Origin of the sequence: Rossellomorea sp. YZS02 (assembly GCF_033963925.1) — a bacterium.
Lineage (GTDB): Bacteria > Bacillota > Bacilli > Bacillales > Bacillaceae_B > Rossellomorea.
In genome coordinates this window covers 1-115343 of the sequence record NZ_JAXBLY010000016.1, presented here as the reverse complement: position 1 = coordinate 115343, position 115343 = coordinate 1, and the positions used below count along the sequence as shown (strand labels likewise).

Sequence of the window (115343 nt, the reverse complement as noted above, 5' to 3'; positions counted from 1 at the left end):
TTGAAGCCATTCAGGGAAATGTAGAGAGCATTAAAGTTCAACTGGAGAGCATTTTTGATTTCGATGGAGACAATGGTGCCGTGATGGTGAATAATTACGACTGGATCGGTGCGATGGATGTTGTCACATTCCTGCGTGACTTCGGTAAGCATGTGGGCGTGAATTACATGCTGGCGAAGGATACAATCTCCTCCCGTCTGGAATCCGGTATTTCATTCACGGAATTTACCTACACGATCCTTCAGGCGATGGACTTCAATCACTTATATGACAACTACAACTGTAAGCTGCAGATCGGTGGAAGCGATCAGTGGGGGAATATCACAACGGGCCTTGAACTGATCAGACGCACACATGAAGAAGAGACGAAGGCATTCGGCTTCACAATTCCACTTGTCACGAAAGCGGACGGAACGAAATTTGGGAAAACGGAAAGCGGAGCGGTATGGCTCGATCCGAAGAAAACGTCTCCTTACGAATTCTACCAGTTCTGGATCAACGCGGCTGATGCCGATGTCGTGAAATACTTGAAATACTTTACCTTCCTTTCACATGAAGAAATCGATGCATTGGCTCAATCCGTTGAAACGGAACCTCATCTTCGCAAAGCACAAAAGACGCTTGCTGAAGAGATGACGAAACTGATTCACGGGGAAGAGGCATTGGATCAGGCCATTCGCATAACTCAAGCTTTATTCAGTGGTGAGATCAAATCATTATCTGCTTCTGAAATACTGGAAGGATTTAAAGATGTTCCATCCTTTGAGCAGGCGAAAGGAGAAGAGATTGGATTGATCGATCTCCTCGTCAATGCAAAAATTTCTCCTTCCAAACGTCAGGCACGTGAGGATGTAGGAAACGGTGCGATCTACATCAATGGTGAACGCGTTACGGATCTCCAGCATGTAATGGTCGAAGCTGACAAGATCGAAGGACAATTTACGATCATCCGCCGCGGAAAGAAGAAATATTTCAGAATTCAGTACGTATAATAGGATATAGAATCTATCAGCGCGGTATCCGTTTCTCTCATCAGGAGCGGGTACCGTGCTTTTATTATGGGAATTTCATGTTTTTATACACAAAAAAACACTGCCCATAGAATGGACAGTGTCTCTTTCACAAAGATTAACGAGAGTAGAACTCAACGATAAGAGCTTCGTTAATTTCAGCTGGTAATTCAGAACGTTCAGGAACGCGTGTGAAAGTACCTTCTAATTTGTCAGCATCGAAAGTTAGGAATTCAGGAACAAAGCTGTTCACTTCCATCGCTTCTTTGATGATGTCAAGGTTGCGTGATTTTTCACGAACTGAGATTGTTTGACCAGGAAGAACGCGGAATGAAGGGATGTCTACGCGAGATCCGTTCACTGTAACGTGACCGTGGTTAACAAGTTGACGTGCTTGACGGCGAGTACGAGCAAGACCTAAACGATAAACAACGTTATCCAGGCGGCACTCAAGTAGCGCCATGAAGTTTTCACCGTGTTTACCTTGTAATTTGCCAGCTTGGTCAAATAGGTTACGGAATTGACGCTCAGTTACTCCGTACATGTGACGAAGTTTTTGCTTCTCTTGAAGTTGTAAACCGTACTCAGAGATTTTTTTACGTTGGTTAGGACCGTGTTGTCCTGGAGCGTAAGGACGCTTTTCTAATTCTTTACCCGTACCGCTTAGAGAGATTCCAAGACGACGAGATAATTTCCAGCTTGGGCCAGTATATCGAGCCATGAATGACTCCTCCTTTATTGTTTTTATTTTGTTGTAAAATAAAAACACCTGTGAATAAACAATTATGTGCATTTTGTTTTCATGTACCTTCGCCCTAGCAGCAGAGGGTTACAAGATACACCTCAATATGTAGAGGAACAAAATACGAGCATAAAGGACTTCACTGAAGCTGCATTATTTTACACAAAGAATATTATATGACGTGAGAGAATAGAAGTCAAGGAAGTATTTTGAGATTCATAAGTCCAGATGAGAATCCCTAAACAAAATAGTCCATAAGTCATTTGTTGTGATATAATAAAAGTTGAAAATTATGTTAAATAGGTGAGCAGATTTGCAGGAATCCAATAGAGAGAAATTTCTTCGGTATCTATTGATCGGTCTGTGCATGCTGGTCGTTTTGGGAGGTTTCATTTATTCCTCTGACTCATCAGAAAAAGTCGATGGGGAAACACCATCCATCCAAGCTGAAGTACTGTCAGTGGGAAGTGAAACGAAGAACCCTGTCATCGCAGTGGCGAAGATGGTAGAAGAGCAGCCGGTCCTTGTCATATATGAACTTGATCGAAATAACCAATATTACTTTAAGGTATTACATAGTGTGTCGTTACATAATAAAGTAAAAACAATGAGCTTGGCAAAGGAACATAATGGAATATGGGTTCAATTGGAAAAGAGGAAGTGGGCGTTGTTTTCCGATGCTTTAGAGGTTGTGAAGGAAAGGAAAGATGCTCCACCAGACGTCACTACTAGCCGGAATCCTTTTTCACAGGAGAAGGGCGGATTCATCAGCCTTCCTGATCATATTCGATTGGATCTTTCAGGCAAAAGCGTGGAACCAAATGAAATTCATTCTATATCAGAAGACGATTCATTATGGATGGTAGTCTTCGAAAAGGATCTGGTACTGGCAAGGAGCCAGTGAAGTAAATGGTGTCACAAACCTTTCAGGTGTGGGTGAGAAAAATGTACGTAATTCAACATGCTTTGCATGAATACAAGTCAAAGCTATTCGATTTAATATATGAAGAAATGTCGGCGGAGAGAGATCAATCTGTTCAATTGCAAAAGTGGCTGACGGTCGTGAAGGATAGCCTCGAAATCGATCGGGCTTTTTTGTATTTTTATACCAATTCAACTTACTACCTCTATCAACCCCACCAGAATGGGGAGGCTCCTCTTACACTTGCTGAAGCCAGGGAAGAATATATTCTTCGTCCGGTCTTAATAGAGAAGGGTGGCCTGTCATCCATTAAATTCCACTTCACGAAGAAGGATGGAAGTCCCTTGGCGATCCTTTTAGTAAAGAAGGAGGATTCGGGCGGATGGGCAGATGAAAGCTTGCTCCATTCTTTTTGGAAGGCAAGCAATCAGTTCTTACAGCATACAGGAGGTATCCAGACGGTCCTCGAAGACGAACGGAGATATCGGGAATTATTCAAGGTGACGGAAATTTTCCACTCGACGAGGGATGTGCGTACGCTTCTCGTACAAATCATCGAGACGTTGAGAGAGGTATTCCCGGTGGATGAATTCCATTTATTATTGTCAAATGACCGGTATGAGTTTGGGGAACTCCCCATCAAGAATTTCGACTTTGATCAAGCCAATGAGTCTGCCATGCAGGCATTTGTCAATGGCAGCATTGAAGCTGGGGAAGAAGACGTCCTCTACGCGCCATTAAAAGGAAAGCAGGGTATTTATGGCGTCCTGGAAGTGAAATCCATTTCCCATGATACGTTTACGGACCATAAGATCGAGTTTATTCGCCTGCTTGCTTATACGGCGGGGAGTGCACTGGAGAATGCCAAGCTTTATGAGCAGTCGAAGAGGCTCATCACCGATCTTCAGCTCATCAATGAAACGTCCCATCAATTGAATCTGAACTTACGACTATCCGAAACCGTCATGTTCTTAAAAAAACAGATCAAGCGGTCTTTTCAGGCATCAGCGATCGGATTCGTCCTCCTTCAAAAAGGAGAGTACACCATTTTAGATGAAAGCTCCCCTGTCTTTTTTGAAGAAAAGGGAAGAAACTATATTTCTTACGTAAAAGAGCGGATCGAAAAGGAGAGGGATGCCATCTTTTTGGGTGATGTCAGCGACCGATTTGAAACAGCGGTCGACTTTCCGTCCATCATGGCCGCACCCATGATTCAAAATGAAGTCCTGATCGGATTCTGCGTGGTACTACACAAGGAACCTTATATGTTCTCGTTCGATATGTACAAGCTGTTGCAGTCATTCATTCACCATTCAACCCTTGCCATCACCAATGCCACCCTTCGTGAAAAACTCGAGCATATGGTCATTACCGATCATATGACCAAGCTGTTTGCGCGGAATTATTTGGATGACGAAATGGAATCCTGCATGAATAAGGATGACTTAGGCACGCTGCTACTGATTGATATTGATGATTTCAAATCCATCAATGATAACTACGGCCATCAAATCGGTGATGAAGTCATCATAGAGGTGTCCAATCTGATCAAAGGCGTCGTCAGCCATCATGGTTTCGTAGCCAGGTGGGGAGGGGAAGAATTGGCCGCTTATCTGCCTTCCTTGGGAAGGGAAAAAGGCCTGGAAATCGCCCGCCAGATCATTAAAGATGTCCCATTGAAAACAAATCCATCCGTCACCCTCTCCTGCGGATTATCCATCTGGAGAAAGAACGACGACACCTGTCCCAAATCAGTCAAAGAACTGGTGAAAAAAGCAGACGAAGCACTCTACCTCGCAAAGAATAATGGAAAAAATCAGGTTGTCAACGATTGTGATTAAAGTAGTACCAAATTAAAGATGAACTGGGAAGAGCCATTTTGGTTCTTCCTATTTTATTTAGGTCTGCGTAGAGACTGATGTTTAAAAGGGTGATTGGACTAATTTCTTTACTTTTAGCTATAGGAATCGATGACCAGATTACCTGCTAACAAAGTTCAGTAATGAAAAATGAAGCAATACATTCAATATTCTATTAGGTGAAGGTAGTTAAGCTTTGAAGTTGTAAAAAAAACCAAAAAGTTGATTGTAGCGGAAGGTGCTCGACTCCTGCGGGAAACGCGTGAAAGTTGAGACCCCACAGGGCAAAGCCCGAGGAGGCTCAACTCACGCCCCGCGGAAAGCGAGCACCTGTAGCGGAAATCAACCAGCACCTCACCATATTGAGAACCAATGTTGACACTGGCTTCATATACCTAAACCACAACTTCCTTTATCACTTTAGTGTAACCGCTTTCTTTTTCCTCCCGGTTATCATATTCTAGAATAGTAGTTACTTAGACTTAAAGGGAATACTGGGAGGAATACTGAATGAAAGAAGAGAAACGTTTTGAAACACGGGTGATTCACGAGGGGTATCAATCGTCTCAACATTTTGATAGTTTAGCACCCCCTTTATACCAAACTTCTACTTATACCTTCGCAAATGCGAAACAAGGGGAAAATCGATTTGCCGGTGAAGAAGAAGGATATATATATTCAAGACTGGGAAATCCGACGGTATCCATATTGGAAGAACGGATGGCTTCATTGGAAGGCGGGGAAGCGGCCCTTGCTTTCGGTTCCGGGATGGCGGCTGTGAGCGCAGTGTTGTTCTCCCTGACCAAATCAGGGGATCATATCCTCTGCTCGCAAGGGGTATACGGCTGTACGTTCGGTCTCCTTGAACTACTTCAAGAGAAATTTGCCATCGGACATGACTTTTCTTCCATGGATACAGAAGAAGAGATCCGTGGCAAAATCACGGAGAACACAAGCTGCATTTATGTAGAAACACCGATCAATCCGACCATGCAGCTCATTGATCTGGAACTCGTTGTGAAGGTCGCGAGGGAAAAGGGGATTCCCGTAGTAGTGGACAACACATTCTGTTCTCCGTATCTTCAACGTCCGCTGGAGCTGGGGTGTGACATTGTCATCCACAGCGCAACGAAATACATCGGCGGGCACGGGGACGTGGTGGCAGGCCTTATCGTCGGTTCACAGGAAAAAATGGCCGAAATCCGGATGACCACCCAAAAGGATATCGGTGGCATCATTTCTCCATTCGATGCCTGGTTATTGCTGAGAGGATTAAAAACATTGGCCGTGCGCATGGACCGTCACTGTGACAGCGCTGAGAAGATTGCTGATTTATTAGCGAAACACCCTGCTGTAGAAACGGTTATCTATCCTGGACATGTCAATCACCCTCAGCACGGAGTCATGAAGAAACAAATGAAAAAACCGGGCGGCATGATTTCCTTTACGCTGAGAGGCTCGAAGGAAGAAGCACAGAAATTCATGGACGATCTCGATATGATCAAGATCGCGGTCAGTCTGGGCGATGCCGAAACGTTGATCCAGCATCCTGCCACCATGACTCATGCCGTCGTGCCTGAAGAGTCTAGAAAGAGCATGGGAATTAATGATTCTCTTCTAAGACTCTCCGTGGGACTAGAGGCACCTGAGGATATTTGGAGTGATTTATCACAGGCTCTGGATAAGGCGTAAGGAAAAGAGGAAGTAGCCTAAATTCAATATATGAAACAAGCGCGTGCCACGATATCGTGGCACGCGCTTGTTTGGTTAGACAGTCACCATCAATCATTCATTGCTTGCTCGAGGATCTTAATGTTTTTCTTCATCAATGTAAGGTAGTTTTCATTGTTTTCAATATCTGATTCTGTTAATACAGAAAGGTTATGAACCTTCAATGGCTTTGCATTGATTTCTTTCTGGATGATCTCAGCAACCCGGGTAGTGACGTTTTGTTCGAAAATGACATAATGAATAGAATGCTCTTTGGCGGTTTCAATGATTTCCTTCAATTCTTTCTGGGAAGGCTCATCGGTAGGAGAGAGTCCGGCAACAGCTAATTGTTCAATTCCATAGGCGTCCTCCCAATATCCATAGGCAGCATGGGAAACAAGGATCTCTGGATGGTCACTTTCTTGAGCCAATGATGTAAATTCAGTATCAATACTCTCTAAATCTTTTTTTAATTCATCGAAGTTCTGGTTAAATGAATCTTTATGTTGGGGTTGAAGATCAATGAGTGCGTCACGGATATTTTCAGCCAACCCAATGGCACGGTTTGGATCTAGCCAAACGTGAGGGTCATAATCCCCGTGATGGTGCTCTTCTTCATGGACAGCAGCATCTTCTTCATGATGCTCCTCTTCATGGGTAGCATCACCTTCTTCATGATGCTCCTCTTCATGGGCAGCATCACCTTCTTCATGATGCTCCTCTTCATGGGCAGCATCACCTTCTTCATGATGGTCCTCTTCATGAGCTGCTTCTCCTTCGTCATGATGTCCTTCTTCGGAGTGATCATGGGAGCTTGCGATGACATCGACGCCCTTCGTTGCCTCTACCATTATGGTATCCTCATTTTCCAGGGATTTAGTGATTTTTTCAGCATAAGACTCCATCCCAAGTCCGTTAAAAATGAATAGATCTGATTCTGCGATGCTAATCATATCTTTAGATGTCGGTTCAAAGGTATGGGCGTCAGAACCGGGTGGGAGCAGGGATTCTACCTTGACCAGATCTCCTCCGATCCGTTCGGCAAAATACTGAAGAGGATAAAGGGAAGTCATGATGCTAATTGACTCTCCACCTTCAGATTGACTGCCGTTATTTCCTGTGGTTTTATTAGTCTGATTACAGGCAGAAAGAAACATGGATAAGATAAGAACAAGTGAAATGAATAAGTATTTTTTCATGGGTAAACTCCTTTATGAATGATTTCAAATGTCATTTTATCGTAATCATTACGGTTTGTAAATCGGAATTGTTACGTTTTGATAAAAATTTTTGGAAGTGAATATAGATATACGATTATCTTCAATCAATTTAAATTAACTCAAAGGAGTATTCAATCATGAATTATTTGATGGAGAATGGTTGTGTCTCCTGACAACAGGCACTTTGTATGGAGTGGTCTTCAAATGACTTATGAATTAATGTTTGCAAATTGTTGATGCGTGTGTTTAAATGTTTTCTAGAACTAAATAAAACGTAATCGTTACGATTTGCGAAAATGACAGGAGGAAATATTTTGGCTAAAAAATCTAAAGTAGCAAAAGAAAAACAGCGTCAAGAGATGGTGTTAAAATACGCAGAATTAAGAAGAGAGCTTAAAGAGAAAGGAGATTATGAGGGGCTTAGAAAGCTGCCCCGAGATTCTTCTCCTACTCGTTTGAAGAATCGGTGTGAACTGACTGGACGTCCGCGAGGATATCTTAGAAAATTCAAGATGTCACGTATTGCGTTTCGTGAGTTGGCTCATAAAGGCCAAATTCCCGGTGTTAAAAAATCAAGCTGGTAATTTGCATAACTAACTGTGGAGGGATCAAGATGAAGCAAGGAATTCACCCTGAGCATCATGATGTAGTGTTCTTGGATACAAATAGCGGGTATAAATTTTTAACAGGTTCTACCAAGACGTCTAATGAAACCATTGAGTGGGAGGATGGGAAATCCTATCCATTAATAAAAGTGGAAATCAGTGCTGACACGCACCCATTTTATACGGGAAGACAGAAATTCTCAGATCGTGGGGGACGTGCAGAACGCTTTATGAAAAAATACAATATGAAATAAATGTAGGCGAAGGGTCGCAGATGAATCTAGTACTCTGTGACCTTTTCCCATTTTGAAGACAGGTGAATGTAATGAATGAGAATCTGATGGAAATCTTGACGCGTGAAATTGTCAACTCGCTTCCAAAAGAAGAGAGAGAGATGTATCAGTATGTAACCCGAATAGAAGATGAACTGGCTCAGCAGGCTGCTACATCAGAAGAATTCATGAGCCTCCTCATACAGAACGCTCCCCATCAACAAGCAGCAAGTCATTTTCAATTAACCTATAGTCAATTCATGGTTAAAATGAGGGGAATTGAAAAGGACATCCATGAACAATTAGATATGGTGATCGATCAGGTGAAGTGGTTTGATTATACTAATATGATGCGTAAAGAAGCGGCTGCACCTAAGAATATGAAGTTTTTTTATTTTGATATGGGGCGCTTGCATACAAAGCCATAGCATTAGATAAAGTATACAATTTAAATCGTAATAATTACGATTTAATTACTGAGAATGGTGGTGATCGTTTGTTTGAATGGATCATAATCGGTGGGGGCATTCATGGATGTACCGTAGCTACATACCTGGTGAAGAAGAAAAAGGTGCCGATTGAAAAGATATGTGTAATCGATCCTTACCCTGAGCCATTGCATAAGTGGAAAAGGGTGACAGGATTCATTGCCATGCCATTTTTACGTTCCCCATTCGTCCATCATCTGGACATTAATCCCTTTAGTCTGCAATCCTTTAAGAAAGATGATGGAGAACATTTCTTCGGTCCTTACAAAAGGCCTGCTCTTTCCTTATTCAATCAGCATAGTTTTGCCGTTCTGGAGGAAATCGAAATGCACAAAGCATGGTATCAGGGAATGGTGAATCAGGTTGAAAAAGGTGTTGAAGACTGGGTAGTGAAAACAAGTAGTTCGGATCGTTTCCATGGTAAAAATCTTGTGATCGCAACGGGAATGAATCATCAGTTATCGTATCCGTCATGGGGGGAAGAGCTCACTTCAGTACGCCCTAAACAAGCCGGACATTTGTTTGAAGAGTCCCTCCCGCATATGGAACCTCCATTCGTGGTGATAGGAGGAGGAATTTCTGCTGCACACCTTGTGATCAAGCTAAGCAATGAATTTCCGGGTCAGGTATACCAAGTTGCCAGACACCCGTATAGAGTTCATGATTTCGACAGTGATCCCGGCTGGCTCGGCCCGAAACATATGAGCAGCTTCGAAAGGATATCCCACTATGATGAAAGAAGAGATGTCATCACAGAAGCCCGTCATAAAGGATCTATGCCGAGAGAATTGGCGAATAAGCTTAGGAATTTAATCCGGCATGATGCATGTACCTTTACGGAGGATGAAATAGAGTCTTGGGATGTGGCAGGGGATGACATCATCTTGCAGCTTACCAAACAAAAATCGGGCATAAAGGCAAAGACTATCCTGTTCGCCACGGGCTTTTCAAAAGAGGTTATGAAGGTGGATTGGTTGCAAAATCTTATTCAACAGGAAAACTTGACCTGTGCGAAATGCGGTTTTCCGATTGTGAATGAAGACTTGTCATGGTGTAATCATTTATTTGTCACAGGACCACTGGCAGAATTGGAAATCGGTCCGGTTTCCCGGAATATTTCAGGTGCAAGGAAAGCAGCGGAAAGGATAGTAAACCACGCGATATAAATCGTAATCATTTTGATTTAACAGAGAGGAATGGAAAAGATGAAAGTACCGGTAACCGTTTTAAGCGGCTATTTAGGATCTGGAAAGACGACGTTGCTAAATCATATTTTAAACAATCGGGAGAATAGGAAAATTGCAGTTATTGTAAATGACATGAGTGAAGTGAATATCGATGCTGCCCTCGTCAAGAACGGTGGTTTTTCCAGAACAGAAGAGAAATTGGTGGAGCTTCAAAACGGCTGTATCTGTTGCACGTTAAGGGAGGACCTCATGATAGAAGTTCAGCGTCTGGTCGATCAAGGGGATATTGATTATATCGTCATCGAATCCACCGGGATTTCTGAACCGATTCCGGTTGCCCAAACCTTCACGTATCTGGATGAAGAAATGGACATTGATCTTACGAGTAAAACAAGGCTGGACACAATGGTCACGGTTGTAGATGCCAATCGATTCTGGCACGACTTCGCCAGTGGAGAAACATTGCTGGACCGGAAGCAGGCAAGTGATGAAAGGGACACAAGGGAAGTGGTGGATTTACTGATCGATCAAATTGAGTTTGCCAATGTAATCGTGTTAAATAAGATCGATTTAGTGGAGAACGTTGATGTCATTGAATTAAAAGCGATGCTTCAGAAGCTGAACCCGGGTGCAAAAATCATTTCTGCTAAGCACTCCGATATCCCTTTGAATCAAGTGCTGGATACGAAACTGTTTGATTTTGAAGAAGCAAGTCAGGGAGCCGGTTGGATAAAAGAATTACAGGAAGAACACACTCCTGAAACGGAGGAGTATGGGATCTCTTCATTTGTGTACCGTCGAAAGAAACCATTTCACCCTGAACGTTTCATGAAATGGATGGAGGAATGGCCAGTTGATATCGTGAGGGCAAAAGGCTTCTTCTGGCTGCCGACACGTAATGACATGACAGGACTATTATCCCAGGCCGGCCCATCGATTATCATCCAGGGAGCAGGGGAGTGGGTGGCAGCGTACCCTGAACATGAAAGAAAGGAAATTCTTGCTGAAGAAGTGGAATTGAGGGAGAATTGGGATCCAATTTATGGAGATCGAATGAATGAGATCGTTTTTATCGGGCTTGAGATGAATAGGGAAGAAGTAGAGAGGTCATTGGACAACTGCTTATTAACAGAAAGTGAAATGGGAGGGGATTGGACAAAGTTTAATGACCCTATTCCTGCATTTATGGTGGAAGCGTAATAGAGATATAGACATCCGGAAGACTACTAAAATGAATTTGCCGGTGATCCTGATTGGAATATAGGGTGGAGGTGGACAGCGAATCTCCACCTGTGCCTAATGAAGTGACACCAAAAAAGCAGAGGGATCAAAAATGATGCAGGAAATTGAGTTTATTAAATTTAACCCGACAGAAAACATGACGGTATTAGTAAAAACCAAACATTTTATGGAAGAGTATGAAGACATCGCAGCAAAGATTATGGCGTATTCGTGCCTTAATGCTGAACAGGTAGGATTTATTGAAGAGCCCCAAATGACGGGAACAGATTCACGCTTGCAGATGGCAGGGGGGGAATTCTGCGGCAATGCCTGCATGTCCTTGGCTGCCTTTATTGCTTCTGGGAAGATGCTGTCCCCGGATTGTTCGACAACCATCCTGATGGAAGTCTCCGGCACAGACGAGATAGTCCGGTGCAATGTGAAAAATGTGATGGGCTTGTACCGATGCAATATGACCGTCCCCAAACCTACAAAGATCGAGAAGCAAACGTGGGTAGTGGAGGGAGAGGAACTTCTCATTACGATGATTTATTATCAGGAAGCAGTGCACGCTGTTTGGGAAACGGGAGAGTTAAACCCTTCATTACGCCGAAAGGCAGAAACGCTGGCGCAATCGATTAACTCCTCCTATGAGGTAAATTTAGTAGGAGTTTTGCTATATGATCTTGAAACCGGGGAACTTTCCCCTCTCATCTATGTACCGGATCTGAACAGTATGATGTGGGAACGGGGGTGTGGTTCAGGGACCGGTTCATTGGGTGCTTACCTTGCATGGAAGCAACAGGCCTGCATCTCACAACCGGTTAAACAGCCTGGAGGGGAAATGCACGTAAAGACAGAGTGGAATGCTGGGGCCATCACTGAGGTCAAGATTGAGGGAACGGTCGGAATTGTGGCAGAAGGGAAAGCATTTATACAGATGATAGAGGAGGAGGTAGTAGGATGAAGACGAGCACGACACTTGAAGAGGACCTGCGCTTCTATTTAAAACGATTTGATGATGCCGTTCATGGAAGCGACCTTATGGAAGAGGAAACCGGGGCGTTAGAGGAGTTAATCAATGAGTATTCACGGTTCATTCTCAATGAAGAGTACATAAAGAGGTGGGATCAATTAGCGGATCCTCATCTGGTAGATCAGTTAAGGAATTTATCGGCTCTATCCGTGGCAAAGCTTGAGAAACAGCGGGCAAGGAAACTTCTGATGGATGAAGGAGAGATAGCGGATTACTTTCAAAACATTGAATCCAGCATTGAAGAGGAATTCGGACAGTTTCAGGTAACGGGGGAATCAACTGTACTTCTGGTCGGCTCCGGTTCTTTCCCGATGACACCGTTACTCATTGCTGGCCGCACAGGCGCAAGAGTTATCGGAATCGACATTGACGAAGAGGCGATCATTCTTGGAAGGCAAGTTGTAGACCGATTAGGGGAGCACTTAACCATTACGCTGGAGCTTTCTTCTGTTGAACAGCTCAGTGAACTGAACGAAGTGACTCATATCATCTTCAGTTCTACGGTTGGAGCCAAATATGACATCCTGGATCAGGTACATGGGTTGATCGATGGAGAAGTCGTTGTATCGATGAGATACGGGAATGGGCTGAAATCCCTCTTCAACTTCCCCTCCCGTGAAGTAGATCAGAAGAAGTGGAGAATAGCAGAAAACAGTCTTCGTCCACATCAGATATTCGATATCTTACTCTATGAAAAAATCTGTTCCTCGACAAGTCATGGGAGAATCGATGAATAGGGGGAAAAGGGTACTGGTCATTGGCACCGGACCCGCTTCGATACAGCTTTGTATGATTGTAAAAAAAAGCCTGGGCTTAGAGGTGGGACTGGCAGGAAGGATTTCTGTCCGGTCGGAATCATTTTTTCAATCTTTAGAGGGTAATGAAAATCACATAATGGTGTCCGTTCAAAATCAGCAGAATGAGAGTTTACAAGGTAAATGTCTGATTGATCATGTATATCGGGGTATTGACGCGATTAGGGGAGAGTGGGATGTGATCGTACTTGCCGTCACCACTGATGCGTATCTGGACGTACTCCAGACGATCCCGAGAGAGGTATTCAAATCGGTCCGGTCGATCGTGTTGGTTTCACCGACTCTCGGATCCAATAGTCTTGTGAAACAGTATGTCGGAGGTATTCAATCAGAGGTGGAAATAATCAGCTTTTCCACCTATCTAGGGGATACAAGGTGGATGGAACCGGATCCTTCTCACCATGTCATTACGACTGCTATGAAGAAGAAGCTTTATATTGGATCTACCCATAAGCATTCCATGATCGTTCAAAGCCTGGTTGCATTAGGAAGAGAGCTGGGTACGGAATTGGTACCAACTGAATCCCCATTGGAAGCAGAAACCCGCAATATTTCCCTCTACGTCCATCCACCTCTCTTTATGAACGATGTGACGTTGAATGAGATATTTGACGGGGGACCATCCATGAAATATGTGTATAAGCTGTATCCTGAGGGACCAATCACTCAGCATCTGATCCGGGATATGCTCGCCCAATGGCAGGAAATGATGGGGATTTTGGAAAAGGTGAAGATTAAGCCCCTCAACCTGCTGGAATTTATGATTGATGATAACTACCCCATAAGGCTGGAAAGCTTATCAAGAGCCGATATAGAAGGATTTGTACAACTGGATAAAATCCACCAGGAGTATTTACTTTACATACGATATACCTCATTGTTGATCGATCCTTTTTCTACACCTGATGAGACAGGACGGTACTTCGACTTTTCTGCTGTGCCGATCAGGAAGATGTACAGAAACGTAGAAGGAGAGCTTGATATTCCAAGAATGCCTAAAGAGGACTATTACCGGATCAAGATTATTCAGGGGATTGCACGATTCCTTGGATTACCGAGTCCAACGATTGATAAGTTGATCTGGACCTATGAGAACAAGCTGAACGAAGTCGTAAAAACACATCATGATCAAAAGCTTTCAGGAGCTTTCTCCATACAAAGCTTTGAAGAGGATCTATCGAGAATTACGGGTGAAATCGGAAAGGAGCTGGTCAAGACGGTTCAATCAGAATGATGTTGTAATAAAAGAAAACAAAAGGAGAGAAGAATGGGATGAAGAAAAAATGGACATTAAGCGTATTTATTCTTATGGTGATGATCCTCACTGCATGCTCGACAACAGAAGGTGAAAAGGACAAAGGTACGAATGAACTGGTGTATGCAACGGCCAAGGATATTAATGATATGAATCCCCATTTATATACGGGTTCAATGGCGGCTCAGGGAAAGGTCTATGAATCATTGGTTGAAAATACAGAGGAAGGAATCAAGCCGCTGCTCGCTGAATCCTGGGAAATTTCAGATGATGGCAAGGTATATACATTCCATCTCAGGCAAGATGTCACCTTCCATGATGGGGAACCCTTCACTGCAGAGGCTGTAAAGAAGAACATTGATGCGGTTCAGCGAAATGCGGAGAAACATGCATGGATTAAGCTTTCCACTAAGATCGAAGAGGTTCAGGTCATCAACGAGCATACCGTGGCATTGGTCCTGTCTGAACCCTATTACCCGACCTTGACAGAGCTTTCAATGACGAGGCCTTATGTGTTTCTGTCACCGAATGATTTCAAGGATGGGGAAACAAAAGATGGAGTAAGTGGTTATCACGGCACCGGACCATATATTCTCGGGGAACATAAGGTAGATGAGTTCGCACGTTTCGAAGCCAATGAAGACTATTGGGGAGGCAAGCCATCTATAAAGACAATAACGGCAAAGGTACTCCCGGCTGGGGAAACGACCTTCCTGGCATTACAAAAAGGGGAAGTCAACTTTGCTTTTACAGATGACCGAGGAGCAGACAGCCTGAATGTGGAAGTGATGAACCAATTGGTTGATTCAGGAGATTATCAGGTCGAGAGAAGTGAGGCGATGAATACGAAGATGATTGTCGCCAATAGCAGCAAGACGGATAGTCCCGTTACCGAGACGGCGGTCCGGGAAGCAATCTGGTATGCCATTGACCGGAAAACAATTTCCGAAGATATTCTGGATGGGACGGAAACAGAAGCTCATACCTTATTTTCATCCAATGTTCTTTATGCAGATATTGACCTGAAGAAAAGAGACTATGATGTCAATAAAGCTAAAACACTATTGCAAGAAAGTGGATGGGAAGTAGGAGAGGATGGAGTCCGTGAAAAAGATGGACGTCCTCTGGCCATGAAGCTATATTATGATGTGAATTCACCTTCTCAAAAAACAGAGGCTGAATTCATCCAAAGCTCATTGAAAAAAATCGGTCTGAGCCTTGAAATTAAAGGAGAAGAATCCGCATCCATTGCAAGCAGACGGTCATCCGGTGAATATGAATTATTATTTAATCAAACGTGGGGTCTCGCCTATGATCCAGTCAGTACAATCGCTGCATTCACTTCTGGCGCTTCTTATCTTCATACAACGAAAGGCATAAAGCAGGCGGATGAACTTTACAAAAAAATCGACGAAGTGATGGTGACAACGGACGAAGCGAAGAGAAAATCCCTTTATAAGGATATTTTAACGATTGTTCATGAGGAAGCCGTATTTATCCCCATCTCGAATGGTAGGATGACGGTCGTCGCACCGAAAGATCTAGAGGGTCTCGCTTTCAAACAAACCCAATTTGAACTGCCATTTGAACAGATGAGACTGCAATAATGAAAAATGAACAATCATTTCGGGATTTCCGAAAGGGGGATTGTCTTGATTCGATACATGATTAAAAGGCTATTGATATCCATTCCGATTCTATTCATTATTTCATTTATCACGTTTATGTTGATGAGCCTCTCTCCAATGGATCCTGCTGAAGTCGTCCTCAAGTCCCAGGGAGTGCCTGTCGTGACGGATGAATTATTAGAAGAAACGAGGAAGGAGCTTGGATTTGATCGCCCGTTACTTCTACAGTACGGTAATTGGCTGATGGACTGCCTCTGTCTGGACTTCGGCACCTCCTTTGTGACGGGACAGCCGGTATGGTTGCTTCTCGGCCCTGCTTTGATCAACACTGTAAAGTTGACACTGATTTCCTCTGTATCAGTCATGATCCTGTCGGTTCTCCTTGGAGTCATTTCTGCATTACAGCAGGACAAAGCGGTGGATCAGTTCGTCAGGGGGGTATCGTTTTTCTTGACGGCGATGCCTTCTTATTTACTGGCATCTTTGTTGATATGGTATTTTTCCGTGAAACTTGATCTTTTTCCGACAAACGGAATGGACTCCATTACAAGTTATATTTTACCCGTCCTGGTGATTACGATCAGTTATGCAGGAATATACTTCCGGGTGGTCAGAAGCTCGATGCTTGGTCAATTAAGTGAAGATTATGTGCTCTATGCGCGGGCTTGCGGTTTGAAAGAATGGCATGTCACTGTCCGTATTATACGTAACTCCCTGCAAGTCGCTATTTCAGTCTTCTGTATGGCGGTCCCAATCATTTTGGGGAGTACAGTTGTTGTAGAAAGCGTGTTTGCATGGCCGGGGGTAGGGAGTTTGAGCATACGCTCCATTGTGAGCAGGGACTTTCCTGTTGTTCAGGCGTATGTATTGATTGTGGCAGTTTCATTCGTGATGTTCAATGCCATTTCCGATATTTTGAATGCCGCCGTGAATCCAAAAGTAAGGAATGATCATTAAATGAGACAATTATCGAATGTACGTCATGATAAGCTGGCAGTGGTATCGTTGATCGTCATTCTACTGACCCTCCTTTGCGGTTTTTTTGCTCCATTCATTGCCCCACATGATCCTGCGGAGATTAATATGAGTTTGCGTTATGCAAGCCCTTCCTGGGATTATCTGTTAGGGAATGATCATCTGGGCCGATGCATCTTATCGAGAATCCTATTCGGTATCCAGCCAAGTGTCTTGTGGGTCTTGCTTGCACTGGGCATCTCCGTATTGATTGGGGCGATTGTCGGCTTCCTGTCAGGCTATTTCGGGGGGAAAGTGGATGCACTTCTAATGAGAATCTGCGATATTATGCTGTCCTTCCCTGGATATGTCATGGCCCTTGCCATCATCGGGGTATTAGGGGTCGGCCTTGAGAATATACTCATTGCTTTTATTGTGACAAAGTGGGCTTGGTTCGGGCGTGTTATCCGTACTTCGGTCCGACAATTTGCAGAATCCGATTATGTGAGGTATGCAAGAGCCATCGGGGTGGGACACGGCAGGATTATGCTTAAGCATATCGTACCTGTGACGTTTGCTGATATTGCGGTTATCTCTAGCAGTTCGATATCATCAATGATCTTGCAAATTTCAGGATTTTCCTTTCTTGGATTGGGAGTCCAGGCACCAACTGCGGAGTGGGGGATGATGCTGAATGAAGCCCGCTCTGTCATGTTTACACGGCCGGAACTTCTGCTTGCACCCGGTGTTGCCATCATCATCATTGTGATGGCCTTTAATTTTCTTTCGGATTCCCTGCAAGTTGCGTTAGACCCAAGGAGCAGTGGCGCAAGTATTCGTAAGAAGAAAATTCAATCGTTTTATAACACCGGTTCAAGAAATGAGGTGGCTGAAACCAAATGAATATTCTAGAGGTAAATAATCTATCCATCGTTGATAAAAAGACGGAAAAATTGATTGTAAAGGATAGTACTTTCAACGTGAAAAAAGGGGAAACACTCGCCATCGTCGGGGAAAGCGGAAGTGGTAAATCCCTTACATGCCGAGCTTTGATGAGACTGAATCACCCATGGCTGAATTCGACCGGGACTGTCCGATTTAATGGAGAGGAACTCCTGACGATATCAAAAAGAGCGATGAGGAAGAAGCGTGGCAAACAGATGTATATGATTATGCAAAATGGGATGACCGCCTTTGATCCATCACGTGTCATAGGGGTTCATCTTCGTCAGGCGGCAGCGGAACATTATAACTGGTCGAGACTTGAGACGGATCAAAAGCTGAAACTTGCCATTGAAAGCGTCTTGATTAAGGATGCTGTTGAAGTGCTGAACAAATACCCTCATCAATTATCGGGGGGGATGCTCCAGAGAATCATGATTGCTTTGGCACTTATCTTGGAGCCTGACCTCATCATTGCGGATGAACCGACGACCGCCCTTGATACCATCACACAGTATGAAGTGGTGAACCAGTTGATCGGATTACGGGATAGGATGGGGTGCTCCATGATCTTCGTGTCTCATGATCTGGGCGTGGTCCGTCATCTAGCGGATGAATTATTGGTGATGAAGGATGGCATGATCATTGAAAGAGGGAAGGTTCAATCGATTTTCAATGAGCCAAAAGAGGAGTATACAAAATACCTGGTTTCCACCCGGGAAGCATTGAGCCTTCAATTTAACAGACAGATGGGGAGCCAATAATATGCTGAATGCACATCTTGTAAATAAATCATATCAACGTGGGGGCATGTTCTCGAAAGAGAGAAAGCAGGTCCTGACAGATGTCAGTTTTGAAGTAAGACGTGGAGAATGCCTGGGCATCATCGGGGAAAGTGGAAGCGGCAAATCGACATTGGGGAGGTTGCTGATCGGAATTGAGAGGACGGACAGTGGTACCATCACCATCGATGGTCTGGACATCGCACAGAAGAAACAACGAATCGGGAAGATCAGCGCGGTTTTCCAGGATTATAAATCTTCAATCAATCCATTTTTCACAGTGGAGCAGGCAATTCTTGAGCCTCTCGAATTGCAGAAGAAGTCAGTGAATGAGAAAGCTAAAAAGGTCGACGGACTTCTTAAGGAAGTTGGTTTGCCCCATACATATAAGCATAAATATCCTCATGAATTGTCTGGTGGAGAGATTCAAAGAGTGTGCATCGCAAGGGCAATTTCTACAGAGCCAGATTGCATCCTTTTTGATGAAGCCATCAGTTCCCTTGATGTATCGATTCAATTACAGATATTGAAACTGTTAAGGAGGCTAAAAGAAACACATCGGATGTCTTATGTGTTCATTACCCATGATATACAGGCTGCTGCTTATATCTGTGATCGAATTCTCATCTTTCGTCAAGGTAAGGTGGAAGAATTGGTGGAAACGGAAGACTTGAAGGCGGTGCAATCTACTTACTCAAAACAGCTTTTGCGTGCGTTAGTGACGTTTTAGCGTTAAGAAACATCATCAAGAACACAAGGAGGAAAAAGACAGTGCATGGAGCATTATCGTGGCCATTCTTACGACTATATGTGGTAGTCCTTTGTTATTTCAGTGCCAATGCAATCCTGAATGTGCTCATACCCCTTCAGGGAAAAGAATGGGGAGCGAGCAACACAACAATCGGACTTGTGATGGGGGCGTATCTATTTACGACGATGTTCTTCCGGCCTTGGGCAGGTCACATCATTCAAAAGCATGGGCCGACCCGGATCTTGCGCATCATCCTGGTGTTGAACGGTCTCGCACTTGCCCTATACGTCGTTTCGGGACTCGGAGGCTATCTTCTGGCCCGGATGCTGCAAGGTGTGGCGACGGCCTTCTTTTCCATGGCCATGCAGATCGGGATTATGGATGCGCTGCCGGAAAAAGACAGGTCGCAAGGCATCTCGCTTTATTCATTATTCTCTTATATCCCGGGTATCCTCGGACCTCTATTAGCTATTGGAATTTGGCAGGAAGGAATGGATTCTTTCGGATATGTCATGATTGGACTTGCTGTTGTGACAGGTCTATTTGGATACACGGCAAAGCTGGAAACGAACGAAACGGAACCTTTACCTGAAAAAAATGAGAAAGGAGGGAAGATGCTCGCCTCTTTCACTCAACTGGTGAAAAACCCTTTTCTGTTTAAATGTAGCGTTATAATGCTTGGTTCTTCCATCATATTTGGGGCAATAACTACCTTTATCCCTTTATATGCATTACAAATGAAGAGTGGAAGTGCCGGTGTCTTCCTGATGCTTCAGGCAGCAACCGTTGTGTTTGCACGGTTCACCTTTAGGAAATATATTCCTTCTGATGGAAAGTGGCATTCCCCCTTTGTGATGGGAACCATGCTTCTTCTCGCAATGTCTGTACTGTGCATCAGCTCTTCCCAGACGTTCGGGAGCGTTCCATTCTATGTTGGGGCTGTTGGGATCGGAATGGCACAGGCGCTCATATACCCAACGCTTACCACGTATTTGTCCTTTGTCCTTCCGAAAGTAGAACGGAATGTCCTTTTGGGGCTTTTCATTGCTACTGCCGACTTAGGAGTTTCTCTTGGCGGGGTGTTGATGGGGCCACTTGCCGATTTGTCTTCTTATTCTTTTATGTATGGAATGTGTGCTGTTCTGGGAGGGATCATGATAATCTTCTCTTTCCAAAGTGCCAAATTCAAGACAATTGCAAGTAAATGAAAATACTACAAGATCAGTTAGTTTAAAACATGTCAGGGAACTCGATTCTATCTCAATTACTTACAACCCCGCCTCCTGATTAATAGTATAAATTTCATGTAATATATCTAACAAAAAAGAATATATTTAGTGTATAATACAAAACGTAATCGTTACGCTTTAATCGGAGAGGAGGATCAATTAATTGAATGAATTGAAAAAAGTAGGACAGGACCTGACTGGTCTTTTTCTATTTATATTGATCATCGGATTGTTTTTAGCCGGTGAATTTATAAAAGCATGGGTACCGGATGACGTGTTCGGAAGTTCTCTGGTGAATGTCACCACGATATTCCTAAGCATCCTATTAGAAGCCATCCCGTTTATCTTAATTGGCGTATTTGCATCTGCACTCATACAGGTATTTGTATCGGAGAGTTTATTGCAGAGGCTGGTTCCGAAGAGGTTCCCTTATCTGGCGTTGCTGCCTGCCGCCTTTGTAGGTGCATTGCTCCCGGTTTGTGAGTGTGCCATCGTACCCGTGGCCAGGAGGTTGATAAAGAAAGGGATGCCGACACACCTGGCCATCGTCATTATGGTGACAGCCCCGATTCTGAATCCGATTGTCTTGCTTTCGACCTACTATGCGTTTCAAAATGACCTTTCCGTCGTCATAGGGAGAATGGTGATTGCGTTCATTGCAGCGCTGATCATTGGCGCGTTATTGTACAAGCTGTTTGGCAGGCAGAATCCCCTTAAGCAAAGGAGTCACGATCACGAACATCATCACGCCCATGATCATTCATCGAATAAGCTGATGCAAACACTGGTTCATGCCAGTGATGAATTTTTTGATATGGGGAAATTCCTCATCATCGGTGCATTGTTAGCAGCCGTGTTTCAAACATATATCGATCGTGAAGCCATTGTAGCATTGGGATCGAACGATTGGGCAGGACCTGGAGTCATGATGGGGTTTGCGTACATTATGTCCCTATGCTCCGAAGCAGATGCGTTCGTTGCATCTTCATTCGGCAACCTGTTCTCAACGACGTCCCTTCTTGCGTTTCTTGTATACGGTCCGATGATCGATTTCAAGAATACTTTATTGATGCTTGCCTATTTTAAGAAGCGCTTTGTCTTATTATTTATGGCAGTCGTCACCGTTACCGTTTATCTCTGTATAATGGTTACTCAATTTTGGTTATAAGGAGGGATCGTACTGTGAATTCATCCGTTCGATTTCATACGTATATAAGGGGAATCATCCTGCTGGGTTATGCATTACTTTTACTTAAGTTGTTTTTGACCTTTAATCTTCAATACTTCATAGCCCCTAAAATGAATGGATATCTGTATTTTGCGTTAGGGGTGTTCCTGTTGCTGGGGGCCATTCAGATTATTCGTGGAACATCTTCCAATATGAAAAGTCATTCATGTGATTGTGAGGGACACGAGCTGCCGAGGGGGGCGGTGAAGTCCCTCATGATTTACACGCTGTTTGTCTTCCCTGTCGTTCTCGGGTTCCTGCTGCCTGATAATGTCCTGGACAGTGCCGCTGCGGCAAAGAGAGGCGTGAAGATCGGGAATACGATGTTTTCCACTCCTCCTGCCATTGGTGATCAAAAGGAAAATACCGGGGAGCCGAATCAGGATTCCAAGCAAGGTTTGCAGCCAACCCTGGATTCATATGAAGACTTCCCTGTCGAGAAAGACTTCGAAAAGCTCAAAGACATTGTCGCGAGCAAAGAAAAAATCATCGTACGGGATGAACAATATGTTCAAACCCTCAGTATCGTGGATGAAAAACTCGATCAGTATGTTGGAAAAGAAGTGCAACTGACAGGATTCATTTATAAAGATGAAGGCTTTGAGGAGAATCAGGCGGTCATATCAAGATACGTTGTATCCTGCTGTGTCGCCGATGCATCCGTTTACGGATTATTGGTCCAGGACAAGGACATGGCGGATCTGGAACCTGATACATGGGTGAATGTAAGTGGAATCATCGATGCGGTGGATTTCAACGGTCGAAAAATGCCGGTCATTACCCATCCGGTATTTGAAAAAGTCCAGCAGCCAGAAAATCCCTATGTGGAAGAGTTTTATATTAAAATAGAATAGACTTGGCTGATATCAAAAAGGAAGGGACCCATCAAGTGGGTTCCTTCCTTTTTTTGGTTAATCTTCTAAATAAGCCTGCTCTGATTTCTTTGCTCCTACACCGTACAGCTCAAACATGATGCCGTAAATGAAAGTGGTCAAGAAAATCGAGCTGACCATGTCGAGGACGAAATGTTGTTTGACGAAAAGGGTCGATACAATGATCAATGAGCCCATGACCGGCACAAAGGCAGAGTGAAACAAGTGTTTATCTTTAATATTGAAATTGCCTAGAATGATGGCAAATGTCGTTAAGACATGGATGCTTGGGAAAGCATTGTAAGGCTGATCATGACTGTAGATCATCCCCACCAGATCTACGAAGGTCCCGCTTCCGGTAAGCTCGGGCCGTGGAACCGTGGTTTGAAAATAAAAATAGATGACAAAACAGACGACTTCACCGATGACAATGATGCCAAGGGTTTTCAGGAACGTCGGGACATCTTTGTACCAGAAATAAAAAAGGTATCCTAAAATAAAGGCGTACCATAAAATATAGGGCACAATGAACACTGGCACGAACGGGATCCATTCATCCAGTTGTGTAGATAAGATGACCGCTTCACGGGTATCGGTATTCAATAGCGTGTATATAAAGCCTAATGCCGGCATCACCAGCAAACATAATAAATAGGGTAAGTCTTTTTTCTTAGCTCGCATAGTACACCTCTTTTTACCTGTACTCCAATCTGAATATTGTATGGGATTTCACTATATTACGTTCTCATGTTCCTTACTCTTTTCCCTTTAAAGGGGGAAGAGAAACGTGAACTTTTTAACAAGTGCCCGAAATTCTTCCAGCACAAAAAAAGCCCTGAAGGAAATATCATCTTCCCGACAGGGCTTTCTACCTATTATACAGTATTAAAGATGTCTTAAAAGCTCTTCTGTAAATATTTCCAAATATTTCTGATCTTCTTCATCGAATCTTGCTTTTTCCGGACTATCGATATCCAGGACGCCAATCAGTTTCCCGTCTTTTACGAGAGGAATGACGATTTCGGATTGTGAAGCAGCGTCGCAGGCAATATGTCCAGGGAATTGATGGACATCCTCGATCCTAAGCGTTTTCTGATCACTTGCAGCCGTACCGCAAACGCCTCTTCCTAAAGGAATCCTGACACAAGCAGGAAGTCCCTGGAAGGGTCCGAGTACGAGTTGATTGCTATCTTCTTCATATAAATAGAACCCTACCCAGTTGATGCGATCCATGAATTGGTTCAGAAGGGCGGAAGCATTGCTCAAGTTCGCGATCTGATTCGGCTCACCTTCTAACAAAGCCTTTAACTGTTTTGTGACAAGACCAAAGCCCTGTTCCTTTGTACCTTGATATTTTTCTACTTGAAACATCATAAACTCCCCCAATTCTACATATTTTGCGTTATTTCATGTCTAAGTGTTCCCGAATAGCCTCCAGGCGACAAATCCTGTCGAGAAATACTTAAAGGAAATCCATACGAAAACACGAATTCTTAGTGTAAACAATTTATAATAGAAACATCTATTGAACCATTTTTAGCATATTTCTTCATAACCTTCAATGATTTCGTTTTTTTCTGATGAAGTTTTATACAATACTACTCGCCACTGTTTTTTTCATTCGCCTATTATTTGTGAAAGAAGGGGAAATATGAAAAAACTAGATACCTCCAAGTCGACGAAAGAGTCCATTTTTAAAGCAGCTGTGTACCTTTTCTATGATCATGGTTTCGATGGGACGTCCGTCAGGGACATTGCAAAGAGGGCGAACGTAAATCCTGCGACCATCTCCTATTATTTCAAGGGAAAACAGGGTGTATTGGAAGCATGCTTCACCCATTTCTTCGAGCCATATTTACGCTTTCTCCAGGAAGAGGTGGAAGCACTGAACTATGTCAGTGCGGATCTCTGCCTGAAGCGGGCGGTTTATAAAATATTGAAATTCCAAAGTGACAATCATCAACTGGCCCGTTTCATCTGGAGGGAAGTTTCCATCGATTCACAGGTGGTCCGTGAAATCATTTCCTCCTATTTAATGAAAGAAAGGCACTATATGAAGCGTCTATTTGAACAGGGAATGAAGGACCATGCCTTGAAGAAACAGCCCGTGAGCTTCCTGGTGATCCAGCTTAAATCCATGCTGACCATGCCGTTTCTACACAGCCAGCAGTTAAGGGAAGTGTGGCAAATGTTCCCGCAGGAATACTACTTCATCGATCAATATTATAAGAACATCGATCAATGGATCGACCTCCTCCTTGTCTCAGAAGCGAAAGAGGTCATGAAGAAAGAGCTTATCATCTAAAAAGAAAGAACTCTTCTCCGGATGAAGAAGAGTTCTTTCTCTTTTAGATATCCATCAAGGTCCGTCCCTGATCAAGGCCTTCAGCCGTGTGGGCATCAGATCCATAGACGGTTTTGATCCCCAACGCCCGGGCCTCTTTCACGATATCCAGCGGAGGGTAGGACTCACCGCAATGCGGCTTAACAAATCCCGCCCCGTTATAATCAAGCTCGAGATTTCTATCGGCCATTTCCCGGAGGATGGTCGATAGTTCATTTGAGAACGAATGGGAGGCAGGAAACAGCTTCTGAAATTTCTTTACCAACGTAATGTGCCCGATCCTCTTCGGTTTATAAACACCAAGATCAGCCCTGATCGATTTCAATAATGTTTCATAATACCGCCCATAAACCGCATCCACTGAACCGTAATAATCGATCATCGCCCCGAACACATCGGGACTGAAGTCCAGACAATCCCACTTTCCGTCATGCTGAAGGAAATGAACAGAAAGAATACTGTCATCCATCCGCGGTCCGTAAGTTGTAAGGAATGCCTTTGTTTCATTTTCAAATCCTTCAATATAATCAACCTCAAGACCCGAACGGATGAGGATTCGACCGTTATACTTCTCCTTCAGGATGTCCAACGTATCAAAGTACTCCGGAAGATGAGATGGATCCATCCCACTATCCTGATCAGGCGTCGTATCCGAGAACCCTTCAGGCAGCGGAGCATGCTCCGTAAACGTTATAGCACTATAATCAAGAGCAACCGCCCTCTCCACATACATCTCAAACGAATCCCTACTACCATGCGGACAAAACGGCGTATGAACATGTCCATCTATTTTTGTCATGACGTTTCACTTCCTTTTACTCTAATAATCATTTGTGCTGATAGAGAATGAACTGAAATTAAGTGAATTTTATAAGGAAAGTAAAAAAGGTAAGATTTGTAGTCCCTAGTAAGACTAGTAATTTGAAACTAATAAGTTGATTGAAGCGGAAGGTGCTCGACTCCTGCGGGAAACGCGTGAAAGTTGAGACCCCACAGGGCAAAGCCCGAGGAGGCTCAACTCACGCCCCGCGGAAAGCGAGCACCTGGAGCGGAAATCAACCAGCACTCACCCATATTATCAAAGTTAAACACTAGTCTATCTCACAAACAAACCAACAATCCTATCCATTTCCCACTATTTTTGCTAAAATTGACGTTTTATCACTGAAAAATTAGAAATTAATAGTCAAAAAATGTCGTTAACATGGTATCATTATAACAATGACAAATTAGTAATGAAACATTCACATTCATATAGATGTCTAACTGAATAGTTGAACAGGGGGCTTAAGATGCAATACGTCATCGCTGGAATAATACTTATCTTAATCGTATTCCTAATCGGATTTATCTCTAGAAAGAAATATTACGCTGAAATTGATCGGTATGAAGCCTGGAAAATCGATATCATGAACAAACCGGTTTCAGACGAGCTTTCCAGAGTGAAACAACTGAATATGACGGGTCAGACAGAAGAATTGTTTGACGGCTGGAGACAGGGATGGGATGAGATTGTTGCGGTGCAGCTTCCTGATGTTGAAGAACTACTATTCGATGCAGAAGAGTACACCGATAAATTTCGCTTTAATAAAACCAAAGAGGTCCTGGCAAGAATTGATCAAGTTCTGACTCAAACAGAAGAGAAGATCGAACAGATCCTGAAAGAATTGAATGAACTGGTCGGCAGTGAAGAGAAGAACCGTGAAGAAATACAGGCTCTTCAGGAAGAGTATCGAAACAGTAAGAAGCAGCTCCTCGCCTATCGTCATACATACGGTCAAACCGCTAAGCACATAGAAAATGTCCTCGATAAGCTTTCTGAACAAATCAATCAATTCAATGAACTGACTGAACAGGGAAATTATCTTGATGCACGGGAAATCGTGCTTAGCCTTGCGGAGGAAATGAAAGAGGTTTCCTACAAAATGGAGACGGTGCCGAAGCTGATCACAGATTGTGAAAACGTGTTGCCTTCCCAATTATCAGAACTTGAAGCGGGCTACACCGAGATGAAGGAACAGGGATATACGCTGGACCATATCGAAGTGGATAAAGAAGTCGCCACCTTAAAGGAAACCCTCCTGAATTTCAATAAGAATCTGGAAGAGCTTAAGGTTGAAGAAGTGGAAGCAGGTATTCAGGAAATCAAGGTGAAGGTTGAGAACCTTTATGATTTATTGGAAAAAGAAGTCCATGCGAAGCATTTTGTCCAGCAGTACAGGGATCAAACGACTGAGGGGCTGATCAAGGCCAAGGAAGATAATGATGATATTCAATCGGAATTAAGTATTGTGCAGCAAGGTTACCATCTTCATGATGCAGACCTTAGTACTCCGAACGAGATCGATAAGAAAATCATTCAGCTCTCAAAACGCCACGAGATGCTCATGAATAAGGAAGAAACGAATGCAACTGCTTTTTCTAATTTAAGTGATGAACTGAAGGAAATCAGAAATGGGCTTGAAGAACTGAATCAACAGCAGAGCGAGTTCTCCCTCTATCTGCAGAACCTCCGGAAAGATGAACTGGCTACCAGGGAAAAAATCCAGGAGCTTAAGAAGAAGGTTGCTGAAGCTAGCCGGATGATCTCAAAGAGCAATGTACCTGGACTACCGGCGGATTACAAAGATCTTCTTGACGAAGTACACCGGAAGATCGAGCAGGTGAACGCGAGCCTTACGGAAAAACCTTTGAACATGAAGTTCATTCAGGAGACGCTGTTAGGTGCGGAAGATACCGTGGACCATTTTTATACGAAAACGGGGGACCTGATCGAGAATGTGGTACTATCGGAGAAGATCATTCAATACGGAAACCGCTACCGCAGCAAATACAACTCCGTACGTGAAGGTTTGAGGACGGCTGAAGAAGCCTTCCGTCAATATGATTACCGCAAAGCATTGGAAGAAGCGGCCACTACCATCGAGAAAGTTGAACCGGGCGCACTGAAGAAAATCGAGAAAATGATGGACCTTGAAGGAAAATAATAAAAAGGACTGATGCCACTCTGCATCAGTCCTTTTTTTGTATATGTGTTAACTTGCTTCAATGATCCGTTTCGTTTGTCCTGCAAGTGCGGCAATGACGAATCCGATGATCGCACCGATCATTGCCGGAACGAGCCAGCCGATTCCTTGAGTGTAGAACGGAAGGAATTCAAGGGATTGACTGACAGCTGTTACATCAACGCCTGCTGTTTTGATTCCATCAATCAAACTGATCAATCCGGTTGGAATCAGGGCTCCCACATACACGAGAGAATAGCCGTTAAATCCATTGTGCATGAATGATAGAAGAATTAGTACAATGGCCAATGGATAAATGAAAATCAGTACAGGTAAAGATACAGCAATCAACTGAGTCAATCCGATGTTGGCAATGATCATACTGAAAACAGAGATGATGATCACGAGTTTCGGATAAGATACGGGCAGGATCTTTGCAAAATACTGAGAGCACGCAGAAACGAGTCCGACGGATGTTGTAATACATGCAAACGTAATCGCAAGACCAAGGATGATCGTCCCCATTGATCCGAATAGATGGCTTGCTGCAGCTGAAAGGATCGCTCCACCATTTGCCTGGGCACCGATGGAATCCGTGCTGCTTGCTCCTATATAGCTTAAGGATAAATAAACAAGGGCAAGTCCGGCAGCGGCGATGAACCCAGCGATGATCGTGATCCGGGTCAGACTGGATTTACTGGTGATGCCACGGTCTTTAATGGAATTGATGACTACAATTCCGAACACAAGGGCTGCGATCGTGTCCATCGTAAGATATCCTTCAATGAACCCTTTGAATAATGGCCCGTCCTGATACGCTTCGTGTGGAGTACCGAAATCACCCATCGGACTGATGATGCTTTTGACCACTAAAATCGTCAGGATCAAAATAAGGGATGGTGTTAATATTTTTCCGATTCTGTCTACGAGCTTCGATGGATTCATGGCAAGCCATGCTGTGAGCCCAAAGAAAATGATGGTATAAATAAGTAATGGAGCTCCGTATTTGGCTGCTTCTTCCGGTAAGAAAGGGATGACCCCAATTTCATACGCGACGGTACCGGTACGCGGTATTCCGAAGAAAGGTCCGATTGCAAGGTACATGACAATAGTAAAGATAAGTCCGAATAATGGATGTACGCGATTCGCAAGGGTTTGAAGGTCCCCACCGGATTTCGCGATGGCGATGACGCCGAGTAAAGGAAGACCTACTCCAGTAATAAGAAAGCCGATGATCCCGATCCAGACATGTTCTCCGGCCTGTTGTCCCAGAAATGGCGGGAAAATCATATTTCCTGCTCCAAGAAATAGGGCGAAGAGCATTAGTCCGATCGTTAAGATCTGGCTGAATGATAGCGCTTTCTTGTTCATATATACCCCTCCGTTTGTAATCGTTATCATAAGCAAAAAATATCTTATCATAAGTTTGTAGAAAAATGTCGAAAAACTAAATAGTCTTACAATTTAGTATATTTAAATAACTTATGTTCTTATTTCCTTTTAGATTCTCGCAAAAATTCTGTCACTTTTCAATAATAATTTTTGGAAAATGAAAAAATTTTTGTGAATCGTTCGTTGAATTATGTTTCTACTATAATTTATACCTACGTCAAAATGAAATTCATTTGGGATAGGGATGATTTATGTTAAGATTAGTGATTGAATATAAAAAGTCAGTGTCATTCAAAAGAAGGTGGATACTTTGATCTATTTTGATAATAGTGCAACAACCAAACCATATAAAGAAGTACTGGACACGTTCCTGAAAGTGAATGAAAGCTATTACGCCAATCCATCCTCCATCCATTCATTTGGCGGACGGGTGGAAAAGTTGATCCAGCAATCCAGGGAGCAAATCGCTTCCCTATTAGGAATAAAGACAAAAGAGGTATTCTTTACCTCAGGCGGGACAGAATCCAATAACCTGGCGATCAAAGGGACGGCTCTCCAATACGGTCACAGAGGAAAACACATCATCACGACCAAAATCGAGCACCCTTCCGTTATTAATGCATTCAAGCAATTGGAAACGTTCGGGTACAGTGCAACGTATCTCGATGTGGACGCTAACGGGAAGGTCCGTCCCTCTGATGTGAAGGAGGCCATACAGGATGATACGATCCTCGTTTCGGTCATGGGTGTGAATAATGAGATTGGGAGCGTTCAGCCCATCAGGGAGATCGGGTTGATCCTTCAACAGTACCCGAAGATCCTCTTCCATGTCGATGCCGTTCAGGCTTGCGGGAAGGTACCCCTTATTCTCGACGAAAAGCTCATCGATTTATGCAGCATTTCAGCCCATAAAATTCATGGCATCAAAGGAACAGGCATGCTGTTTGTGAGGGACGGACTTGAACTGTCACCTCTTCTTTCGGGCGGTGAGCAAGAAGGGAACCTCAGGAGTGGGACGGAAAACACAGGAGGAATCGTTTCGTTTGCGAAGGCACTCCGGATGCACATGGAAGACAGCAGACAGAAGTTGGCTATAATGGAAGAAAACCAAGTATTCCTGAGGAGAGAGCTGGAGAAAATCGAAGGTGTGACCGTTCATACCCCGATCAGGGATCACGCTCCGCATATCTTGAATTTTTCTGTTCAGGATTTTAAAGGAGAAGTGCTCATACACTCCCTGGACCGCCATGAGGTGTACGTCTCGACGACAAGCGCATGTTCATCCAAGCAAAGTAAGCCAAGCCAGACCCTCTTATCCATGGGCGTGCCCGACAATCTTGCCAGCAATTCCGTTCGGATCAGCCTATCGTTCCATAATACAATGGAAGAATGCCAAGAATTTATTACGCTACTCACTAATGAAATAGATCTATTACAACACACAATGAGGAGATCAAGATGAAATATAATCGCATACTAGTAAGATACGGTGAAATTTCCACCAAAGGACGAAACCGAAAAATGTTCACGGCCAAGCTCCGTGAAAATATTCTGCAGGCATTGAAGGATTTCCCGACGATTTCCGTTTCAGCGAGCAGAGACCGCCTTCATATTCAATTGGGGGACGAGAATGGGGAAGAAATCATTCCGAGACTCCAGAAGATCTTCGGAATCCAATCATTCAGCCCTGTCGTTAAGGTCCCTCAAGACATGGAGGAAATCAAGAAAGCGGGACTGGCACTCGTGGAAAAGAGCTTTTCGCCTGGGAAGACTTTTAAAGTCTCTGCCCGCAGAGCGGATAAAAAGTTTGAACTGGACACGAATGAACTGAATTATGAAGTGGGATCCCACATCCTCCGCAATCTGGACGGACTAAAGGTCGACGTGAAAAAACCAGATATCCAACTGAATGTAGAAGTGCGAAAAGAGGGAGTCTACCTTTCCTCTGAAATTTATCAGGGTTCCACGGGGATGCCGGTCGGAGCGAGCGGAAAAGCGATGCTCATGCTTTCAGGAGGAATCGACAGCCCTGTTGCAGGTTATCTTACAATGAAACGGGGCGTGGAAATCGAAGCCGTCCATTTCCACAGCCCGCCGTTTACAAGTGAACGGGCAAAACAGAAGGTCATCGATCTGTCGAAGAAACTGTCTGCCTTCAGCGGAAAAGTGAAGCTGCATATCGTTCCTTTCACGAAAGTACAGCAAACGATCCATGATCAGGTTCCTGAGAATTATACGATGACTTCTACCAGACGAATGATGTTGCGGATTGCAGACGCGATTCGTGAGAAGCATGAAGGACGTGCCCTCATCACAGGCGAAAGCCTCGGTCAGGTGGCAAGCCAGACCCTCGAGAGCATGGAAGCGATCAATGCAGTTACGAACACACCTGTGCTACGTCCATTAATCGCAATGGACAAGCTTGAAATCATCGATATCGCCCAAAGAATCGATACCCATGACATTTCCATCCTTCCATATGAGGATTGCTGTACCATTTTCACGCCGCCGGCTCCAAAAACGAGACCGAAAAAGGAAAAAGTGGAGTATTATGAAAGCTTTGTTGATTTTGAATCTCTTCTCAAAGAGGCTGTAGACGGTACAGAAACGATCACAATCGATGGTTCCACCGGTTCAGAGTCAGAAAAAACCTTTGACGAATTACTCTAAAAATTTAGGATAATTTACCAACGAATTTCCTTGTATGAAGCCATGTGTTTTGACACAATCTATATTCAACAAGGAGGTGAAAACACATGGCAAACAACAGTTCAAATCAATTAGTAGCTCCAGGAGCTCAACAAGCAATCGACCAAATGAAATACGAAATCGCTTCTGAATTCGGAGTTCAACTTGGTCCAGATGCAACAGCACGCGCTAACGGTTCTGTAGGTGGTGAAATCACTAAACGTTTAGTTCAAATGGCTGAACAACAAATCGGTGGCGGATACTCAAAATAATTAAATACAATGGCTACAAAGGAGCGGGTTTCCCCGCTCCTTTTCTATTTGTTATGGAGAAGAGGAAACCCCATTTCCAGGTCATCTCCTTACCTCATTGACAATCCTTTTGTCGAAAAACCTCACATATTGACGGTAATCAGATATAGCCAAATAATTTAAAAAATTTAAATTATTTTGTATAATAGAGAAGTAGTACCGACAAACAAGGGGGAGTCAGATGTGAAAAGGGAAGAATTGATTGCACCGGAAAAGTACAATTTGGTAGAGGAAGTAGAGAAGTTTGCAAGTGATCAAGACAAGCTTGCCATCAAATGGGAAAATGAAGAAGGAAAGAAAGAAGACATTACATATTCGCAATTATTGAAAGATGTAAATAAAATTGGAAACGTTTTCTACGGGGCGGGTCTAGTAAAGGGAGATGTCATCCTTGTCATGGTTCCACGTCTGATAGAGGCGTACGCCGTCTATCTTGCGGCCCTTAAATCAGGATTAGTGGTGATACCGAGCTCTGAAATGCTGCGGACGAAAGATCTTGAATACCGCATCGATCATGGGGATGTGAAAGGGATCGTAGCCTACTCTCCATTTGTGGAGCAGTTTGAAAACGTGAGGGGGATGGAAAATCTCCAGAAGTTCGTCGTCGGTGAAAAGCATGAGGGCTGGATAGCCATACAAGAAGAGATGAAAGGTGCATCTGAAGAACTTGCATTCGCTGATACGAAAAGGGATGACATGGCGTTCTTATCTTACACTTCAGGGACGACGGGAAATCCGAAAGGGGTTGTCCACACACATGGATGGGCCTATGCTCACCTGAAAACAGCCGCTCGTGAATGGTTATGCATCGAAGAGGGTGACACGGTTTGGGCGACGGCAGGTCCAGGGTGGCAAAAGTGGATTTGGAGTCCGTTCCTGTCTGTGCTGGGATCAGGAGCTACCGGTCTTGTATACCAAGGGAAGTTCGATCCCAATAAATATCTGCAGATGCTTCAGGATAATCATGTCAACGTGTTATGCTGTACGCCGACAGAGTATCGCCTGATGGCCAAAGTCGATAACCTGGGAACATATAAGCTTGATCATCTGCACAGCGCCGTATCGGCAGGAGAGCCGTTGAACAGGGAAGTCATCGATGCGTTTAAGAGACACTTCGAGATCGAAGTCCGCGACGGCTACGGACAGACGGAAAACACACTTCTCGTCGGAATCATGAAAGGTATGGAACTGAAACCGGGATCCATGGGGAAACCGACACCTGGAAACAGGGTCGAAATCATCAACGACGAAGGCTATCCATGTGAAGTAGGAGAAGTGGGAGACATCGCGGTTCACGTTGAAACCCCTGCCCTCTTCAAAAATTATTATAAAGATCCTGAGCGCACAGCCATGCAGTTCAGGGGAGATTACTATATTACAGGAGACAAAGCCAAGAAGGATGAAGACGGCTACTTCTGGTTCGAAGGCCGCGGGGATGACATCATCATCAGCTCCGGTTACACAATTGGACCTTTTGAAGTAGAGGATGCACTTGTCAAACATCCATCCGTTCAGGAATGTGCCGTTGTAGGAAGCCCTGATGAGGTCAGGGGATTGATCGTAAAGGCATTCGTTGTACTGCGGGAAGATGTGGATCAGGCTGATCCGGAACTGATTCCTGCCCTACAGCAGCATGTGAAAGAACTGACGGCTCCTTACAAATATCCGCGTAAGATTGAATTTGTAAAGGAACTGCCGAAAACGACATCAGGAAAGATCAGAAGAATCGAGCTTAGACAAAAAGAATTGAATTCAGTGAAAAACTGATCACCCGATAGGGAGCCTATAAGGCTCTCTATTTTTTTATGGTTTTTCCATTTCAGAATTTTTCTATAATATGATACATTTGAGAAATAGACTTTTATGAAAGAAGGAAATGCATCATGGGTACTTTATGGAGAAACGGAATCATCTATACATTGCAGCATGAAGGTCATCAAGTGGAAGCAGTATTTACAGAGAACGGTCTGATCAAGGGCCTGGGCACATCTGAACAATTGGAGCAGGAGTTTACGGTAGATTCTGTGGTGGATTTGGAGCAGAAGGTGATGTTCCCGGGGTTTGTGGATAGTCACATGCATCTGATCGGTCACGGTGAAACACTGATGAGGCTGGATCTTTCCAGTATGAATAGTAAACGGGAAGTGCTCGATGCAATCAAGGAAAAAGCCGGCGGTCTGGAAGAAGGGAAATGGGTCATCGGTGAAGGCTGGAATGAGAATCTTTGGAGTGATGCAGCCGTCCTGACGAAGCAGGAAATCGACGCTGTCGTCCCCCATCATCCCGTCCTATTGAAACGGATTTGCCGACATGCCATGGTCGTCAATTCATTGGCATTGAGAAATGCAGGAATCGATGAACACACACCGAATCCTCCAGGTGGTTTGATTGAAAAGGACGATGATGGATCTCTCAATGGATTACTGAAGGATAAGGCACAGGACCTCATGATCGACGCCCTGCCTTCCATCTCATCCGAGTACCTCGTTGAAGCCCTGACAAAAGGGATCGAAAGCTGCTGGGAGCATGGACTGGTCGGGGGCCACACAGAGGATTTAAGCTATTATGGAAACTTCAAGAAAACGTATGATGCGTTCCTGGAGACAATTAATGTAGGCAAAAAGAAATTCAGGGCTCACCTTCTTGTCCACCATGCAGTCATTGAAGATTGGAAGGAAGAGGGGCATCATTTCCTTGGAGGAAATGAATTCATTGAATTCGGTGCCATGAAAATCTTCGCTGACGGAGCGTTAGGAGGCAGAACGGCGTTACTCAGCTACCCGTACGCCGATGATCCAAGCACGAGCGGGGTCAGCATCCACACCAATGAAAGACTTCAGGAACTGGTGAAAAAGGCAAGGAAGTATGAACTGCCGATAGCGGTCCATACGATCGGGGATCAGGCTTTTGAAAATGTCGTCGATGCGGTCCTGGAGGAACCTTCCGTTCACGGAAGACGCGACCGTCTCATCCACGCCCAGATCCTTCGCAAAGAATTGATTGATAAAATCAAAGGACTGCCCCTTATCCTGGATATTCAACCGAGATTCGTGGCGTCGGATTTCCCTTGGGTGATCGACCGATTGGGTGAGGAAAACATGACATACAACTATGCCTGGAAAACGCTCCTTGAGGAAGGCATTCCTTGTGCAGGTGGATCGGATGCACCGATCGAGCCGATCAACCCGCTTTGGGGGATTCATGCGGCGGTCACCCGCACCAACCCTCTTGATCCTGGGAAAACGGAGTATCGTCCAGAAGAGAAGCTTACGATGTATGAGGCAATCTCCCTTTTTACAAAGGGCAGCGCCTATGCCTGTCACCATGAAGACGATAGAGGAGTGATCTCTGAAGGCTATACGGCCGATTTCACCGTATTGGACATCGATCCATTCACTGTCGAGGAAGACCAATTACTCGGTAAAGTCGTCGATATGACCATCGTGGACGAAACCATTGTCTATAAAAAATAAATAATCATTGCCCCCAAAACCTTTCACCGATATAATGGAGATATTTCGGAAATAGAAATAGTTTTGGGGGTGTTTTTTATGAAGCAAGATCAAGCCGGGATTCTGTATACGGCCTTTTCCTATTTTCTTTGGGGAATTCTTCCGATCTACTGGAAATGGCTCAATCATGTATCAGCGGATGAGATACTGGCCAACCGCATTTTCTGGTCCTTCTGGTTCATGCTTCTATTCCTGTTCGTCAGCAGGCGTTGGAAGGATTTTACCAACTATTTAAAAACATCTCTGACCAAAAAGAAGCAGCTGTTCGCCTTGCTGCTCGCTTCAATCCTGATCAGCACAAACTGGTTTATTTACATTTGGGCTGTGAATACCAATCAGATGGTGGAAGCAAGCCTCGGCTATTATATTAATCCGCTGGTCAGCGTATTATTGGGCGTGTTTATTTTAAAAGAAAGCCTGTCGAAGGCTCAAATGGTATCCTTCGGGTTAGCTGCCATCGGAGTGCTGATCCTGACGATTTCCTATGGGGAATTCCCCTGGATCGCCATCGGTCTCGCCTTCTCATTCGGACTATACGGCCTGGCCAAAAAACTCATCCAAGTCGAATCATCCATCGGACTCACACTCGAAACGATGACCATCGCACCCGTATCCCTGATTTACCTTGCCTACATGTACAAAGAAGGAACCCTTTCTCTGTTCCATGTATCGGGAGGGACGGACCTCTTACTTATGGGAGCAGGTGCGGCGACCGCGATTCCGTTGCTGTTCTTCTCAAAAGGTGCGCAGCAGATTCCTTTGTATATGGTCGGATTTTTGCAATACATTGCCCCGACGATCACGTTGATCCTCGGCATATGGATGTATCATGAAGAGTTTTCGACGACCCATCTCATTTCGTTTATGTTCATTTGGCTGGCATTGACAATCTTTACGGCTTCGCGAGTGCAGTATGCGAGGAAGCGGAGAAGAGAGGCGAGATTGTCAGCGTAATTGAAAACGCTCCAGGTGTGGATACCTGGAGCGTTTTTTGTATGAGATTTGTGAGTGATGTGGCAAGAGGTTGGAGCAATGAGTTAATTGGTTAAAGACTCGCAACCAATCACGTCAGTTCACCCTACAAAAACGACCGTTTCACTTTCTCCCAGAACGAATTATCCTTCAATTTCACCGTTTTGATTACTTTATCACTTAACTTGGCTTCAACTTTTTCCACATGCTGAATGCTTAATGCTTCATTATCCATTCCCATCGCCGGATAATCGTTTCCGTCCTGGACGATCTTCAGGACCAGGCGGCGCTGTCCGCTCACAATAAAGGATGACCCCAGGGTACGATAGCGGTTATTATTCAAGGAAGCCATTTCGCTCACCTGGATACAAGGAAGCATCGGATCGACGACGGCTCCATTGACGGATTTGTTATAAGCGGTGCTTCCCGTCGGAGTGGCGAAGATCATGCCGTCGCCTCTGAACGTTTCAAAATGTTTGTCGTCGATGAAGACGTCCATGACGAAGGTTTTGATGATGCCGGAGCGGATGCTGAATTCATTCAGGCAGTGAAAGGACGTCTGGTTGTCGACGGTCACTTCGATGGTCGGGTATTTACGTACTTCGATCTGCTCGGTTGTCATGGCTTCGATCATCTTGGATGTGTCATCGATATGGAAGTCACAGTACATGCTGAGCGTGCCGCCGGTTGAAATACCTGCATACAGGCAGTCCTCCCTGAAGCCGGTTTGCCGGACGGCCTGAAGGAATGTTCCGTCGCCTCCGATGCTGACGATGATATTTGCGTTCTTCGAAGATTCTACTATATTGAAATCATACCGCCTTGCCAGTTCATATAATTGATCAAGTTTGGCCTGCATTCCTTCTTGATGAAGGGCATAGAAAAAGATATTTCGACGGTTATTCATCGTATGTACCTCCCAGGATAAAAGATAATTTTTCCCATTTACATAAAATTTTGCTAGAATCTAACTTAGTGAATATTCTATCATGTTTCCCCATGAGAATGATATTCATATCCTTACATAAGATAGGGTAAACGAGGGAGGAATATACAGATGAATGCAAAAAGGTGGACGGCATTAGGAATCGCTGGCGCATTATTCTTTGTTTCGGTAATCGTCAACTTTGCGACCTCTGCTGTGACAAGTGATGTTAATCAAGCATTTGAAGACATGTTCGGAGGGACGGACAATCCATTCTCCGAAGAAATCATCGATGAAGGAAATGCGAATAAACGGATCGCGGTCCTTGAAGTGGAAGGTGTCATCCAGGATACGGGTGGTGCAAGTTCCTTATTCGAAAGCCCGGGCTATAACCACGAGCTCTTTATGGATAAGCTTGATGCCGTTGAAAAAGACAAATCAGTCAAAGGGATCATTTTAAAAGTGAATTCTCCAGGCGGCGGTGTAGTGGAAAGTGCACAGATCCACTCGAAACTGGTGGAAATCATGGAAAAAACGAAGAAGCCGATCTATGTATCGATGGGCGGTACGGCGGCATCCGGAGGCTACTACATATCAGCACCGGCTACAAAAATCTTCGCCAGCAAAGAAACGCTCACGGGTTCACTCGGGGTCATCATGCACAGCATCAACTACTCGGAACTTGCTGAGAAATATGGAGTCGATTTTGTCACGATCAAGAGTGGACCGTATAAAGATATTATGAGTCCGACCCGAAAAATGACGGATGAAGAACGGAAGATCATTCAATCCATGATCGACAATTCCTATGAAGGCTTCGTCGATGTCATTGCGAAAGGCCGTGATATGTCGGAAGCGGATGTCAAGAAGATCGCAGACGGACGTGTGTACGATGGGATCCAGGCGAAGGAAGTCAACCTGATCGATGAATTCGGTTATGTGGAAGATACCATCGCCGCGATGAAGAAGGATTATAAATTAAAAGATGCACAAGTATTTGAATACACAGCAGGTGACCCTTTCTCTGAATTCTTCAGTATGGGTGCAAGAAAAATGATGGGTCAGGATATGGAAGCGGCAGCACTGATGAAGCTCCTCTCAAATCCTGGTTCCCCGCGATTGATGTATCTATACTCTGAATAAGGAAGGTGAATGACGTGAGTGAAAGCTTTGAGCAAAATGAAACGCGTGAACATATCGAAGTCCAGTCGACTTCACCTGACTATTCAGGTAGAATTCCCCGAGACGGTTATTACCTGGCGGGGTTCTGGATACGATTCTGGGCCTATCTTGTGGACTTGATCGTCATCGGAAGCATCACGCGGCTGATCGTAAATCCGATTTTCAGACTGCTGGACATCTCTTTATCCGACGGTTCGATGTTTGCACCGATCTCCATTTTGACGAGCATCGTGTTCTATGGGTATTTCGTTTTGATGACGAAATACTTCAGCCAGACAATCGGAAAAATGGTATTCGGCATCCGGGTCATTGAGCTGAATGGAACGAAACCATCATGGGGAACCATTCTGTTCAGGGAACTGATCGGCCGGTTCATCTCCACGACCATCTTTATTTTATATGTGGTGGTGGCGTTTACGAATAAGAAACAGGGGATCCATGATCTGTTTGCGGACACGACGGTGGTTCAGGAAAAGAAGAAGCTGGAATTTACTCCGGCTGTGTGAGGAAGAGAAGCAAACCTGCTGATGTGGCGGGTTTGTTTTTTTAATGGTTTATTTCCTTTTTGTGGTAAATGACGCAATTACGTGGTGGAATGACGCAATTAATGAAATAATGACGCAATCATGGGACGAAATGACGCAATTAATCAAAAAACGACGCAATCACGAACGAAAATGACGCAATCAACCCCCAGACTTGGCCGTCAGCCCCATTTTTCACCGCAATTTCCACCTCCCCAAGTTTATTTTCCCCCGCAAAGGCCATAATAAGAGGTTGAAGGGTGTGAATTTATGAGCTGGTGGATCTGGACGTTAATTATTATTGCGGCACTTATTATATTTCTATTATTTATTGCAATCATCACGAAGCTGACCGTCACGATTTCCTTATACCATGGGAATGACAATGATCATTTCAAGGTGAAGCTGAGGGCGTGGTTTGGTTTGATCAAATATACCATCGATATTCCACTGGTAAAGCTAGATGATGACGGCCCGAATGTCGTAGTCGAGCAGGAGACGAAGAAAGGAAATGAAAGCAATCCTTCTAAGGAAAAGGCTTCAAAAAAGAAGATCACGCCTCATGATTTTATTGCGAGCTTAAATGATACGAAAGAGGTCGTCATTCACGTCCAGTCCATGCACCGGATCATCAGGGGGTTTCTAAAAAAAGTGAAATTGGATCAAGTACAGTGGAAGACCTTTTTCGGAACTGGGGATGCAGCATCAACGGGGACGTTGACTGGAACGATCTGGGGAATGAAAGGGAGCATCATCGGCATCCTGAGCGGGTACGTGCGCCTTCAATCCATGCCGGTCATTGAGGTGACCCCGACATTTCAGCATGCGGTGATTCAAACTCAATTTTCATGTATTATCCAGTTTCGCATAGGGAATGCTATCCTAGTAGGTTTCAAGATACTTCGGTACTGGAGAGGCGGCCGGGCCAGGTTTAAGACAAAGCCCCTTTCCACCATTTCTGGAGAAAAACATTCAGTTTAACTAGGAGGTCTTCACATGTCAGAACATCCGATTGAAGGTCTGATGACCACGGCAATGGAAAATTTAAAAGAAATGATCGACGTGAATACAATCATCGGTGATCCCGTTGAAACACCCGATGGAAGCGTCATCCTGACCGTTTCAAAAGTAGGCTTTGGATTTGCTGCAGGTGGGAGTGAATTCATCATCGACAGTAAGGGTAAAGATGATAGCGGCAAAGGCGGAGATGGCGGAAGTGACAAGTCATCCCCTAAGCAGCAGCCGTTTGGCGGAGGTAGCGGGGGCGGGGTCTCCATTACGCCAATCGCATTCCTGATCGTCAGCTCGAAAGGAATCAAGATGCTTCATTTAGATGAAAGCACTCACCTGATCGATCGACTGCTGGACCTGGCTCCGGGTGCCATTGAGAAGATTCAGGGCATGATGAAAAAGGATGACAATAAGCAGGACAACAGCAGTCAGGGCAACCACAATCAAAAGCTGGATCTATAATGGTTAATGAGCTTACTCGTCAAGAGTGGGCTCATCTTTTTTTTTCGGGAAGGACCCCTATGATTTGCTTTCCCCCTCCCTTTTTCTGTAGTATGAAAAGTGTACATACCAATTATAGAGGAGGAACAAATCATGGCAAATATCACGTTTAAGAACAACCCTGTCACTTTATTAGGTAATGAGGTAAAAGTAGGCGACAAAGCTCCCAACTTCACAGTATTAGCTAATGATCTATCAGAAGTCACACTGAATGATTCCAAAGGCAAGGTGCGTTTAATCAGTGTCGTTCCTTCCATCGATACCGGTGTTTGTGATGCACAGACGCGTAAATTCAATGAAGAAGCTACGAAATTTGATAATGTAGAAGTATTGACGGTTTCAGTTGACCTTCCATTCGCACAAAAGCGCTGGTGTGGAGCGAACGGAATCGAGAATGTCCAAACGCTTTCTGATCACCGCGATCTTTCTTTCGGAGAAGCATTCGGCGTTCACATCCAGGAACTTCGTCTTCTAGCACGTGCTGTGTTCGTTGTAGACAGCAATGATGAAGTAACGTATGTGGAATATGTGAGCGAAGCGACTGACCACCCGGATTATGACGCTGCCGTTGAAGCAGTGAAAAACGCGAAGTAATCCTGACCCAACCAGAATAATCTTTAAGACATGCTGACCTGACTTATCCGTGGTCAGCATTGTTTTTTTTACAAACGTCTTTGACAAAGGTAAAATAGATGAATGAAAATGAGATAAAGGAATGAATGCCGATGATTAATTCGCCAGTCGAATCACTATTTGGAATAATCGACGAAACGGCTACGTTGCTGCAAGAGGAACTCGCCTGCAGTTATTTAGAAGCCGTGGCCGAAACAGGGGAAAACCTGTTTCAAGGGGATGTCCTTCAGGAAGAAGTCAATGAACTGACCAAGAAGCGTCTCAATAAAAAGTACGATGAAGTAAACCTTTCTCAACTTGAGAATGAAAATATCCGTAAAGCCTTTCAATTCGCGATTTTAAAAGGGATGAAAGAGAACGTGCAGCCGAATCATCAAATGACGCCGGACTCACTTGGGTTATTCATCAGCTACCTGGTGAATAAATTTACGGCAGATATGAATAAGCTGACCGTCCTTGATCCGGCGATCGGAACAGGGAACCTTTTAACGACGGTGTTAAATCAAATGCCTGGGAAAGAGACCGAGTCCATAGGGGTCGAAATTGACGAGGTGCTGATCAAGCTTGCGTATGTGGGAGCCGATCTTCAGAAACATCCATTGCAACTCTTTAACCAGGATTCATTAGAGCCGTTGTTCATCGATCCCGTCGATCTTGTCCTTTGCGACCTGCCAATCGGCTATTATCCGAACGACCTGCGCGCCCAGGATTATGAACTGAAAGCGGAAGAGGGCCATTCATATGCTCACCATCTGTTCATTGAACAAAGCCTAAGGCATACGAAGGACGGAGGATACCTGTTCTTCATCGTGCCGAACGGACTCTTCGAATCACCGCACAGCGCACAGCTGCAAGGTTATCTGAAAGAGAAAGCCGACATCCAGGGCTTCCTGCAGCTGCCGCTTTCACTGTTCAAAAATAAAAACTCGGCGAAAAGCATCCTGATCCTTCAGAAGAAAAAGACAGGAATCAAGCCTCCTAAAGAGGTACTGCTTGCGCAACTGCCAAGCCTTTCGAATCAAAGAGCCCTTCAGGACATCCTGTCGAAGATCGATCAGTGGTTGGTACAGAATAAATAAAAGACTGCCTTTGGGCGGTCTTTTTTTTGCGTTTTATTGAAGGGGTGTTCTGGGTATGCAGGGAGTGAGGAGTTTCCCAATCGTTTTTTAAGTTTATCAACCGAAGTTTCAATCTATCCACCGTTCCTTCAAATAGTATTCACATTTTTGTGAAAATATTTAATTTACCATGAAAACGATGTCATTTCAAGCTTTTTCTTGAAATAGGGTGGAGTCAGTGATTTAATGGGGAATTGAGAGATAAAAAACGATTCAATGAACAGAATAAAGGTAGAGTCGATAGATCGAAAACAAAAGGAGCGATACAACGTGGCAAAAAAAGTGATTGCAATTAATGCTGGAAGCTCTTCATTAAAGTTTCAGCTTTTTGATATGCCTGAAGAAACGGTTATTACAAAAGGTCTCATTGAACGTATCGGATTAAACGATGCGGTTTTCAATATAACAGTGAACGATGAAAAACGTGAAGAAGTAACGGATATCCCGAACCATGAAGTAGCCGTTAAAATGCTGCTTGAAAAGCTGACAGGCTTTGGTATCATCAATTCACTTGATGAAATTGAAGGGATCGGTCACCGTGTCGTACACGGCGGGGAGATCTTCAATGAGTCCGTTCTGATCACAGACGAAGTGATTACGAAAATCGAAGAGCTATCTGATTTGGCTCCACTTCATAACCCTGCAAACTTAACGGGAATCAAGGCGTTCCAAAGCGTGTTGCCTAATGTTCCTGCGGTTGCAGTATTTGATACGGCGTTCCACCAATCCATGCCTGAGAGCTCATTCTTATACAGCCTTCCTTATGAGTACTACGAAGATTTCGGAATCCGTAAATATGGTTTCCACGGTACGTCCCATAAGTATGTATCCCAGCGTGCAGCTGAAATGCTTGGCCGTCCGGAAGAGCAAGTGCGCCTAATCTCTTGTCACTTAGGTAACGGTGCGAGTATCGCGGCCATCGAAGGCGGAAAGTCTATCGATACATCCATGGGCTTCACACCACTAGCGGGTGTTGCCATGGGAACTCGTTCAGGTAATATCGACCCGGCTCTTATCCCGTTCATCATGGAGAAAACGGGATCAACAGCTGATGAAGTATTGAATATCCTGAACAAGAAGTCCGGTATGCTTGGTGTATCCGGGTTCTCAAGTGACCTTCGTGACATCGAGCAGCAGGCTTCAGAAGGTAACGAGCGTGCGGAATTGGCTCTTGAAGTGTTCGCCAACCGTATCCATAAATACATCGGTTCGTATGCATCCCGCATGTACGGTGTAGACGCGATCGTCTTCACAGCAGGTATCGGTGAAAACAGTACACTGATCCGTGAAAAAGTCCTTCAAGGCTTGGAATTCATGGGCGTATACTGGGATCCTGCCCGCAACAAAGTACGTGGAAAAGAAGCATTCGTCAACTACCCGCATTCACCTGTAAAAGTCATGATCATTCCTACGAATGAAGAAGTGATGATTGCTCGTGATGTTGTGGAAAAAGGGAATATCGGCTAATATATAATAAATTAGAAAGAGCGACAGTAACTCCCGAGGGGGGGCACTGTCGCTCTTTCTTTTATTAGCAATTTGAGTCAATTAAATGAACTTATTGATCAAGTTTGAAAGTTTTTTATATAGTGGCTTATTCTTTTCTTTGGAAATAATCAATATGGGCAACACAACGATTAATAAAGCGGCAATTGTAAGTCCGGCTTTAGCTACTGCGTCCAATAGGAAATACTTAGTGTTAATTAATATAACAACTAAAGAACACCCGATAAGAAAAAGGGATTTATAGAATAGATAGTATTCATTTTGGTTCTTTTCATTAGCCAAACTTGAAAGTTTTCCTATTATGACAGAGACAGTAAATACAAATAGAATGGCATATAGTGCCCCTAATAAACCAGATATCATTTCAATTACTTCCTTTCGAAATACCTTCCCTTAAACAGTAAGTATTTATAACCGGTTACTTGTATTAATTTACCACCCTTGTTTTTAAGTTTAAATCGAATTTTTTAAATTTAAGTTTGATTTAAGGTTCTTTAAAGAATAACTTAAGGTTACGACCAGCAAAAGAATTAGGAGAGGTGGAGAACAAATAAATAATAAATGAAAAATCCTCCCCTTCAAAATTTCAGACTATTCCCACCACTCAATCGAACTCCCAGTTCCACATGTGATATACTATACCTAATTCAACGAATGTAAGGAGTGGGGAGAAGTGAACTGGTCAGAACGGGATAAGCAGGTATGGCAGTCAATCAAGACGTGGAGAGAAGAGTTATATGAATACGAAGCGAATGATTTGGAGCATACATATGTGAAATGGTTGGATTACGCGTTTGAATCGATTCCTGAAGATATGCAGGAGCAATTTTTCCAGCGTCTCGATGGCTGGTTGTTTCATATGCACTCTCTGATACAAGGTTCACAGATGCAGAATGATGCACGTGAGCGTATCCTTGTGACGGCGCGGGCGTTTAATCAGGATATTCAGACGGTGGAGGATCTGCATTATCTTACGATTGATCAGCTTCATTACATAGCGGAACAGCACGCGGGACGTCACCGCATCTACTCCCTTCTCCAAGGCGGAGTGACGGGGACCGGCGGCTTGGTGGCTCTTGGTTCGGACCTGCCGGCCATGCTTGTCATCAATCTCCGGTCGGTGCAGCTCATCGCCATCACGTACGGATTCGATGTTCAGACGCCGTTCGAAATGATGACGTCATTGAAGGTGTTTCATGCGGCCACCCTGCCGGCAAGACTTCGGGCCCTTGCGTGGGAGGATCTGATGGAGGATCTGAACAAGAAGGATTCCAATTACTTCTACGATGGATCGGAGCAGCTGACGGATTACACGTGGCTGGAAGGATCCATGAAGCAGGCGCTGAAAGCGATGGCGATTACGATGTTCAAAGGGAAGAAGTGGTCGGGTCTGCCACTTGTCAGTATTGCCATCGGAGCGGGATCCAATTATCAGCTTTCGAGAAAGATCACTGATTTTGCGGAAAAGTATTATCAGTACCGCTACCTGCGCGATAAGAAAAATGAACAATAAACAAAAAGGGGAATGATGTGGTCATCACATCGTTCCCCTTTTTGTTTTTTCCGGATTGGTCCGGTACCAGAGCCATAGGTCATTGATTTCCGAGGCCCGTTCAGAAATTTCATTGTTGATTATGCAGGACCGGTCAAAGTCATCTTCCGCAGCCAGTTCCTCCTGCAGGCGCTCGATCTCCCCGTCAATATCCCTGATTCGGTCTGGAATTGTTCCACGGACGCGCTCCCACTCAAGAAGGATCACTTCCTGTTCCTCGGGAGAATACATCGGCCATTCCTTCAGCATAACGGGAAGGTGGATGCCCAGTCTCGGATTATACGAAAAAAATTCATTCCTCATCTTTCTGGACGCTCCTTACGTTTCATTCTTATTTCATCCTACAATAAATTCTGCGTGAAGCCCAGTGCGAAGGCGATGTCACATCTTGTCCATAAAATAATTATACAAATTGATGAATAAGTATTGATGTATTTCTCGTAAACTGCTAATATAAATTCATCTTAAAGAATAAATATTCATTTATATAGAAAATCAACAGGAGGAGATACGGATGAGTAAAAAAGTGGTATTAGCCTATTCAGGTGGTTTAGACACGTCGGTTGCGGTTCAATGGTTAAAGGAAAAAGAATACGAAGTCATTGCATGTTGCCTGGATGTGGGGGAAGGGAAGGATCTTGATTTTGTACAGGAAAAGGCTTTGACGGTAGGAGCGTCCAAAAGCTATGTCATTGATGCAAAAGAAGAGTTCGCGAACGATTACGCGCTTATCGCTCTGCAAAGTCATGCACTGTACGAAGGGAAATATCCACTGGTGTCCGCTCTATCAAGACCGTTGATTGCCAAGAAGCTTGTGGAGGTCGCCGAACAGGAAAATGCAACGGCGGTGGCGCATGGTTGTACGGGAAAAGGAAATGACCAGGTGAGATTCGAAGTGTCCATCGCGGCATTGAATCCTGATTTAGAAGTGATCGCCCCGGTTCGTGAGTGGAAATGGTCACGTGAAGAGGAAATTGAATATGCGAAAGATAAGGGGATTCCGATTCCGATCAATCTTGACTCTCCATACAGCATCGACCAAAACCTTTGGGGAAGAAGCAACGAGTGTGGAGTCCTTGAGGATCCTTGGGCTGCACCACCGGAAGATGCTTACGACCTGACATCAAGCATTGAAGAATCACCGAATGAAGCAGATGTAGTTGAAATCACGTTCTCAAAAGGGGTGCCTGTGGAACTGAATCACGTGGCGTATCCTCTTGAAGAAATCATTGCGAAGCTGAATGTGCTGGCCGGTAAGCACGGAGTCGGACGTATCGATCATGTAGAGAACCGCCTTGTCGGCATCAAGTCACGTGAAGTGTATGAGTGTCCGGCTGCCATGACTCTTTTAAAGGCACATAAAGAACTGGAAGATCTGACACTGGTGAAAGAGCTTGCGCATTTCAAGCCGGTGATCGAGAAAAAAATGACCGAATTGATTTATGAGGGACTATGGTTCTCTCCATTAAATAAAGCGCTGAAAGCATTCCTTGATCAAACGCAGGTGTATGTGAATGGCGTTGTACGTGTGAAATTATACAAAGGCCATGCCATCGTGGAAGGAAGAAAATCACCGAATTCCCTGTATGATGAAAACCTTGCGACGTATACAAAAGCGGATGAATTCGATCATGATGCTGCCGTTGGATTCATTCAACTATGGGGTCTTCCGACAAAGGTGTCTTCCATGGTCAACGCTGAGAAGAAAGAGAAAGTGACTCTATGAGTAAGTTATGGGGAGGCCGTTTTACCAAAAAGCCTGAAGAGTGGGTGGATGAATTCAATGCATCCATCTCATTCGATCAGGAGCTCGTATTAGAAGATATTGAAGGCAGCGTCGCACATGTGAAAATGTTAAAGAAATGCGGGATTTTGACGGTTGATGAAGCCGATCAGATACTAGACGGACTACACGTGCTTTACGGCAAGGCTGAAAGGAATGAGCTCCAGTTTTCCGTGGAGTATGAGGATATTCATCTGAACCTGGAGAAGCAGCTGATTGACTTGATCGGCGAGGTCGGAGGAAAGCTTCATACAGGAAGAAGCCGTAATGACCAGATTGCGACCGATATGCATCTGTTTTTAAAAAGACGAGTGGAGGAAATCGTCAAGCTCGTGGAGGATCTGCAGGAAGCGATCATCGTCCAGGCAGAGAATAATGTGGAAACGATCATTCCAGGGTACACTCATCTTCAGCGTGCCCAACCAATCTCGTTTGCCCATCATCTGATGTGTTATTTCTGGATGCTGAATCGTGATAAGGAGAGGCTTGTTGATTCGTTGAAAAGAATCGATATCTCTCCATTGGGTGCCGGTGCACTGGCGGGGACGACTTTCCCGATCGACCGTGAGTATTCTGCCGAGCTCCTTGGCTTCGGTTCCTGTTATGAAAATAGTCTGGATGCCGTGAGTGACCGTGATTTCATCCTGGAATTCCTGAGCAACAGCTCGATCATGATGACTCACCTTTCCCGCCTGGCGGAAGAGATGATTCTGTGGTCAACAGAAGAGTTCCGATTCATCGAGCTCGATGACAGTTTCACGACGGGAAGCAGCATCATGCCCCAGAAGAAGAATCCGGATATGGCGGAGCTTGTCAGAGGGAAGACGGGCAGGGTGAATGGGAATCTTATTTCGCTTCTTACGGTTTTAAAAGGACTGCCACTTGCCTATAACAAGGACATGCAGGAAGACAAGGAAGGGATGTTCGATACGGTGAAGACCGTTGTGGGATCTCTGAAGATTTTCACAGGCATGATTTCAACGATGAAAGTGAATAGTGAACAGATGAAGGAAGCGGTCGGGAATGATTTCTCCAATGCGACGGAGCTTGCTGATTATCTGGCGACAAAGGGGATTCCTTTTAGACAGGCCCATGAGATTGTTGGGAAGCTTGTGTTGTATTGTATTGAGGAGGGCTGTTATCTGAAGGATGTTTCTCTGGAAAAGTACGGTGAGTTTTCTTCGTTGATTGAGGAGGATATTTATTCGATTTTGACTCCTTATTCGGCTGTTGAGAGAAGGAATTCGTATGGTGGAACTGGGTTTGAGCAGGTGAAGGTGCAGATTGGGAAGGGGAAGGCTGAGTTGGGGTCTTTTGCTGAACAATCTGTTTAGAAAAAATTAAAACCAATTAGAGAGTGCTGGTTGATTTTCGCTACAGGTGCTCGCTTTCCGCGGGGTGGGCGGTGAGCCTCCTCGGGCTTCGCCCTGTGGGGTCTCACCTGTCCCACTATACCCGCAGGAGTCGAGCACCTTCCGCTACAATCAACTAATGGAATTTCACTTTCTCCTCGGTATTAAAGTGCAAAAGAACGGCTGAGTGGAATCATTCTCCCTCAACCGTTCTTTTTTAAGTATTAATGAAAAAAATCAATCCTCCACTTCTTCCGTCCTTACAACCAGCACGTCACAGTGGGCAGCTCTGGTGATGTGTTCTGATACGCTTCCGATGAGGAAGCGTTCGACGGCGTTGAGGCCGGTGGCACCGCAGATGACGAGGTCCGCTTTGACGTTTTTGGTTGCTTCTCTTGGGATGATCACTTTCGGGGAGCCGTATTCGACGTATGTTTTGACTTTGGTCAATCCGGCTTCGGTGGCTTCTTCCTTGTACTCGTTTAATAATTCTTCAGCATACTTGATGGCTCTTTCTCCTACAGTACGGTCATAGGATTCGATGGCTGCGAAAGAGCGGGTGTCGATGACGTGGATCAGGGACAGAGTGGCGTCATTCCGTTTGGCGATGGCAATCGCTTTTTTGAAAGCCCATTCTGCTTCCCTTGACCCATCTACAGCTACTAATATGTTGTGATATTTTAAACTCATTGTGATCCCCTCCTTACATTCATCATACTATATTTTCCCACTTATATCTGTAGCCAATTTTCGAACAATAAAGGAGAATATACTACTTATTTTTAAGGGGGAATCACGATGAAGAAGAGGGATCCGAAAGAGCAGTTCACGTATGATGAAAATGCGAACCAGCAGGTAAGCCAGCAGATTATGGATTCGTATACGAGCGGTGTCATCGATACGGAAAATGGTCAGTATGGGACGAATGAAAACGAACAATATGAAGAATAGGTAAGGTAAAGCTTGCAGAACCGGTAATTGTTTCTGCAAGCTTTTTATTATGTAATCAAAAAATATACAAAATAGGAGCCACCCCAAAGGCTTTCTTTAATGTGGCTCCTTCCTCTTAAACCATCTTTGAAAACGATGTGTCACGCCTCTTCGTACACAACCTCAACATCCCCTTTATCCTCATGCATCTTGAACAATGCTTCAGCAATCTTATTTCCTGAAAAATAAGAGTCTTCCTGAATAAAACCGTTAATGGTCAAAGTCCCGACATAGATTCCTTTTGGGGTCAATTCCTGGTGAAGGCTGTGAGCCAGGTTCCTGAGTCCTGCTTTCCCGACTGAAAGAGAGGCTACATCAGCACTTGGATGCAGGGCTAAACCACCACCTGTCAATAGTATTGATCCTGTTTCTTTTTCCATGAAAGGAAGGACTTCCTGAACAGCGGAAAGGGCCCCGGCTACGTTCACTTTAAAATCATAGATGAAATCTTCCGGGCGGATGGTCGTTGGTTGAGCGGGCTTGATGGACGCGGCGTTGTACAGAAGAACCTCGATTTCATCCCCGAATTCTGCTCTGACTTCAGATAGGGCGTCCTTCATGGAAGATGTGGATGAAACATCTCCTTGGAACCCTTTGGCTGTGATACCCTGTGATGCCAAATCGCTCTCAAGTTTTTGGAGTGAGGCAAGCGTCCGTGAAACGAGTGCCACCTTGTATCCTTTCAGTCCAAAATTCTTCGCTGCCTCATAGCTGATCCCTTTACCGGCGCCGATAATGACAATCGTTTTATCCATAATGAATTCCTCCAATGATTAATATTTGTATGTGCAAATGAGTGGGTAAAAAAAGAGCGCAACTACCTCACTCTTTTTCAAGCTTCAAACTGGCTTCATGCAACATCCGGCTTAAATCCAGGCTGAAATCCTTCCCAAGCGTCTCGGAATAATCCTGGAACATTTCTTTGATCGACACACGAAATTCACGGTACAATTCTTCTCCTTCATCCGTTAAAGAGATAAAGGTTTGTTTACCTGACATTTTCCGAACAACGATGTTTCGCTTTTCCAGTTTATCGATGAAACGTGTACTGGTGGAAGGGGCAATGGCCAGCTTCTGGCACAGCTCTTTCTGCGTGATCCCCGGCTTGAAGTGAATGACCATGATCATATAAAAGTAAGATGGAGCAAGTCCCCCGGCATCCAGGTGTTTTTCTGCAAGCTTGGTGATGCTGCGGGAAAAACGGCTTGCCGTGAAGTATAAGCAGTGAATCAGAACGTCTTCTTCTTGGTTCATCGTTCAACACCCTTTCATTTGCATATACAAATTATCATAGTCAAGAATAGCTTGTCAACATAAGCGCAAATTATGGCTTCTCTTTCAGTTTTTCTATTATACGGGTACCAGACTTTTACATTAAAATGAAAAGGAGATTGTGGAGAAGGGGTGTTGAGATGAAAGCAGTGATTCAACATAAATTCGGGGATTCCCATGTATTGCAATGGGCAGAAGTGGAGACTCCAACGTTAAATGAAGAGGAAGTTCTGATCAAGACCGCTTTGACAAGTGTGAACTATGCCGACATCAAATCAAGAAAAGGCAATAAAGGGAAGGGTAAATTCCCTTTCACACTTGGTCTCGATGCAGCGGGGACCATTGTGGAAGCAGGGGAATCTTCTGGATTTGAAGTCGGAGACCGTGTCATCGCTTTTCCGATAGGCGGTTCATATGCGGAGTACGTGAAAGCCCATAAACATCTGACATTCAAGATTCCAGAAAGCCTATGCTTCGAGCAAGCGGCTGCCATGCCGACAGTATCGATCCTGTCTTATATCCTCCTGCATGAAATCGGTCAGGTGAAAAAAAGTGATACAATCGTTGTCCATAGCGGAGCGGGTGGCGTCGGTTCCATGCTCGTTCAATTGGCGAAGCTTGCCGGGGTTGAGAACGTGATTGCAACCGTGGGCAACTTGAACAAAGAGGACTATGTCAAGAGAATGGGAGCAGATCGCGTTTGTACATACGATACGTTTTCCGAAGAAGTGTTACAGCTTACGAACGGAAAAGGGGCACATGTCATTTTCGATTCGGTTGCAGGTGAAGTCACGACGGCAAGCCTGGACTGTCTGGCACTTTACGGAACCCTCGTTCAATTCGGCAACAGCAGCGGCAGTGCGGGTCACTTCAAAACGAGCGATGTGCATTCTTCCTGTCGAAATGTAAAGGGGTTCAGCCTGGGGACGACAAGGAAACATCGACCGGACATGTTGGCTCCCGCAGCAGAGCAGGTCATCGACTTATTCGCATCGGGAAAAGTCAAACTCCCTATTGCGAAGATCTTCGATTTGAGTGAGGCTGCACAGGCTCACGATTTAATTGAGAGTCGTAAGTATGAAGGGAAAGTCTTGATACGAGTATAAATGAGGAGCCTGTTTTCATACAGGCTCCTTCATTTTACCCCTGACAATCCCCGGTTGATGAACCGGTGCAAGATGCCCGCCATCTCACCTGGCGACTTATCCATCCCGTTTTCCAGCCAGTTTTTTATCACATGGATACTTCCGCTCACCATGAACATGTTGATATAGTCATAGGTTTCCTGGTCAATCCGGTCATCGGTGCGCCAGTTTTTGAAAATGAATTCATGTGTGATGACCATCCCTTTTTTTAGAAAATACATATCTGTGTTCTCACTTAGGAGTGTTTCGCAAATGTCTCGTTTTTCTGCAAGGTATTCGAATAGCTTCTCTGTCATCTGCAGAGCTTCTTCTTCTTTGGAAAAGTTGTATTGACCCAAAGTCTCCGTCAGATCTGCGATGAATTCTTCTTCGATTTCTTCCAACAGTTCATACTGATTGGCATAATGGGCATAGTAGGTGGATCGATTGATGTCTGCCGTCTCGCAGATGTCTTTGATGGTAATACTCGAGATGGATTGTTCCTTCAGAAGTTTCAGCAGGCTTTCCTTCAACACCATGCGCGTGTATTTTTTTCGTCGGTCCATTTTCGTGCTCAAATACGTGAATCCCCTTTCCTGCGTAAGTTATCCAACACACCGGCAATAAGTGTTGCGTATTGAACAAACACTACACAACTGTCCGTTGAATATCCAACACCGTGTTTATTATAATGATAAGGTGAAAAAGTGAAAGAGACAAGTGAGGTTACGTGATGATAAAGATTGCTTCCTGGATCATAAAGCATAAAAAAGCGGTATTGATTGCGTTTATTCTGGCGACGGTTTTGTCAACAGTGGCGCAGTTTTTTGTGAAGGTCAATTATAATATGGTCGATTATCTCCCGGATGATGCCCAGTCGACACAGGCGTTGGATATCATGGAAAGGGAGTTTACCGGGGCGGTCCCGGATACAAGGGTCATGGTGACGGATGTGTCCATACAGGAGGCTATGTCCTATAAAGAAAAGCTCGAAGCCATTGACGGGGTAACGGATGTGATGTGGCTCGATGATATGGTCGACCTGAAGACGCCGTTGGAAGTGGCGGATCAGGAAACGGTGGAGAATTACTATAAAGACCGGAACGCCTTGTTTTCTATCAGCGTCCGGACCGGTGATGAGGTGCGCATCACGGATGAGATTTATAAGCTGATCGGTGAAGATGGTGCGATTGCCGGTGAGGCGGCCAATACGGCGAGTTCTCAGAAAATGGCGGGAAGTGAATCAATGTATGCCGGGATGCTCCTCGTCCCCCTCATCATTCTGATTCTAGTCGTTTCGACGACATCCTGGATCGAACCGCTGTTTTTCCTGACGGCGATTGGGGTCTCGGTCCTTATCAACCTTGGAACGAATATCTTCCTCGGGGAAGTCTCCTTCGTCACCCAGTCGGTGGCGCCGATCCTGCAGCTCGCAGTGTCACTGGATTATGCGGTATTCCTGCTTCACAGCTTCTCTGATTACCGGAAGGAGACCGATGATCCCGAAGAAGCGATGAAGCTTGCCATGAAGAAATCATTCCCGGCGATCACGGCAAGTGCGGCGACGACGTTCTTCGGATTCATCGCCTTGACATTCATGAAGTTTCAAATCGGGTCGGATCTTGGGCTGAACCTTGTGAAGGGAATCGTACTGAGCTTCATCAGCGTGATGGTATTCCTGCCTGCCCTGACACTTATCCTCTATAAATGGATGGATAAGACGAAGCATAAGAGTTTTGTTCCGAGCTTCAACGGTATCGGGAACAAAGTATTGAAACTGAAATATCCAAGCCTGATCTTCGTATTGGTCATTCTTGTTCCGGCTTTCCTGGGACAAACACATACATCCTTCATATACGGAACCGGGGAGCAGCCGGAAAACACCCGTGTCGGAAGTGATTTCAAGAAAGTCGAGGAGGTGTTCGGTGAAACGACGCCGATCGTCCTGCTGATCCCTAAAGGGGATATGGCAAAGGAAGAGAAGCTTGTGGAGGACATCGAGTCCCTTGACTATGTGACGGGGGTCATGGCGTATGTCAATCAGGTAGGGGCAGAGATCCCGCCGGAGTATCTCGACAAATCCATCACGGACGAATTTTATTCGGAGAACTACAGCCGCATTGTCATCAACACGAATCAAGGGACGGAAGGCGACGCTCCTTTTTCCATCGTTGAAAAAGTGGAGAAGGCATCAAGTGATTATTACGGGGAGAAAGCATTGGCACTTGGGGAAAGCGTGACACTGTATGATATAAAAAATACCGTCAACAAAGACAATATCGTCGTGAATGTGCTGACGGTCGTGACGATTGCCCTGGTACTGCTATTCAGCTTCAGGTCAATATCTATTCCGATTGTACTTCTGATCACGATTGAAGCGGCGGTCTGGATCAATCTGTCGATCCCGTATTTTACGAATACCTCACTCGTGTTCGTCGGGTATTTGATCATCAGTACGGTGCAGCTGGCGGCGACGGTGGATTATGGTATCTTATTCACCGAGGCCTACACCCATTATCGAAAGGAAATGCCTGCTAAAGCAGCGATGATACGGACATTGGATGAAAAGACGTTCTCAATCTCGATATCGGCTGCGATCCTATCGAGTGTCGGATTCATCTTATGGATCACCTCATCTAATCCGATTGTGGGATCCATCGGTTTATTGATGGGAAGAGGGGCACTACTAGCCTTCATCATGGTCCTCCTTGTACTGCCGGCACTCTTATTGGTGTTTGATAAATGGATCAAGAAAACAACGATCAAAGCAAACTTTTATGAGGAGAAATGATGATGAGAAAAAAACCATTCACATATAGAGCACTCGCATTGATGCTGTTACTGCCTTCATTTCTGGCTGTTCCGGCTCAGGCTGCAACGGGAGGGAAGGTTGTATCAAAGGATGAAGTCGTGTACGCGACCCTTGATGCCGGTGGTGACTTGAACGACATTTATGTCGTGAATACGTTTGAAGTCACGCATGCAGGAAAGATTCTCGATTACGGGGATTTTAGCAGCGTTAAGAACCTGACCGATTTGAAGAAGCTTGAACAAGAGGGGCAGAAGGTGGAAATGGATGCTCCTGAAGGAAAGTTCACGTATCAAGGAAATATGAAGGAAGAGACCGAACTGCCGTGGGATGTGAGGGTTACTTACAGCCTGGACGGGAAGAAAATTGATCCATCCGAGCTTGCAGGAAAAAGCGGGCACCTCAAGATCACCATCGATACTTCAGAAAATCAACGTGCAGGGACTGTCTTCTATGAAAACTATCTGCTTCAGGTTTCCCTGAATCTGCCTAATACGTATGAAAACATCGAGGCAGCTGAAGGAATGGTGGCAAGTGCCGGGAAGGATAAGCAGATCACCTTCACGGTCATGCCTGGAAAAGAGAAGAAGATGAGCGTGGAAGCGGATGTGAAGGACTTTGAATTCAAGGGCGTCCAAATCGCCGCTGTCCCGTCCACCCTTCCCATTGATACGACAGGGACGGATAATATGACCGATGACATGGCTAAGCTATCCAACGCCATAGGGAAGTTAAATACCGGTGTGACCGACCTGAAAACCGGCGTCTCCCGATTGAACAGCGGTGCTGCGGAGCTTCGTGACGGTTCAGCTCAGTATAAAAACGGCATCAGTGAATTGAATGGTTCTTCGTCTCAAATCGTCGGGGCCTCAAACTCCATCGGCGAAGCACTGCGGACCATCAATCAGTCACTGTCGGCAAATCCTGCTGACATGGATCTGTCCGCACTGCATGAATTGCCGGGTGGCCTCAACCAGCTGGCGGACGGCCTGACCCAAGCAGCAAGTGGATTATCCAATCTGCAGGCGAATTACGCTCAAGCCTACCGTGCCCTGGACGGAGCGATAGCTGAGATTCCCGCCAACAACTTGACAGAAGCAGAGATTACTGCGCTATACCAAAGCGGGGCCGATCCAAAGGTAGTGGATAAACTCGTGGCGTCCCACAAAGCGGCGCAAAAAGTGAAGGGGACTTATGCAAGCGTCAAGGAAGCCTTTGCCGCAGTCGGGCCGACCTTGAATCAGGTGAATGGTTCTGTGAATGACATGAGCGGTCAGCTGACTTCCATTTCAACTAATCTGTCTGCCTCCTTGAAGGAAACGGATATGAGCGGGCTTTCTAAGCTCCAAAAAGGACTTGGTGAACTGTCAGCTAACTACGGAGAGTTCCACTCAGGGTTGGTCAAGTACACAGAAGGCGTGGGGCAACTATCCTCTTCATACGCGAAACTTCATGAGGGGATAACTGGACTGGCCGGCGGAACCAACCAGTTGAAAGGCGGGGTCGCAGACCTACAAGACGGAACAAGCGCGTTGCATCAAGAAACGAAAAACCTTCCCGACAAGATGCAGGAAGAAATCAACAAGATGATGGCCGAATACGACAAATCCGATTTCAAACCTGTATCCTTCGTTTCGTCCAAAAACGAAAAAGTCTCCTCCGTGCAATTCGTAATCAAAACAGAAAGCATCGAGAAGGAAGAAAAGAAAGAGAAGAAAGCAGAACCGAAGAAGGAAAAAGGATTTTGGGAGCTGTTGATGGATTTGTTTAAGTGATTGAATAATGGACTCAGGAGGGGGGATCTCTCTTGGGTCTTTTTATTATGGGAAAAAGGAGAAGGAATTGAGCATTGCTCGGAGTGAAGGTTTTTGAAATAATGAATATGAATGCTTGGAAAATATTTCATGAGTGAGGTGTTCCATGTTTAAATCTAATTTTACAAAATCAGGTTTGTTTTTTCACTCGCTCTTGATCGTCCTGTCGATTACGGTGTTCATTCTCTTTCTACTTCAAGGACGTGGTGGAGAACATTTAGGACAATTGAATCTGGTTAATGTGGTCATCATGATTTGCATGATCGTCAATTTCGGGATTATGAGATATAAACAAGGAAGAAAAATGATTGGTATCTTTTATTTGGGGGTCTCATTGATTCCCGTCATTTGTTTGATGATGTTCATTCATCATTTATAAAAAATCTACTGGTCAAGATGAATAGGTAAATTCAAGGGGGCCTGTCCCCGTGGTACGTTTACGAATTAAGAAAATACGACACTTCAAAATTATTATCATATTTCTCGCATTATCTTTAAAATAAGGTGCTTGCTCTTTATAGAAGAACCAACACCACCAAAATAAAATAAGCGGAAATTTTCCGGTTACATTTAGAACGGAACTTGTTTTGGGGGTAAATAAGCGGAGGATTTCCGCTTATGAACAGGGAAATAACCATTATTTTAGTATTTGTGAGTCAATAGTCGGAATTACTCCTGCTATTTCAACCTTATTTAAAATTAATGATTAATTAAGCGGAATTTCTCCGTCTATTTATCAGCTCTGGAGCTTAACCTGATTATGCTAGACAATTTATGTTCAACTGCCAGCAGTTCAAATCTGAAAAACAGTGATTGTAAATAAACACGGCCGTTCATCCAGGAAGGATAAACGGCCATTTTTGTTGAACTCATTTATAGAAACATTAGCTCTGATTAATGGAAAAGGAACACCAAAAATAACAGATCTGATAAATTTAAGCGTATGACTACACTAAGGAGATGAAATCATGAAACTACTACTCACATCCGCAGGCGTCAATAACAAAAGCATTCAAGAAGCGCTGGTTACGATGCTCGACAAACCGATTGCCGATTGCACTGCCCTGTGCATCCCCACCGCTATGTACGGACACCCATGGGTCGGTCCCGGCGTCAGAACATGGGAGTTCATCAGCGGAAATTCAGAGAATCCCATGGTGGACCTGGGATGGAAGTCTGTCGGCGTGCTGGAGCTTACAGCGCTGCCAAGCATTAATCGAGACAGGTGGGTCCCGCTTGTAAAGGAAACAGATGTCTTTCTCGTATCGGGCGGTGACGCTCTCTACTTAGCTCATTGGATGCGACAATCCGGACTTGCAGATCTTTTGCCGTCGCTGGATGCAGTCTATGTGGGAATGAGTGCAGGGAGTATGGTGATGGCGCCTGCGGTCGGAGAAGACTTTGTTGGCTGGAATCCTCCGAACGGCGGGGATGCAGCGCTTGGGTTGGTTGATTTTTCAATCTTCCCTCATCTGGATCACGAGATGCTGCCGGAAAACACGATGGCTGATGCAGAGAGATGGGCTGAGGGTATGAAGGGTGCGGCGTATGCAATCGATGATGAGACTGCCATTAAAGTGGTCGATGGAGAAGTTGAGATCATTTCTGAAGGGAAGTGGAGACTTTTTTCTCCATCAAATAGTAAGCATGGGGCCAAAGATTAACATGGTAGGAATAAAGGTAACTAGGCTGCAAATAATAGTTTCTGTACTATTATTTGCTTCTGTTGTGACCATCGGTTTTGTATGGACAGAACATCGTGGCAGGATGCACGATCTACAATACACTTCAAAGTCGAATCATGAATTCAAGTTTCCTTCGCAGGTCCCCTTTGCGGAAATGATAGTCACCGATTTTTCAGTTGGAGAGAATCAACAGACAGCAGCCATTTCGTTACTGAATGCTGATAAAAATATGATGGATATCAGAATCACATCATCAAAACCGGAGTATGAATCAGAAAAGACCAAGAGGGTGAAAATCGGGGAGGATATGTACGGGGAATTTATACCGAATGACTCCGGCAGAAGAGTCCTTACCTGGAAAGATGACCTGTACTATGAAGTAATCTATTATGCCAAACTAACCCCAAAAGAAGTGAGTAAAACACAGATGGTTCAAATGGCAGAGTCTTTTCAATAAAAATTTCAGGTGGTAAGAATCAACGGATGGATCCTACTCGCTATGAAAAGCACCAAAGTATACCCAAATAACCTTACATACACACGACAAAAAGCTGAAGATATCCTATTCCATCTTCAGCTTTTATAAATTGGGTTGACAAAACCACTACTTCGTCATACTATATAGTGGTAGTTAGTATTACTGAGTACAGAGCTGAAATAGAGGGGGTGAATGTTTGGAAAACTTAACAGAAATGCTGAAAGGGGTTCTTGAAGGCTGTGTCCTTGAGATCATCAGCCGTGGTGAAACGTATGGCTATGAAATCACGCAGCAGCTGAGAGAACTTGGTTTCACGGATGTAGTGGAAGGTACGGTGTACACCATTACCATGCGTCTTGAGAAAAACAATCTGGTGAATATCGAAAAGAAAAAATCAAGTGTTGGCCCGCCACGGAAATTTTACACCCTGAATGAAGCGGGGCAGGAAAAACTCAAGATCTTCTGGGGTAAATGGGAATTTCTTTCAAGCAAGATGAACGAACTCAAAACAAAAGAAATCATAAGGAGAGGATAAGATGAAATTTATTGAAAAGATTACCGGAAGTTTTGCCGACAAGCGTGAATGGAGAGCGATGGAAGCCCGTGCGAAGACATTGCCAAGTGAGTACCTCAATGCCTATAAGGCGATCCAGAAATATATGTGGACAGCCGGGGGTCTTACCGACTGGAAAGATACGAGCCGGGTTTTCAATGGCATTTTGGATCTGTTCGAGGAAGGGGCTGCAGAAGGCAGGGAAGTTACTGATCTAACGGGTGAAGACGTAGCCGCTTTCTGTGATGAACTGGTGAAAGACTCGGAAAAGTGGAGTGACAAGTACCGGGCGAAGTTGAACGATACGATCGGTCGTGGAAAAAAGTGAATCCATTAAGTGATATCGACTGAATGGCGGGTGATACATGCTGAACCGACACTATTCAGTTGTTTTTTTACCATAGTAGTAAGTTATACTGATTACCAGTAACACTAAGTAGCTTTCAAAATAAAGGGAGGAAAAAACATGAGTCAGGCAGCGATTTCAGTAAAAGGATTAACAAAATCCTTCAAAGACAAGGAAGTCTTAAAGGGTGTGGATTTTGAGGTGCAGCGCGGAGAGATATTCGCGCTTCTCGGTTCAAATGGGGCGGGTAAGACAACGATCGTCAATATACTTTCGACACTGCTGAAGGCAGATGGCGGGAATGGGAGTGTTTGCAGCTTTAATGTTCAGCATCAACCGGATCAGGTTCGCCGGAGCATCAGTTTGACGGGACAGTTTGCTGCACTGGACGGTATCCAGACAGGGAGGGAAAATTTGATCATGATTGCGAAGTTACGGGGAGTGTCCAATCCGTCTCGAATCGCAGATGATCTCTTAACACGATTCAGTCTAACGGACGCGGCCGACAGACGAGCGGATACGTATTCAGGCGGGATGAAGCGCCGGCTTGATATCGCTATGAGCTTGATCGGGGCGCCTCCAGTCATCTTCCTTGATGAGCCCACGACAGGGCTGGACCCGGAAGCCCGGATGGAAGTCTGGGAAACCGTCAAGGAGCTAGCTGTTGGCGGAACGACCATCTTGCTGACAACCCAGTACCTGGAGGAAGCGGAACAGCTGGCGGACCGTATCGCCATCCTCCATGGAGGGAAAATCATTACGACAGGTACTCTTACTGAACTGAAGGAAATGTTCCCGCCTGCTGAAGTGGAGTATATCGAGAAGCAGCCGACACTGGAGGAAATCTTCCTCTCGATCATTGGAAAAAAAGGAGGAAATGAAAATGAATAGTAACACAGGGGTATTATTTGGACGCTTGATGCGCGGTATATTACGGAGTCCTGATACGATCATCACGGTTGCCGTTACTCCGATTATGATGCTATTGTTGTTCGTTTATGTATTTGGCGGTGCCATCGAGACAGGGACGGACAGCTACGTGAATTACCTGTTACCCGGAATTTTGCTCATTACGATTGCGTCAGGTGTCGCTTATACCTCGCACCGGCTCTTTACGGATGTGAAGAGCGGGCTGATGGCGCGTTTTAGTACGATGCCGATCAAGCGCTCCTCGATATTATGGGCACACGTACTGACTTCCCTTGTATCAAATCTGCTTGCCGTCATTGTGGTCATTCTCGTTGCGCTGTTGATGGGATTTCGTTCAGGTGCTGATATGTTGGAGTGGCTCGCGGTCATCGGGGTACTGGTATTGTTTATGCTGGCCCTGACATGGCTTGCGGTTATTCCGGGATTGACTGCAGACTCGATGGAAGGGGCGACGGCTTATTCATACCCATTGATTTTCCTGCCGTTTATCAGCTCGGCCTTTGTTCCAACGGAAACGATGCCAACCATTGTGCGTGTGTTTGCTGAAAATCAGCCCGTGACTTCGATCGTGAATGCGATTCGTGCCCTTTTATATGGTGGGACGGTCGGCAGTGAGATTTGGATTTCCCTTGCCTGGTGCGTTGGTATCATGGGCTTCGCTTATTTAATTGCCAGTAAGATTTTTAAACGCCAGTTAGGATAGGGGCAACAGAATAATCATGAACCGATCCGTACTATGAATCGGCTATGGTGAATCAAGAGTCTGTTGATTAATAATAGAAATTAATGGATAATAAAAACTGAATGTTCAGAATTCTGATGTTGTTTGGTGAGCAAATGACTACAAAGGGTCGCGATGTAAGCTATTTGTATAATCTTAACCAGAGGTGAAAAAGCACATGAAACTGGGACTGATGGATACTTTTCGCATGGAATTTGATTTTTGCTGGAACACGGAGGCATGGTTTTTACCCCTGGAACCGGCCCTTGAAGGTTTAAGTTCCCTAGATGCAAGCTGGCAACCTCCGGGGGGAGGGAATAGCATTTGGCAAACGGTGAACCATCTTAATTATTACAACTCTCTACTCGTTAGGCAGGTCAATGATTTAAGATCTGGAAAACGGGTATCTCATAAAAAAACTTCATTTGGAGATATCGGTAGACCAGCAGATCCTATATGGAAGTCAATCCTTGAGGAGAACACCTTTGGAGATACAGGGGACAGTGCAGATTCAGAGAATTGGAAAGAAGTCCTGGCAGAAACACATCTGATTTGTGAAAATGTGCATAAATCATTATCAAAAGTTGATGAGAGTCAAATTCAAGAGGAGCTCGTTGGGATTCTGGCCCGTCAAGTTTTGCACAATGCTTACCATATAGGGCAAATTGTACTCTTACGCAAACAACAAGGATCGTGGCCAAAGGAGCGGGATTAGTTGGTGATGAAAGGACTGCCTAATAGAGGTATAGAAGAAAAACTGGATATTTGAAGGAGGGTTGTCATTTGGATATTATCTTCAGTTTCATCATTTTGTTGATCATGGTATATTTTCTCCGTCTTCAGATTCGATCGTAATATGAGTTGGAATCTATTAGGACGTTTCATCATCATGATGATACTTTTATTAGGGCAGGTCTGATAAGGAAGTTGTTGTCGAGTGGAATCGATTTGATTCCACTGTTTTGTTTATATTCCATACTCGATCATCTTGGAATTTCTACACCAGTAAAGCTACTATCTACTTTGTGCTTCGTTATAGCCTACTATATTTTATTCATCAACATTTTTACACAAACCCCTGGTCATAAACTATTGAAAATAAAAGTGATTTCACTGAAAAAAGATCAAAACCTTACCATGAACCAAATTGTAAAGAGAATTTTTTTTCATATTGTGTTGTTTCCAATGATGATTTTTCAAATACCTTTTCTTAGAAGTCAAAAGAAGCCGTTCTTGGCAGACAAATTCTCAAATACGGAATTAGTACAAGTAGAATATGGTCTTGGTGAAAAGTGGGTCAATCGATGAAACGATCGTATTCTCAATTCATTGAAAGGAATGCTAGAGAGTTTGGTATTTCAGATAGTAGCCACGGACTTTTATGTGTGCTTTTGGTTGTATTGTGGTGAAATTGTTAATGTTTCATAGTATTTTTCGCTGAATGGAGGAAGAATCTTGATTGAAATGGAATACCTTTAGTATGGTATTTTACATGAATTTAACGGAGTAAAGACTGTAATTGGAGAGATGTGTATGGCATTCGTTTCAATTTATACGGTTGGCAGGTTAATTCATCCTTATGACCACCCGGTATCTCGTGAGTTTTATGAAATGGGATATAAAGTGATGCGTCAGGCTACTTTATCAGGACATCTTATTGAAGAGTTTTCATCAGATGGAGTCACTTTACCTGTAGAAGTGGAAGGTAAGGGATACCCGGTCCTGACACTAACGGTATGGAAAAACCTGCAATCCTTATATCGCTTTACATATGCGGGGAAGCACAGTCAGGCACTGCGGAACAGGAACAAATGGATGGACCCTGATGATGGGAAGCATTCTTCGTATGTAGTCTGGTGGACAGAGAAGGTGAAGGATGTCTCATGGGAGGAAGCTGCCAAAAGATACGATTATTATCTTGAACATAAAACTACTCCTTATGCGTTTGACTTAAAGCAAGCATTTGATGAGGATGGAAAGCCGTGTATTCTGAAGTGAAGATAACCGGAAGGAGGAAGTATTTATGCTGTTTATGATGATCGTCAAAGCCTCAAAAAACTCGGAAGCTGGAAATCTACCAAGTCCTGAGCTTATGGAGGCCATGTCCACCTACAATGAGGAATTGGTTTCAGCAGGCGTCCGGGTGATGGCGAAGGGACTTCATCCAAGCTCAAACGGTATCCGCGTTTCATATCCGGATCCAGGGGCAGAGCCGGTTGTAACCGAAGGACCTTTTGAAGTCGACGGGTTAGTGGCAGGGTTCTTCCTCATCGATGTTAAGTCGAGGGAAGAAGCCATCGAGTGGGCCATGCGCGTGCCCGATCCTCAAGGGTATGGGGAAGGCGAGGTAGAATTGCGTCAGGTGTTCTAAGTAAACGATTTATGATGGGAGGAAAGAAAAATGGGCGAACTGATTTATCATGTGGCCGTCTCTCTAGACCATTTTATCGCAGATCAAGCATTGATAGACGGGGATATCGAACGCTCTCTTTTTCTATTTGATGGCGAACATGTACCCGGTTTCATGGAAGACTTGAAGGACTATGATGCCGTATTAATGGGCAGGAAAACATATGAGTTCGGATTCCTGCTAGGGGCAAAGCCTGGTGAACCCGGCTATAAGGGAATCAAGCATTACATATTTTCAAAGTCACTTCAATTTGACTCTAACGAAGAAGTAGAACTCATAAAAGAAGATGCCGTCCCATTTATTCAGAAGCTAAAGCAGCAAGAAAAGGGCAAAATCTGGCTCTGCGGCGGTGGAGAGCTGGCTGGGACGCTGCTCGAACACCAACTCTTAGACCGCTTAGTCCTTAAGATCAACCCTATACTAGTCGGGAACGGCACTCCATTATTCGGATGCAAAGAGCCGCGTGTAAACCTGAAGCTATTGAACGTGAAATCATATTCCAGTGGCGTCATCAAATCGGAATATACGTTTAGTTATTAAATGAAAAATAGAAAAGGAGAGAACATATCATGATCAAAGGCTTCGGAGGAATCTTCTGGAGAACCAAAAACCTGGATGAGATAAAAAGGTGGTACAGCGAAGTGTTAAAGCTTGAGATAGAAGGCTGGAATGGGACCATTATTAAACCCGATCCAGAAAATGAAACGATCTTTTCTTTCTTTAAGGAAGATGACACATACTTCCCGACTGAACAGCAGGTTATGTTGAATTTCCAAGTTCATGATTTGGAAGAAACGATACAGCATCTGAATCAAATCGGAGTACCCCTTGCAAAAGAAAAAGAGGCGAGTGAATTCGGTCAGTTTATTTGGATTCTAGATCCTGAAGGCAGACTGATTGAGCTTTGGGAGAAATAATGGGTTGGAGTCATTCGGTTAGGAGAGTCGGATCTTTATGGGATTAACACCGTCACAGCGTCAGGCAATCGATTATTTTACCTCCTTTGCCCTAAAGCATAAAGCGGAAGCGAATTCTACCATCCAGCATGTCCTGAACATGTCCAATATTTCAGCTGAAGTGTTCGATCAGGCCGTTCACCATATAAAAACATACGCACAGATCGGTCTACATTTCCATCCGGATCGACCGACGTCCACCAGGAAGAACGTTGCCGGGTCCCTGCTTGAACAAGGGCAATATAAAAGTCAGTTCGAAACATTCATATCGAATGGGAAAGTGTCTCCCAGTTCAGGTGGTGACCGGGATCTGTGGGAGGAGGATATGTTTGGGGGAGCTTATCAATCGGAAGGTGCGTTGATGAGCGAACGGCCAAAGTACGGGGCATTGAACCTGATGCTCCATCCGGATGGTCCTTCCCCACGGTTCGGCTCATGCTATTTTCTGCTATCCCCTGAAGTCTCATCCCGTTCTACCTTCACATACCTGGACTCTCATCAAAACCCCCATGAGAAGGGAACATACCAAGAATTCGATATGATTTTGGCTGCGCTTTTGGAAGAAATGTTTTTAAGGGATTTTGCATTGGGAGAGAAGGATCTGACTCCGACGAGGTTTATTCAACACATATTGAATGATCTTGAGCATGGCAGGAAGGAACGAGTGACCCATCGAAATCTGAATCATTATATCGAATCCCAAATTCATGGGCCGATTTCATTGGAAAAAGATGTAGAAGTACTAGTTGCCGATCCATCTTTTAAGGATACAACAGTCGGTAAAACGATGGAGCAAATGTGTTCCAAGTATTCGATCGAACTTCAATGGCATATGGGTTTTAGCCTTAATGTGGATGATGTTCCTTCTGATTTCAGAGGGGCATCCATGCCATCTTTGGCCAGGCGGATTTCTCAAAAAAATAAGATTGATGCGCACACAATCGGGCTGGCGGCCCTTGATGTTAAGAAGAATCCGGGAGACTGGAAAGGCCGGGGAACATATGAAGACGTACTGCAGGAATTAAAGCTTTTGTGGCATGTCCTGGTGAAGTACGGAAAACCAAATGAGAAGTAATTGAGGTGGTCCCGAGGTGAAGAAAACATCCGTGACGGCAGTAGCTTTAAGTATGATGTTGATCTGTGTTCTATCAAATGAGTACTCTTTTCGTCATGCCAAGCATTCTTGTATAAAAAATGATAAAACGCCAACGGTAGAAAAGTCCTTTCTATCTTTTCGTTGGAGTGTCTCCTGTAAATAAACCAGATCTGGCCCCCATATTCTGCGGGCCAGATCTGGTTTCATATTAATGGGCATTTCTCTCTGTTGAATTCCCCTTATACACGAAATATAGGGCTAGCATCATACTCACCAAAGCCAGCCAACGCTTCGGATCCATTGCTATTTCCACACCGCCGAACCAGCCGAAGTGATCAATGACCATACCGGCAATGAGCTGACCGATCACGGTTGAAATATTGGCTGCCGTCACACCGATGATCGGGACGGCAAGAACGGTCAAGAACAGATAGCCTACCCCGAATAGAACAGCACTCAATTGCCACTTAGGTGCATCAAGCAGAGCAAGAACATCGCCCTGTCCGAAGAATAATATGATGATGATGAGAAAGAGAGTTCCGGTGGCGAACGTCAGGAACGCACTTTCCAACGTCCCGGCTTTCTTGCTGAAGGTCCCGTTGATAGAGGACTGTGCGCTTAACATAATACCTGCAAGCAGGGTAAATAGAATGATAAATAGATTCATGAGTTCTACTCCTTTAGAAGATTAATAGTAATGCCACGGACATGAATCCGACGGCTAATAGTTGATTAAGATTGACCGGGTTCTTCCGGCTCCCGAGCCATCCAAAGTGCTCGATCAGGATGCTCATCGCCATCTGACCCAATATGACGGAAACCATGGATAGGCCAACGCCGACAATGGGGATACTGATGACCAGAATCGTTAAATAAACGACGCCGAGAATCCCTCCAAGCAGATTCCATTTCGGTGCTTTAAATGTGTAAGATAGCTTTCCCTTTCCAAAGAAGAGAAGAGCAAGCCCTAAAATGATCGACCCTGTAAAGAAGTTATAAAAGCTGCTTTCGAGTTTACCGACACTTTTACCAAGTTCACCGTAGATGGCACCCTCGATACTGAGTGCCATTCCGGCAATCAGGGCAATGATGTATATGAAAAATTTTTTCATGACTGTGACTCCTTTATTTTTATATTTTTAAATATCGAGAATTAACGATATGTTAATCTAAAAATAAATCTATATATCGAGAAATGTAGATTTGATATACAAAGAAAAAAACCTGTTACAGGTCTTTTCCAATATAATCAGCTAATGTCGAGATGGTTTCTTCGTTCCTTCGATAGTACGTCCACTTTCCATGCCGCTCGGATTCAAGAAGGTCTGCTTTTTGCATCATCGACAAGTACTGTGAAATCGTCGATTGCGACAGGTTGGCCTTCTCTTGTATGTCCCCGACACAGACACCACCTTTTTCGCTTAAATTTTTTGATAAGTGAGCGGTCGGCTTATCAAAATGTTTATGCGGTTCCTTCAACCACTGCAAAATATTCAACCGGGTTTCATTGGACAATGCTTTGAATAGATCGATTGTTTTCATGGGGTCTATACTAATCGGTTTTTCTCGATATGTCAATCCTTCTGAATGTGAAGATCATTGAAAAAGCCCTTTAAAGCATCAAGCTAAATAGACGGAAAAATTCCGCTTAATTCGTTCATTACTAGTAAAAAAGGTAGGAATAGACGGAAAAATTCCGTCTATATCCTCAAACCAAAACAAATATAGGTGTTTTTTCTGTGCATAAGCGGAAAAGTTCCCCTTATTTACTCCAAAAAAAGCTCCATTCTACATATAACCGGAAAAGCTCCGCCTATTTCATTTTTGTTGGTTCTTCTATGGAAAATGTTTACCCGGGGATCTGAGGTTTTCTTGCAGTGTGCTCATCGTTAATAATGGTGACACACTTTGGAAAATCAGGAAAGATGAAATACTGTTGACTATAAACCCTTTTGTTTCATAGCTTTCGGTAACAATGTGCATCAACTGACTATGTACTGTTCCATCTATAAGCATGACAGCAGTCTATATCTAAAGTACATACTATCTGTTATTCCTTTTTGACTATTTAAAAGGGTCCACTGAGATAGATGAACTCCGTAAATGGTGCTTTTTAAATCTTATCCAGACAGCTTCATCTTCACTTCGCTCTGACCAACCTGATTTCTTCCGCTTTCGCCAACACACATTGCTTGTCTTCCGAACTCAATTCTACATATTCAGAATCATAGATCCAGAATATGGTGTACAATTCATCTTCATATTCTACAATATCGCCGAGATTATATTTCATTTTCTCTCCTTGAAGGAGATCGATCCATTCTCAGTGAACGGAGTATATTTTACCATTACTTTAGAACTAAAAATATTTCCGGGGGCTCTATGAGAGGCAATTTAGATTGAATTTTTCTATAAAATCATGCCTGTACGCTGAGATTCACCATAAATTATTCTTCTAAGAATGTATGAAGTATACCCCCTCCAAATTTTCAGACTGGTCCATTCGGAAGGGAGTAAACACACGTTTGCCTATGATATAATGGAAGTACACAACATAATACGGAAGATGGGGTAGCGGCTCACACTCCCAAGTGAAGGGAGGTGATACGCTAATGATTGCTGTAGGAGATGTATTACAAATCATGATTGCCTTTGGAACATTGATTGTAGCAATTGTCGCGGTTACACAAAAAAAGAAGTAACCATCGTCCCCACCGCTCATGAGGATCATTGATGATTACTTCTGTTTCGATTGACTCTAAGTGAGCCGCTGCACATTCCATGCAGTTTATGTTGTGGAGGAGTCCTGATTGCCGTCAGGCTCCTTTTTTAGTGTACTTAACTATCTTTATTATATACATAATGTGATTCGTTAGTAAAGAATAGTGAATAAATGGATCACTTACAGCCCAAAATAAAATAAAGTATTGACAAAATTAACCTGTATCGTATAGATTATTTGTAACATAACACTTACATTCCATGACGAGAACGAGTAGGTATGGAGTCTGTTCTACAGAGAGTTGGCGATTTGGTGGAAGTCAACGTTCAGATCATATTGAATATCCTCTCCGAGAAGCAAAGCTGAAGGTACTTTAAGCTTTGACGGGTTTCCGCCGTTACAAGGAACGCGTATGATTGTACGTTGCATGAGCGCTGTCAAAGTAAACTTGAAATACAGTTTGCGGACAGAATCAGGGTGGTATCGCGGGTTATAAACTCGTCCCTAACTTAGGTTAGGGGCGGGTTTTTTTTATTTATATAAAAGAAGGTGTGATGACATGGATAAGGTAAATGTAAACGAAAAGTCGGTCGAAAGGGAGCAGCGGATCCAGGATTACTGGAATTCGAATCATATTTTTGAAAAATCTGTGGCAAATCGTGAAGGGGAAAAGACATTCGTCTTCTACGAAGGTCCCCCGACAGCCAACGGTCTGCCGCATGCCGGGCATGTCCTAGGACGTGTAATCAAAGATTTCGTCGCCAGGTATCAAACGATGCGTGGATATCAAGTGAAACGAAAGGCAGGTTGGGATACCCACGGCCTGCCGGTGGAACTAGGAGTCGAAAAGAAAATCGGCGTCTCAGGTAAACAGGAAATCGAGGAATACGGCGTAGAGAAATTCATTGATGAATGTAAAAAGAGTGTGTTCGATTATGAAAGGCAGTGGCGTACGTTCACCGAAGCCATCGGATACTGGGTGGATATGGACGATCCTTATGTGACCCTCCAAAATGACTATATCGAAAGCGTCTGGCACATCCTTTCGAACATCCATAAGAAAGGGTTGCTCTATCAGGGGCACCGGGTCGTCCCGTACTGCCCGAGCTGTCAAACGTCCCTCAGCTCCCATGAGGTAGCTCAAGGATATAAAGATGTAAAAGATCTTTCCGCAACGGCCAAATTCAAAGTGGAAGGAAAAGAGGATGAGTACTTTCTCGGTTGGACGACGACACCGTGGACGCTTCCGTCAAATGTGGCACTTGCCGTCCATGAAGACGTGGATTACGTGAAAGCGAGGCGGGGTGAAGAGACATATATCCTTGCGAAAAACCTTGTGAACGAGGTGCTGGGAGAAGACGTTGAAGTGGTCAGTGAGCATAAAGGACACGAATTTGTTGGCGTTTCGTATCAACCGCCTTTCGACAATCTTACGCTTGAGCGAGGTCATGAAGTCATTTCGGCAGGGTTTGTAACAGACGAGAGCGGAACCGGTATCGTTCATCTGGCACCTGCGCACGGGGAAGATGATTACAATGCCATCAAAGAAAGCGGATTGGATTTTGTAAATATCGTGGATGAGAAGGGCTGCTACACCAGTGATTTCAAGCCTCTCCAAGGGGAATTCACAAAGGACAGCGATGTGAAAATCATCAAGATGCTGGCAGACAGCAACCTTCTATTTTCAAAAGAAAAGTACGAACACAGCTATCCACACTGCTGGCGCTGTGACTCACCGCTCATCTACTACGCGATGGAAGGCTGGTTCATCAAGACAACGGCCATGAAAGATACGATCATCAAGAACAACCAATCTGTCGAGTGGTATCCGGATCACATGAAAGAGGGCAGATTCGGGAAATTCCTCGACAATATGGTCGATTGGAACCTTGGCAGGAACCGCTACTGGGGAACGCCGCTGAACGTCTGGGTTTGTGGGGATTGTGACCAGCAGTTCGTCCCGGGGAGCGTTGCCGAGCTGAAAGAACATGCGAAAAGCGGTTGGAAAGACGATCTTGAGCTTCATAAACCGTATGTCGACGAAGTGACCGTGGAATGTCCGTCCTGCTCACATGAAATGAAGAGGACGAAAGAAGTGATCGATGTCTGGTTCGACAGCGGCTCGATGCCTTTTGCCCAGTATCATTATCCATTTGAAAATAAAGAGTTATTCCAACAACAATTCCCGGCGGATGTAATCGCAGAAGGAGTGGACCAGACGAGGGGATGGTTCTACAGCTTGTTGACGGTATCCTCTCTCTTTACCGGCAAAGCTCCTTATAAGCGTGTCTTATCACTTGGGCATATCCTCGATGAAGACGGACGGAAGATGTCCAAGAGTAAAGGGAATGTCATGAATCCGATGGAACTCGTGGAGAAATTCGGAGCCGATGCTCTTAGATGGGCCTTGCTCGCTGACAGTGCTCCCTGGAATAATAAACGCTTCTCGGAAAACGTCGTCAGTCAGGCAAAATCGAAGCTTGTGGACACGCTGAATAACGTTCATTCCTTTTACACCCTGTATGCGGTGATCGACGGATTTGATCCTGAAAAACATGAAGCCGGAACGCCTTCCCTGCTTGATCAGTGGATGGTATCACGATTGAATTCGGTGACCAAACTTGTAACGGATCATTTAGATGGATATGACTTTACGGCAGGAGCGAGAGAGTTATCCATTCTGGTGGATCAGGTGAGTAACTGGTATATCCGGAGGTCGCGGGAACGCTTCTGGAGTGAAGGACTGAATGAAGATAAATTAGCGGCGTATCACACGTTACATCGGGTATTGGTCAGTGTGAGCCGGCTGCTTGCCCCTTTCACACCATTCATCGCAGAAGATATCCATATGAACCTGACGGGTGAAAGCGTTCATCTGGCTGATTTCCCGAAAGCTGAACAAGAGGAGATCAACCCGCTCCTTGAACTGGAAATGGACCATGTATTACAAGTTGTCGAGCTTGCCAGGTCCGCCCGGAATATGACAAGCATCAAAACGAAGCAGCCCCTATCTGAGCTTACGGTTGTTGGGTCAAAACAAGATACTGAACCTCTTCAGAAATATGAATACATCATCAAAGATGAAATCAACGTGAAGAACGTTCAATTGCAGGACAATGCAGGAGATTCTGTACAGTATGAACTGAAGCTGCATTTCCCGACAGCCGGTCCGAAACTCGGGAAGCTGGTGGGATTGGCGCAGAAACATTTACAATCCCTATCTTCCGAAGAAGCGAAGAAGGCTGTGGAACAAGGGTATGTTGAATTTGAATCTCCAAACGGGGAGAAGGTTTCGGTTGAGAAGGATGACCTGATCGTTCATCAAAAGACCCATCAAGGGTTGGAAATGGCTTCAAACTCAACGTTCAGCGTTTTCCTTGATACAACCATCACAGAAGATCTGCGAAAAGAAGGGAAAGCCCGGGAACTGGTCCGTGCCGTTCAGCAATACCGTAAAGAGTTGAATCTGCCGGTGGAACAGCGAGTGCATTTGGTGTTGGATGTGGATGAATCGATGAAAGAGGTTGTGGAGCAATTTGAAGGTTTACTGCAGGGCAGTCTCTTGATCAAGAACCTAACGTTTGAGAAACGAGAAAGCATGAAGACCGTCGATCTGGATGGAGATCGTTTAGGGATATATGTAGAAGCATAATGTGACGAAGGGCTTACCCAAACGAGGGTGAGCCCTTTTTCTGGGAAAATTTATCTTGAGTAAATGGACCTAATTTGAAATAATTGGTAGTAAGAAAGGTGTGATGACGTATGAAGGAATACAAAGCCATACTATTTGATTTAGACGATACGTTACTCGATCGAAATCAGGCAGTGGATAACCTATTTATTGTTTTATTGGAAGAGAGTTATGGGAATGTGGAGGAAACGTTGAAAGAAGAAATGCTTCGGAAGTTCAAGGAGTACGACAAGAAATCCTATGGCATCAGTGATAAAACAGCTGTCATTGAATCGTTTTATAATGAATTTCCACCATTGTACCGATTAACACAGATTCAAGACTTCTGGAATCATCACTTTCCTCAATGTTTTTCAATCAGTGAGCATACCCTCGATCTGTTGAAAGACATCCAGGAGAATATGAAGGTTGCCATCATCACAAACGGCACGATACATAGACAAAAAGCGAAAATCATGAATACCCGTTTACAAGAATATTTTAATGTCATTGTGATTTCCGAGGAAGTGGCGTTGGAGAAACCGGATCCGCGCATATTCGAATACACGCTGAATAAGCTTCAAGTACAGCCGGAAGACGCATTATTCGTCGGGGATAATCTGGAGAAGGATGTTAAAGGGCCTCAAGGTGCCGGCCTCAAGGGGATATGGTTCAATCCAAGTGGAGTAGAAAACGATTCTGATATAGAGCCGGATGATGAGATTCAGTCGTTGGATGAATTGTTACATTATCTGACTCCTAAACAAGTAACTTGATGAGGAGGCGCCATTTTGAGTATTCATTACAGTCAATTTCGTTCTTTACCAGAAGATCAGGTCGTAAATGGGTTGGTGACATTACATCAATCCATATTTGGAGCTTCGGACGATTTGATCACCAAAATGGCCAGTAAGCCTGAAATATTAATAGACATGGCTATGTTCGATTCCAGAGTCATTGGATATAAAATAGGCTACGAACTGGACCCACACACCTTTTACAGCTGGTTGGGAGGCGTGGATCCGGACTATCGAAAACAGGGCATTGCCGCAGAGTTGATGAAACGGCAGCATCACACATTGAAGGAACTCCGGTATATGGTGGTGCAAACCAAAACCATGAATAAATGGCGCAGTATGCTGATTCTCAATATCAAGAATGGTTTTGATGTCATCGATACGTATACGAATGAGAAAGGCTTACATAAGATCATTCTGGAAAAAAAGTTATAGCAGAGCGGGGGAGTTTTCTTGCAAAATAGCTTATCCACAAATGAACCGATTGTTGTGAAGGAAGAAGGATCGTTTGTCAGGATTAAAACTCTATGTATCTATTTGCTCCTACTGGCGGTGCCCGGTTTCTTCATAAATAAGTTGCCTCTTTCGGGTGTTGTGTACGAAGGGGGCAAGGGACTTATATGGTTTACGTACTTTATGGTCGTGACCCTGAGCTACAAGGAAATCAGAACCTTCATCCGTCCATTCTTGAACGCCAAAGCCTTCAAGAAGCCGGTAACCTGGATGTGGATTTTTCTCACCTTTATGCTTCCATATGCCTTGTTGCACCTTTGCCTTTATTTTGAAGTGGTCTTGGATAAATATTTTATTTTTTATTTCAATAACCATATGATGCATGCAAGCAGCTGGGGGCAAACAATTGACGTAGCGATTCTTACACCGATATGGGAAGAAATCGTGTACAGAGGCATCTTGCTGACAATTCTATTAAGGTTTGTGAAGTCGTATTGGGCAGTTGGCATTACATCAATCCTATTTGGACTTGTCCACCCTTCGGACATTTGGGTGTTTACAATATTGGGTGGCTTCCTTTTAACGATAACCGCTTATAAAACCAAATCCATCCTGCCCGCGATGGTCGCTCATTCACTCTGGAATTTATATATGGTGCAGCTATTCCTTTATTTTTAGATGACAGGAGGGAAGCGATTCATGAAAAAAGTAAGTATTGTACTGGGTGTGATCCTTTTCCTCGCCATACTGGCCAATCTCCATACGATCATTGCTTCAGCCAAATGGTATTCGTTTGAACACAACAAAATCGTTTCAACTGAAACAAAGATCATAACGTACGATGACATATTGGAGAGGTTATACCACCAGAGAAAAATGGCATCCGAATTAGAGGGCTCGATTGTTTATTCAAGGATTGGGGATGAAGTACGAAAAGGGGCTGATGACGCTTCTGATTACGAAATAGTATTATCGCATAACGATCACCTTGCTTCTTTGAAAGTGAAACTGCCCATCACAACGTACAAAGACGACGATAAGACCATTGAGTTTATATCTGGAAAAGGGGAAGTGTTAGAAATATTGGAGGACGGTCAGTGGAAAGGTTTTACTGGTGAGTGGGTGGACTTACTAACAAAATAATGAAGATGAATCGTCGAGGCATTGTAAAACAGCTCATAGATTAACGTTCTAAGCTGTCTTACAATGCCTTTCTGTTTCAATATTTTTTACTGTAATAGATACTTCAATACTACCTTTGGTTATACCCCTGTTCCCCATAAGGCTGCACTTTCTCCAACCACTTTTCCTCCAGCTCAGCCAATGCTTCCTTTTCAGTAACAAAGGGATCATCATTCTTTTTCAGCTTCTCCAAGGTCTCAAAGGTAAAAGCGTCTTTCCCGAACTGGTTCCATTCTGATTGTAACGCCTTACTGGTGGTGAACCCGTTGTTCTCAAGCATGAATTTGATCCCGTTCAGGGTCTTCAGGTTTTTCGTGCTTCCGATGTAAATTTTATTGTTTTGTTCATTCTTGATCTGAAAAATACCTGCTTCAACCGGTGTTTCTTTATATTGTTGTTTTAACTCTCTTTTTCGGTCCATGGTTTTGGCCTCCTGTATTCCAGTTATTTTTTTAACCAATAGTTGCTTCCGTCCGGTTTACGGTCCAAAAAGCCGTATTCAATAAGGTATCTTCTAATGAGCACATAATCGTCATAGATGCCTTTGAGTAGTTGGTTTAACCCTCTTTCATCATAGACAACATCTTTCTTCAACTGTTTCGATATCTCACGAAGGACAACCAGCCTCTGTTTTTCCTTAGGTGGGAATTTGGTCAATGCCCCGTCAGAGAAATATTTCTTCAGTATTTTATCCTCTTCGTCCTGAGTGACATTGTACCGTTCGTCTACCATGGTGGCGGTTTTATGAACAGGGACAAACGACGGCGCATTCTCATCTTTTTCTTTCAGTAATTCCATCATGGTCAGGAAGGTCTTGGCCTGACGCTCCTTTTCTTTTAAAGCAAACCGGTGATGACGGATCGTGGACGCACTGCCGATATCCAACTCCTCCTGAACTTCCTTATCATTTTTTCCTTGATAAAATAAGGTCAACAAACGCTTCTGATGATCCGTTAGACCGGTCAGTTTTTTATCCATTCCGATTAAATAGTCGAATACAGATCTGTGCGTTCGTTCAATATGAACACGAATATATTTTTCGGCCAGATAAAATTTATCTTCGTAAGGATAAACCATCCCTTTTTCAATGGTTTCTCCACACATAAGACAAATAAATGAATCTTCTTCTTCAATAAAGCCTCTTTTCATTTCTTCTAAAGAGGCGCTCCAAAACAGGTTGGAAAGTTCCATTCTTAAACACTTCCTACTAAAAAAATAAACTAATTTAAATATTGTTTGTTAATTTATAAACATAATATAATTTTGTTTGTATATTGTCAATGGGTACTCGACGGTTTTCCTTCCTTTCAAGTTCATATTCAGTTCATATAAATCATTTATACTTCCGGTTAGATACGAAAAGCCCCTTGATCTGGTAAGTCATGCAATGAAAAGGTCAAAGGGAGCGAAAACGAGGAGGATATTAAGGATGAAGGATATATCTATAGGAAATGGGGAGTGGGCCCTGGAGGCTAAAGGGCTGGTTAAATCCTTTGGTGACAACCGGGCAGTGGATGGAGTGGATCTTTATGTGAAACCGGGGACGATTTATGGGGTGCTCGGTCCGAATGGGGCAGGTAAGACGACCACCATTCGGATGATTGCGACGCTTCTTAAGGCAGACGCCGGGACGGCACGTATATTCGGTCATGATGTAGTGAAGGAGCCGCAGATTGTACGGCAGTTGATTGGGGTGACGGGTCAATATGCATCCGTTGATGAGTCCTTGAGTGCAACCGAGAATTTGATGATTTTCTCTCGATTATTAGGGTTGAGCAGGAGTGATGCAAAACGGAAATCGACGGAATTATTGGAGGAGTTCGGATTATCGGAAGCGGCGAAACGGCCATTGAAGCATTTCTCAGGAGGGATGCGACGCCGCCTGGACCTTGCGGCTAGCCTGATTGCCCGCCCACCGCTCATCTTTCTAGATGAACCGACGACGGGTCTGGATCCGCGTACGCGAAATCAGATGTGGGACACGATCCGGAAGCTCGTGAAATCGGGGTCGACGGTATTATTGACCACACAGTATCTTCAAGAAGCGGATGAATTGGCAGACCGGATTGCCGTCATCGATCATGGAAAAGTGGTGGCGGAAGGGACGGTCGATGAACTGAAAGGGTCGATCGGGACCTCATCCTTACATCTCAGTACTCAGGATGAACGGAAGATCCAAGAGGCACGCCGCTTAGTGGAAAGGATTCTGAATGTCCGGTCAACTGTATCAGCAGAAGGGGGCAGGATAACGGCACCTCTTGGGAATATCAATCTGGTGACAGACCTGCTGATTGCCCTCAGAGAGACTGGGATCGAGCTTGCTGAGATGAGCGTTCAGAAGCCTTCACTCGACGAAATCTTTTTGACCATTACGGCGGACAAGAAAGATATGACCCCCAATCAGAGGGAAGACAAGAAGGAGGCATGGGGATGAAGCAACCAGCTATGAACCAGGAACACTTAAGCAACCGTACAAGTTTAAAGCAAGCGGTGAAAAATTCATTAAACATGGCATTTCGAGGGTTATTGAAGATTCGCCGTACACCGGAGCAGTTGTTTGATGTGACGCTGCAGCCGATTATTTTTACCCTGATGTTTACGTATATGTTTGGCGGCGCGATCTCAGGGGATGTGCAGAGCTATTTACCTGTCATCATTCCGGGAATTCTCGTCCAGACGGTCATCACGACTTCCATCGTGACAGGCGTCCAACTGAGGGAGGACATGGATAAAGGAGTATTCGACCGGTTCAAGTCACTGCCGATTGCAAGGATTGCTCCACTCGCAGGGGCACTGCTGGCCGATACGATCCGTTATACGATTGCAACGGTCCTTACGTTCACGATGGGGTATATCATGGGGTATCGACCAGAAGCAGGCCTTGGATTCGTGATTCTTGCTGGACTCCTGGTCATTGCCTGTTCCTGGGCTGTCAGCTGGATTTTTGCCTTCTTTGGAGTCATTTCGAGGACCGCCTCGAGTGTTCAGGGAATCTCCATGATTGTCTTATTCCCACTCACATTTCTGTCAAATGCATTCGTGCCTTCGGAAACATTGCCGAACTGGCTTCAGTGGTTTGTGAAATTCAATCCCATTTCGCATCTCGTCACAGCAGTCAGGGACCTGACAAACGCAGGGACCGTCGGATGGGACCTTACCATTTCCCTTCTGGGTGCTGTATTGATTGTAGCCATCTTTGCTCTAATTACTGTAAAGGCCTATATGAAGCGGACATGAAAATATAGTAAGATGTGAGTAGCTAATCTGATTCGGACATATAAAGGCAACCCCCGTTATGGGGCAGCTGTTCAGATACACCATCATGTGAAAAAGGAATGAGTAATGTGGCGAAAATATTGATCGTGGATGACGACTCACATATTCGGGAATTAATCACTGTCCTGCTTTCGAAAGAGGGAATTTTCATCCATGAGGCTGGGGATGGAGAGGAAGCACTTGCTATCCTTGGCTCAACGAAAATGGATCTGATCATCTTGGATATTATGATGCCGAATATGGATGGCTGGACGTTCTGTAAAGAAGTTAGAACTTATTATTCCGAGACCCTTCCCATCTTGATGCTGACGGCAAAAGGGGAAACGGCCCAGAAGGTGAAGGGATTCGACCTCGGGACAGATGATTATATGGTCAAACCGTTTGCACCGGCTGAACTGACAGCCAGGGTCAAAGCTCTACTCAAACGTTCACAGGTTTCCATTGCGAACCGGATCGAATTGGACGGAGTGGTGATAGATCGAGAATCGTATAAAGTGTTCATGAACGAGCGGGAAATCACACTGCCGCTTAAAGAGTTTGAACTGTTATTTAAGCTCGCTCTCAATCAGGGAAAAACTTTTTCACGAGAGCAGTTGATTGAAGATATTTGGGGATACGATTATGAAGGAGATGAGCGGACCGTCGATGTTCATATCCAGCGTCTTCGTCAGCGTTTTACCGGTGTTCCCTCTCCGTTTACAATCACCACGATCCGGGGTCTTGGGTACCGGTTGGAGGTTCACGAATGAAGCTGCCGGAATACGTAAAGCGGATACTGGGAATGGTGGCTGTTATGTCGGCTTTGACTGTGATGTGGTCCCTGTCCTATTGGATCACAGAAACCTTTTATGACGCCATTCATACCCGTCCGCATGAATTTGCGAGACTGCTCATCAACGCCATTCTCGGGTTCTTCCTGTTTGGATGCAGTATGTTCTTCATTACCCAAATCAAGTGGGTGAAAAATCGGCAGGAAAAATTCCTCCATCCGATGATTCAAGCAATGAAGATGATGGCGGAAGGAAACTTCAATATTGATCTATCCTACTACCGAAATCAATTCAATGATCGTGGGGATCATCCTTATTACAAAATCATCGACAGCATAACCCATATGGCAGATCGACTGGGCGAGATGGAAGAAATGCGTCAGGAATTCATTTCAAATGTCTCCCATGAAATTCAATCACCACTTACCTCTATCAGCGGCTTTGCACATGCATTGAAGAACGACAGCCTCGACCCCAAGGAGAGGGAGAGGTACCTTCATATTATCGAAATGGAAAGCGTGAGATTGTCCAAATTGAGTGATAATCTCTTAAAACTGACATCTCTTGAATCAGACCATTTCACCCTGGACCGGGAAGAGTACCGACTGGACCATCAGCTTCGCCGGATCATTCTGGCCAATGAACCACAATGGACTGAAAAAAGGATCAACATGGATATCGACCTTGAAAAAGTCACCGTCCATGCCGATGAGGACCTGATGGATCAGGTATGGACGAATCTCATCCATAACAGCATTAAATTCACTCCGGAAGAAGGGACCATCAGCATTCGGGCATCTATACAATCGGGTGACAACGTCATGGTCACCATCAAGGATACGGGAATCGGGATGGACGATGATAGCCGGATGCATATTTTTGAGAGGTTTTACAAAGCAGACGAATCCAGAAACAGGCACTTGGGAGGAAGCGGCCTCGGCCTATCCATCGTGAAGAGGATCATCGACTTACACGGAGGAGAAATCCAGGTTGAAAGCGAATGGGGAAAAGGCACGACCATGATCGTTTCGTGTGATTCGAATCATTACACTCTTAATGATGGTGGAGAGGGAGAGATAGAAGGATGAACAACATTCAAAACATACAATGTGAAAATATGACAGAAGACATCATACAAGAGTATGAAGATGAAGGGTTTGATCTGATTTTCCAAGAATATGTGATGGAACACTCCTTAACGGACATACCTCAGATTGAAACATCTTTTCCTTTGGATTTCAGTTGTTGGTCATCCTCATCGGTAAAGACCTTCTATGAAGTTTATAAGGCTTCTTTCAAGGAACGTCCGGGATTTCCGGGATGGCCGATGGAAAAATGGGTGGAGTGGATATCTTCTGGTGCAGATTTTTTACCTGAGCGGTCCTATATAGCGATTGTCAATAACCAGGCGGTAGGGTTCATCACCGCGGATAAAGAAACCGACAAGGTCGGGTACATCATTCAAGTCGGTGTGATCCCGGATTGGAGAGGGAAGAGGATGGCTGCGATACTGACTTGCAAATGCCTGGAGGCTTTTCGTTTTGATGGCATGATATCCGCCACACTTCATGTGAATCAAAACAATCCAGGAGCCATAAAGCTATATGAATCGTTAGGATTTAAGACTGTTCGTAAAAGGGGCAAGTTTGAAAAGAAAGATAGATGACAGCATGGCGTATCCCGAATGGAAGGATACGCTTTTTTGCTGTGGATAAAGGAAATTGATTAATAGGGGTAGAATCTAAACTTACAAGATTCACTAGAATGGAGGGGGTTAATCATGAAAGAACATATCATCGACGTCATCCAACAAATCGAAATCGATCAGGACGTGAAAGTACTATTCGCCTGCGAATCCGGAAGCAGGGCGTGGGGATTTCCTTCAAAGGACAGTGACTATGACGTCCGTTTCATTTATATACATAAGCCAGAGTGGTATTTGTCCATTGATCAGAAGAGGGATGTGATGGAGATTCCTGCGAAGGATTCCATCTCCATACCGGTTGATCCGCTGTTGGATATGAGCGGATGGGAGCTGACGAAGGCACTGAGATTACTCAGGAAGTCAAACCCGTCTATTCTAGAGTGGCTTGCCTCACCCATCGTGTATGATCAATCCGTTTCTGTTGTTGATCGAATGAAGGAACTGGAACAGAAGCTATTTTCACCGGTCGCAAGTCTACATCATTATATAAATATGGCAAAGGGCAACTTTCACCATCATGAAGAAGGCGTGATCAAGGACTATTTGAATGTGTTTCGTCCCTTGCTGGCTGCTCTGTGGATCGAGAAATATCATGCGAGCCCTCAGCTCGAATTTCAGAAACTGTTAGAAGACCTGCTCCCGCCGGGTGAAGTGAAAGATGCAGTCGCTTTGTTGTTAAAACGGAAGATAGCGGGGGAGGAGAAGAACCTTGAGCCATGGCCTGAGGTGATGAATGGATATGTTTCTGAAACGATCCAGCATTTAGAAGCGTATGTGAAGTCACTTAAGATCGGTCGTCCTGATCCGACGGAGGAGTTGGACAGATTGTTCAGAAATGCGTTGAGAGAGGTATGGAATGAAGAGTGGACGGATTTTGTTGGTGGTACCTGCTGATTATGGGCTGTTTGTTAGGGAAATCAGGTACGAAGGGATCTAGATTTCGTTAAGAGCCAAGAGTTTCAAGCAGGATATGGGCTTTTGGCTCTTTTTTAATCGACTTTGATCCTTCAGTAGAGGACGGATGGCGATTAATTGCGTCATTTTTTTATTTATTGCGTCTATTTCCAATTAGCACCATTTACTCACGTCCCATAACTATTAATTCCGCCCTGCACCCTTGTCATTGCCCCTATTAAGCCAATACATAAGAAAAAATCCCAATGTAATGCCACTGCTCAAGCTTACTATGAACGTCATTTCATATTTCCCGATTAGAAATAAAAATAAAAATACAATGATTCCGACAATGAATGGAAAGTACCACCGATTCACAAAAACCTCCCCCTTATTGGACTAAGTCACAATCAAAATGGTTTATCTCAAACTCTTCTTTCAATCTCCAATACCCAAGTTCATCCTTACCAAACCACCAAACTAAGCTTATAATGGAAATATATTCTACACTCATATTTAAGATAGGAGTGCTCGCATGAAGTTTACATTCTTAAGCATTCTCCGCCTGGTCATGTTCACCATGATCAGTTACATCTATTATTCTTCTGTGTCTACACCTACAACGTCTCAAATCATCTATGTAATCATAGCGGTAATTGGATTCATACTGAATCATTTTCTATTGGTATCCACCCGGAATCAAACCTATTACCCTCTTGCCATTGATTTCATCCTGATTACGGGCTTTGTATTTTTTTACCCTGGATCGTCTCTGTATTTAATCTTGTTCGGGGTAAATGCAGTGACACTGTTTTTGTCTGCTAAAGATAACCGGATTCTTTGGGGCTTCAGCTTAGCCTTTTTCATCATTTGGTTCGGCTCCATGTACTATACGTATCAAGTAACAGGAACCTTTTCACTTTTGGAAAATCTCATCAATTTCAGCTTAATCGTATTCGAAGCTGTCGTTGGAAGGCTCATACATAAACTGTTCCATGCACGGGCCAAAATTGAAACCCAGTACGGGGAACTGCAGGAAACGCATACGGCGTTAACCGCTGCTCATGAGCAATTGCATCACTACTCAAAACAGGTGGAAGAGCTGACGCTGATTCGTGAACGGAACAGGATATCAGGTGAAATCCATGATACGGTCGGCCATAAGATGACAGCGCTCCTCGTTCAGCTTCAGGTGGCGAAAGAGCTGATGGAATCCAGACCGGAAAATAGTAAAGAGAAAATCGAACTCTGTGAGGGTCTGGCGAGGGAAACACTTCAGGAAATCCGCCTGTCTGTGAGGACGCTAAAGGATCATGATCAGCCGAAGTCGTTCGTCACCACAATACGAAAACTACTGGAAGATTATCAGGTGATGACAGGTCTCACATCCACCTTTACGGTCAAAGGGGATGTGTCCACCATCCCAATCTCCATCCAGCTTGACCTGACGCGGGTCATCCAGGAGTCGATCACCAATGCCGTCCGACATGGGGAGGCGAAGGAGTGCAGCGTCATCCTCGACGTTTTGGGATCTGAGGTAGAGATCAGTATTAAGGACGACGGGAAAGGTGCGGCGGACATCAAGCACGGATTCGGCTTAAAGCATATGAGGGACAGAATCCATGTACATGGAGGAACCACCCTATTCGAAAGCACGAAAGAGGGGTTCCTGGTAAAAGCAACGGTACCGCTCATCGAAATGAAATGGCAAATGGGGGAAACATAATGGTCAACATATTAATCGTTGATGATCAGGAATTAATGAGGGACGGACTTGCCACGATATTAGACTTAAGAGAAGAAATCGATGTGGCAGGGGTGGCGGCGAATGGTAAGGAAGCATTCGAGAAAGCGGGAGAGCTCCGACCTGACATCGTCCTGATGGACATCCGAATGCCTGTTGCGAGCGGAGTGGAGGGAACGAAGCTGATCACCTCCACATATCCCGATATCAAGGTGCTCATGCTCACGACCTTCAACGACAGTGAGCTCATTTTTGAAGCATTGGAAGAAGGGGCGAGCGGATACTTACTGAAAGATATGCCGACGGACGCCATCGTTCAGGCGATCATGACCGTACAATCAGGCGGCATGGTCCTCCCGAAAGAGCTGACTTCGGATATCGTAAAAGAGATGAGGAAAAATCAGTCCACTGAACAAATCAACACAGTCCCGGAAATCGTAAAGGAACTGACGGAGCGGGAACTTGAGGTCCTGAATAAGCTCGGACTCGGCTTGAACAATAAGGAAATTGCCGAGAAACTGTATATATCAGAGGGGACAGTGAAGAATCATGTCTCAAACCTCATCAGCAAGCTTCAACTAAGGGACAGGACTCAGGCGGCAATCTTTGCCGTCCGTTACCACATCACGCATTATTGAACCATGACTTTTAGCATAGTACGACTATGAAATACAGCTATCAAAGCTGTATTTTTTTATGTTCAAATTCTATCGCTGGAGGGATTTGGAAAGAGGAGATCCACGCTATACTTTACATACAGTCAAAGAAAAAGGGTGTGGAGATAGATGTTAGAGGTGAAAGAGCTGAAGAAAAGCTATGGAAAAAAAGAGGTCGTGAAGAATGTGTCCTTTACGATCGAGAAGGGGGAGTCGTTCGGACTGCTTGGACCGAACGGAGCGGGGAAATCCACGACAATCTCGATGATTTGCGGACTTGTGCCGTACGACCATGGGGAAGTGCTGGTGGCGAGTCAATCGGTGAAGCAATTTCCGGTGCTCATCAAGAAGAAAATTGGGGTGGTCCCTCAGGAAATCGCCCTGTACCCAACCATGTCTGCGAGGGATAATCTGCTGTTCTGGGGTAAGATGTACGGTTTGACGGGAGCTCAGGCAAAGAAGCGGGTGGATGACGTACTCGAAATCGTCGGATTGAAAGACAGGGGAAAGGACCGCATTGAAACCTTCTCGGGAGGCATGAAGCGGAGAATCAACATCGGAGCGGCCTTGATGCACGAGCCGGAATTGCTAATCATGGATGAGCCGACGGTGGGAATTGATCCTCAGTCACGAAATCATATATTAGAAACGGTCAAAGGATTGAATGAAAAAGGCATGACCATCATCTATACGAGTCATTACATGGAAGAAGTCGAGTTCCTTTGTAACCGCGTCGGCATCATCGACCACGGGGAAGTGATCGCCCTCGGCACGAAGGCGGAGCTGTGCAGCCGACTTGCGGGTAGCAGCTTCATCCAGTTGAAGGTGGAAAGCTTATCGGATACGGCGATGAAGGTATTGGAAAATACAGCAAATGTACAGATCACCTTTCAGCAAGAAGCCGGCATCATAGAAGTGTTTGCCCCAAACCCGCAGGAAGCCGTCGCCACCATTATCACGTCATCCGTTCAAGCTGGATTGAAAATCGAATCCGTTGAAATCAAAGAATCGAATCTTGAGACGCTTTTCCTGCAGCTGACAGGACGAACCTTACGGGATTAGGAGGAGAAAGAGATGAGCATGTTCACCATTGCACGGAAAGATATCAAGATCCGCCTCAAGGATCGCAAGTCCTTTATCACGCTATTACTCATGCCAATTATCCTGACAGCCATCCTCGGATCTGCCTTAAGCGGTGTGTTCAATGAGAACGGATCGCTCCCTGACCTGTCCGCGGGTGTCGTAGCAAACTCACAGGATGAACTGACAGACCAATTCCTTCAGGACACCCTGCAGGGAAAAGAATTGAAAGAAAGCATTACCGTTAAGAAGTTCTCTTCAGAACCCGACTTGAAAAAAGCCATTGAGGATGGAAAAGTGGATGCCGGTCTTGTATTCCCTGACCGTTGGGGAGAGGGGTTATTAAAAGGGGAGAATGAGCCGGTTAAAATGTTTAAAGACCCCGGTAAAGACATCCAGTTCTCCATCCTGTCCACGGTCACCGAATTCTTCACCAACCGGGTGACAACCGTATCGGCGGCCACAAGGACAGTAGGAAAGGAGCTGGCCGTACCGGTTTCCAATCAGAATGTCGATCTTGAGGGTACCATGAAGGACCTATCAGGAAAATTAACTGCGATCGCCGATTCAAAGGCAGGCGGAATCACCTCAAAAAAAGACGGGAAGGAACCCTTATCAGGCATGCAGTACTACGCAGCCGCCATGGGAGCCATGTTCATCCTTTTCAACACCACCATGGGAGCAAAAACGATCATTCAGGAGCGGAACACAGACACATTGGCGAGACTCATGATCAGTCCCATCCGCCACTCATCCATCATAGGAGGGAAATTCCTCGGGACCCTTTCGTTCACCGTCCTTCAGTTCACGGTGTTTGTGATTGCCACCCACTTTTTATTCGGAGTCAACTGGGGCAGTGATGTTGCACAGCTCGTTCTTCTGGGCATCGCTTACTCCATTTCGGTTTCAGGCCTTGCGATGTTGCTTGCCGGTTTCATGACCGAAGAAAAGACCGTCGACTCCATCGGGGGAATTGGCGTTCAGGTTCTCGCACTGCTTGGAGGTTCGATGATCCCATTGGCTTCTTTTCCAGAGGCTATGCAGCAATTCGCGGGTATCGCGCCGAATAAATGGGCCCTCGGCGGATTACTAGACATTATGAACGGAACATCCTGGGACACACTCACACTTCCAGTCACAGTACTAGTACTGATCGGCCTTGCCTCATTGTGGATCGGTTCACTGAAATTAAAGCTTAGATAAGGAGAGAAATCGAATGAGGAAAATCATCAGCATCGCTAGCTTTGAGATTAAACGACTCTTTCAGAAGCGCAGGACACTTCTGCTTTTGTTCGGAATGCCTTTATTATTCACCTTCATCTTCGGCGGGGCCGTTACCGGAAATGGGGAGTATAAGCCGGAGATTTTTGTGGTCGACGGGGATCAGTCCAATTTGTCACAGCAATGGATCAACGATATGAAAGCATCTGACGCTTTCGCTTTTAAAATGGGGAGTGCAAAGTCCGTTGCTGAACAATTTGATAACCAGGAAATAACGGGGTACATCTCTGTGGAAAAAGGGTTTGAAGATAAACTCCAAAGCGAGGAAACACCAGAAGTCGTCTTTGTATCCGCTCCTTCCTTTGAAGGGGCAGCACTAGTCGAACAACTCATCAATGATAGCCTCGTAAAACTGAAGATCAGTACAGCGGCCGCGGGATTTTATCAAGATGCTACGGGAGAGAGTTCTAGCGCTATCCAAGAGAAAATCTCAGATGAATTGAATACTCTACCGACAGTAGTTGAAACCGTCTCAGTCACCAACAATGAAGACCTCCAAACGATGAATAACCTGACCGCCCGCTCAGCCGGTTTCACCATCATGTTCGTCATGATCGCCATGCTATCGAGTACCGGAATTCTCCTCGAAGCACGCCAAACCGGCGTATGGTACCGGATGATGTCCACACCTGCCACTAAGGTCGAACTATTATGCGGATACATGCTGGCCTTCTTTCTCATCGGCTGGATCCAGTTCGGAATCTTAATGACACTGTCAGAGAAAATCTTTCACATCGAATGGGGTAATCCGTTTGCCAACATGATTCTCGTTTCAAGCCTGCTCCTTTGCACGATCGGACTCGGCCTCTTCATCGCCGGTTTCGTCAAAACGTCAGAACAGCAATCGGTCTTCGGGAACCTGATCATCATCTCCACCTGCATGCTTGCCGGTGTTTACTGGCCGGTTGAAATTATGCCGGACGCCATCCAGAACGTTGCGAAATTCCTTCCGCAGTATTGGGGGATGGAGGGGTTTGCTGAGTTGACGGTGAGAGGCGGCGGAATCATAGACATCATAACACCGGTTGGGATCCTGCTTGGGTTTGGGGCTGTGTTTTTATTGGTGGGGTTGAGGAGGGTAAGGTTTGAATAACATTGAATGGAGGCTTTACACGAGTACATAAATGCTCGTGTAAAGCCTCGTATATTAGTGCTCTTGTTTTTCCAATTTACTAGGAAGATGTCAACAAAGATTAACAATCTTTCCAGGACCAGGGTTGCTTCAAATGATTACTCAAATAGGAGAGCAGAATATTTAGAAGTTATACGCACATACAAGGAAATCCCTAAAGAATGGCACATTCGTTAGGGATATTTTTTAGTATTTGCTACTCGGGTTTTCATAAAGAAGAGTAAAACGGATAGGTCAAGTGCCGAAGCATAATCGATTCTATCAAATACTATATATTATGGGGATATACGGCATGAAAGCTTATACTGCTGTCATTATTCTCAAAGCTTAAGTAGGAAGGAGGAATTTAATGATGGATAAGAGATGCAATAAACGACAATGTGAGCATATTTGTTCGGCATTTAGGGCGATTTCAGAAGATTCCCAGAGTGTAGCGGGTTTTACAGGACAGAAGCTAGAATTTCCGGTGGTGGTCTTTGATTTAAACAAGGAGTATGATCAAGAAAATTCTCTATTTATCCCTAAACAAGATGGAGTGTATGTGATTACGGCATCTACATTATTTTTCCCTGGAGAGGATGTTGCTCCTCAGGACTTTGTTGTCAACCTTACCATCAATGTAAATGATGAGGTTGCTCTCGCAGGACAGAACAGTCTTCCTCAAGGTTTGTTTTCTTTCGATGGTCTAGGGACGACGGTAACCGGAATCCTTCAGCTGAAGAAGTGTGACAAAGTGGAAGTATCTGCTAATCCGACCATAAATGGAGCGGTATTCCCGAAGTCATATTTTACACATTTTGAAGCAGCAAGAGTGTCGTCACCGCTATATTCCCCCCGTTCACACAGAAGACCCCACTCATCTCGATAAACTTTCTAAATCTAAAATCGTATGATGGAAATCACTCTATCCTAAATATGAATTGAATGGAAAAAGAAAAGGCCAAAATGGTCTTTTTTTTGAGGTGAAAGTGAGTAATTATTATTTAGATATGGATAAGTACAAAAGAATTTGTATGCGTGATTTAAGCGAGTAGAATTCAACAAGAATGGGGATAAAGTGTGCCCCGCCCTTTCTATTCAAATAAAGAAGTGATTTCTAAATATTTCCTTATTATGTGATAAACTATATTTATATGTCTTGAAATTCAAGGTAGGGGAATCGGAGGAGGAACGGCCGGTGTTTAAGAAAACAGTCATGCTTTTAACCATATTCTTCATTGCTTTTGGATTGGAAAACGTAAAGCTGCCGGATGATGTTTACTTTATCCAGGGTATCCCCAGGACATTGATGTTTAAGTTGGAAAATCGACTTTTCGTCCTCACCTTTTTTATCATACTTTTACTGATCTACAGAAGAAAATACCACCATGTATTCAGCTTGGATGTACTGAAGGACAGGAAGATGTACGTGTGGGTCATCATCACCTTGATGTGCGTGACTTTCTTGAAACAGGCTTCAATAGGCTTCGAGGATACGTTTGGACTGATACGATTGCCTCAGCTCTCTACCTTTCATCTGTTTTTTCTATTACTCAATGTTTGCCTCATTGTTCCGATCCAAGAGGAACTTCTGTATAGAGGTCTTTTGATCATCGTTCCCTCCAAGCGATGGAAGGTGGTCATGTTGATCTCATCATCCATCACTTTTGCCCTCCTGCATACGTATCCACTGCAAATCATCTGGTTAGGGCTCGGCTTGGGAGTTCTTGCACTTAGATTTAATAATCTTTGGGTACCAATCATAGCCCACTCGCTCTGGAATCTGCTCGTTACATATATCAATCTATAAAAATGACATGAGGTGCCGCTATTCTTCAAATTAGGAAATATAGATTACCGAGCTAAAGGGAGTGTTGATTCATGAAGGGATCTATGCTCTTTTTGTTGAAGTTTACACTAAGAAAAGCTAAGGGGTTTAAACATGAATAGCACTATAGAAAACTATCCAACCATTAAAGAACTACTCTCACTACCAATCACCTCAAACACCACCATAAGTGAAGGCGGCCACTACACAGCTTTCATCAAACAAACACCCGACTGGCAAGACAATATATATCGGCATCACATATGGATCTATGAAAAAGGTAAGGATCAATGTTCGTTAATCGGCGAAGGGACAGCCCCATCTTGGTCTCCAGATTCCAGACAAATCGCTTACCTTCGATCAATTGATGAGAAAAATCAAATCTTTGTTCAGTCATTGAATGGCTCTGTCGGTGTTCAGGTAACGAATGACAGAGAAGGAGTCAGCCACTTCAAATGGGATCCTTCGGGGAAAGGTTTTTATTATGTTGCCCAGTCAGAAGAATCGGAGATCATCAAGAAACGAAGGGTAACGTATGGAGACTTCCATTACAGGGGTAAGGAATACCGAAATCACTGTTTGTATTACAAAGACATAAACCATCCCAGTCAAAAAGCGCGGACTCTAACGGATAGTCAGGCATTTCATATCCTTGAATTTGATATTTCAAACGATGGGAAAAAGATTATTCTATTGACTACGCCAAGCCCTGATCCAGAAGATATTTTTTATCGAAACCTATACATACTCCATGTCGAAAATGGCGAGCTGCAACAGCTGAAGATTGATAGGCTGCTGGGAGGGAGCGCCTGCTTTTCTTTCGACGGCACCCAAATCTGTTACACAGCAGGCATAGAGGAAAAGGATTACTATAAAACTCATATACAGGACAATACGTTGGAGATCTATAATCTGAAAACGGGGGAGTTCACCAGACCTCTGACCAATTTCGATAGTACAATAATGCCGATACGTTGGACGTCTAAAGGGATCTTTATCACGTGGCAGGAAAAAACGAACTATCGTATCGGGTTGTTATCTGAAAGTGGCTTAGTGCTGATGGATAAAGAAGATGGCTTTGTAAAGGATGCCTCGATCTCAAGGGATGGAAATCATCTTTCTTTTTGTAAAGCCGTACCAAATGAAACCTTTGAAGTCTACTTAAATGATCAAAAACTCACTGAGGAAAATCACATTTTCAAAGAAAAGCGTAAGAGTCACAGGCAAGTCTTCTCATGGAAAAGCACGGATGATCTTGAAATAGAAGGGATTTTAACAACTCCTGCAGACTTTGATTCAAATAAAAAATACCCATTACTGGTACTTATCCATGGCGGTCCGAATTGGGCCTCCTTCCCCATCCATTCCGGCTGCTTTAATGAAAAATACCCTGTTGAGCCATTTGTGGAAAAAGGATTTATCATCTTGGAACCGAACTACAGAGGAAGCTCAGGATATGGCAATGACTTTTTAAAAGCAAACTACCGAAACGTTGGGCTCGGTGACTACGAGGATGTGATCTCCGGAGTGGATGCACTTGTTGAAAAGGGGATCGCAGATAAAGAGCGGGTTGGGGTGATGGGCTGGAGTCAGGGAGGATTTATTTCAGCTTTCTGCTCGATCTACAGCGATCGGTTTAAGGCGGCTTCCGTCGGTGGAGCCATAACGAATTGGAGAAATCATTATGTAAATACCGATATACCTTACTTCATTCGGATGCATTTAGGCGATACGCCTTGGAATGACCCGGAGGTGTATGCCAAGACTTCACCCATGAACTATATTCAATCAGCCTGCACTCCCACCTTGATTCAACACGGCGACATGGATGCACGGGTTCCGATTTCGAATGCTTATGAGCTATACCAGGGGTTAAAGGATATGGACGTGGAGACAGAATTCGTTATGTTCAAAGGGATGGCCTATAGCCCTGACCAGCCGGGGATGAACGTTGCAATAATGAAACAGAATTTGATGTGGTTTTCACATTATATTCTTGGAGAAAGCAACAACGGGAGGGATTCAATATGAAGAAGCTGTTACTCTTAGGTGCAAGCGGATTAGTAGGGAAAGCATTGGTGAAGGAGTGTGGAGATTCCTTTGATGTGTATGGGACCTATGCAACGCGACCACTTGATTTACCAGGGGACAAGCAATATCAATTAGACATCAGTGATAAGGAAAAGATGAAGGGGGTCATCCAAGACATCAAGCCCCATGTAATCATCTCATGTCTACGTGGTGACTTCGATCAACAGCTAGAATTTCACAGGGAACTGGCAAAGGAAATCGAACATACAGAAAGCACACTCTACTACTTTTCCACGGCCAATGTGTTCGATGGGGACTTCACGAGGCATCATGCAGAAGAAGATAAACCTAACGCTGCATCTCCCTATGGCAAGTTCAAGGTAGAGTGTGAAAACTTGTTGCAGGAATTATTACAGGAACGGGCCGTCACGATACGCATTCCACAAATATGGGGCAGGAATTCTCCGAGACTGGATCAGATCAAAAGTGGGATTAAAGAAGGCTCGATGGATGTATACAGCAATTTGGAGTGTAATCATCTCACGGATGAATGGTTGGCAAAACAATTGAAATACATCATTTTGCATGAACGTAAGGGGATTTTTCACTTGGGTGCGGTGGACATGATGACACAGGCTCAATTCGTCGAGGAATTAGTTGGATGTCTTACGAATAAAGATATTACGTTTCATGATTGTTTGCTTGAAGATAAACCGGAGACATTTTATTTCGGGCTGAAGAGCATTCGAAAGGATCTTCCGGAGCATTTGGTGAAGACGAATAGGGAATTCATAAGGGATTTATTGTAGTCAGTTTATGTTCAAATAGGGGGCTAACCATTGTTTGATACGTTTAATTTTGGCCTGATTTATCGTGAACGAAATGATGTAACTCCTTTAGTGGTCATGATGTGTGGTGTGGCGGGTTCCGGTAAAACGACTTTTTCAAAAATAATAGAGCAGGAAGGTTTTGTGCGCCTTTCAATTGATGAAGAAATATGGGCAACGAATGGCCGTTGGGGGATTGATTTCCCAATGGAAAAGTTTGAAGAATACAGAAAAGAAGCAGAAGGGAAATTACGTAATCGTCTAATAGAGTTAATTCACGATAAACAACAGGTGGTCATTGACTTTAGTTTCTGGGATCGGATAAGAAGAGACCAATATAAGAAACTGATCGAAGATTCCGGTGGTAAATGGAAACTTGTTTATTTAAACGTTCAACATCAGGATTTACGTGAACGACTTACATTACGAAATCAGCGTTTTGATGCAAATTCCTTTCCTATTTCCGAAGAGCTTTTAACATCATATCTGAAGGGTTTCGAAATACCTCAAGGAGAAGGGGAAATCGTAATAGATAACTAGAATGAAAAGATGGTAAGTCACAGAAAAGGGGGGATTCATTTGAAAGTGAGATTGTTCCCACTAGTATTGATCTTTACCATTCTACTTACTGCTTGTAGCGGCGGAGAAAATCCCAAGGATCACCTGGGCGAAATATACATCCTTGCAATGGATGCTCTCATGGAAGAGGATAAAGCGTTGAACAGTGATATGACATTCATTGCCATTGATATGAGTGATCTTGATGGCGTGGACGAGGAACAGAAAATAACAATTTTACGCCATTTCAAGGATCAATATAAGGTGGAGACCATGAATGCCACGATGGTTGAACTGGAGAGGAAAGGGTATTACGACCCCGACACAAATGCGTTGGAGGGTGTACTTCTTCAGATAGAGAAGGTGGATTTCACATTAAATGATCATGTATTGATTGAAGGCACTAAATTCAAGTCGGGAAAAGGGGCAATTGGTTTAAGGATGGAAGTAGAGCATGAAGATGGAGAATGGAAATTAAAGGAGTCGGAGTTAAGCGGGATAAGCTAAAGTAGGTGTGAATCTCCGTTATTCTTCTCAAGCCGGATTTGAACAGAAGCAGGATTTCCATTCTCCATCTGAGAATACATAATGAAAAGGCATGGAAGGAGCATAAATATGAATGTGGAGAAACAAATTTTAGAATGGTTCACTCATTTCCACGCTCACCCGGAAGTGAGCTGGAAGGAAGTTGAAACGACGAATACGATTGCGGGGATCCTCGATGAATTGAATGTGAGCTACAGGAGATTTTCTGATGTGACAGGTTTGATTGCTGAGATAGGAGAAGGGAAGGAAGTGACGGCTGTTCGCGCGGATATCGATGCCCTATGGCAAGAGGTGAACGGGGTGATGAAGGCAAATCATTCCTGTGGTCATGATGCCAATATGTCAATGGTTCTCGGGGCGCTTCTTTATTGCCTTCAGGATCCTCCGAAAGATAAGCGGATCCGCTTCATTTTTCAACCTGCAGAGGAGAAGGGGAATGGATCGCTGACCATGATTGAGAAAGGGGCTCTTGATGATGTCCGTTATTTATTCGGGGTTCATCTGAGGCCGAAGGAAGAATTGGATCATGGTTCTTTTTCACCCTCGGTTCATCATGGGGCAGGGATTTACATGGAAGGGAAAATCAAAGGAATTGATGCCCATGGTGCAAGACCCCATCAGGGGAAGAATAGCATCGATGTGTTGATGGCCATCCATTCCTTTTTAAAAACGATCTATTTGTCTCCGTTTGAATCGTATTCTGCGAAACTGACAAAGCTCGCTGCAGGAGGGGAGAATCTAAACATCATTCCCGGAAATGCGGAGTTTGCCATCGATGTGCGTGCCCAGAAGAATGAGGTGATGGAAGAAATTCAGCGCCGTCTGAATGATGGGGTCGAAGCCATTGCCAAGCTGTACGGAGTCACGATTGAGTATGAGTGGACAGACTATACACCCGGGGCGGAAGTGTCGAAAGATGCCGAGTCCATCGCGAGAGAAGTAATTACATCCATCGCGGGTGAAGAAACATTGGCACCTCCGGTCATTACATCGGGCAGTGATGATTTTCATTTCTACACGATCAAGCATCCGGAAGTGAAGGCGGCGATGATCGGGGTTGGGGCGGATTTGACTCCCGGGCTGCATCATCCGGACATGACATTCAATGTTTCAGCGCTGAATCAAGCGGCAAAAATACTAGCGGAGACATTAAAGAAGGCATAAAGCTGATTGTGAACGGTACCAAAAACGGATTGACGACTTCGGCTTCTGCCCTTATGATACTCATATAGCGACTATTTAACGACAATTAGGAATAGTCAAAAAACAAAGGGGTATCAAGGGGGAATTTGGATGAAGAAAGAAATGTCGTTTTGGCTGGCAATCATACCATTGCTTGTCATGATTACTGTAATGGCCATTACCATTGTCGTATTGGAGCAGGGGCCGCACATTCCTCTGATCATCGGCACAGTCACGGCTGCACTTGTGGCCTGGTTTGCGGGGTACAAGTGGAAGGATATAGAGGAGGCGATGTATAAGGGGATCCGTCTTGCTCTACCTGCCGTCATCATCATTATGCTGGTGGGATTGACAATCGGAGCGTGGATCGGCGGTGGAATCGTGGCGACGATGATCTATTATGGTCTGAAGATGATCACACCTTCGCTTTTCCTTTTATCGATTAGCGTCATCTGTGCCGTTGTGTCGCTGGCAATCGGAAGTTCCTGGTCAACGATGGGGACTATCGGTGTTGCGGGCATGGGAATCGGCATTAGTATGGGGATTCCGGCTCCGATGATTGCGGGGGCCATTATCTCCGGGGCTTATTTCGGTGATAAGATGTCGCCGCTGTCAGATACAACGAACCTGGCTTCGGGGCTGACCAACACGGATCTTTTTGTACATATCCGCCATATGCTTTACACGACCATTCCAGGATTTGTAATTGCCCTGGCTGTATATGCATATTTAGGAAGGAACTTTGGAAAAAGCGGGGTCAATACGGAGGACATCGAAAAAACGATCGGTGTTCTGCAGGATAGCTTTATCCTGTCACCATTTTTACTGATCGTTCCGCTGCTTGTCATTGTGCTCGTTGCGAAGAAAGTGCCTGCCATCCCGGCTCTTATCGTGGGGATTATTCTTGGGTTTGGAGCTCAGGTATTCATTCAGCATGATTCGTTTGCGGATGCTGTGTCTGCTCTTCAAAGCGGTTACGTGATCGAAACGGGCAATACGATGGTGGATGATCTGTTTTCTCGTGGAGGTCTCGATTCCATGATGTACACGGTCTCCATGACGATCGTAGCGATGACCTTCGGGGGGATCCTTGAGCACACAGGCATGCTTCAAGCCATCGTCAACCAGATCCTTAAGGTGACAAAAACAGCGAAAGGCTTGGTTGCTTCCACTGTAGTGTCTTGTTTTGCCACAAATGCATCATGCTCTGAGCAGTATATTTCAGTTGTGGTGCCTTCAAGGATGTATGCGAATGCCTACAAGGAAAAAGGGCTGCATTCAAAGAATCTGTCCCGTGCCCTTGAAGATGGAGGGACGTTGACATCCGTCTTTATCCCATGGAATACATGCGGCGTCTTTATTTTAGGAACGCTCGGCGTCCATGCATTTGAGTATGCTCCATATGCGGTGTTGAATTTCATCGTGCCGATCATTTCCATCATCTATGCCTTCACTGGCTTCAGTATCACCAAACTGACTGAAACCGAAATGAAGGCAATGGAGCAGGAGGATGCCACCCTTTCCTCCTGAACCGGTCAATGGATGGGGAAGGTCAGTTCATAAACCGCACGTGGCCTTCCTTGTGCATAGGTCATTTCTTCTCCAATGATCTTGGCCGAACCGTTGTCCACCAGTTTCTTCAAGATCCGTTCCGTGGAGCGCCGTGTGATTTGCATATAGTCAGAAAGCTCTGCTGCTGTAAAATCACGGGCCGAACGGGATTTGTGGAATTGAACGAGTTTGGATAAGTTCGCTGGACTTAACTTTAATTGTTTGGCAAGGGACAGCATGTCGGGAGTATCATTCTTCAGATGCTGTTTCTTGCTTTTATCAGGATAAGGTCCAGATAACTCTTTTTCTTCATTTAGGATAAAGGCGCAGCCATCAGCATCAACCTTTTGGGCAAATGCCAACGCGGTCTGTGCGTTAGCTTCTGCCTCCGCTGCCGTGGGACCGTATCCGAAGCCTCCAAGCACGGGGTGTTCAAGCTGAAACAGGGAATGGAAGTCGGTGCTTTCCATGAAATGTTCAATGCTTCCCCTGTTGCTGTAGATCGTGTAGGAAGCATCGTCCTCATTTTTTTGAAGGGTCCCGTTCATCAAGCGGCTAAGCTCATGAAGAAGTTCAAGTTCACCATCCCATTCTTGAAAGGAAAGACGGGCAGCAGCGATCGTGGCCGCTTTTCGTTTCGCAAGAAGGGATTGGGCATGAGCTTCATGAATGGTCCGTATAAGTGACTTGGCAGGGTCGATCATTCTCATGCAAGGGATGTGCAATTCGACAAGCCGGTCATAAACAGCATGGATGCTCGTTAAGGCCATATCTGTTTGACCACCATGAAATAATTGCCGGTGGAAATCTGTAAAGTCATCGATGTGAAAGTGGTGGGGCAGGCGCTCTTTATAATCCATCGCATATCGTGGCGGATTCTTGAGGTGTAAGTCTGACTGGGCGTGATCGATGAAAGAAAGATCCATTAAGTCGATGGACACGCGGTCCGGTTCAATCCCATGATGGTGAAGGATATAAAGCAGTGATGTCACAAGGGCCGTTTCATCCTGTTCCAGGTAAAGGACCGGGACGGATAGTGTGCTGCATTCTTGTTTGGAAAAAAAGTAAGGCAGTGCTCCGGAAAACAATACGGCATCACAAGGTGTCAGGTTTTTAATATGCAAGCTTGCTTCCTGGGGCTCAACGTAAATATAGGGGACCAGTTCAATATTGTTCAAGTTATAAGGAATGGACGTTTCGACACGTTGTATGAACTCCCTGGACCCGATCAGGGCGATTTTCGTTTTCATGACAATCTCCTCTCTGAATTAACGACTATATAACGACATTATACCAATAAGAAATGAAATTTGGTAAATTTTAAAGGAGTGCTTAGATATGATCATCAAAAAAATCAATCTGTATGCCATTCGATTACCACTGAAACAGCCTTTTATCATCAGTTACCATACCTATGAGGATATGCCTTCAATCATTTTGGAAATGGAGACGGACGAAGGAATCATTGGATACGGTGAAGCGGTGGCGGATGAACATGTGACAGGGGAAACGTGGGAAAGCACATTTCAGGTACTTCAGCACACCCTAGCACCGAAACTGATAGGGGAGAATCCGTTTCATATTGAAAAAATCCATGAGCTGATGGATCAAGCCATTTACAATGCCCCTACGGCCAAGGCGGCCATCGATATTGCTTGCTATGATGTCATCGGAAAAAAAGTGAGTCAACCCGTTTATCAGCTGCTCGGCGGCCGGTATCATGACGAATTCCAGATCACCCATGTCCTGAGCATAACAGACCCGGATACGATGGCAAAAGAAGCAGCCGGTATGATCGAGAAAGGTTTTGAATCGTTTAAAATGAAGGTTGGAACCGATGTCTACCAGGACATTAAACGAATACGGAAGGTCAGGGAACGTGTCGGATTGGACGTGCCGATCCGGGTGGATGTGAATCAGGGCTGGAAGAACAGCAGTCAGACGTTGAAGGCTCTGCGGCATCTTCAAGCCCTGAACATTGATTGGCTGGAGCAGCCCGTTTTGGCAGATGATGTAGATGGGATGGTCCGGATTAAATCGAAGACAGATATCCCCCTTATGATCGATGAAGGGCTGAAAGGCGTACGTGACATGCGTGAAATCATCGGGAAGCAGGCAGCGGATAAAGTGAACATTAAATTGATGAAGAGCGGAGGGATCTATCCGGCAGTGAAACTTGCCCACATGGCTGAGATGGCAGGGATGGAATGCCAGGTCGGTTCGATGGTCGAATCCTCGATCGCGTCAGCAGCCGGCTTCCATGTGGCTTTTTCCAAAAGGGTCATCACTAGTGTAGAATTGACGGGACCGATTAAGTTTTCGAAGGACATCGGAGATCTGCATTATGACATCCCATTTATCCGACTGTCGGACAAAGCGGGCCTCGGTGTTAACGTAGATAAAGATATTCTGGAAGAGTTGACTGAGTTTAAGAGTATCGTAGAGTAAGGAGCATAGAATCATGGATAATCTATTTGAAGGGTTTATTGACAGTGAATCATACACTGTTCGTTTGTTAAGTAAAGAGGATATAAGTCAAGTACAGCAGCTGCAGGGGATTGTAGTGGAGACATTAACAGAAAAAAAGAACCTGCAGCCCCTGACGTATGAGGAATTGGATTATATCTTAACCGGAAACGGACTGATGATCGGAGCCTTTACAGAGATGGGATTAATCGCATTCAGAGCATTATTGATCCCGCCTATTGACGAAGAGCATCTGGGGCTGGATGTTGGACTCGAGGCAGAAGAACTGGCACAGGTCATCTATCAGGAAATTTCGAACGTACACCCGGATTACAGAGGCAACCGCCTTCAGCAAACACTGGCCCATTTGATCATGCAAGAGCAGGCGAAGCTGGATCAAGGGTTCACCTATGTGGCGTGCACCGTCGCTCCCTTTAATATTCCCAGTTTAAAAGATAAGTTCAAGCAGGGAATGGAAATTGCTGCCCTTAAGATCAAGTACGTCGATCAATTGCGCTATGTATTCATTAAGCGCCTTGACGGAGAGGGAAGCGGTGGCGAGATTTCAGAGATTGCCAGAGTTCCGATGGGGGATGTCGAGGGACAGCAGGCGTTATTGGATGAAGGCTGGCGCGGGATTTCGATGGAGGAAGATGATGGTGGGTATAGGGTGTTGTATGTAAGAAGGAGTTAGTTCAGTAATAAACTGAAACGAATTTGGCGTCCTAAAGGGCGCTATTTTGTTTGGAGGAACCGGTTTGAATTCAGATAGATTCGTTTCGATCTGGAACATCCGATTTATTGCCCCTTGCCGTCATAGTCGATGCAAGGGGCTTTTTGTTTTTGTCGGTTGAGTATGATTTCGGGAAAATGGGAACGCTGACTCATAAAGGGGTGAAAGAAGATGTTGCTACTATTCACGGCTTTATTTTCACTTATGTTGCTTTTATCTGCAAAAGGGTTATTGAAACGGCTGGGGACGACTGAGACAGTGGTATGCACATTGTTTAACTCCTTTTTATGCCAACATATCAATTTTAAGATTTTTTCTGCATATGATCGGCTTTCCATTAAAGAGGAGTGGATTCCGAGAATCGTGAGCAATCTTCATTTTGGTCTACTATTGCCTCTTTTGTTAACGTGGGTGGTTTATTTGTTCTGTTCTGGGATTCCAACGATATACAGGTTGGCCATTGCCATGTGCTGGGTTGGGATTGATGTAGTAGGGAAATATGTATTATTAAAAGAAGGAACGTTACTATCCGGAGCTTCGGGCTGGTATCCGATCATCGATGTGAGCATTTCTGTTGGAATTGTTCTGTTGGCATTTATCTTTATGAATCGTTTTTCCTCTATTTTGAGGAAGGAGATCGGTTTTATTGAATAATATACTAAATCTGTTAGAGCCTCTTTTACCCAAAACGTTTGATCAAAATGAGATTTTTGTATTGTTGATCATGGTCTTGTGCATTTGTATCTTCGTTATTGTGCATCATTTGGATCCGCAATTACTGCAAACTAAAATAATCGCATTATTTGTTTTTAATATACTATTTTCCACCGTTGGGGATCGTATGCTGGCTGAACCACCACTGGATTTGTATGACACACTTGATTATGGCCATGGAGAACTATTTGATTCTGTATTACAGATTCTCGTATATCCTATCCCCGTCATTCTGTATATTCACTTCTATCAGAAATATAATCCCAACAAAATCGTCTCTATAGTTTTATACGCTTTTGTCCTTGTGTTACTTGAATGGACTTCGGAGAAATTCTTCAATGTCTTTCAATATAAGGAGTGGAAGATTGTGTATTCTTATGGATTCTATTGTTTTGTATTGGCACTTAACTTGTTGTTTGCGGGATTGATAAAGAGGCTTATAGGAAGAGAGCAATCTAAAAAAAGAAGCAGTGCCAATTCATAACTGGCTCTGCTTCTTTTTATGAAGTCTTTACAGGCTCGTTGGACAGGGCGCCTGATGGAACTTTCCTCAACATCCGAGGCTTCGTCTTCCATAACGAAAACAACACACATCCCGCCAGAACAATCATACTCCCAACAGCCTGAAGACTATTCATCTTTTCTCCTAAAAAGAAGAACGCCAACAAAGCTGTGAACACAGGATTAAAGTTCAAGAACAACCCTGATATACTAGGCCCGAGCCTATTCACCCCGACATTCCAAAGCACCATGCAGACAACCGTGGAAATAACACCGGTATACAGGATTGACTGCACGAAGGAAGCATCGACATTGGTCACACGGAAATCATGAAGATTGAAAGGCAGCAGGATAAGAAGTCCGAACACTCCTGAATAAAGAATCGACATCATTGGAGTGACGCTTTTCATCGCCCACTTGCTGCAAACGGAATAGAAACCCCACATGACAACGGCAGCGAGCATATACAAATCCCCATCATTAAACTGCATGGAATAAATCATTTCCATGTTTCCTTTCGACAGGACAAGGAGCACGCCAAAGAGTGATAAGAACATGGATGACAGTTGAAAGGCGTTCATCTTTTCCTTCAGAAAAATAAAAGAAATTCCTGCGATTGAAAACATATTTAACGTGGAAATCAGTCCAACATTGGTGGCAGAGGTCTTCTCAAGTGCCATGAATTGAAGTGCCTGAAAGAGGGCCACCCCTGTCAGCCCCATTAAACATAATGGCAGAATGGATCGTACGGGTGGAACGAGCTTCTTTTCCTTCCACCAAACAATCGGGAACAGGCAGACGATGGCGATGGCCCATCTTAATATCGTCAACGTTCCCGGGGATGCATGCTCTACAAGCGTTTTCCCTACGATGAAATTGCCTCCCCAGAGAAGACTGGTCAGTAACAATAGATAATGATATTTCACGTCATTTTAGCCCCTTTTCACAGAGCCACTGTGCACAATGACATTTACTATAAGAATAATTTTAACATTTTATCCGATTTACAAAAGAACATATTGTATAATGATGATAAAACGAAATAATTGAAAGTCTGATAGATTGTTAGATTATTAAAATTCATTTATGTATCATTTTATAAGTGGTTTTTGGAACAATTGAAAAGGGTGGTTGAATCATGGAATCGATTGTAAGCAGGGTCTTGGACCAAATGGATCTTCAGCTTTTGGATTTGCTGCAAAAGGACGGGCAGTTGAGCAATCTTGAATTATCAAAAAGAGTCAATTTATCGGCACCGGCTGTTCATGCACGAATCAAGCGGCTCGAGACGGAAGGATATATCAAGAAACAGGTAGCCATCCTGAACCATGAAAAACTGGGATTTGACTTACTATGCTTCGTGTTTATGAGTACGAATGAGCACCGGACAGAAAAGCTTGAAGCAGTGGAAGGGACGCTCGAATCGATGGAGGAAGTCCTGGAATGTCATTGTTTGACCGGGGAATATGATTATCTTCTGAAAGTGGCATGTAAGGATCGGAAGGGATTGGAGCTTTTTATCAGAAGGTTGAATGAGATGGGGATCACGAAGATTCAGACAAGTTTGGCTTTAAGGGAGATTAAGGATTCGACGGTGCTGCCGATAGTGGGGGAGTGAGTGGAGTTAAATCCCATAATTTAGAAACTTAAATTTGTTAGGCTTTTAATTGAAGGAAGAGAACATGAGTTAGCGGGGACTCTAGTAAAGTAGGATGAACGATGATTAGGCAATGGTTGTGGTGAAAACCATTGCTCATCCATTAATCAAAAGGAGACTCTGTTCTTCTTTCTCATCCACACCCATCTACTATTAAAAGACAATCGCAGACTGGGATCTTCCACAAATTCAGCTCCCTTATAGCATTGAATTGCTTGTAGATTTCCAGGCTTTATTCTCATATACACCCATTCATAAGGATAATCTTTGCATAATTCAAGAAGTTCTTGAATCAATCGCTTACCTATGCCTTTATTTCGTAAAGAAGGTGCAACAACCAAATGGGCAAGTTCCAGATCTTCTTCTTCCGCGTCCACCCATATCTCCCCATAGGCAACGGCTTTTGAGTCATCTTCAAATATATATCCGAATTGATCATGTGCTTCGTACCAGCTATGGAACATATCCGGTGAATAGGTTTGCCTACCAGTGACAAGCATACAGTCCTCTGGATGGTTTAACCATTCTTTAAGAACAGGTTCATCTTCTTGTGTTACCTTTCGTATGTTCATGGTATCTACTCCTACTGTCTGAATTATCTACTAATTATATCAGAAGGGAAAATGAAAAAGGAGTCGTGAGGGAATTGTACATGTAGAAAAGAGGGGGAAGCCGTTTTGATTACTCATTTTGCTGATTCCAGCATCTTGGTTCGGTTGGGAGATCAGGTTAAGCACGAGAGCTGATCAATAGACGGAAAAATTCCGCTTAATTTGTCATTACTATTAAAAAACGCTGAAATAGACGGAAATATTCCGCCTATCAACTCAAAAAATACAAATGTGGGTGGTTATTCTGGGCTTAAGCGGAAAACCTCCGCTTGTGTACCCCGAAAACAAGTTCCATTTTGAATATAACCGGAAAATCTCCGCTTATTTTAGTTTTGCTGGTTCTTCGATAAAGGGTAAGTGAAAAGAGTACCATGAACCGCATCTTTGTATTCCTAATATCAAAATCAATAGTAGAATGGCAATGAACAAAGGGGACAGGTACTCTGGTCCCCTTTGTTACAATGATTGATTCTAATACTCTCCCTTAATCACAAAATAAGATCCCCGAATGGTGCCGGCCAGTTTAGACTTCTGCCTCGCAAATTTAAACTTTTCCTCCAGCTCCTTTGGTATCTCCATTCCTTCAGAAAGCTTAAACCCAACTGCCCTTTTCTTTGGATCATCAACGGTATACATAGCATTGACCGTAAGACCATCCTCATAAAAGACGTAAGTGAACTGTATGTTTTCCACTTGAAAGCGCGATGTTTCCAAGGCCTTGGCCGCAAATACAATTTCACGTTCTTCTTTTAATATTCTGTTCAAATAATCAAGAGTCTCCCGGCTTTCGCTGGCCGGTACAACGGTAAACGCATGTTTATATTTGTTCATAAAATAACGGGCTTCATGAGCACGTAAACCAGCTAGTGCTTCTGCTACAGGCGATGATTCTAAACCAATCGTAGACACATTTTTAAAATCTACCGTATAAGGCATGTTCATTTCTCCTTGCTTTCTTTATTTCTTCACAACAGGAATCCACATTTCTCCATATACCATTCCGTTTCGCTGCCCCATTTCAACCACTGTATTCGGCCCTCCGACATAGGCAAAGTCCTTTGCTTCCGAAAGAACACGTCCGAATGCAATGCCGGAAACCGTATGATCCAGTTCCTCTGCCGTATTTCCTTCTCCTTTTACAACCAAATAGGTTCCCTTGGGAAACTGAATGGCTTTGGCTTCTTCCGGTGCGGCCGATGCTTCGGCCATGACCCCGCCATGATGCATCATCTTTCCATTTATCGCTTCATTCACGGCGAAAATGTAGTCGTTGGAAGCGATGGATTGTAGCTTTTGCAGTATTCCATTTTCACTTATTTCTTTCCAAAAATCGGCCTTTTCCCTGTTCAAGCCTGTCATATCCGTGTAATGGCTCGTCAATTCGGTTCCCACACCCACAACGGTGAAGGAGTCTTTTTCTTCTAACTGATAATTTGACATCGTCAAAACCTGCCTTTTCATAAATTTGTTGTCTTCAACACTTGATATGTATATACTAACGTTAAATTGTGTCAAAAAGTGATACTGTTTAGGAGGTCCCCATGAAAAAAGTTGAACGGATTAACGTGATCATGCGTTACATTAATAATCGTGCCCACTTTACGATTTCTGAAATCATGCGTGAGTTTGACATTTCGCGGTCGACGGCGATGAGGGATATCAGGGAGATTGAGTCCATGGGGATGCCACTCGTTTCTGAAGTTGGCCGGGACGGTGGTTATTTTGTCATGCACAACTCTGTTCTGCCCGAGGTCCGTTTTACCGATAATGAGGTGAAAGCTCTATTTATTGCCTTTATGGCGACAAGAAATCTCCAGCTTCCCTATCTGAAGAGTCGCCAATCCCTGGCAGAGAAACTCCTCAGCCTCATTTCCGAACAACAACAAGATACCCTCGTTCTGTTAAATCAGATCCTGCTCTTTGAAGGGACCAATCCCTATAATCCTGATATTCTTGATCTTTCCGACCTCCCCCATCCCATGTTGGATAAACTGATTCAAACCTTCCTGTTGGATAGATATTTATTGATTACAATAGAAGAGAAGGTCAAAAAACCCCATCCTATTTATCTCCTGCAACTCTATCGGGAAAAGAGTCATTGGCATATTGAAGGGTTCAATTTGGATGATGAAAAGAAACAGATCTTTTCAGTCGACCACCTTACCGATGTAGAGCCGTATCCCAATCGAAAAAGGAAGAGTGAACAAGAGATCCTGGATAAACTGAAAAAGCAGGAAGAAGTCATCAACCTAGTCATTGAACTTGGTCCGAAAGCGATTGCTCAATTCAAAAAATATCATCCTAAAAACGTTTCCCTTTCTTATACGAATCCATACCACAGTACTGGGGTTCTAAAGACTTTTATTGATGTGACTAAACGCGAAGAAGTAAAGGAAACGGCCAATTGGATCATGTTCCTTGGTGAGGATATCAGTATAAGAGTAGTGCCGGAAGAAGTATTGGACGTTTTGAAGGGGAGAATGGGTTTATTCTTTAACAAACGTGATGAATGAAACGAAATAGTCATCGGTGGATGCCTCACCTTATTGGAATGGGGTTTGTCGGAAAATGTATTTCGGTTGGTAAATTGGAAAAACGATAAAGTAGATTGAGATTGGAGTTGAAATAATCATGATCATCATGATAAACGGGGCGTTCGGAGTCGGGAAGACCACTATCTCTGATGAACTCCTGAAAGTCGTTGAAAACAGCATGTTATTTGATCCTGAAGAAGTCGGGTACATGTTAAGGAATGTATTGCCCCAAGAAATAAAACAGCGTGAATCTCAAACAGGGGATTTTCAAGATTTACAACTATGGAAAGAGTTGACGGTTAAGATGGCAGGAGAGCTCATCTCCAGGTATCATGTGAACTTGATTGTCCCTATGACGATTAGGAAACTCGAATACTATGACTATATTTATAATGGATTCAAACGTTTAGATCCACACACTTACCACTTCTGTTTAACAGCAGACAAGGAGACGATCTATAAGAGGTTGCGAGAGCGTGGAGAAGAAGAAGGAAATTGGTGTTTTCAACAAACGGATAAGTGCTTGAAGGCTTATTCTGAAAACGATTTTGGGGAATATATAAGTACTGAGAATGTGACCGTTAAAGATATAGTTGAAAACATAAAGAGAAAGGTAAGTAGCTGATTATTAGCCGGACCCAAGTTGATCGCTCAATCTAAACATATCTTAGAAACTGCCGATATAGCAAATATATAAATTTAGATGCTATGAATGATTATCTGTATTTGGGCGCTTGGATAATCGGGGAGCAACTAGCGCAACCGGCTAATTGAACTTTATTGTTTAATTGGCTTTTTTTATTTTTAAAACGAAAAGCTATAAATGAAAGGGATATGTATATGAACCAATTAACTAGTAAGACTAGCACCCAAGTGTTAGATATAAAGGATGTTTTATTAGCTCTTGAAACAAATTTGGCGATGATTGAATTCTCTTTAGACAGAAAGGTTATTTGGGTAAATGATCACTTCGCTGATGCGATGAACTACAGTGTGAAGGAAATGCAAGGGATGGATCACAAACAGTTCTGCACGATAGAATATAGCCAAAGCAAGGAATATACTGAGTTATGGGACAATCTTCGGAGTGGGAAAAAGTCTCAAGAGAAAATTGAAAGAGTCGATAAACATGGAAATAAACTTTGGCTGGAAGCAACATATATTCCGATTTTAGATGGACATGGTTCTGTCCATGCCGTACTGAAGATTGCCACAGACATTACAAAAAGGGAAAATACCACGGTAGAGATCATTTCCCAATTAAAGAGCATGCCGAAAAATCTAGTTCAATCAGTTATGGCCAATTCCAATGAAAAAGTAGAAGCATTAGAGTCTTTAAGAGAGCAAATTAATCGAATTGATGAAACATCAAAATCGATAAAAAATATTTCTTCTCAAACCAACCTTCTTGCTTTAAATGCCGCGATTGAAGCAGCCAGAGCGGGTGAACACGGAAGGGGATTCAACGTAGTCGCCCAGGAAGTCAGAAAGCTTTCTGTGAATGCGGATGAAGCCATTAAAGAGGTTAATGCCAACATTGAGAATATTACAAATGAACTCCTGAAAGTTAATCGGATATCAGATGACTTACAAAGAATCGTTACAGAATCTAAAAATGAAATTGATCACACCATTAATAAGTTAGAAAACCTTACTACTAATAATGAGTAAGTGCAGGTAGAGGATTAAAATGGTTCTTGAAATGCAAACCGGGGACGGTCAAAAAGGAAAAGGTAGAGGCGTACCGTTCCCAGACCCAATAAAGCAGGACTGTCTTTTGCTTAATTGCGTCATTTACAGGGGTGATTGCGTCATTTTCCGGATAATTGCGTCGTTTTTTTATTTATTGCGTCATTTTCCGGATAATTGCGTCATTTGGTTAAATATGGTAACAAATCTTGCGCTACTTTCGGACAATCGAATGAGAAAGGAGAGCTGAATCCGCCACCCTCCGGCCCCTTATTGATTATTGAAAAAAATGCTCCCGACTGCGAAATCACGTTAAAAAAGAACAGGTGCTTCTTTGAACCTTTAATGATCATTCAGTTCACGGATCAATTCTTTATCTACTTCACCAATTTGCTCCATCTTTGATGTATTCTTACTCAATGCCTTATATGAAATAGGTTTCTTGCTGTCTAATGTGATTTCGTATTGACCGTTTAAATCAGTGTAAATGACTTGAAGAGATGTAATGTTGTAATGTTCCCCAATCCCTTCTATTATTTCATTAGTAAGTTTTGCAGGCATGTTAGAACTCTCCTCTGAATCAATCTTATCGCGGTTGATAATCCCTAAAAGATAGATTTTTTGATACATTGGGATATTCTTGGAATATTCTCCATCAGCTGAAACCGAGCTGAACAAGCATGCGTCGGGCAACTCAATAGTGTCTCCATATGAATGTTTCAACTTGCTGTAATCAATTTGGAACTCATTATTCTTCTCCTCCACCAGTTTCTCATCAATAATTAGATTATGTGAAAGATCATAGGAAAATTGGCTTTCCAATTGAGGAAGGTACACATCGTAGGTGGAATTTTTGAAGTTGAATTGTGGTTTGGGAATACCTTCTTTTAAGCTATATACTTGCTCCACATAATCTTTGATTTTTGCTTTTGCGATATACCTACCGAAAGGAATTCCGTTAAATAAAGAGTAGAGTGATAACAGAAGAAAAGAAAATATAAGACTCATGATTATTGTAATCATCCGTTTTTTATTCATTTAAGTCACTCCATACATAATAGGGTGTATAACCATACTTACATTGGACTCTGTTTATGAAAAGGTATATACAGAAGGACACCAACGAACACCAACATCATCATGGCTAGTGAAAACCCTATTATAGCCAATAATTTCTTCTCATTCTTTTTCTTAAAAGCTAAAACACTGAATAGCACCGTTAATGTGATACCGGTGTACTGTAAACCCATAAAATAGTTCGGAAAGAAATTCGTTAACAAAGGGTGAGAAATCAACAGTGTTCCTAACCCGATAGATGCATAGCTTAACCAAGAAAATCTTTTTTCTGTCAAGGTCATCCTCCTTGTTTTTACTTTATTGTAAATGAATCCTTATAGTGTAATTATACACTTTAGGGATTTATTTACAACAAATATATTAGAGAAAAATACAGAACCTTCATTACCAAGTATTCGTTATGTCACCTCTCCACGACCCCCTTTTGTGCTCCCACCATAACTCCACCCACAAATATTTGTGTCCCGAGCACGTTGTTTCCGAACCTCTTTTCCAGCTATAATTTTCTTAAGATTTACATTTCTTCGTTTAATCACTCCAGTCTTGAGGTAACAGTCACTATAAGGAGGTGTTGTAATCATGGAAGCAATCAGTAAACGTTTTTTCCTGTTTCTTTCGCACAATAAGGCATTGGATAAAATGGCTAAACGGTGGGGATCGAAATTTGGGGCTAACAATCTTGTGGGGGGAGAAACCTTTGCACAGGCGATTCCATTGATTACGCAATTGAACGAAGAGGGATTCCAGGTAACAGTCGATCATCTAGGTGAGTTCGTCGATTCCACAGAAGTGGTGCGGGAGAATGTCCAACGATGTATCGAGAGTATCAGTGCCATTGCCTATCATGGGTTGGAGACTGAGATCTCTGTGAAGCTGACTTCCCTGGGATTGGATATCAGTCAAGATCTTGTCATGGAAAGTATGGAGTTGATTCTGTCGAAGGCAAAAGAAAGCGGAATCACGGTCACTCTCGATATGGAGGATTCCTCGAGGTGCCATGCCATCCTTGACGTTTACAAGAAGCTCTGTCAAAAGTACGACAATGTGGGGACGGTGATCCAATCCTATCTTTATGTTTCAGAGAAGGATGTGGATGACCTCAATCAGTGTTCCCCTTATTTGAGGCTTGTGAAGGGTGCATATAATGAATCGGGTAAAGTGGCGTTCCAGGAGAAGAAGAAGGTGGATGAGAATCTGAAGCATCTCATCAAGAAACAGCTCTTGAACGGCCATTATACAGCGATCGCAAGCCATGATGAAGCGATCATCAATTACACCATCGGATTAGTGAAAGAACACAATATTCCGAATGACCGCTTCGAATTCCAAATGCTTTACGGCATGCGGAACCAACTGCAGTCCGAGTTACTGAAAAAAGGATATACCGTCCGCATTTACCTGCCATATGGCGAGGACTGGTTCGGGTATTTCATGCGACGTCTGGCGGAACGGCCGGCAAACATCGCATTCGCATTAAAAGGAATCTTCAGCAAGTAACATCCAGACAGAATGAAATCAGAAAGGAACGTGAAGAGAATGAGTAACGGAATTTACAACATCCCAAAACCTACAAATGAGCCTGGTAATACATATGCCCCAGGTACGAAAGAAAGAGAAACGTTAAAAGCTGAATTAGAGCGCCAAGCTGGTATTGAGGTTGAGATCCCGGTCATCATCAATGGCGAGAAAATTAAAACAGATACAGTGAAGCAAGTGGTCATGCCACATGATCACAAACATGTGTTGGCTACCTATTCACAAGCAGGTGAAAAAGAGCTTCGCGATGCAGTGGAAGCGGCAATGGATGCGAAAGAATCTTGGTCCAATATGCCATGGCAGCACAGAGCATCCATCTTCCTGAAAGCGGCTGATTTGATTTCTGGTCCATACCGTGACGTCATCAATGCAGCTACGATGTTAGGTCAATCCAAAACAGCTTATCAAACGGAAATCGATGCGGCGCAAGAATTAGCCGATTTCTTACGCTTTGGCGTGGATTATGCAAACCAAATCTATCAAATGCAGCCGGACAGCATGAAAAACATCTGGAATCGCCTGGAGTACCGTGCATTAGACGGTTTCGTACTGGCAATCTCTCCATTTAACTTCACAGCGATCGGTGGTAACCTGCCATCAGCTCCTGCGATCATGGGGAACGTAGTTGTGTGGAAACCAGCCACAACGGCTTTACTATCAAACTACTACTTCATGCGTATCCTGGAAGAAGCTGGACTGCCTAAAGGCGTTATCAACTTTGTTCCTTCACGCGGTTCACAAGTATCAGAAGTTGTATTAACGGATCCACGCATGTCAGGATTCCACTTCACTGGATCAACAAGCGTGTTCCAGACGATCTGGAAAACAGTAGGAGAAAACATCACAAACTACAAATCGTATCCTCGTTTAGTTGGGGAAACAGGCGGTAAAGACTTTGTCTTCGCTCACGAAACGGCTCAAGCAGACAAAGTAGTCGCTGCACTTGTTCGTGGTGCATTCGAATACCAAGGTCAAAAATGTTCAGCAGCTTCACGTGCCTACATCCCAGCAAGCATGTGGGAAGAAGTGAAAAATGGTGTCGTGGAAGAAACGGCTAAGCTTAAAGTTGGGGATGTTAGAGACTTCAGGAACTTCATGGGTGCGGTCATTGATAAACCTGCCTTTGATTCCATCACAAGCTACATCGACTATGCGGCTGATTCTGAAGAAGCTGAAATCATTGCCGGTGGTACGTATGATGATTCTGTTGGATACTTCGTACAACCGACTGTCATCGTCACAACGAATCCAAACTTCAAAACGATGACCGAAGAAATTTTCGGACCTGTCTTAACGATCTATGTATATGAAAACGATCAATTAGAAGAAACACTGACTTCAGTGGATACAGCTTCTATGTATGCCTTAACGGGTGCGATCTTCGCACAGGACCGTGAAGCGATCATGCACTTGGAACGCCGCCTATCCGGTGCAGCTGGTAACTTCTACATCAACGATAAACCAACAGGTGCCGTGATTAACCAACAACCATTCGGCGGTTCGCGCGGTTCAGGTACAAACGATAAAGCAGGCTCAATCTTCAACATGATTCGCTGGACCAGTCCTCGTATCATCAAAGAAAACTTTGCGCCAACAACAGATATTACCTATCCGTTTATGGATGAAGAATAAATCGAACATGAAAAGCTCTCCCGACACGGGGGAGCTTTTCATTTTTTATTGGGGGATTTAACGCTATAATAGGAATCACAAACATTCGTGGAAAGGTAAGATTCCTATGGAAGCACTTGATATCATCCTCCAAACAGAAGACATTCATAAAGCAACGGAATTGATCAGCTCAAAACTGGGCAATCCCGTCATCATAGAAAACAAAAATTTCGAACTGATTTCATACAGTTCCTCTTCAAATAAGTTCGATCAAACACAGCTAAAAACGATCCTTACGAAAAAATGTCCGGTCTTCATCATCGACCGACTGAAAAAAGAGGGCATCGTCCACCAACTCGAGAAACATACGGATCCGATCCGGGTGCAGGCGATGGAAGAGTTAGGATTCCACCAGCGTGTCGTCATTGCCGCCAAGTACCTGGGTAACACGATGGGATACATCTGGGTTCAGGAATCCAACCGTCTCTTGGAAAACGAAGAGCTCGCGTTCCTTGAAGAAATCTCAGCACATCTTGGAAATCTGATCAATGATATGTACGCAAAGGTCAATATCAAGAAGGATAGAAAAGAAGAAGTACTGTGGCATCTCCTGCAGCACGAGTACGGAAGTGAAAGTCAGCTCCGCCATGATGCATCCCTCGTCAAGCTGACCTTGCCGGAAAGGTTCACGGTAGCGGTTTATTCGATTGCATCGTCAGACTATAAGCCTATGCTCGACCAACTCGAGAAGCTCGTCCAGGAATCAAGCTTCAACTCAAAGATTTATTCACTGCGGACGGAATGCCAGGTGATCCTCGTTCTCTACGGCAAAGCAGACACACCGTCTTCTTCCCTGGAACTAGCGAGAGATCTCGTGGAAAAGGTGAAAGAACAAACAGGGGAAGAAGAATTCTACAACTTCCTGATCGGGATCGGGAAGGAATACACCACGTTATACCAAATGAGAAAAAGCTTCCTGGAAGCGTCTGAAGTCATTGAAACGGCTAACTTCATCAGCCCGCGTCCTGAATCCATGCCTCGGGAATTCGCTCATCTGGGTATTTACCGGTACTTGCCAACCCTTTATGAAAAAAACACATCCAAGGATTATTACAGCGATGATCTGCTCGTATTGATCAAGAATGATGTGAAAAAACAGACAGATCTCCTGAAAACACTTGAAGTGTACCTTGCGAATGATGGGAAGGGGAAACAGACCGCCAATGAGCTGTTCATCCATCCCAATACGTTGAATTACCGGATTAAGAAAATACAGGAACTGACTGCAATTGATTTTAATGATTTTAATATGAAGGTGTATTTGTATACGGAGTTGTTGTTGTTGAATAATGTGGAAGCGTATTATCAGAGGTATAAGGACGCGTTGAAGGGGATTTGATCCTCTTGATCCGGATAGAATTCTATACATAGGGGGCCAATATATTGGACTTTGAAAGGGTAGAGAGCCTCAATAGTAAACAAGTCGAAGAATTACACGTCATGTATGAAACGGAATGGTGGACGAAGGGACGGACACTTACTGACATTCAAATTATGCTTCAGAATTCAGACATTGTTATAGCATTGGTTGGGCCACAACATAAAGAATTAATTGCTTTTGCACGAGTACTCACCGACTACGTTTATAAAGCCATTATTTTTGATGTCATAGTCCATGCATCTTACCGTGGAAAACATATTGGTGAAGTAGTGATGAATGAGATCATACAGCACCCCTCATTAAAGAAAATAAATCATTTCGAACTTTACTGCAGACCAGAGATGATACCGTTCTATCAAAAATGGGGCTTCACAAATAATCTGGGTGAGCTTCATTTTATGAGACGCTCTTGATTATGGAATAGTCTTTCATCCGTTAAATGGGGGGTGTCAAAATGAATAGTACAGAGGAAATCATTATTTCTCCATTAAAGGAGGAATTAATAGCGGATATCAATCAAACAAATGATTATTTTACTGTGTTTGGTAAGGTTGTACCGAGTTTTCAGTCGGGAACATGGTCTTTTGAAGAGAAACTATTCGATGATCCCAAAGAAATTCGATTCCCGGATGATCAACTTGAATGGAGCCAGTATATAAATAATGAAAATAAAGCTCTATTTTTAGCTTATAAAAATAATCAATGCATCGGGCAAATTAGAATTGTGAAGGATTGGAATCGCTTCTGTTATATTGAAAATATCGCTGCAAAAAAAGAAGTTAGAGGACATGGAATCGGAAGCTTGCTCTTAAAGAAAGCGGAAGAGTGGGCACAAGAAAGAAATCTGATCGGAATGTCTCTGGAGGCTCAAGATGATAATCTTGGAGCGTGCAGGTTTTATGTGAAACAAGGATTTATACTAGGTGGAGTTGACACAATGAAGCAGTCCTATAATCCGCATATAGACACCACTTTGTATTGGTATAAGGTGTTCAAGTAACGGGGAGCTTGTCCGGAATAAGGATAAGCTTCTTTTTTTCGTTAAAGTTTTTCTTGAGTAAGCTGCTCGGTTTTGAAATAATTGGATATAAACGTAGGCAGAGGTGAGATCAGTGATACATCAGATGGCCGATTGATAGAGAGAATGTCAGAGGAGATAAGTTAAATGATAAGCTTGTATATTTTATGCTTAGTTTTTCTGTGTCTTATGGTGGGGGTAATATTTATTCGTAAACATTTTAACAAAGCGGGTTATAATCACGGGCAAAAAAGGGATGCTATGATTGTACTTGGTTATCCCGCAAAAAAGGATGGAAGAATGACTCCGATTTTACGAGAACGAATTAATAAGGCAATAGACCTCTATCACACTGGAATTGCTGAAGTAGTTATTTGTTCGGGTGCATCTGTTGCAAATGACCATGTTGAGGCAGAAATCATGGCAAGAGCCTTAGTGGAATCAGGCGTGGATGGTAGCCAAATCATACGAGAAACAAAAGCGAAAGGCACTTATGAAAATTTGGTAAAATCGCGAGAAATCATGCGAGAGAGAGGGCTGAAAAAAGCAGTTATAGTCACCTCACCCTGGCATTTGCGAAAAGCTAGTTCATATGCGTTTCGGCTAGGAATTGACCATACCTTGGAAAAGTCTAAAGTCCCAAAAGAATTCGTCATAGGTTTAGGAATCATCTACGTTTACATATACATACAGATGTTCATCATGTATTTGCGTTTTTATAAGGGAAGACAGTGAAACTTACTCCATTTAGAAGTGGAGAAATGTCTCTGTTTTTTATGTGAAAACTATTTCTTTAAATAAGATTCTGTTACAAAGTATGAATGGATTTTTATTTTCTGAATTTTTATACATTGATATAAAAAGGGAATTCGTATATAATGGAGTAACAAAATATTTGTAAAGCTTGGTAGGAAGAGATCACCTATGAAGCGACATGCATGATTTTTTCCCCTGGTAGAGGAGAAAGGATGCATTCGTTTTGTGGCGAGGTCTCTTTTTCATTTAAGGAGGATGGAGTCATGGCGCACTACATGGATATATTAACAGATTTCTTCTGGCAGCATGATATTTATTTCCGGATCGTGGTGAGTGCGATATTAGGCTTCATCATCGGATGGGACCGGTCATCAAAGAATAAGCCAGCCGGTTTAAAAACGTATACGTACGTGTCGGTAGCCTGTACCTTGATCACCATCGTCTCGATTGAAGGTGCCGAAATGCTCAGTCAACCGGACAGTGGGAAAATGATGGACCCCTTCCGACTCGCAGCCCAGATTGTATCAGGGCTCGGTTTCTTAGGTGCTGGGGTGATCTTGAAGGACGGCCTTCGCGTGAAAGGACTGACTTCCGCAGCGATGATTTTCTACGTGGGTGGAGTGGGAATCGGGGTTGGAGCCGGTTTTTACGGCATTGTGATTTTTGCGACTCTGATCACGTTCCTTATGACGAGGATTGGAAACTTCTTTGAAGGACGGGAAATTACGACCGTGCGTTTGCCGAGTATTGGAAAGAAAAAAGAGGATGAGAAGGAATAAAAGAAAGCTCAGATAAAGCAAGTGAGAGTTCCGTTTTCTGGTGCTCTTTAATCTTTAAATAAATGAATGAAGAGGCTGGGACAAAACCCTCCTCTGAAATGAAAAAGCCGGTGAAATTTTACAAAAAGTAAAA

General features: G+C 44.0%; 123 protein-coding genes, 1 pseudogene, 1 riboswitch and 1 other annotated feature (1 of these 126 running past the window's edge). Of the genes and pseudogenes, 97 read left to right on the top strand and 27 right to left on the bottom strand.

What is annotated here, in order from left to right; all coding sequences use genetic code 11:
* A protein-coding gene (gene tyrS / locus SLH55_RS16235; RefSeq protein WP_320323999.1) for a tyrosine--tRNA ligase crosses the window boundary here: on the top strand, positions 1 to 992 show its 3' portion. The gene continues 271 nt to the left of window position 1, outside the view; only the last 992 of its 1263 coding nucleotides appear in the window; the start codon falls outside the window, past its left edge; it ends in the stop codon at positions 990 to 992.
* Between the two features lie 136 nt (positions 993 to 1128).
* Here the strand turns inward: tyrS and rpsD are convergent, their stop codons facing one another.
* Entirely contained in the window at positions 1129 to 1731 is a 603-nt protein-coding gene (rpsD, locus tag SLH55_RS16230) for a 30S ribosomal protein S4 (RefSeq protein ID WP_034765742.1), read from the bottom strand.
* 334 nt (positions 1732 to 2065) lie between these two features.
* Between rpsD and SLH55_RS16225 the strand changes: the two genes are divergently transcribed.
* The 3 genes from SLH55_RS16225 (at position 2066) to megL (ending at position 6225) form a co-directional block, all read left to right on the top strand.
* On the top strand, positions 2066 to 2656 hold the full coding sequence (locus SLH55_RS16225; RefSeq protein WP_320323998.1) for a hypothetical protein: 591 nt from the start codon (positions 2066 to 2068) through the stop codon (positions 2654 to 2656).
* Positions 2657 to 2697: 41 nt separating this feature from the next.
* Positions 2698 to 4515 (top strand): sensor domain-containing diguanylate cyclase, encoded by a 1818-nt coding sequence (locus tag SLH55_RS16220; RefSeq protein WP_320323997.1) that lies wholly within the window; start codon positions 2698 to 2700, stop codon positions 4513 to 4515.
* 528 nt (positions 4516 to 5043) lie between these two features.
* Positions 5044 to 6225, top strand: a complete 1182-nt coding sequence (gene megL / locus SLH55_RS16215) for a methionine gamma-lyase (RefSeq protein ID WP_219166475.1) — start codon at positions 5044 to 5046, stop codon at positions 6223 to 6225.
* An 89-nt stretch (positions 6226 to 6314) separates the two neighbouring features.
* Here megL and SLH55_RS16210 read toward each other — a convergent pair whose 3' ends face one another.
* Entirely contained in the window at positions 6315 to 7442 is a 1128-nt protein-coding gene (locus tag SLH55_RS16210) for a metal ABC transporter solute-binding protein, Zn/Mn family (RefSeq protein ID WP_320323996.1), read from the bottom strand.
* 335 nt (positions 7443 to 7777) lie between these two features.
* Between SLH55_RS16210 and rpsN the strand changes: the two genes are divergently transcribed.
* The 16 genes from rpsN to SLH55_RS16130 all read left to right on the top strand — a co-directional run bounded on the left by rpsN (position 7778) and on the right by SLH55_RS16130 (position 22710).
* A complete protein-coding gene (gene rpsN, locus SLH55_RS16205; RefSeq protein WP_320323995.1) occupies positions 7778 to 8047 on the top strand; it encodes a 30S ribosomal protein S14 in 270 nt (89 codons plus the stop codon).
* Between the two features lie 29 nt (positions 8048 to 8076).
* The gene (locus SLH55_RS16200; protein WP_320323994.1) at positions 8077 to 8322 is read left to right on the top strand and encodes a type B 50S ribosomal protein L31; all 246 of its coding nucleotides are present in this window, start codon (positions 8077 to 8079) and stop codon (positions 8320 to 8322) included.
* A 71-nt stretch (positions 8323 to 8393) separates the two neighbouring features.
* The gene (locus tag SLH55_RS16195; RefSeq protein WP_320323993.1) at positions 8394 to 8768 is read left to right on the top strand and encodes a hypothetical protein; all 375 of its coding nucleotides are present in this window, start codon (positions 8394 to 8396) and stop codon (positions 8766 to 8768) included.
* Between the two features lie 68 nt (positions 8769 to 8836).
* Positions 8837 to 9994 (top strand): FAD-dependent oxidoreductase, encoded by a 1158-nt coding sequence (locus tag SLH55_RS16190; RefSeq protein WP_320323992.1) that lies wholly within the window; start codon positions 8837 to 8839, stop codon positions 9992 to 9994.
* A gap of 39 nt (positions 9995 to 10033) precedes the next feature.
* The gene (locus tag SLH55_RS16185) at positions 10034 to 11215 is read left to right on the top strand and encodes a GTP-binding protein (protein WP_413787100.1); all 1182 of its coding nucleotides are present in this window, start codon (positions 10034 to 10036) and stop codon (positions 11213 to 11215) included.
* Positions 11216 to 11348: 133 nt separating this feature from the next.
* Entirely contained in the window at positions 11349 to 12203 is an 855-nt protein-coding gene (locus SLH55_RS16180; RefSeq protein WP_320323990.1) for a diaminopimelate epimerase, read from the top strand.
* A complete protein-coding gene (locus tag SLH55_RS16175) occupies positions 12200 to 13009 on the top strand; it encodes an SAM-dependent methyltransferase (RefSeq protein ID WP_320323989.1) in 810 nt (269 codons plus the stop codon). Before SLH55_RS16180 ends, SLH55_RS16175 begins: the two co-directional genes overlap by 4 nt.
* Complete coding sequence (locus SLH55_RS16170) at positions 13002 to 14321, top strand: opine metallophore biosynthesis dehydrogenase (RefSeq protein ID WP_320323988.1); 1320 nt, start codon at positions 13002 to 13004, stop codon at positions 14319 to 14321. Before SLH55_RS16175 ends, SLH55_RS16170 begins: the two co-directional genes overlap by 8 nt.
* 38 nt (positions 14322 to 14359) lie before the next feature.
* Positions 14360 to 15949, top strand: a complete 1590-nt coding sequence (gene cntA, locus SLH55_RS16165; protein ID WP_320323987.1) for a staphylopine-dependent metal ABC transporter substrate-binding lipoprotein — start codon at positions 14360 to 14362, stop codon at positions 15947 to 15949.
* A gap of 57 nt (positions 15950 to 16006) precedes the next feature.
* Positions 16007 to 16927, top strand: a complete 921-nt coding sequence (opp1B, locus tag SLH55_RS16160; protein WP_413787103.1) for a nickel/cobalt ABC transporter permease — start codon at positions 16007 to 16009, stop codon at positions 16925 to 16927.
* Positions 16928 to 17827, top strand: coding sequence for a staphylopine uptake ABC transporter permease subunit CntC (gene cntC / locus SLH55_RS16155; RefSeq protein ID WP_320323985.1), 900 nt, complete (start codon positions 16928 to 16930; stop codon positions 17825 to 17827).
* Positions 17824 to 18630, top strand: coding sequence for a staphylopine uptake ABC transporter ATP-binding protein CntD (gene cntD, locus SLH55_RS16150; protein ID WP_320323984.1), 807 nt, complete (start codon positions 17824 to 17826; stop codon positions 18628 to 18630). Before cntC ends, cntD begins: the two co-directional genes overlap by 4 nt.
* Before the next feature lies 1 nt (position 18631).
* Positions 18632 to 19378, top strand: a complete 747-nt coding sequence (locus tag SLH55_RS16145) for an ABC transporter ATP-binding protein (protein WP_320323983.1) — start codon at positions 18632 to 18634, stop codon at positions 19376 to 19378.
* Between the two features lie 41 nt (positions 19379 to 19419).
* On the top strand, positions 19420 to 20607 hold the full coding sequence (gene cntE / locus SLH55_RS16140; RefSeq protein WP_320323982.1) for a staphylopine family metallophore export MFS transporter CntE: 1188 nt from the start codon (positions 19420 to 19422) through the stop codon (positions 20605 to 20607).
* Between the two features lie 184 nt (positions 20608 to 20791).
* Positions 20792 to 21796, top strand: a complete 1005-nt coding sequence (locus SLH55_RS16135; protein WP_320323981.1) for a permease — start codon at positions 20792 to 20794, stop codon at positions 21794 to 21796.
* 14 nt (positions 21797 to 21810) lie between these two features.
* A complete protein-coding gene (locus SLH55_RS16130) occupies positions 21811 to 22710 on the top strand; it encodes a TIGR03943 family putative permease subunit (protein ID WP_320323980.1) in 900 nt (299 codons plus the stop codon).
* 57 nt (positions 22711 to 22767) lie between these two features.
* Here SLH55_RS16130 and SLH55_RS16125 read toward each other — a convergent pair whose 3' ends face one another.
* Complete coding sequence (locus SLH55_RS16125) at positions 22768 to 23409, bottom strand: phosphatase PAP2 family protein (RefSeq protein ID WP_320323979.1); 642 nt, start codon at positions 23407 to 23409, stop codon at positions 22768 to 22770.
* Between the two features lie 204 nt (positions 23410 to 23613).
* The gene (locus SLH55_RS16120) at positions 23614 to 24099 is read right to left on the bottom strand and encodes a GAF domain-containing protein (protein WP_320323978.1); all 486 of its coding nucleotides are present in this window, start codon (positions 24097 to 24099) and stop codon (positions 23614 to 23616) included.
* Between the two features lie 280 nt (positions 24100 to 24379).
* Between SLH55_RS16120 and refZ the strand changes: the two genes are divergently transcribed.
* Entirely contained in the window at positions 24380 to 25033 is a 654-nt protein-coding gene (gene refZ, locus SLH55_RS16115; protein WP_219166481.1) for a forespore capture DNA-binding protein RefZ, read from the top strand.
* A gap of 43 nt (positions 25034 to 25076) precedes the next feature.
* On the opposite strand, the gene hisJ is transcribed toward refZ, so the two are convergent.
* Positions 25077 to 25871 carry a histidinol-phosphatase HisJ gene (gene hisJ / locus SLH55_RS16110; RefSeq protein ID WP_320323977.1) on the bottom strand — a complete coding sequence of 265 codons (795 nt, stop codon included), beginning with the start codon at positions 25869 to 25871 and terminating at the stop codon, positions 25077 to 25079.
* A gap of 493 nt (positions 25872 to 26364) precedes the next feature.
* Between hisJ and ezrA the strand changes: the two genes are divergently transcribed.
* Positions 26365 to 28059, top strand: coding sequence for a septation ring formation regulator EzrA (ezrA, locus tag SLH55_RS16105; protein ID WP_320323976.1), 1695 nt, complete (start codon positions 26365 to 26367; stop codon positions 28057 to 28059).
* Positions 28060 to 28107: 48 nt separating this feature from the next.
* Here ezrA and brnQ read toward each other — a convergent pair whose 3' ends face one another.
* Positions 28108 to 29448 (bottom strand): branched-chain amino acid transport system II carrier protein, encoded by a 1341-nt coding sequence (brnQ, locus tag SLH55_RS16100; protein WP_320323975.1) that lies wholly within the window; start codon positions 29446 to 29448, stop codon positions 28108 to 28110.
* Positions 29449 to 29779: 331 nt separating this feature from the next.
* On the opposite strand from brnQ, the gene SLH55_RS16095 reads away from it, so the two are divergent.
* The 6 genes from SLH55_RS16095 to rarD all read left to right on the top strand — a co-directional run bounded on the left by SLH55_RS16095 (position 29780) and on the right by rarD (position 36934).
* Positions 29780 to 30931: a cysteine desulfurase family protein gene (locus SLH55_RS16095; protein ID WP_320323974.1), complete on the top strand. Its 1152-nt coding sequence runs from the start codon at positions 29780 to 29782 to the stop codon at positions 30929 to 30931.
* Positions 30928 to 32139, top strand: coding sequence for a tRNA uracil 4-sulfurtransferase ThiI (gene thiI / locus SLH55_RS16090; RefSeq protein WP_320323973.1), 1212 nt, complete (start codon positions 30928 to 30930; stop codon positions 32137 to 32139). Before SLH55_RS16095 ends, thiI begins: the two co-directional genes overlap by 4 nt.
* An 86-nt stretch (positions 32140 to 32225) precedes the next feature.
* Positions 32226 to 32429, top strand: coding sequence for an alpha/beta-type small acid-soluble spore protein (locus SLH55_RS16085; protein WP_034765764.1), 204 nt, complete (start codon positions 32226 to 32228; stop codon positions 32427 to 32429).
* Between the two features lie 222 nt (positions 32430 to 32651).
* Entirely contained in the window at positions 32652 to 34235 is a 1584-nt protein-coding gene (gene mbcS, locus SLH55_RS16080) for an acyl-CoA synthetase MbcS (protein WP_320323972.1), read from the top strand.
* A gap of 116 nt (positions 34236 to 34351) precedes the next feature.
* Complete coding sequence (locus SLH55_RS16075) at positions 34352 to 35941, top strand: amidohydrolase (protein ID WP_320323971.1); 1590 nt, start codon at positions 34352 to 34354, stop codon at positions 35939 to 35941.
* 78 nt (positions 35942 to 36019) lie between these two features.
* Entirely contained in the window at positions 36020 to 36934 is a 915-nt protein-coding gene (gene rarD, locus SLH55_RS16070) for an EamA family transporter RarD (RefSeq protein ID WP_219166489.1), read from the top strand.
* 124 nt (positions 36935 to 37058) lie between these two features.
* On the opposite strand, the gene SLH55_RS16065 is transcribed toward rarD, so the two are convergent.
* A complete protein-coding gene (locus tag SLH55_RS16065) occupies positions 37059 to 37859 on the bottom strand; it encodes an NAD kinase (protein WP_034756196.1) in 801 nt (266 codons plus the stop codon).
* Positions 37860 to 38009: 150 nt separating this feature from the next.
* Here SLH55_RS16065 and sppA point away from each other — a divergent pair, with 150 nt between their 5' ends.
* From sppA to SLH55_RS16030, 7 genes are all read left to right on the top strand, one after another.
* Positions 38010 to 39020 (top strand): signal peptide peptidase SppA, encoded by a 1011-nt coding sequence (gene sppA / locus SLH55_RS16060; protein WP_219166491.1) that lies wholly within the window; start codon positions 38010 to 38012, stop codon positions 39018 to 39020.
* 5 nt (positions 39021 to 39025) lie between these two features.
* The gene (locus SLH55_RS16055) at positions 39026 to 39565 is read left to right on the top strand and encodes an RDD family protein (protein WP_219166492.1); all 540 of its coding nucleotides are present in this window, start codon (positions 39026 to 39028) and stop codon (positions 39563 to 39565) included.
* A 288-nt stretch (positions 39566 to 39853) separates the two neighbouring features.
* Complete coding sequence (locus SLH55_RS16050; protein ID WP_219166493.1) at positions 39854 to 40564, top strand: DUF2953 domain-containing protein; 711 nt, start codon at positions 39854 to 39856, stop codon at positions 40562 to 40564.
* Between the two features lie 15 nt (positions 40565 to 40579).
* The gene (ytfJ, locus tag SLH55_RS16045) at positions 40580 to 41056 is read left to right on the top strand and encodes a GerW family sporulation protein (RefSeq protein WP_219166494.1); all 477 of its coding nucleotides are present in this window, start codon (positions 40580 to 40582) and stop codon (positions 41054 to 41056) included.
* A 132-nt stretch (positions 41057 to 41188) separates the two neighbouring features.
* Positions 41189 to 41689: a thiol peroxidase gene (tpx, locus tag SLH55_RS16040; protein ID WP_219166495.1), complete on the top strand. Its 501-nt coding sequence runs from the start codon at positions 41189 to 41191 to the stop codon at positions 41687 to 41689.
* A gap of 134 nt (positions 41690 to 41823) precedes the next feature.
* Entirely contained in the window at positions 41824 to 42807 is a 984-nt protein-coding gene (locus SLH55_RS16035) for a class I SAM-dependent methyltransferase (protein WP_374939759.1), read from the top strand.
* Between the two features lie 309 nt (positions 42808 to 43116).
* The gene (locus SLH55_RS16030) at positions 43117 to 44313 is read left to right on the top strand and encodes an acetate kinase (RefSeq protein ID WP_308807549.1); all 1197 of its coding nucleotides are present in this window, start codon (positions 43117 to 43119) and stop codon (positions 44311 to 44313) included.
* An 81-nt stretch (positions 44314 to 44394) separates the two neighbouring features.
* Here SLH55_RS16030 and SLH55_RS16025 read toward each other — a convergent pair whose 3' ends face one another.
* Positions 44395 to 44715 (bottom strand): hypothetical protein, encoded by a 321-nt coding sequence (locus SLH55_RS16025; RefSeq protein WP_219166498.1) that lies wholly within the window; start codon positions 44713 to 44715, stop codon positions 44395 to 44397.
* A gap of 310 nt (positions 44716 to 45025) precedes the next feature.
* Between SLH55_RS16025 and SLH55_RS16020 the strand changes: the two genes are divergently transcribed.
* Positions 45026 to 45865: an EcsC family protein gene (locus tag SLH55_RS16020; RefSeq protein ID WP_219166499.1), complete on the top strand. Its 840-nt coding sequence runs from the start codon at positions 45026 to 45028 to the stop codon at positions 45863 to 45865.
* Between the two features lie 24 nt (positions 45866 to 45889).
* On the opposite strand, the gene SLH55_RS16015 is transcribed toward SLH55_RS16020, so the two are convergent.
* Positions 45890 to 46207 carry a hypothetical protein gene (locus SLH55_RS16015; RefSeq protein WP_219166500.1) on the bottom strand — a complete coding sequence of 106 codons (318 nt, stop codon included), beginning with the start codon at positions 46205 to 46207 and terminating at the stop codon, positions 45890 to 45892.
* 211 nt (positions 46208 to 46418) lie between these two features.
* Here SLH55_RS16015 and SLH55_RS16010 point away from each other — a divergent pair, with 211 nt between their 5' ends.
* Positions 46419 to 47630 (top strand): argininosuccinate synthase, encoded by a 1212-nt coding sequence (locus SLH55_RS16010; RefSeq protein WP_257474910.1) that lies wholly within the window; start codon positions 46419 to 46421, stop codon positions 47628 to 47630.
* Positions 47627 to 49021 carry an argininosuccinate lyase gene (gene argH, locus SLH55_RS16005; RefSeq protein WP_219166501.1) on the top strand — a complete coding sequence of 465 codons (1395 nt, stop codon included), beginning with the start codon at positions 47627 to 47629 and terminating at the stop codon, positions 49019 to 49021. The genes SLH55_RS16010 and argH overlap by 4 nt, the downstream gene beginning before the upstream one ends.
* Positions 49022 to 49276: 255 nt before the next feature.
* Here the strand turns inward: argH and SLH55_RS16000 are convergent, their stop codons facing one another.
* A complete protein-coding gene (locus SLH55_RS16000) occupies positions 49277 to 49729 on the bottom strand; it encodes a universal stress protein (RefSeq protein ID WP_219166502.1) in 453 nt (150 codons plus the stop codon).
* A gap of 108 nt (positions 49730 to 49837) precedes the next feature.
* Between SLH55_RS16000 and SLH55_RS15995 the strand changes: the two genes are divergently transcribed.
* Positions 49838 to 49990 (top strand): hypothetical protein, encoded by a 153-nt coding sequence (locus tag SLH55_RS15995; RefSeq protein ID WP_219166503.1) that lies wholly within the window; start codon positions 49838 to 49840, stop codon positions 49988 to 49990.
* Between the two features lie 140 nt (positions 49991 to 50130).
* On the opposite strand, the gene SLH55_RS15990 is transcribed toward SLH55_RS15995, so the two are convergent.
* Complete coding sequence (locus SLH55_RS15990; RefSeq protein ID WP_257474911.1) at positions 50131 to 50784, bottom strand: SDR family NAD(P)-dependent oxidoreductase; 654 nt, start codon at positions 50782 to 50784, stop codon at positions 50131 to 50133.
* A 67-nt stretch (positions 50785 to 50851) separates the two neighbouring features.
* On the bottom strand, positions 50852 to 51283 hold the full coding sequence (locus SLH55_RS15985) for a MarR family winged helix-turn-helix transcriptional regulator (RefSeq protein ID WP_219166504.1): 432 nt from the start codon (positions 51281 to 51283) through the stop codon (positions 50852 to 50854).
* A gap of 158 nt (positions 51284 to 51441) precedes the next feature.
* On the opposite strand from SLH55_RS15985, the gene SLH55_RS15980 reads away from it, so the two are divergent.
* Positions 51442 to 52407, top strand: a complete 966-nt coding sequence (locus SLH55_RS15980) for a quinone oxidoreductase family protein (RefSeq protein ID WP_320323970.1) — start codon at positions 51442 to 51444, stop codon at positions 52405 to 52407.
* A 29-nt stretch (positions 52408 to 52436) separates the two neighbouring features.
* On the opposite strand, the gene SLH55_RS15975 is transcribed toward SLH55_RS15980, so the two are convergent.
* On the bottom strand, positions 52437 to 53003 hold the full coding sequence (locus SLH55_RS15975; RefSeq protein ID WP_226673550.1) for a TetR-like C-terminal domain-containing protein: 567 nt from the start codon (positions 53001 to 53003) through the stop codon (positions 52437 to 52439).
* Positions 53004 to 53158: 155 nt separating this feature from the next.
* On the opposite strand from SLH55_RS15975, the gene SLH55_RS15970 reads away from it, so the two are divergent.
* The 16 genes from SLH55_RS15970 (at position 53159) to SLH55_RS15900 (ending at position 66202) form a co-directional block, all read left to right on the top strand.
* Positions 53159 to 55216: an efflux RND transporter permease subunit gene (locus SLH55_RS15970; protein WP_320323969.1), complete on the top strand. Its 2058-nt coding sequence runs from the start codon at positions 53159 to 53161 to the stop codon at positions 55214 to 55216.
* A 2-nt stretch (positions 55217 to 55218) separates the two neighbouring features.
* Positions 55219 to 57009 (top strand): YhgE/Pip domain-containing protein, encoded by a 1791-nt coding sequence (locus tag SLH55_RS15965; protein ID WP_320323968.1) that lies wholly within the window; start codon positions 55219 to 55221, stop codon positions 57007 to 57009.
* A 145-nt stretch (positions 57010 to 57154) separates the two neighbouring features.
* The gene (locus tag SLH55_RS15960) at positions 57155 to 57427 is read left to right on the top strand and encodes a hypothetical protein (protein WP_320323967.1); all 273 of its coding nucleotides are present in this window, start codon (positions 57155 to 57157) and stop codon (positions 57425 to 57427) included.
* A 589-nt stretch (positions 57428 to 58016) separates the two neighbouring features.
* Positions 58017 to 58712 (top strand): Type 1 glutamine amidotransferase-like domain-containing protein, encoded by a 696-nt coding sequence (locus SLH55_RS15955; protein ID WP_320323966.1) that lies wholly within the window; start codon positions 58017 to 58019, stop codon positions 58710 to 58712.
* A gap of 1 nt (position 58713) precedes the next feature.
* A complete protein-coding gene (locus SLH55_RS15950; protein ID WP_320323965.1) occupies positions 58714 to 59190 on the top strand; it encodes a hypothetical protein in 477 nt (158 codons plus the stop codon).
* A gap of 217 nt (positions 59191 to 59407) precedes the next feature.
* Positions 59408 to 59746 (top strand): PadR family transcriptional regulator, encoded by a 339-nt coding sequence (locus tag SLH55_RS15945; protein ID WP_219166512.1) that lies wholly within the window; start codon positions 59408 to 59410, stop codon positions 59744 to 59746.
* Between the two features lies 1 nt (position 59747).
* A complete protein-coding gene (locus tag SLH55_RS15940) occupies positions 59748 to 60092 on the top strand; it encodes a DUF1048 domain-containing protein (RefSeq protein ID WP_320323964.1) in 345 nt (114 codons plus the stop codon).
* 138 nt (positions 60093 to 60230) lie between these two features.
* Positions 60231 to 61001, top strand: coding sequence for an ABC transporter ATP-binding protein (locus SLH55_RS15935; RefSeq protein ID WP_320323963.1), 771 nt, complete (start codon positions 60231 to 60233; stop codon positions 60999 to 61001).
* Complete coding sequence (locus SLH55_RS15930) at positions 60994 to 61743, top strand: ABC transporter permease (RefSeq protein WP_320323962.1); 750 nt, start codon at positions 60994 to 60996, stop codon at positions 61741 to 61743. Before SLH55_RS15935 ends, SLH55_RS15930 begins: the two co-directional genes overlap by 8 nt.
* Before the next feature lie 196 nt (positions 61744 to 61939).
* The gene (locus SLH55_RS15925) at positions 61940 to 62476 is read left to right on the top strand and encodes a DinB family protein (RefSeq protein ID WP_219166516.1); all 537 of its coding nucleotides are present in this window, start codon (positions 61940 to 61942) and stop codon (positions 62474 to 62476) included.
* 146 nt (positions 62477 to 62622) lie between these two features.
* Positions 62623 to 63069, top strand: a complete 447-nt coding sequence (locus SLH55_RS23265; RefSeq protein ID WP_413787099.1) for an RDD family protein — start codon at positions 62623 to 62625, stop codon at positions 63067 to 63069.
* 225 nt (positions 63070 to 63294) lie between these two features.
* Positions 63295 to 63759 (top strand): DUF3291 domain-containing protein, encoded by a 465-nt coding sequence (locus SLH55_RS15920; protein WP_320323961.1) that lies wholly within the window; start codon positions 63295 to 63297, stop codon positions 63757 to 63759.
* Positions 63760 to 63784: 25 nt separating this feature from the next.
* A complete protein-coding gene (locus SLH55_RS15915; RefSeq protein WP_320323960.1) occupies positions 63785 to 64132 on the top strand; it encodes a YciI family protein in 348 nt (115 codons plus the stop codon).
* Positions 64133 to 64162: 30 nt separating this feature from the next.
* On the top strand, positions 64163 to 64711 hold the full coding sequence (locus SLH55_RS15910; RefSeq protein WP_320323959.1) for a dihydrofolate reductase family protein: 549 nt from the start codon (positions 64163 to 64165) through the stop codon (positions 64709 to 64711).
* 29 nt (positions 64712 to 64740) lie between these two features.
* Positions 64741 to 65088 (top strand): VOC family protein, encoded by a 348-nt coding sequence (locus tag SLH55_RS15905; RefSeq protein WP_320323958.1) that lies wholly within the window; start codon positions 64741 to 64743, stop codon positions 65086 to 65088.
* Between the two features lie 37 nt (positions 65089 to 65125).
* On the top strand, positions 65126 to 66202 hold the full coding sequence (locus SLH55_RS15900; protein WP_320323957.1) for a DUF3626 domain-containing protein: 1077 nt from the start codon (positions 65126 to 65128) through the stop codon (positions 66200 to 66202).
* A gap of 229 nt (positions 66203 to 66431) precedes the next feature.
* Here the strand turns inward: SLH55_RS15900 and SLH55_RS15895 are convergent, their stop codons facing one another.
* The 4 genes from SLH55_RS15895 to SLH55_RS15880 form a co-directional block, all read right to left on the bottom strand.
* Positions 66432 to 66890, bottom strand: coding sequence for a DMT family transporter (locus SLH55_RS15895; protein WP_320323956.1), 459 nt, complete (start codon positions 66888 to 66890; stop codon positions 66432 to 66434).
* A gap of 13 nt (positions 66891 to 66903) precedes the next feature.
* Entirely contained in the window at positions 66904 to 67335 is a 432-nt protein-coding gene (locus SLH55_RS15890) for a DMT family transporter (protein ID WP_320323955.1), read from the bottom strand.
* Positions 67336 to 67450: 115 nt separating this feature from the next.
* Positions 67451 to 67765, bottom strand: a complete 315-nt coding sequence (locus SLH55_RS15885) for a metalloregulator ArsR/SmtB family transcription factor (RefSeq protein ID WP_320323954.1) — start codon at positions 67763 to 67765, stop codon at positions 67451 to 67453.
* A 598-nt stretch (positions 67766 to 68363) separates the two neighbouring features.
* Positions 68364 to 68516, bottom strand: coding sequence for a hypothetical protein (locus SLH55_RS15880; protein ID WP_320323953.1), 153 nt, complete (start codon positions 68514 to 68516; stop codon positions 68364 to 68366).
* 319 nt (positions 68517 to 68835) lie between these two features.
* On the opposite strand from SLH55_RS15880, the gene SLH55_RS15875 reads away from it, so the two are divergent.
* From SLH55_RS15875 to SLH55_RS15850, 6 genes are all read left to right on the top strand, one after another.
* A complete protein-coding gene (locus SLH55_RS15875) occupies positions 68836 to 68925 on the top strand; it encodes a putative holin-like toxin (protein ID WP_219927342.1) in 90 nt (29 codons plus the stop codon).
* 271 nt (positions 68926 to 69196) lie between these two features.
* Positions 69197 to 69454: a binding site (T-box leader), on the top strand.
* 50 nt (positions 69455 to 69504) lie between these two features.
* Positions 69505 to 72597 carry an isoleucine--tRNA ligase gene (gene ileS / locus SLH55_RS15870; protein ID WP_320323952.1) on the top strand — a complete coding sequence of 1031 codons (3093 nt, stop codon included), beginning with the start codon at positions 69505 to 69507 and terminating at the stop codon, positions 72595 to 72597.
* Positions 72598 to 72707: 110 nt separating this feature from the next.
* Positions 72708 to 73391: an HAD-IA family hydrolase gene (locus SLH55_RS15865; protein ID WP_320323951.1), complete on the top strand. Its 684-nt coding sequence runs from the start codon at positions 72708 to 72710 to the stop codon at positions 73389 to 73391.
* A 15-nt stretch (positions 73392 to 73406) separates the two neighbouring features.
* A complete protein-coding gene (locus SLH55_RS15860; RefSeq protein ID WP_320323950.1) occupies positions 73407 to 73847 on the top strand; it encodes a GNAT family N-acetyltransferase in 441 nt (146 codons plus the stop codon).
* 18 nt (positions 73848 to 73865) lie between these two features.
* Positions 73866 to 74543 (top strand): type II CAAX endopeptidase family protein, encoded by a 678-nt coding sequence (locus tag SLH55_RS15855; protein WP_320323949.1) that lies wholly within the window; start codon positions 73866 to 73868, stop codon positions 74541 to 74543.
* 21 nt (positions 74544 to 74564) lie between these two features.
* Positions 74565 to 75008 carry a hypothetical protein gene (locus SLH55_RS15850; protein ID WP_320323948.1) on the top strand — a complete coding sequence of 148 codons (444 nt, stop codon included), beginning with the start codon at positions 74565 to 74567 and terminating at the stop codon, positions 75006 to 75008.
* Positions 75009 to 75117: 109 nt separating this feature from the next.
* On the opposite strand, the gene SLH55_RS15845 is transcribed toward SLH55_RS15850, so the two are convergent.
* A complete protein-coding gene (locus SLH55_RS15845) occupies positions 75118 to 75468 on the bottom strand; it encodes a GIY-YIG nuclease family protein (protein ID WP_320323947.1) in 351 nt (116 codons plus the stop codon).
* Positions 75469 to 75491: 23 nt separating this feature from the next.
* Entirely contained in the window at positions 75492 to 76238 is a 747-nt protein-coding gene (locus SLH55_RS15840; RefSeq protein WP_320323946.1) for a DUF2087 domain-containing protein, read from the bottom strand.
* 238 nt (positions 76239 to 76476) lie between these two features.
* Between SLH55_RS15840 and SLH55_RS15835 the strand changes: the two genes are divergently transcribed.
* The 6 genes from SLH55_RS15835 (at position 76477) to SLH55_RS15810 (ending at position 81692) form a co-directional block, all read left to right on the top strand.
* Positions 76477 to 77481, top strand: coding sequence for an ATP-binding cassette domain-containing protein (locus SLH55_RS15835; protein WP_320323945.1), 1005 nt, complete (start codon positions 76477 to 76479; stop codon positions 77479 to 77481).
* Positions 77478 to 78284, top strand: coding sequence for an ABC transporter permease (locus tag SLH55_RS15830; RefSeq protein ID WP_320323944.1), 807 nt, complete (start codon positions 77478 to 77480; stop codon positions 78282 to 78284). Before SLH55_RS15835 ends, SLH55_RS15830 begins: the two co-directional genes overlap by 4 nt.
* A gap of 107 nt (positions 78285 to 78391) precedes the next feature.
* Positions 78392 to 79072, top strand: a complete 681-nt coding sequence (locus SLH55_RS15825) for a response regulator transcription factor (RefSeq protein ID WP_320323943.1) — start codon at positions 78392 to 78394, stop codon at positions 79070 to 79072.
* Complete coding sequence (locus SLH55_RS15820; protein ID WP_320323942.1) at positions 79069 to 80181, top strand: HAMP domain-containing sensor histidine kinase; 1113 nt, start codon at positions 79069 to 79071, stop codon at positions 80179 to 80181. The genes SLH55_RS15825 and SLH55_RS15820 overlap by 4 nt, the downstream gene beginning before the upstream one ends.
* Positions 80178 to 80759, top strand: a complete 582-nt coding sequence (locus SLH55_RS15815) for a GNAT family N-acetyltransferase (protein ID WP_320323941.1) — start codon at positions 80178 to 80180, stop codon at positions 80757 to 80759. The genes SLH55_RS15820 and SLH55_RS15815 overlap by 4 nt, the downstream gene beginning before the upstream one ends.
* A gap of 114 nt (positions 80760 to 80873) precedes the next feature.
* Positions 80874 to 81692 (top strand): nucleotidyltransferase domain-containing protein, encoded by an 819-nt coding sequence (locus SLH55_RS15810; protein ID WP_320323940.1) that lies wholly within the window; start codon positions 80874 to 80876, stop codon positions 81690 to 81692.
* A 204-nt stretch (positions 81693 to 81896) separates the two neighbouring features.
* Here the strand turns inward: SLH55_RS15810 and SLH55_RS15805 are convergent, their stop codons facing one another.
* Positions 81897 to 82070, bottom strand: a complete 174-nt coding sequence (locus SLH55_RS15805; protein ID WP_320323939.1) for a hypothetical protein — start codon at positions 82068 to 82070, stop codon at positions 81897 to 81899.
* Positions 82071 to 82227: 157 nt separating this feature from the next.
* Here SLH55_RS15805 and SLH55_RS15800 point away from each other — a divergent pair, with 157 nt between their 5' ends.
* From SLH55_RS15800 to nhaC, 13 genes are all read left to right on the top strand, one after another.
* The gene (locus SLH55_RS15800; protein ID WP_320323938.1) at positions 82228 to 83418 is read left to right on the top strand and encodes a sensor histidine kinase; all 1191 of its coding nucleotides are present in this window, start codon (positions 82228 to 82230) and stop codon (positions 83416 to 83418) included.
* On the top strand, positions 83418 to 84074 hold the full coding sequence (locus SLH55_RS15795; RefSeq protein ID WP_320323937.1) for a response regulator transcription factor: 657 nt from the start codon (positions 83418 to 83420) through the stop codon (positions 84072 to 84074). Before SLH55_RS15800 ends, SLH55_RS15795 begins: the two co-directional genes overlap by 1 nt.
* A 147-nt stretch (positions 84075 to 84221) precedes the next feature.
* Positions 84222 to 85154, top strand: a complete 933-nt coding sequence (locus SLH55_RS15790; RefSeq protein ID WP_320323936.1) for an ABC transporter ATP-binding protein — start codon at positions 84222 to 84224, stop codon at positions 85152 to 85154.
* Between the two features lie 12 nt (positions 85155 to 85166).
* Positions 85167 to 86375 carry an ABC transporter permease gene (locus SLH55_RS15785; RefSeq protein ID WP_320323935.1) on the top strand — a complete coding sequence of 403 codons (1209 nt, stop codon included), beginning with the start codon at positions 85167 to 85169 and terminating at the stop codon, positions 86373 to 86375.
* Positions 86376 to 86388: 13 nt separating this feature from the next.
* Complete coding sequence (locus SLH55_RS15780; RefSeq protein ID WP_320323934.1) at positions 86389 to 87546, top strand: ABC transporter permease; 1158 nt, start codon at positions 86389 to 86391, stop codon at positions 87544 to 87546.
* A 391-nt stretch (positions 87547 to 87937) separates the two neighbouring features.
* The gene (locus SLH55_RS15775; protein WP_320323933.1) at positions 87938 to 88453 is read left to right on the top strand and encodes a hypothetical protein; all 516 of its coding nucleotides are present in this window, start codon (positions 87938 to 87940) and stop codon (positions 88451 to 88453) included.
* A gap of 309 nt (positions 88454 to 88762) precedes the next feature.
* Positions 88763 to 89374, top strand: coding sequence for a CPBP family intramembrane glutamic endopeptidase (locus SLH55_RS15770; RefSeq protein WP_320323932.1), 612 nt, complete (start codon positions 88763 to 88765; stop codon positions 89372 to 89374).
* Between the two features lie 132 nt (positions 89375 to 89506).
* Positions 89507 to 91423 carry a S9 family peptidase gene (locus tag SLH55_RS15765; protein WP_320323931.1) on the top strand — a complete coding sequence of 639 codons (1917 nt, stop codon included), beginning with the start codon at positions 89507 to 89509 and terminating at the stop codon, positions 91421 to 91423.
* Complete coding sequence (locus SLH55_RS15760) at positions 91420 to 92232, top strand: sugar nucleotide-binding protein (protein WP_320323930.1); 813 nt, start codon at positions 91420 to 91422, stop codon at positions 92230 to 92232. The genes SLH55_RS15765 and SLH55_RS15760 overlap by 4 nt, the downstream gene beginning before the upstream one ends.
* A gap of 30 nt (positions 92233 to 92262) precedes the next feature.
* Positions 92263 to 92790 (top strand): ATP-binding protein, encoded by a 528-nt coding sequence (locus tag SLH55_RS15755; RefSeq protein ID WP_320323929.1) that lies wholly within the window; start codon positions 92263 to 92265, stop codon positions 92788 to 92790.
* A 39-nt stretch (positions 92791 to 92829) separates the two neighbouring features.
* Complete coding sequence (locus SLH55_RS15750) at positions 92830 to 93315, top strand: peptide ABC transporter substrate-binding protein (RefSeq protein WP_320323928.1); 486 nt, start codon at positions 92830 to 92832, stop codon at positions 93313 to 93315.
* Between the two features lie 108 nt (positions 93316 to 93423).
* Positions 93424 to 94518 (top strand): amidohydrolase, encoded by a 1095-nt coding sequence (locus SLH55_RS15745; RefSeq protein ID WP_320323927.1) that lies wholly within the window; start codon positions 93424 to 93426, stop codon positions 94516 to 94518.
* 129 nt (positions 94519 to 94647) lie between these two features.
* On the top strand, positions 94648 to 96066 hold the full coding sequence (gene nhaC / locus SLH55_RS15740) for a Na+/H+ antiporter NhaC (protein ID WP_320323926.1): 1419 nt from the start codon (positions 94648 to 94650) through the stop codon (positions 96064 to 96066).
* A 5-nt stretch (positions 96067 to 96071) separates the two neighbouring features.
* Here nhaC and SLH55_RS15735 read toward each other — a convergent pair whose 3' ends face one another.
* A complete protein-coding gene (locus tag SLH55_RS15735; RefSeq protein WP_320323925.1) occupies positions 96072 to 97337 on the bottom strand; it encodes a transcriptional regulator in 1266 nt (421 codons plus the stop codon).
* 88 nt (positions 97338 to 97425) lie between these two features.
* Between SLH55_RS15735 and SLH55_RS15730 the strand changes: the two genes are divergently transcribed.
* The 4 genes from SLH55_RS15730 (at position 97426) to SLH55_RS15715 (ending at position 100484) form a co-directional block, all read left to right on the top strand.
* Positions 97426 to 98535 (top strand): dipeptide epimerase, encoded by a 1110-nt coding sequence (locus SLH55_RS15730; protein ID WP_320323924.1) that lies wholly within the window; start codon positions 97426 to 97428, stop codon positions 98533 to 98535.
* 13 nt (positions 98536 to 98548) lie between these two features.
* Positions 98549 to 99247 carry a GNAT family N-acetyltransferase gene (locus SLH55_RS15725; protein WP_320323923.1) on the top strand — a complete coding sequence of 233 codons (699 nt, stop codon included), beginning with the start codon at positions 98549 to 98551 and terminating at the stop codon, positions 99245 to 99247.
* Positions 99248 to 99457: 210 nt separating this feature from the next.
* Positions 99458 to 99940, top strand: a complete 483-nt coding sequence (locus SLH55_RS15720; protein WP_320323922.1) for a hypothetical protein — start codon at positions 99458 to 99460, stop codon at positions 99938 to 99940.
* A complete protein-coding gene (locus SLH55_RS15715) occupies positions 99933 to 100484 on the top strand; it encodes a hypothetical protein (RefSeq protein WP_320323921.1) in 552 nt (183 codons plus the stop codon). Before SLH55_RS15720 ends, SLH55_RS15715 begins: the two co-directional genes overlap by 8 nt.
* Before the next feature lie 16 nt (positions 100485 to 100500).
* Here SLH55_RS15715 and SLH55_RS15710 read toward each other — a convergent pair whose 3' ends face one another.
* Positions 100501 to 101427: a DMT family transporter gene (locus tag SLH55_RS15710; RefSeq protein ID WP_320323920.1), complete on the bottom strand. Its 927-nt coding sequence runs from the start codon at positions 101425 to 101427 to the stop codon at positions 100501 to 100503.
* Positions 101428 to 101639: 212 nt separating this feature from the next.
* On the opposite strand from SLH55_RS15710, the gene SLH55_RS15705 reads away from it, so the two are divergent.
* Complete coding sequence (locus SLH55_RS15705; RefSeq protein WP_219166552.1) at positions 101640 to 102119, top strand: Lrp/AsnC family transcriptional regulator; 480 nt, start codon at positions 101640 to 101642, stop codon at positions 102117 to 102119.
* Positions 102120 to 102265: 146 nt separating this feature from the next.
* Here SLH55_RS15705 and SLH55_RS15700 read toward each other — a convergent pair whose 3' ends face one another.
* From SLH55_RS15700 to SLH55_RS15690, 3 genes are all read right to left on the bottom strand, one after another.
* Positions 102266 to 102730, bottom strand: a complete 465-nt coding sequence (locus SLH55_RS15700) for a GNAT family N-acetyltransferase (RefSeq protein ID WP_320323919.1) — start codon at positions 102728 to 102730, stop codon at positions 102266 to 102268.
* Between the two features lie 510 nt (positions 102731 to 103240).
* Entirely contained in the window at positions 103241 to 103705 is a 465-nt protein-coding gene (locus SLH55_RS15695; protein ID WP_320323918.1) for a phage tail protein, read from the bottom strand.
* 21 nt (positions 103706 to 103726) lie between these two features.
* On the bottom strand, positions 103727 to 104209 hold the full coding sequence (locus SLH55_RS15690) for a GyrI-like domain-containing protein (RefSeq protein ID WP_320323917.1): 483 nt from the start codon (positions 104207 to 104209) through the stop codon (positions 103727 to 103729).
* Between the two features lie 101 nt (positions 104210 to 104310).
* Here SLH55_RS15690 and SLH55_RS15685 point away from each other — a divergent pair, with 101 nt between their 5' ends.
* The 4 genes and pseudogenes from SLH55_RS15685 (at position 104311) to SLH55_RS23255 (ending at position 106974) form a co-directional block, all read left to right on the top strand.
* Positions 104311 to 105282, top strand: coding sequence for a helix-turn-helix transcriptional regulator (locus SLH55_RS15685; protein WP_320323916.1), 972 nt, complete (start codon positions 104311 to 104313; stop codon positions 105280 to 105282).
* A 118-nt stretch (positions 105283 to 105400) separates the two neighbouring features.
* Positions 105401 to 105928, top strand: coding sequence for an AAA family ATPase (locus SLH55_RS15680; protein ID WP_320323915.1), 528 nt, complete (start codon positions 105401 to 105403; stop codon positions 105926 to 105928).
* Between the two features lie 67 nt (positions 105929 to 105995).
* Positions 105996 to 106078: riboswitch (cyclic di-GMP riboswitch) on the top strand.
* 59 nt (positions 106079 to 106137) lie between these two features.
* A pseudogene (locus tag SLH55_RS23260) lies at positions 106138 to 106533 on the top strand (PAS domain-containing protein); the annotation flags it as partial.
* A 39-nt stretch (positions 106534 to 106572) separates the two neighbouring features.
* Positions 106573 to 106974: a methyl-accepting chemotaxis protein gene (locus SLH55_RS23255; RefSeq protein ID WP_413787102.1), complete on the top strand. Its 402-nt coding sequence runs from the start codon at positions 106573 to 106575 to the stop codon at positions 106972 to 106974.
* A 360-nt stretch (positions 106975 to 107334) separates the two neighbouring features.
* Here SLH55_RS23255 and SLH55_RS15670 read toward each other — a convergent pair whose 3' ends face one another.
* Both SLH55_RS15670 and SLH55_RS15665 read right to left on the bottom strand, forming a co-directional pair.
* The gene (locus SLH55_RS15670; RefSeq protein ID WP_320323913.1) at positions 107335 to 108030 is read right to left on the bottom strand and encodes a hypothetical protein; all 696 of its coding nucleotides are present in this window, start codon (positions 108028 to 108030) and stop codon (positions 107335 to 107337) included.
* Between the two features lie 38 nt (positions 108031 to 108068).
* Positions 108069 to 108344 (bottom strand): hypothetical protein, encoded by a 276-nt coding sequence (locus SLH55_RS15665; protein WP_320323912.1) that lies wholly within the window; start codon positions 108342 to 108344, stop codon positions 108069 to 108071.
* A gap of 304 nt (positions 108345 to 108648) precedes the next feature.
* Between SLH55_RS15665 and SLH55_RS15660 the strand changes: the two genes are divergently transcribed.
* The 7 genes from SLH55_RS15660 (at position 108649) to SLH55_RS15630 (ending at position 115210) form a co-directional block, all read left to right on the top strand.
* Positions 108649 to 109566, top strand: coding sequence for a proline dehydrogenase family protein (locus SLH55_RS15660; RefSeq protein ID WP_219166561.1), 918 nt, complete (start codon positions 108649 to 108651; stop codon positions 109564 to 109566).
* Positions 109567 to 109605: 39 nt separating this feature from the next.
* Positions 109606 to 111237 carry an L-glutamate gamma-semialdehyde dehydrogenase gene (pruA, locus tag SLH55_RS15655; protein WP_219166562.1) on the top strand — a complete coding sequence of 544 codons (1632 nt, stop codon included), beginning with the start codon at positions 109606 to 109608 and terminating at the stop codon, positions 111235 to 111237.
* A 106-nt stretch (positions 111238 to 111343) separates the two neighbouring features.
* Positions 111344 to 112615, top strand: a complete 1272-nt coding sequence (locus tag SLH55_RS15650; RefSeq protein ID WP_320323911.1) for a PucR family transcriptional regulator — start codon at positions 111344 to 111346, stop codon at positions 112613 to 112615.
* A gap of 44 nt (positions 112616 to 112659) precedes the next feature.
* Positions 112660 to 113070: a GNAT family N-acetyltransferase gene (locus SLH55_RS15645; RefSeq protein WP_320323910.1), complete on the top strand. Its 411-nt coding sequence runs from the start codon at positions 112660 to 112662 to the stop codon at positions 113068 to 113070.
* Positions 113071 to 113111: 41 nt separating this feature from the next.
* The gene (locus SLH55_RS15640; protein ID WP_320323909.1) at positions 113112 to 113657 is read left to right on the top strand and encodes a GNAT family N-acetyltransferase; all 546 of its coding nucleotides are present in this window, start codon (positions 113112 to 113114) and stop codon (positions 113655 to 113657) included.
* A 165-nt stretch (positions 113658 to 113822) separates the two neighbouring features.
* Complete coding sequence (locus tag SLH55_RS15635) at positions 113823 to 114410, top strand: YdcF family protein (RefSeq protein WP_320323908.1); 588 nt, start codon at positions 113823 to 113825, stop codon at positions 114408 to 114410.
* A 296-nt stretch (positions 114411 to 114706) separates the two neighbouring features.
* Positions 114707 to 115210 carry an MgtC/SapB family protein gene (locus SLH55_RS15630; RefSeq protein WP_413787101.1) on the top strand — a complete coding sequence of 168 codons (504 nt, stop codon included), beginning with the start codon at positions 114707 to 114709 and terminating at the stop codon, positions 115208 to 115210.
* Positions 115211 to 115343 lie beyond the last annotated feature (133 nt).

Excerpts from the sequence above, each read along its gene's own strand:
- SLH55_RS15700 (WP_320323919.1), bottom strand. The coding sequence starts at position 102,730 with ATGAACATACGAAAGGTAACACAAGAAGATGAACCTGTTCTTAAAGAA.
- brnQ (WP_320323975.1), bottom strand. The coding sequence starts at position 29,448 with ATGAACAAGAAAGCGCTATCATTCAGCCAGATCTTAACGATCGGACTA.
- SLH55_RS16200 (WP_320323994.1), top strand. The coding sequence starts at position 8,077 with ATGAAGCAAGGAATTCACCCTGAGCATCATGATGTAGTGTTCTTGGAT.
- rarD (WP_219166489.1), top strand. The coding sequence starts at position 36,020 with ATGAAGCAAGATCAAGCCGGGATTCTGTATACGGCCTTTTCCTATTTT.
- SLH55_RS15990 (WP_257474911.1), bottom strand. The coding sequence starts at position 50,784 with ATGGATAAAACGATTGTCATTATCGGCGCCGGTAAAGGGATCAGCTAT.
- SLH55_RS15900 (WP_320323957.1), top strand. The coding sequence starts at position 65,126 with ATGGGATTAACACCGTCACAGCGTCAGGCAATCGATTATTTTACCTCC.
- SLH55_RS16025 (WP_219166498.1), bottom strand. The coding sequence starts at position 44,715 with ATGATATCTGGTTTATTAGGGGCACTATATGCCATTCTATTTGTATTT.
- SLH55_RS15640 (WP_320323909.1), top strand. The coding sequence starts at position 113,112 with ATGAATAGTACAGAGGAAATCATTATTTCTCCATTAAAGGAGGAATTA.
- SLH55_RS15745 (WP_320323927.1), top strand. The coding sequence starts at position 93,424 with ATGAATGTGGAGAAACAAATTTTAGAATGGTTCACTCATTTCCACGCT.
- SLH55_RS16175 (WP_320323989.1), top strand. The coding sequence starts at position 12,200 with ATGAAGACGAGCACGACACTTGAAGAGGACCTGCGCTTCTATTTAAAA.
- SLH55_RS15970 (WP_320323969.1), top strand. The coding sequence starts at position 53,159 with ATGATAAAGATTGCTTCCTGGATCATAAAGCATAAAAAAGCGGTATTG.
- SLH55_RS16120 (WP_320323978.1), bottom strand. The coding sequence starts at position 24,099 with ATGTTTCAAGTAGAAAAATATCAAGGTACAAAGGAACAGGGCTTTGGT.
- SLH55_RS15735 (WP_320323925.1), bottom strand. The coding sequence starts at position 97,337 with ATGAAAACGAAAATCGCCCTGATCGGGTCCAGGGAGTTCATACAACGT.
- SLH55_RS15985 (WP_219166504.1), bottom strand. The coding sequence starts at position 51,283 with ATGAACCAAGAAGAAGACGTTCTGATTCACTGCTTATACTTCACGGCA.
- ytfJ (WP_219166494.1), top strand. The coding sequence starts at position 40,580 with ATGTCAGAACATCCGATTGAAGGTCTGATGACCACGGCAATGGAAAAT.
- SLH55_RS15785 (WP_320323935.1), top strand. The coding sequence starts at position 85,167 with ATGAGCATGTTCACCATTGCACGGAAAGATATCAAGATCCGCCTCAAG.
- SLH55_RS15835 (WP_320323945.1), top strand. The coding sequence starts at position 76,477 with ATGAAGGATATATCTATAGGAAATGGGGAGTGGGCCCTGGAGGCTAAA.
- SLH55_RS15880 (WP_320323953.1), bottom strand. The coding sequence starts at position 68,516 with ATGAAATATAATCTCGGCGATATTGTAGAATATGAAGATGAATTGTAC.
- SLH55_RS15695 (WP_320323918.1), bottom strand. The coding sequence starts at position 103,705 with ATGCCTTATACGGTAGATTTTAAAAATGTGTCTACGATTGGTTTAGAA.
- refZ (WP_219166481.1), top strand. The coding sequence starts at position 24,380 with ATGAAAAAACTAGATACCTCCAAGTCGACGAAAGAGTCCATTTTTAAA.
- SLH55_RS15930 (WP_320323962.1), top strand. The coding sequence starts at position 60,994 with ATGAATAGTAACACAGGGGTATTATTTGGACGCTTGATGCGCGGTATA.
- SLH55_RS16180 (WP_320323990.1), top strand. The coding sequence starts at position 11,349 with ATGATGCAGGAAATTGAGTTTATTAAATTTAACCCGACAGAAAACATG.
- SLH55_RS15845 (WP_320323947.1), bottom strand. The coding sequence starts at position 75,468 with ATGGACCGAAAAAGAGAGTTAAAACAACAATATAAAGAAACACCGGTT.
- thiI (WP_320323973.1), top strand. The coding sequence starts at position 30,928 with ATGAAATATAATCGCATACTAGTAAGATACGGTGAAATTTCCACCAAA.
- ileS (WP_320323952.1), top strand. The coding sequence starts at position 69,505 with ATGGATAAGGTAAATGTAAACGAAAAGTCGGTCGAAAGGGAGCAGCGG.
- SLH55_RS15635 (WP_320323908.1), top strand. The coding sequence starts at position 113,823 with ATGATAAGCTTGTATATTTTATGCTTAGTTTTTCTGTGTCTTATGGTG.
- SLH55_RS15690 (WP_320323917.1), bottom strand. The coding sequence starts at position 104,209 with ATGTCAAATTATCAGTTAGAAGAAAAAGACTCCTTCACCGTTGTGGGT.
- SLH55_RS15720 (WP_320323922.1), top strand. The coding sequence starts at position 99,458 with ATGTTGCTACTATTCACGGCTTTATTTTCACTTATGTTGCTTTTATCT.
- megL (WP_219166475.1), top strand. The coding sequence starts at position 5,044 with ATGAAAGAAGAGAAACGTTTTGAAACACGGGTGATTCACGAGGGGTAT.
- SLH55_RS15630 (WP_413787101.1), top strand. The coding sequence starts at position 114,707 with ATGGATATATTAACAGATTTCTTCTGGCAGCATGATATTTATTTCCGG.
- sppA (WP_219166491.1), top strand. The coding sequence starts at position 38,010 with ATGAATGCAAAAAGGTGGACGGCATTAGGAATCGCTGGCGCATTATTC.
- SLH55_RS15760 (WP_320323930.1), top strand. The coding sequence starts at position 91,420 with ATGAAGAAGCTGTTACTCTTAGGTGCAAGCGGATTAGTAGGGAAAGCA.
- pruA (WP_219166562.1), top strand. The coding sequence starts at position 109,606 with ATGAGTAACGGAATTTACAACATCCCAAAACCTACAAATGAGCCTGGT.
- SLH55_RS15920 (WP_320323961.1), top strand. The coding sequence starts at position 63,295 with ATGGCATTCGTTTCAATTTATACGGTTGGCAGGTTAATTCATCCTTAT.
- SLH55_RS15950 (WP_320323965.1), top strand. The coding sequence starts at position 58,714 with ATGGTAGGAATAAAGGTAACTAGGCTGCAAATAATAGTTTCTGTACTA.
- SLH55_RS15875 (WP_219927342.1), top strand. The coding sequence starts at position 68,836 with ATGATTGCTGTAGGAGATGTATTACAAATCATGATTGCCTTTGGAACA.
- SLH55_RS15650 (WP_320323911.1), top strand. The coding sequence starts at position 111,344 with ATGGAAGCACTTGATATCATCCTCCAAACAGAAGACATTCATAAAGCA.
- SLH55_RS15685 (WP_320323916.1), top strand. The coding sequence starts at position 104,311 with ATGAAAAAAGTTGAACGGATTAACGTGATCATGCGTTACATTAATAAT.
- opp1B (WP_413787103.1), top strand. The coding sequence starts at position 16,007 with ATGATTAAAAGGCTATTGATATCCATTCCGATTCTATTCATTATTTCA.
- rpsD (WP_034765742.1), bottom strand. The coding sequence starts at position 1,731 with ATGGCTCGATATACTGGCCCAAGCTGGAAATTATCTCGTCGTCTTGGA.
- SLH55_RS15830 (WP_320323944.1), top strand. The coding sequence starts at position 77,478 with ATGAAGCAACCAGCTATGAACCAGGAACACTTAAGCAACCGTACAAGT.
- SLH55_RS16065 (WP_034756196.1), bottom strand. The coding sequence starts at position 37,859 with ATGAATAACCGTCGAAATATCTTTTTCTATGCCCTTCATCAAGAAGGA.
- SLH55_RS15885 (WP_320323954.1), bottom strand. The coding sequence starts at position 67,765 with ATGAAAACAATCGATCTATTCAAAGCATTGTCCAATGAAACCCGGTTG.
- SLH55_RS15895 (WP_320323956.1), bottom strand. The coding sequence starts at position 66,890 with ATGAATCTATTTATCATTCTATTTACCCTGCTTGCAGGTATTATGTTA.
- SLH55_RS15890 (WP_320323955.1), bottom strand. The coding sequence starts at position 67,335 with ATGAAAAAATTTTTCATATACATCATTGCCCTGATTGCCGGAATGGCA.
- SLH55_RS16145 (WP_320323983.1), top strand. The coding sequence starts at position 18,632 with ATGCTGAATGCACATCTTGTAAATAAATCATATCAACGTGGGGGCATG.
- SLH55_RS15810 (WP_320323940.1), top strand. The coding sequence starts at position 80,874 with ATGAAAGAACATATCATCGACGTCATCCAACAAATCGAAATCGATCAG.
- SLH55_RS15765 (WP_320323931.1), top strand. The coding sequence starts at position 89,507 with ATGAATAGCACTATAGAAAACTATCCAACCATTAAAGAACTACTCTCA.
- SLH55_RS15865 (WP_320323951.1), top strand. The coding sequence starts at position 72,708 with ATGAAGGAATACAAAGCCATACTATTTGATTTAGACGATACGTTACTC.
- SLH55_RS23255 (WP_413787102.1), top strand. The coding sequence starts at position 106,573 with ATGCCGAAAAATCTAGTTCAATCAGTTATGGCCAATTCCAATGAAAAA.
- SLH55_RS15910 (WP_320323959.1), top strand. The coding sequence starts at position 64,163 with ATGGGCGAACTGATTTATCATGTGGCCGTCTCTCTAGACCATTTTATC.
- SLH55_RS15935 (WP_320323963.1), top strand. The coding sequence starts at position 60,231 with ATGAGTCAGGCAGCGATTTCAGTAAAAGGATTAACAAAATCCTTCAAA.
- cntA (WP_320323987.1), top strand. The coding sequence starts at position 14,360 with ATGAAGAAAAAATGGACATTAAGCGTATTTATTCTTATGGTGATGATC.
- SLH55_RS15965 (WP_320323968.1), top strand. The coding sequence starts at position 55,219 with ATGAGAAAAAAACCATTCACATATAGAGCACTCGCATTGATGCTGTTA.
- SLH55_RS16210 (WP_320323996.1), bottom strand. The coding sequence starts at position 7,442 with ATGAAAAAATACTTATTCATTTCACTTGTTCTTATCTTATCCATGTTT.
- SLH55_RS15790 (WP_320323936.1), top strand. The coding sequence starts at position 84,222 with ATGTTAGAGGTGAAAGAGCTGAAGAAAAGCTATGGAAAAAAAGAGGTC.
- SLH55_RS15705 (WP_219166552.1), top strand. The coding sequence starts at position 101,640 with ATGGAATCGATTGTAAGCAGGGTCTTGGACCAAATGGATCTTCAGCTT.
- SLH55_RS15795 (WP_320323937.1), top strand. The coding sequence starts at position 83,418 with ATGGTCAACATATTAATCGTTGATGATCAGGAATTAATGAGGGACGGA.
- SLH55_RS15820 (WP_320323942.1), top strand. The coding sequence starts at position 79,069 with ATGAAGCTGCCGGAATACGTAAAGCGGATACTGGGAATGGTGGCTGTT.
- SLH55_RS16000 (WP_219166502.1), bottom strand. The coding sequence starts at position 49,729 with ATGAGTTTAAAATATCACAACATATTAGTAGCTGTAGATGGGTCAAGG.
- SLH55_RS15960 (WP_320323967.1), top strand. The coding sequence starts at position 57,155 with ATGTTTAAATCTAATTTTACAAAATCAGGTTTGTTTTTTCACTCGCTC.
- tpx (WP_219166495.1), top strand. The coding sequence starts at position 41,189 with ATGGCAAATATCACGTTTAAGAACAACCCTGTCACTTTATTAGGTAAT.
- SLH55_RS15680 (WP_320323915.1), top strand. The coding sequence starts at position 105,401 with ATGATCATCATGATAAACGGGGCGTTCGGAGTCGGGAAGACCACTATC.
- SLH55_RS15850 (WP_320323948.1), top strand. The coding sequence starts at position 74,565 with ATGAAAAAAGTAAGTATTGTACTGGGTGTGATCCTTTTCCTCGCCATA.
- argH (WP_219166501.1), top strand. The coding sequence starts at position 47,627 with ATGAGTAAGTTATGGGGAGGCCGTTTTACCAAAAAGCCTGAAGAGTGG.
- SLH55_RS16015 (WP_219166500.1), bottom strand. The coding sequence starts at position 46,207 with ATGAGGAATGAATTTTTTTCGTATAATCCGAGACTGGGCATCCACCTT.
- SLH55_RS15915 (WP_320323960.1), top strand. The coding sequence starts at position 63,785 with ATGCTGTTTATGATGATCGTCAAAGCCTCAAAAAACTCGGAAGCTGGA.
- SLH55_RS15815 (WP_320323941.1), top strand. The coding sequence starts at position 80,178 with ATGAACAACATTCAAAACATACAATGTGAAAATATGACAGAAGACATC.
- SLH55_RS15780 (WP_320323934.1), top strand. The coding sequence starts at position 86,389 with ATGAGGAAAATCATCAGCATCGCTAGCTTTGAGATTAAACGACTCTTT.
- SLH55_RS16125 (WP_320323979.1), bottom strand. The coding sequence starts at position 23,409 with ATGCGAGCTAAGAAAAAAGACTTACCCTATTTATTATGTTTGCTGGTG.
- SLH55_RS16085 (WP_034765764.1), top strand. The coding sequence starts at position 32,226 with ATGGCAAACAACAGTTCAAATCAATTAGTAGCTCCAGGAGCTCAACAA.
- SLH55_RS16220 (WP_320323997.1), top strand. The coding sequence starts at position 2,698 with ATGTACGTAATTCAACATGCTTTGCATGAATACAAGTCAAAGCTATTC.
- SLH55_RS15940 (WP_320323964.1), top strand. The coding sequence starts at position 59,748 with ATGAAATTTATTGAAAAGATTACCGGAAGTTTTGCCGACAAGCGTGAA.
- SLH55_RS16010 (WP_257474910.1), top strand. The coding sequence starts at position 46,419 with ATGAGTAAAAAAGTGGTATTAGCCTATTCAGGTGGTTTAGACACGTCG.
- SLH55_RS16195 (WP_320323993.1), top strand. The coding sequence starts at position 8,394 with ATGAATGAGAATCTGATGGAAATCTTGACGCGTGAAATTGTCAACTCG.
- SLH55_RS15775 (WP_320323933.1), top strand. The coding sequence starts at position 87,938 with ATGGATAAGAGATGCAATAAACGACAATGTGAGCATATTTGTTCGGCA.
- SLH55_RS15905 (WP_320323958.1), top strand. The coding sequence starts at position 64,741 with ATGATCAAAGGCTTCGGAGGAATCTTCTGGAGAACCAAAAACCTGGAT.
- SLH55_RS15670 (WP_320323913.1), bottom strand. The coding sequence starts at position 108,030 with ATGAATAAAAAACGGATGATTACAATAATCATGAGTCTTATATTTTCT.
- SLH55_RS16075 (WP_320323971.1), top strand. The coding sequence starts at position 34,352 with ATGGGTACTTTATGGAGAAACGGAATCATCTATACATTGCAGCATGAA.
- hisJ (WP_320323977.1), bottom strand. The coding sequence starts at position 25,871 with ATGACAAAAATAGATGGACATGTTCATACGCCGTTTTGTCCGCATGGT.
- SLH55_RS15995 (WP_219166503.1), top strand. The coding sequence starts at position 49,838 with ATGAAGAAGAGGGATCCGAAAGAGCAGTTCACGTATGATGAAAATGCG.
- nhaC (WP_320323926.1), top strand. The coding sequence starts at position 94,648 with ATGAAGAAAGAAATGTCGTTTTGGCTGGCAATCATACCATTGCTTGTC.
- SLH55_RS15730 (WP_320323924.1), top strand. The coding sequence starts at position 97,426 with ATGATCATCAAAAAAATCAATCTGTATGCCATTCGATTACCACTGAAA.
- SLH55_RS16185 (WP_413787100.1), top strand. The coding sequence starts at position 10,034 with ATGAAAGTACCGGTAACCGTTTTAAGCGGCTATTTAGGATCTGGAAAG.
- SLH55_RS15800 (WP_320323938.1), top strand. The coding sequence starts at position 82,228 with ATGAAGTTTACATTCTTAAGCATTCTCCGCCTGGTCATGTTCACCATG.
- ezrA (WP_320323976.1), top strand. The coding sequence starts at position 26,365 with ATGCAATACGTCATCGCTGGAATAATACTTATCTTAATCGTATTCCTA.
- SLH55_RS16050 (WP_219166493.1), top strand. The coding sequence starts at position 39,854 with ATGAGCTGGTGGATCTGGACGTTAATTATTATTGCGGCACTTATTATA.
- cntD (WP_320323984.1), top strand. The coding sequence starts at position 17,824 with ATGAATATTCTAGAGGTAAATAATCTATCCATCGTTGATAAAAAGACG.
- SLH55_RS15955 (WP_320323966.1), top strand. The coding sequence starts at position 58,017 with ATGAAACTACTACTCACATCCGCAGGCGTCAATAACAAAAGCATTCAA.
- SLH55_RS15980 (WP_320323970.1), top strand. The coding sequence starts at position 51,442 with ATGAAAGCAGTGATTCAACATAAATTCGGGGATTCCCATGTATTGCAA.
- SLH55_RS15660 (WP_219166561.1), top strand. The coding sequence starts at position 108,649 with ATGGAAGCAATCAGTAAACGTTTTTTCCTGTTTCTTTCGCACAATAAG.
- SLH55_RS15725 (WP_320323923.1), top strand. The coding sequence starts at position 98,549 with ATGGATAATCTATTTGAAGGGTTTATTGACAGTGAATCATACACTGTT.
- SLH55_RS15925 (WP_219166516.1), top strand. The coding sequence starts at position 61,940 with ATGAAACTGGGACTGATGGATACTTTTCGCATGGAATTTGATTTTTGC.
- SLH55_RS15840 (WP_320323946.1), bottom strand. The coding sequence starts at position 76,238 with ATGGAACTTTCCAACCTGTTTTGGAGCGCCTCTTTAGAAGAAATGAAA.
- SLH55_RS16170 (WP_320323988.1), top strand. The coding sequence starts at position 13,002 with ATGAATAGGGGGAAAAGGGTACTGGTCATTGGCACCGGACCCGCTTCG.
- cntC (WP_320323985.1), top strand. The coding sequence starts at position 16,928 with ATGAGACAATTATCGAATGTACGTCATGATAAGCTGGCAGTGGTATCG.